The organism is Pseudomonas sp. CFBP13508 (assembly GCF_005233515.1).
GTDB lineage: Bacteria > Pseudomonadota > Gammaproteobacteria > Pseudomonadales > Pseudomonadaceae > Aquipseudomonas > Aquipseudomonas mercuritolerans.
In genome coordinates, this window is record NZ_QFZZ01000008.1 from 226,416 (window position 1) to 321,619 (window position 95,204).

At 59.3% G+C, this 95,204-nt stretch carries 99 protein-coding genes and 4 tRNA genes (1 of these 103 only partly in view); 27 read left to right on the top strand and 76 right to left on the bottom strand.

Features of this window, described 5'->3' with window-relative positions; translation table 11 throughout:
* The 5 genes in view from PspCFBP13508_RS21955 to PspCFBP13508_RS21975 are tightly spaced (at most 35 nt apart) and all read right to left on the bottom strand, a layout consistent with a single transcriptional unit that may run on beyond the window.
* On the bottom strand, positions 1 to 380 hold the 5' portion of the coding sequence (locus PspCFBP13508_RS21955) for a DUF2300 domain-containing protein (RefSeq protein WP_137215677.1). Its footprint begins 1,240 nt before the window's first position; 380 of the gene's 1,620 nt are visible here — the first part of the coding sequence; its start codon is at positions 378 to 380; the stop codon falls past the left edge of the window.
* Position 381: 1 nt separating this feature from the next.
* Positions 382 to 4,956, bottom strand: coding sequence for an alpha-2-macroglobulin (locus PspCFBP13508_RS21960; RefSeq protein WP_137215678.1), 4,575 nt, complete (start codon positions 4,954 to 4,956; stop codon positions 382 to 384).
* Positions 4,953 to 5,603, bottom strand: a complete 651-nt coding sequence (locus PspCFBP13508_RS21965; protein ID WP_137215715.1) for a DUF1175 domain-containing protein — start codon at positions 5,601 to 5,603, stop codon at positions 4,953 to 4,955. The genes PspCFBP13508_RS21960 and PspCFBP13508_RS21965 overlap by 4 nt, the downstream gene beginning before the upstream one ends.
* The gene (locus PspCFBP13508_RS21970) at positions 5,588 to 7,300 is read right to left on the bottom strand and encodes a DUF2138 domain-containing protein (RefSeq protein WP_137215679.1); all 1,713 of its coding nucleotides are present in this window, start codon (positions 7,298 to 7,300) and stop codon (positions 5,588 to 5,590) included. Before PspCFBP13508_RS21970 ends, PspCFBP13508_RS21965 begins: the two co-directional genes overlap by 16 nt.
* A 35-nt stretch (positions 7,301 to 7,335) precedes the next feature.
* A complete protein-coding gene (locus PspCFBP13508_RS21975) occupies positions 7,336 to 8,127 on the bottom strand; it encodes a DUF2135 domain-containing protein (RefSeq protein ID WP_130912727.1) in 792 nt (263 codons plus the stop codon).
* Between the two features lie 278 nt (positions 8,128 to 8,405).
* Here PspCFBP13508_RS21975 and PspCFBP13508_RS21980 point away from each other — a divergent pair, with 278 nt between their 5' ends.
* From PspCFBP13508_RS21980 to PspCFBP13508_RS22000, 5 genes are all read left to right on the top strand, one after another.
* Positions 8,406 to 9,539: a Fic family protein gene (locus tag PspCFBP13508_RS21980; protein WP_137215680.1), complete on the top strand. Its 1,134-nt coding sequence runs from the start codon at positions 8,406 to 8,408 to the stop codon at positions 9,537 to 9,539.
* Between the two features lie 105 nt (positions 9,540 to 9,644).
* A complete protein-coding gene (locus PspCFBP13508_RS21985; protein WP_016772991.1) occupies positions 9,645 to 9,887 on the top strand; it encodes an exodeoxyribonuclease VII small subunit in 243 nt (80 codons plus the stop codon).
* The gene (ispA, locus tag PspCFBP13508_RS21990) at positions 9,884 to 10,771 is read left to right on the top strand and encodes a (2E,6E)-farnesyl diphosphate synthase (RefSeq protein WP_071173717.1); all 888 of its coding nucleotides are present in this window, start codon (positions 9,884 to 9,886) and stop codon (positions 10,769 to 10,771) included. Before PspCFBP13508_RS21985 ends, ispA begins: the two co-directional genes overlap by 4 nt.
* 91 nt (positions 10,772 to 10,862) lie before the next feature.
* Entirely contained in the window at positions 10,863 to 12,761 is a 1,899-nt protein-coding gene (dxs, locus tag PspCFBP13508_RS21995; RefSeq protein ID WP_137215681.1) for a 1-deoxy-D-xylulose-5-phosphate synthase, read from the top strand.
* Between the two features lie 140 nt (positions 12,762 to 12,901).
* Positions 12,902 to 14,785 (top strand): TonB-dependent receptor, encoded by a 1,884-nt coding sequence (locus tag PspCFBP13508_RS22000; RefSeq protein ID WP_137215682.1) that lies wholly within the window; start codon positions 12,902 to 12,904, stop codon positions 14,783 to 14,785.
* A gap of 137 nt (positions 14,786 to 14,922) precedes the next feature.
* Here PspCFBP13508_RS22000 and PspCFBP13508_RS22005 read toward each other — a convergent pair whose 3' ends face one another.
* The 12 genes from PspCFBP13508_RS22005 to nrdR form a co-directional block, all read right to left on the bottom strand.
* Positions 14,923 to 15,723, bottom strand: coding sequence for a cobalamin-binding protein (locus tag PspCFBP13508_RS22005; protein WP_137215683.1), 801 nt, complete (start codon positions 15,721 to 15,723; stop codon positions 14,923 to 14,925).
* Positions 15,723 to 16,142 (bottom strand): MFS transporter, encoded by a 420-nt coding sequence (locus tag PspCFBP13508_RS22010; RefSeq protein WP_137215684.1) that lies wholly within the window; start codon positions 16,140 to 16,142, stop codon positions 15,723 to 15,725. Before PspCFBP13508_RS22010 ends, PspCFBP13508_RS22005 begins: the two co-directional genes overlap by 1 nt.
* Positions 16,139 to 16,756: a GTP cyclohydrolase II gene (gene ribA, locus PspCFBP13508_RS22015; protein ID WP_024014485.1), complete on the bottom strand. Its 618-nt coding sequence runs from the start codon at positions 16,754 to 16,756 to the stop codon at positions 16,139 to 16,141. Before ribA ends, PspCFBP13508_RS22010 begins: the two co-directional genes overlap by 4 nt.
* Positions 16,757 to 16,999: 243 nt before the next feature.
* Positions 17,000 to 17,737 (bottom strand): transporter substrate-binding domain-containing protein, encoded by a 738-nt coding sequence (locus PspCFBP13508_RS22020; protein WP_137215685.1) that lies wholly within the window; start codon positions 17,735 to 17,737, stop codon positions 17,000 to 17,002.
* Between the two features lie 25 nt (positions 17,738 to 17,762).
* Positions 17,763 to 18,266, bottom strand: a complete 504-nt coding sequence (locus PspCFBP13508_RS22025) for a phosphatidylglycerophosphatase A (protein WP_039761886.1) — start codon at positions 18,264 to 18,266, stop codon at positions 17,763 to 17,765.
* The gene (gene thiL / locus PspCFBP13508_RS22030; protein WP_130912735.1) at positions 18,263 to 19,228 is read right to left on the bottom strand and encodes a thiamine-phosphate kinase; all 966 of its coding nucleotides are present in this window, start codon (positions 19,226 to 19,228) and stop codon (positions 18,263 to 18,265) included. The genes PspCFBP13508_RS22025 and thiL overlap by 4 nt, the downstream gene beginning before the upstream one ends.
* Before the next feature lie 27 nt (positions 19,229 to 19,255).
* Positions 19,256 to 19,756, bottom strand: a complete 501-nt coding sequence (gene nusB, locus PspCFBP13508_RS22035; RefSeq protein WP_039761889.1) for a transcription antitermination factor NusB — start codon at positions 19,754 to 19,756, stop codon at positions 19,256 to 19,258.
* Entirely contained in the window at positions 19,753 to 20,229 is a 477-nt protein-coding gene (gene ribE, locus PspCFBP13508_RS22040; protein WP_003228649.1) for a 6,7-dimethyl-8-ribityllumazine synthase, read from the bottom strand. Before ribE ends, nusB begins: the two co-directional genes overlap by 4 nt.
* 90 nt (positions 20,230 to 20,319) lie before the next feature.
* Positions 20,320 to 21,411 carry a bifunctional 3,4-dihydroxy-2-butanone-4-phosphate synthase/GTP cyclohydrolase II gene (gene ribBA / locus PspCFBP13508_RS22045; protein WP_039761895.1) on the bottom strand — a complete coding sequence of 364 codons (1,092 nt, stop codon included), beginning with the start codon at positions 21,409 to 21,411 and terminating at the stop codon, positions 20,320 to 20,322.
* Positions 21,412 to 21,432: 21 nt separating this feature from the next.
* Entirely contained in the window at positions 21,433 to 22,095 is a 663-nt protein-coding gene (locus PspCFBP13508_RS22050) for a riboflavin synthase (protein ID WP_137215686.1), read from the bottom strand.
* Positions 22,096 to 22,142: 47 nt separating this feature from the next.
* The gene (gene ribD / locus PspCFBP13508_RS22055) at positions 22,143 to 23,276 is read right to left on the bottom strand and encodes a bifunctional diaminohydroxyphosphoribosylaminopyrimidine deaminase/5-amino-6-(5-phosphoribosylamino)uracil reductase RibD (RefSeq protein ID WP_137215687.1); all 1,134 of its coding nucleotides are present in this window, start codon (positions 23,274 to 23,276) and stop codon (positions 22,143 to 22,145) included.
* On the bottom strand, positions 23,273 to 23,737 hold the full coding sequence (nrdR, locus tag PspCFBP13508_RS22060; RefSeq protein ID WP_007910946.1) for a transcriptional regulator NrdR: 465 nt from the start codon (positions 23,735 to 23,737) through the stop codon (positions 23,273 to 23,275). The genes ribD and nrdR overlap by 4 nt, the downstream gene beginning before the upstream one ends.
* A 128-nt stretch (positions 23,738 to 23,865) precedes the next feature.
* Here nrdR and PspCFBP13508_RS22065 point away from each other — a divergent pair, with 128 nt between their 5' ends.
* From PspCFBP13508_RS22065 to trxA, 3 genes are all read left to right on the top strand, one after another.
* Positions 23,866 to 24,330: a YbaY family lipoprotein gene (locus PspCFBP13508_RS22065; protein WP_137215688.1), complete on the top strand. Its 465-nt coding sequence runs from the start codon at positions 23,866 to 23,868 to the stop codon at positions 24,328 to 24,330.
* Positions 24,327 to 24,983, top strand: a complete 657-nt coding sequence (locus tag PspCFBP13508_RS22070) for a 50S ribosomal protein L11 methyltransferase (RefSeq protein ID WP_137215689.1) — start codon at positions 24,327 to 24,329, stop codon at positions 24,981 to 24,983. Before PspCFBP13508_RS22065 ends, PspCFBP13508_RS22070 begins: the two co-directional genes overlap by 4 nt.
* A gap of 129 nt (positions 24,984 to 25,112) precedes the next feature.
* Positions 25,113 to 25,985 (top strand): thioredoxin, encoded by an 873-nt coding sequence (gene trxA, locus PspCFBP13508_RS22075; RefSeq protein ID WP_137215690.1) that lies wholly within the window; start codon positions 25,113 to 25,115, stop codon positions 25,983 to 25,985.
* Positions 25,986 to 26,098: 113 nt separating this feature from the next.
* Here trxA and PspCFBP13508_RS22080 read toward each other — a convergent pair whose 3' ends face one another.
* Positions 26,099 to 26,458 carry a hypothetical protein gene (locus tag PspCFBP13508_RS22080; RefSeq protein ID WP_137215691.1) on the bottom strand — a complete coding sequence of 120 codons (360 nt, stop codon included), beginning with the start codon at positions 26,456 to 26,458 and terminating at the stop codon, positions 26,099 to 26,101.
* Between the two features lie 128 nt (positions 26,459 to 26,586).
* On the opposite strand from PspCFBP13508_RS22080, the gene PspCFBP13508_RS22085 reads away from it, so the two are divergent.
* The 6 genes from PspCFBP13508_RS22085 to PspCFBP13508_RS22110 all read left to right on the top strand — a co-directional run bounded on the left by PspCFBP13508_RS22085 (position 26,587) and on the right by PspCFBP13508_RS22110 (position 31,473).
* Positions 26,587 to 27,153: a hypothetical protein gene (locus tag PspCFBP13508_RS22085; protein ID WP_071173727.1), complete on the top strand. Its 567-nt coding sequence runs from the start codon at positions 26,587 to 26,589 to the stop codon at positions 27,151 to 27,153.
* Between the two features lie 155 nt (positions 27,154 to 27,308).
* Positions 27,309 to 27,902, top strand: a complete 594-nt coding sequence (locus PspCFBP13508_RS22090) for a DUF2796 domain-containing protein (protein ID WP_137215692.1) — start codon at positions 27,309 to 27,311, stop codon at positions 27,900 to 27,902.
* Between the two features lie 144 nt (positions 27,903 to 28,046).
* Positions 28,047 to 28,757, top strand: coding sequence for an ABC transporter ATP-binding protein (locus PspCFBP13508_RS22095; protein ID WP_137215693.1), 711 nt, complete (start codon positions 28,047 to 28,049; stop codon positions 28,755 to 28,757).
* A gap of 1 nt (position 28,758) precedes the next feature.
* Positions 28,759 to 30,024, top strand: coding sequence for an ABC transporter permease (locus PspCFBP13508_RS22100; protein ID WP_137215694.1), 1,266 nt, complete (start codon positions 28,759 to 28,761; stop codon positions 30,022 to 30,024).
* A gap of 11 nt (positions 30,025 to 30,035) precedes the next feature.
* Positions 30,036 to 30,554 (top strand): DUF3299 domain-containing protein, encoded by a 519-nt coding sequence (locus PspCFBP13508_RS22105; protein ID WP_137215695.1) that lies wholly within the window; start codon positions 30,036 to 30,038, stop codon positions 30,552 to 30,554.
* 220 nt (positions 30,555 to 30,774) lie between these two features.
* The gene (locus tag PspCFBP13508_RS22110; RefSeq protein WP_130911715.1) at positions 30,775 to 31,473 is read left to right on the top strand and encodes an OmpW family outer membrane protein; all 699 of its coding nucleotides are present in this window, start codon (positions 30,775 to 30,777) and stop codon (positions 31,471 to 31,473) included.
* A 357-nt stretch (positions 31,474 to 31,830) separates the two neighbouring features.
* Here PspCFBP13508_RS22110 and PspCFBP13508_RS22115 read toward each other — a convergent pair whose 3' ends face one another.
* Together PspCFBP13508_RS22115 and PspCFBP13508_RS22120 are read right to left on the bottom strand one after the other, a co-directional pair.
* Positions 31,831 to 32,763 (bottom strand): NAD-dependent epimerase/dehydratase family protein, encoded by a 933-nt coding sequence (locus tag PspCFBP13508_RS22115; protein ID WP_137215696.1) that lies wholly within the window; start codon positions 32,761 to 32,763, stop codon positions 31,831 to 31,833.
* Positions 32,756 to 33,640: a sugar nucleotide-binding protein gene (locus tag PspCFBP13508_RS22120; protein ID WP_137215697.1), complete on the bottom strand. Its 885-nt coding sequence runs from the start codon at positions 33,638 to 33,640 to the stop codon at positions 32,756 to 32,758. The genes PspCFBP13508_RS22115 and PspCFBP13508_RS22120 overlap by 8 nt, the downstream gene beginning before the upstream one ends.
* 276 nt (positions 33,641 to 33,916) lie before the next feature.
* Here PspCFBP13508_RS22120 and PspCFBP13508_RS22125 point away from each other — a divergent pair, with 276 nt between their 5' ends.
* Complete coding sequence (locus tag PspCFBP13508_RS22125; RefSeq protein ID WP_137215698.1) at positions 33,917 to 38,203, top strand: DEAD/DEAH box helicase; 4,287 nt, start codon at positions 33,917 to 33,919, stop codon at positions 38,201 to 38,203.
* A 114-nt stretch (positions 38,204 to 38,317) separates the two neighbouring features.
* Here the strand turns inward: PspCFBP13508_RS22125 and PspCFBP13508_RS22130 are convergent, their stop codons facing one another.
* Positions 38,318 to 40,420 (bottom strand): mechanosensitive ion channel family protein, encoded by a 2,103-nt coding sequence (locus tag PspCFBP13508_RS22130; RefSeq protein WP_137215699.1) that lies wholly within the window; start codon positions 40,418 to 40,420, stop codon positions 38,318 to 38,320.
* A 344-nt stretch (positions 40,421 to 40,764) separates the two neighbouring features.
* On the opposite strand from PspCFBP13508_RS22130, the gene PspCFBP13508_RS22135 reads away from it, so the two are divergent.
* From PspCFBP13508_RS22135 to PspCFBP13508_RS22150, 4 genes are read left to right on the top strand one after another with little or no spacing between them, the layout of a single operon-like run.
* Complete coding sequence (locus PspCFBP13508_RS22135) at positions 40,765 to 41,691, top strand: DUF72 domain-containing protein (protein WP_137215700.1); 927 nt, start codon at positions 40,765 to 40,767, stop codon at positions 41,689 to 41,691.
* Complete coding sequence (locus tag PspCFBP13508_RS22140; RefSeq protein ID WP_130912274.1) at positions 41,688 to 42,485, top strand: endonuclease/exonuclease/phosphatase family protein; 798 nt, start codon at positions 41,688 to 41,690, stop codon at positions 42,483 to 42,485. The genes PspCFBP13508_RS22135 and PspCFBP13508_RS22140 overlap by 4 nt, the downstream gene beginning before the upstream one ends.
* On the top strand, positions 42,482 to 43,756 hold the full coding sequence (gene clsB / locus PspCFBP13508_RS22145; RefSeq protein ID WP_016772961.1) for a cardiolipin synthase ClsB: 1,275 nt from the start codon (positions 42,482 to 42,484) through the stop codon (positions 43,754 to 43,756). Before PspCFBP13508_RS22140 ends, clsB begins: the two co-directional genes overlap by 4 nt.
* Positions 43,753 to 44,739 carry a lysylphosphatidylglycerol synthase domain-containing protein gene (locus tag PspCFBP13508_RS22150; RefSeq protein WP_125925902.1) on the top strand — a complete coding sequence of 329 codons (987 nt, stop codon included), beginning with the start codon at positions 43,753 to 43,755 and terminating at the stop codon, positions 44,737 to 44,739. Before clsB ends, PspCFBP13508_RS22150 begins: the two co-directional genes overlap by 4 nt.
* Positions 44,740 to 44,835: 96 nt before the next feature.
* Here PspCFBP13508_RS22150 and PspCFBP13508_RS22155 read toward each other — a convergent pair whose 3' ends face one another.
* From PspCFBP13508_RS22155 to PspCFBP13508_RS22165, 3 genes are all read right to left on the bottom strand, one after another.
* Positions 44,836 to 45,594: an alpha/beta fold hydrolase gene (locus PspCFBP13508_RS22155; RefSeq protein ID WP_016772959.1), complete on the bottom strand. Its 759-nt coding sequence runs from the start codon at positions 45,592 to 45,594 to the stop codon at positions 44,836 to 44,838.
* Positions 45,584 to 46,693 (bottom strand): DUF3182 family protein, encoded by a 1,110-nt coding sequence (locus PspCFBP13508_RS22160; RefSeq protein ID WP_137215701.1) that lies wholly within the window; start codon positions 46,691 to 46,693, stop codon positions 45,584 to 45,586. The genes PspCFBP13508_RS22155 and PspCFBP13508_RS22160 overlap by 11 nt, the downstream gene beginning before the upstream one ends.
* Positions 46,694 to 46,970: 277 nt before the next feature.
* Positions 46,971 to 47,972: a GlxA family transcriptional regulator gene (locus tag PspCFBP13508_RS22165; RefSeq protein WP_137215702.1), complete on the bottom strand. Its 1,002-nt coding sequence runs from the start codon at positions 47,970 to 47,972 to the stop codon at positions 46,971 to 46,973.
* Between the two features lie 101 nt (positions 47,973 to 48,073).
* Between PspCFBP13508_RS22165 and PspCFBP13508_RS22170 the strand changes: the two genes are divergently transcribed.
* From PspCFBP13508_RS22170 to PspCFBP13508_RS22200, 7 genes are all read left to right on the top strand, one after another.
* Complete coding sequence (locus PspCFBP13508_RS22170) at positions 48,074 to 48,628, top strand: cysteine hydrolase family protein (RefSeq protein ID WP_137215703.1); 555 nt, start codon at positions 48,074 to 48,076, stop codon at positions 48,626 to 48,628.
* 143 nt (positions 48,629 to 48,771) lie between these two features.
* Positions 48,772 to 49,440, top strand: a complete 669-nt coding sequence (locus PspCFBP13508_RS22175; protein ID WP_137215704.1) for a YjfI family protein — start codon at positions 48,772 to 48,774, stop codon at positions 49,438 to 49,440.
* Between the two features lie 17 nt (positions 49,441 to 49,457).
* Complete coding sequence (locus PspCFBP13508_RS22180; RefSeq protein ID WP_016772954.1) at positions 49,458 to 50,156, top strand: PspA/IM30 family protein; 699 nt, start codon at positions 49,458 to 49,460, stop codon at positions 50,154 to 50,156.
* A 210-nt stretch (positions 50,157 to 50,366) separates the two neighbouring features.
* Positions 50,367 to 51,017 carry a DUF2491 family protein gene (locus PspCFBP13508_RS22185; RefSeq protein ID WP_137215705.1) on the top strand — a complete coding sequence of 217 codons (651 nt, stop codon included), beginning with the start codon at positions 50,367 to 50,369 and terminating at the stop codon, positions 51,015 to 51,017.
* Between the two features lie 14 nt (positions 51,018 to 51,031).
* The gene (locus PspCFBP13508_RS22190; RefSeq protein WP_016772952.1) at positions 51,032 to 51,457 is read left to right on the top strand and encodes a DUF350 domain-containing protein; all 426 of its coding nucleotides are present in this window, start codon (positions 51,032 to 51,034) and stop codon (positions 51,455 to 51,457) included.
* 18 nt (positions 51,458 to 51,475) lie between these two features.
* Positions 51,476 to 52,177, top strand: coding sequence for a DUF1190 domain-containing protein (locus tag PspCFBP13508_RS22195; RefSeq protein WP_110646974.1), 702 nt, complete (start codon positions 51,476 to 51,478; stop codon positions 52,175 to 52,177).
* A gap of 1 nt (position 52,178) precedes the next feature.
* On the top strand, positions 52,179 to 53,336 hold the full coding sequence (locus tag PspCFBP13508_RS22200) for a glutathionylspermidine synthase family protein (RefSeq protein WP_137215706.1): 1,158 nt from the start codon (positions 52,179 to 52,181) through the stop codon (positions 53,334 to 53,336).
* A 123-nt stretch (positions 53,337 to 53,459) separates the two neighbouring features.
* Here PspCFBP13508_RS22200 and PspCFBP13508_RS22205 read toward each other — a convergent pair whose 3' ends face one another.
* Together PspCFBP13508_RS22205 and PspCFBP13508_RS22210 are read right to left on the bottom strand one after the other, a co-directional pair.
* Positions 53,460 to 53,981, bottom strand: a complete 522-nt coding sequence (locus tag PspCFBP13508_RS22205; RefSeq protein ID WP_042610650.1) for a single-stranded DNA-binding protein — start codon at positions 53,979 to 53,981, stop codon at positions 53,460 to 53,462.
* A 9-nt stretch (positions 53,982 to 53,990) separates the two neighbouring features.
* Positions 53,991 to 55,388, bottom strand: coding sequence for an MFS transporter (locus PspCFBP13508_RS22210; protein WP_137215707.1), 1,398 nt, complete (start codon positions 55,386 to 55,388; stop codon positions 53,991 to 53,993).
* Between the two features lie 191 nt (positions 55,389 to 55,579).
* Between PspCFBP13508_RS22210 and uvrA the strand changes: the two genes are divergently transcribed.
* Positions 55,580 to 58,414, top strand: a complete 2,835-nt coding sequence (gene uvrA, locus PspCFBP13508_RS22215) for an excinuclease ABC subunit UvrA (RefSeq protein ID WP_039761937.1) — start codon at positions 55,580 to 55,582, stop codon at positions 58,412 to 58,414.
* 65 nt (positions 58,415 to 58,479) lie between these two features.
* Here the strand turns inward: uvrA and bfr are convergent, their stop codons facing one another.
* From bfr to birA, 50 genes are all read right to left on the bottom strand, one after another.
* The gene (gene bfr / locus PspCFBP13508_RS22220; protein WP_130912285.1) at positions 58,480 to 58,947 is read right to left on the bottom strand and encodes a bacterioferritin; all 468 of its coding nucleotides are present in this window, start codon (positions 58,945 to 58,947) and stop codon (positions 58,480 to 58,482) included.
* 167 nt (positions 58,948 to 59,114) lie between these two features.
* Complete coding sequence (locus PspCFBP13508_RS22225) at positions 59,115 to 60,551, bottom strand: catalase (RefSeq protein ID WP_130912286.1); 1,437 nt, start codon at positions 60,549 to 60,551, stop codon at positions 59,115 to 59,117.
* A gap of 239 nt (positions 60,552 to 60,790) precedes the next feature.
* Positions 60,791 to 61,177 carry a 50S ribosomal protein L17 gene (rplQ, locus tag PspCFBP13508_RS22230; protein ID WP_003176402.1) on the bottom strand — a complete coding sequence of 129 codons (387 nt, stop codon included), beginning with the start codon at positions 61,175 to 61,177 and terminating at the stop codon, positions 60,791 to 60,793.
* A gap of 42 nt (positions 61,178 to 61,219) precedes the next feature.
* Entirely contained in the window at positions 61,220 to 62,221 is a 1,002-nt protein-coding gene (rpoA, locus tag PspCFBP13508_RS22235; RefSeq protein ID WP_016772946.1) for a DNA-directed RNA polymerase subunit alpha, read from the bottom strand.
* A gap of 22 nt (positions 62,222 to 62,243) precedes the next feature.
* On the bottom strand, positions 62,244 to 62,864 hold the full coding sequence (rpsD, locus tag PspCFBP13508_RS22240; RefSeq protein ID WP_003176404.1) for a 30S ribosomal protein S4: 621 nt from the start codon (positions 62,862 to 62,864) through the stop codon (positions 62,244 to 62,246).
* 18 nt (positions 62,865 to 62,882) lie between these two features.
* A complete protein-coding gene (gene rpsK, locus PspCFBP13508_RS22245) occupies positions 62,883 to 63,272 on the bottom strand; it encodes a 30S ribosomal protein S11 (RefSeq protein ID WP_002555466.1) in 390 nt (129 codons plus the stop codon).
* 30 nt (positions 63,273 to 63,302) lie between these two features.
* Entirely contained in the window at positions 63,303 to 63,659 is a 357-nt protein-coding gene (gene rpsM / locus PspCFBP13508_RS22250) for a 30S ribosomal protein S13 (RefSeq protein WP_003186020.1), read from the bottom strand.
* Between the two features lie 130 nt (positions 63,660 to 63,789).
* A complete protein-coding gene (gene rpmJ, locus PspCFBP13508_RS22255) occupies positions 63,790 to 63,906 on the bottom strand; it encodes a 50S ribosomal protein L36 (protein ID WP_002555468.1) in 117 nt (38 codons plus the stop codon).
* 27 nt (positions 63,907 to 63,933) lie between these two features.
* Positions 63,934 to 65,262: a preprotein translocase subunit SecY gene (gene secY, locus PspCFBP13508_RS22260; RefSeq protein WP_016772945.1), complete on the bottom strand. Its 1,329-nt coding sequence runs from the start codon at positions 65,260 to 65,262 to the stop codon at positions 63,934 to 63,936.
* Positions 65,263 to 65,700, bottom strand: a complete 438-nt coding sequence (gene rplO, locus PspCFBP13508_RS22265) for a 50S ribosomal protein L15 (RefSeq protein WP_003228720.1) — start codon at positions 65,698 to 65,700, stop codon at positions 65,263 to 65,265. It abuts the gene before it with no gap.
* A gap of 3 nt (positions 65,701 to 65,703) precedes the next feature.
* Positions 65,704 to 65,880, bottom strand: a complete 177-nt coding sequence (rpmD, locus tag PspCFBP13508_RS22270; RefSeq protein ID WP_003176408.1) for a 50S ribosomal protein L30 — start codon at positions 65,878 to 65,880, stop codon at positions 65,704 to 65,706.
* Between the two features lie 2 nt (positions 65,881 to 65,882).
* Entirely contained in the window at positions 65,883 to 66,383 is a 501-nt protein-coding gene (gene rpsE, locus PspCFBP13508_RS22275; protein ID WP_007955637.1) for a 30S ribosomal protein S5, read from the bottom strand.
* A gap of 3 nt (positions 66,384 to 66,386) precedes the next feature.
* Positions 66,387 to 66,737, bottom strand: a complete 351-nt coding sequence (gene rplR, locus PspCFBP13508_RS22280) for a 50S ribosomal protein L18 (RefSeq protein ID WP_003186037.1) — start codon at positions 66,735 to 66,737, stop codon at positions 66,387 to 66,389.
* A gap of 10 nt (positions 66,738 to 66,747) precedes the next feature.
* Positions 66,748 to 67,281, bottom strand: a complete 534-nt coding sequence (gene rplF / locus PspCFBP13508_RS22285) for a 50S ribosomal protein L6 (protein WP_003228722.1) — start codon at positions 67,279 to 67,281, stop codon at positions 66,748 to 66,750.
* A gap of 12 nt (positions 67,282 to 67,293) precedes the next feature.
* Positions 67,294 to 67,686, bottom strand: a complete 393-nt coding sequence (rpsH, locus tag PspCFBP13508_RS22290) for a 30S ribosomal protein S8 (RefSeq protein WP_137215708.1) — start codon at positions 67,684 to 67,686, stop codon at positions 67,294 to 67,296.
* Positions 67,687 to 67,894: 208 nt separating this feature from the next.
* Positions 67,895 to 68,200, bottom strand: a complete 306-nt coding sequence (gene rpsN, locus PspCFBP13508_RS22295) for a 30S ribosomal protein S14 (protein ID WP_003186042.1) — start codon at positions 68,198 to 68,200, stop codon at positions 67,895 to 67,897.
* A gap of 13 nt (positions 68,201 to 68,213) precedes the next feature.
* Positions 68,214 to 68,753: a 50S ribosomal protein L5 gene (gene rplE, locus PspCFBP13508_RS22300; protein ID WP_003210069.1), complete on the bottom strand. Its 540-nt coding sequence runs from the start codon at positions 68,751 to 68,753 to the stop codon at positions 68,214 to 68,216.
* A 20-nt stretch (positions 68,754 to 68,773) separates the two neighbouring features.
* Positions 68,774 to 69,088, bottom strand: a complete 315-nt coding sequence (gene rplX, locus PspCFBP13508_RS22305; protein WP_003186046.1) for a 50S ribosomal protein L24 — start codon at positions 69,086 to 69,088, stop codon at positions 68,774 to 68,776.
* Between the two features lie 11 nt (positions 69,089 to 69,099).
* A complete protein-coding gene (gene rplN, locus PspCFBP13508_RS22310; protein ID WP_002555479.1) occupies positions 69,100 to 69,468 on the bottom strand; it encodes a 50S ribosomal protein L14 in 369 nt (122 codons plus the stop codon).
* 23 nt (positions 69,469 to 69,491) lie between these two features.
* On the bottom strand, positions 69,492 to 69,758 hold the full coding sequence (rpsQ, locus tag PspCFBP13508_RS22315) for a 30S ribosomal protein S17 (RefSeq protein WP_003194644.1): 267 nt from the start codon (positions 69,756 to 69,758) through the stop codon (positions 69,492 to 69,494).
* 2 nt (positions 69,759 to 69,760) lie between these two features.
* Positions 69,761 to 69,952 carry a 50S ribosomal protein L29 gene (gene rpmC, locus PspCFBP13508_RS22320; RefSeq protein WP_002555481.1) on the bottom strand — a complete coding sequence of 64 codons (192 nt, stop codon included), beginning with the start codon at positions 69,950 to 69,952 and terminating at the stop codon, positions 69,761 to 69,763.
* Positions 69,952 to 70,365, bottom strand: coding sequence for a 50S ribosomal protein L16 (rplP, locus tag PspCFBP13508_RS22325; RefSeq protein WP_003228729.1), 414 nt, complete (start codon positions 70,363 to 70,365; stop codon positions 69,952 to 69,954). Before rplP ends, rpmC begins: the two co-directional genes overlap by 1 nt.
* Before the next feature lie 12 nt (positions 70,366 to 70,377).
* Positions 70,378 to 71,064 carry a 30S ribosomal protein S3 gene (rpsC, locus tag PspCFBP13508_RS22330; protein WP_003176422.1) on the bottom strand — a complete coding sequence of 229 codons (687 nt, stop codon included), beginning with the start codon at positions 71,062 to 71,064 and terminating at the stop codon, positions 70,378 to 70,380.
* A gap of 13 nt (positions 71,065 to 71,077) precedes the next feature.
* Complete coding sequence (gene rplV / locus PspCFBP13508_RS22335; protein WP_003103908.1) at positions 71,078 to 71,410, bottom strand: 50S ribosomal protein L22; 333 nt, start codon at positions 71,408 to 71,410, stop codon at positions 71,078 to 71,080.
* 11 nt (positions 71,411 to 71,421) lie between these two features.
* Positions 71,422 to 71,697, bottom strand: a complete 276-nt coding sequence (rpsS, locus tag PspCFBP13508_RS22340; protein ID WP_011336172.1) for a 30S ribosomal protein S19 — start codon at positions 71,695 to 71,697, stop codon at positions 71,422 to 71,424.
* A 16-nt stretch (positions 71,698 to 71,713) separates the two neighbouring features.
* Complete coding sequence (gene rplB / locus PspCFBP13508_RS22345; RefSeq protein ID WP_130912287.1) at positions 71,714 to 72,538, bottom strand: 50S ribosomal protein L2; 825 nt, start codon at positions 72,536 to 72,538, stop codon at positions 71,714 to 71,716.
* Positions 72,539 to 72,552: 14 nt separating this feature from the next.
* A complete protein-coding gene (rplW, locus tag PspCFBP13508_RS22350; protein ID WP_002555488.1) occupies positions 72,553 to 72,852 on the bottom strand; it encodes a 50S ribosomal protein L23 in 300 nt (99 codons plus the stop codon).
* Positions 72,849 to 73,451: a 50S ribosomal protein L4 gene (gene rplD, locus PspCFBP13508_RS22355; protein ID WP_003228735.1), complete on the bottom strand. Its 603-nt coding sequence runs from the start codon at positions 73,449 to 73,451 to the stop codon at positions 72,849 to 72,851. Before rplD ends, rplW begins: the two co-directional genes overlap by 4 nt.
* 12 nt (positions 73,452 to 73,463) lie before the next feature.
* Positions 73,464 to 74,099, bottom strand: coding sequence for a 50S ribosomal protein L3 (gene rplC / locus PspCFBP13508_RS22360; protein ID WP_003228738.1), 636 nt, complete (start codon positions 74,097 to 74,099; stop codon positions 73,464 to 73,466).
* 80 nt (positions 74,100 to 74,179) lie between these two features.
* Positions 74,180 to 74,491: a 30S ribosomal protein S10 gene (gene rpsJ / locus PspCFBP13508_RS22365; RefSeq protein ID WP_003186070.1), complete on the bottom strand. Its 312-nt coding sequence runs from the start codon at positions 74,489 to 74,491 to the stop codon at positions 74,180 to 74,182.
* 153 nt (positions 74,492 to 74,644) lie between these two features.
* Positions 74,645 to 75,838 carry an elongation factor Tu gene (gene tuf, locus PspCFBP13508_RS22370; RefSeq protein ID WP_137215709.1) on the bottom strand — a complete coding sequence of 398 codons (1,194 nt, stop codon included), beginning with the start codon at positions 75,836 to 75,838 and terminating at the stop codon, positions 74,645 to 74,647.
* 31 nt (positions 75,839 to 75,869) lie between these two features.
* Positions 75,870 to 77,975 (bottom strand): elongation factor G, encoded by a 2,106-nt coding sequence (gene fusA / locus PspCFBP13508_RS22375; protein ID WP_016772942.1) that lies wholly within the window; start codon positions 77,973 to 77,975, stop codon positions 75,870 to 75,872.
* Between the two features lie 30 nt (positions 77,976 to 78,005).
* A complete protein-coding gene (gene rpsG / locus PspCFBP13508_RS22380) occupies positions 78,006 to 78,479 on the bottom strand; it encodes a 30S ribosomal protein S7 (RefSeq protein ID WP_016772941.1) in 474 nt (157 codons plus the stop codon).
* Positions 78,480 to 78,586: 107 nt separating this feature from the next.
* Positions 78,587 to 78,958: a 30S ribosomal protein S12 gene (gene rpsL / locus PspCFBP13508_RS22385; RefSeq protein ID WP_003186084.1), complete on the bottom strand. Its 372-nt coding sequence runs from the start codon at positions 78,956 to 78,958 to the stop codon at positions 78,587 to 78,589.
* Between the two features lie 216 nt (positions 78,959 to 79,174).
* Entirely contained in the window at positions 79,175 to 83,374 is a 4,200-nt protein-coding gene (gene rpoC, locus PspCFBP13508_RS22390; RefSeq protein ID WP_137215710.1) for a DNA-directed RNA polymerase subunit beta', read from the bottom strand.
* A gap of 64 nt (positions 83,375 to 83,438) precedes the next feature.
* The gene (gene rpoB / locus PspCFBP13508_RS22395; protein WP_016772939.1) at positions 83,439 to 87,512 is read right to left on the bottom strand and encodes a DNA-directed RNA polymerase subunit beta; all 4,074 of its coding nucleotides are present in this window, start codon (positions 87,510 to 87,512) and stop codon (positions 83,439 to 83,441) included.
* 221 nt (positions 87,513 to 87,733) lie between these two features.
* Entirely contained in the window at positions 87,734 to 88,099 is a 366-nt protein-coding gene (gene rplL / locus PspCFBP13508_RS22400) for a 50S ribosomal protein L7/L12 (protein ID WP_007962228.1), read from the bottom strand.
* A 73-nt stretch (positions 88,100 to 88,172) separates the two neighbouring features.
* Positions 88,173 to 88,673, bottom strand: coding sequence for a 50S ribosomal protein L10 (gene rplJ, locus PspCFBP13508_RS22405; protein ID WP_008081912.1), 501 nt, complete (start codon positions 88,671 to 88,673; stop codon positions 88,173 to 88,175).
* Positions 88,674 to 88,871: 198 nt separating this feature from the next.
* Positions 88,872 to 89,567 (bottom strand): 50S ribosomal protein L1, encoded by a 696-nt coding sequence (rplA, locus tag PspCFBP13508_RS22410; protein WP_024014523.1) that lies wholly within the window; start codon positions 89,565 to 89,567, stop codon positions 88,872 to 88,874.
* Complete coding sequence (gene rplK, locus PspCFBP13508_RS22415) at positions 89,567 to 89,998, bottom strand: 50S ribosomal protein L11 (RefSeq protein ID WP_003176435.1); 432 nt, start codon at positions 89,996 to 89,998, stop codon at positions 89,567 to 89,569. The genes rplA and rplK overlap by 1 nt, the downstream gene beginning before the upstream one ends.
* Positions 89,999 to 90,116: 118 nt before the next feature.
* On the bottom strand, positions 90,117 to 90,650 hold the full coding sequence (nusG, locus tag PspCFBP13508_RS22420) for a transcription termination/antitermination protein NusG (protein WP_007957598.1): 534 nt from the start codon (positions 90,648 to 90,650) through the stop codon (positions 90,117 to 90,119).
* A 9-nt stretch (positions 90,651 to 90,659) separates the two neighbouring features.
* Positions 90,660 to 91,028: a preprotein translocase subunit SecE gene (secE, locus tag PspCFBP13508_RS22425; protein WP_016772937.1), complete on the bottom strand. Its 369-nt coding sequence runs from the start codon at positions 91,026 to 91,028 to the stop codon at positions 90,660 to 90,662.
* A gap of 45 nt (positions 91,029 to 91,073) precedes the next feature.
* Positions 91,074 to 91,149, bottom strand: a tRNA-Trp gene (locus PspCFBP13508_RS22430).
* A 53-nt stretch (positions 91,150 to 91,202) separates the two neighbouring features.
* Positions 91,203 to 92,396, bottom strand: a complete 1,194-nt coding sequence (gene tuf / locus PspCFBP13508_RS22435) for an elongation factor Tu (protein ID WP_024014521.1) — start codon at positions 92,394 to 92,396, stop codon at positions 91,203 to 91,205.
* A gap of 85 nt (positions 92,397 to 92,481) precedes the next feature.
* A tRNA-Thr gene (locus PspCFBP13508_RS22440) sits at positions 92,482 to 92,557 on the bottom strand.
* Positions 92,558 to 92,583: 26 nt separating this feature from the next.
* Positions 92,584 to 92,657: transfer RNA gene (locus PspCFBP13508_RS22445), tRNA-Gly, on the bottom strand.
* Between the two features lie 25 nt (positions 92,658 to 92,682).
* A tRNA-Tyr gene (locus PspCFBP13508_RS22450) sits at positions 92,683 to 92,767 on the bottom strand.
* A gap of 142 nt (positions 92,768 to 92,909) precedes the next feature.
* On the bottom strand, positions 92,910 to 93,341 hold the full coding sequence (locus tag PspCFBP13508_RS22455) for a hypothetical protein (RefSeq protein WP_137215711.1): 432 nt from the start codon (positions 93,339 to 93,341) through the stop codon (positions 92,910 to 92,912).
* Positions 93,342 to 93,348: 7 nt separating this feature from the next.
* Positions 93,349 to 94,101, bottom strand: a complete 753-nt coding sequence (locus tag PspCFBP13508_RS22460; protein ID WP_130912290.1) for a pantothenate kinase — start codon at positions 94,099 to 94,101, stop codon at positions 93,349 to 93,351.
* Positions 94,091 to 95,044 (bottom strand): bifunctional biotin--[acetyl-CoA-carboxylase] ligase/biotin operon repressor BirA, encoded by a 954-nt coding sequence (birA, locus tag PspCFBP13508_RS22465; protein ID WP_137215712.1) that lies wholly within the window; start codon positions 95,042 to 95,044, stop codon positions 94,091 to 94,093. The genes PspCFBP13508_RS22460 and birA overlap by 11 nt, the downstream gene beginning before the upstream one ends.
* Positions 95,045 to 95,204 lie beyond the last annotated feature (160 nt).

The window sequence follows — 95,204 nt, forward strand, 5'->3', positions numbered from 1 at the left end:
GCCTGCCAATACGCTCGCCAATCCGTCGCTGCAATGCCCAACCGCGCCGGTTCGAAATACAGACCGCAGGATTTCACCAGCGCCTGATCCCGCTCGATCCTGCCGCCCGCCGAGCAGCAATAAACTTCTTCTTTGGACTGCCCGCGACATTCATAAGCCGGTTCCCGTGCACCGGTATCCACCAGCCACGCGTAGACGAACAACTTCCACAGACTGCCCAGCGGCGCATCCAGCGACGCTGGCAACAGTTCGCGCTTGATCAGTTGCGTCTGACTCAACGACAACAACTCGCCCTGATAGGCCACGCGCAACGGCTCGTCCTGCGCTGTCGCCAGCGCCGGCATCACGTACATCAGCAGCCACAACAGCGGCCGGCGCATGTCAGTTGACCGTGACCTGACCGAGGGCGGCTTTCGCCTCCTGGGCCTGATGCTGCGGTGCATACACTTGCTTGAAGCGTACCGGCGGCAGGTTGAACTGGCCCTTCTGCGAGAAGCGCACCAGATGACGCAGGCGCAACTCGCCACTCAGCGCGTCGACCGGCACCGCGTATGCCAGTTGTCCCGGTTCGAAACGCGCCTTCTCCAGCGCGGTCGGTTCGGTGCCGTCCTTGCCCTGCAACTTGATGCCCCACGTCGTGCGCTCAACATCCGCGCCCGGTGGCAGCGGCACTTCAAGCATGCCGTAGCGCAGCGGTTTCGCTGCCTTGCTGGTGAGGATCACCTCGTCCAGGTACAGGCTGTCGCTGGACAACGGTTTAGTGCCGACCGGCTCGAGTTTGAAGGTGAACGCTTCGTCGCCCGGCACCAGACGCGACAGGCGCCGGGTGATGGTCACGGCCATCGGATCGACCTGCGGCTGTTGGGTCTGGAAGCTCAGCGCAGCACGCAGCGGCCGCTCTTGCGTGCCGGACACGCTCAGCACATTCGGCAGCGGCGTCGCACCTTGCCATGTCCAGTACATCTCGCCGCTGGCGCCGTGGTTTTTCTTCCAGCCTTCACCCGGCATCAGCGCGATGGTCGGCGAGGCCTGAGCGATGCTGCGTTGCAGCCAGGTCAGCGCCAGTGCACGTTCCAGTGTCGATTGCTGCGGCAACAGACGTTGCAACAACGCCGTCGCGCGAGCCTGATCGAACGGTTGCAGCGACAGGTTCAGTGCTTCAACGAAGGGCTGCGAGCTGACCGCCAGACGTTGTTGCGCTGCGCCCAGTTGCCGATTGAACGCCTCCGGCAAAGCAACTTTCGCCTGCGTGGCCAACGATGCAGTGAGTACCCGCGCCGCCGCCAGACCAAGTGCCGAATCCGGGTCGTTCATCACCAGACTGTCCTGGCCGTCGTCGAGCAAGGTTTCGGCAGCGCCTTCACCGGCCTTGGCCAGATCGTCGATCAGACCGCTGAGCAGCGTGTTCACTGGCAATTCCATCTGTTTGGCGAACGACAGAATCAGCGCCCGTTGCAGCAATGGCGTATTCGGCGCTTGCTTGGCATAAACCTCCAGCACCCGCTGCCAGTGCTCCGGCGGCAGGGTCAGGTCGAGTACGCGGCTGGCATTCCAGTCGGCGTAATAGGCATAGGCGGTGAGAAATGCATCCGGCTCGCCGTCGTAGCCCCACCAGGTGAAGCTCGCAGACGGCCCGGCCATTTGCACCAGGCGCAGACGACTGTTTTGCATGATCAGGCGCAAGCGATCGCGAATCTGCGGGTTCGAGGCCAGCGATGGATAAGCGATGCTTAGCGGCAGCAAGCGACTGGCCGTCTGCTCGACGCCGCCGTACGGGTAGCTGAGCAGATCATCGAGGGCGGAACGGAACAGCGCTTGCGGACTGTCATCCAGACGCAGGCGAATATCCGTGGCATCCGCCGGCAAACTCAAGGGTGTATCGCCGCTGACCACATCGAGACTTTGCGTTTGCGTGACCTGCCAGCCTTCACCGGTGGCACTCAAGCGCACAGCCAGGGCATCGGCGACTTTGCCATCCTGCACCAGCTCCGCCGTCCACTCGCCAGAGGCCAAAGCGAACGCCGGCAGTGGCAGGTAATTGATGCCGCTGTTCAAAGTCACCGGCAGACGTTGTTCGGTACCGGCATAGTGAGTCACCAGTTCCGCCTTGACCGGTTTCTCCGCCTGACTGAACGCAAACACGCCCAGTTGCGGCTGATCGCCCTTGCGGAATTTGCTCGGCCCGCTCCACTTCAGGTACAGCGGTTTTTCCGAACGGACAAACTGCTTCTTCTGCCCGACCTGACCGTCATCGGCAATCGCCCGCGCGGTGATGCGCCAGCGGGTCAGCGAGTCCGGCATCTTGAAGGTGAAACGGGTTTTGCCGTCGGCGCCGGTCAACAACTCCGGCTGCCACGCAGCGGTGTCGACGTCTTCACGGCGCGGACGCTCAAGCACTTTCACGCCGCGTTCGCTGCGATTGGCCTTGCCCGGTGCGCCGGGGCTGCCCGGCAATGCCACGTCGTAGCTGATGAATGACAGGCTGGCACTGGTGCGCACGTTGTTGCGCCGCGGATGATAGAAGAACTGGTCGATGCTCGGCGCGACTTCCGGTTGCAGCGCATAGACCATTTCGTCGACCACGCTGACCGTCAGATGCGCCGGAACCGCTTTACCGGCGAACTGCGTGGTGAGGTCGACCGTGACCGTATCGCCCGGCAGATACACCGCTTTGTCGGTGCTGATCGCCACGTCGATTTGCGGCGCGACCACTTTGATCCCGGCGTTCTGGAAGCTGTACTGACCGCCCTTGGTGTAGAGCACGGAGAAGGTCAGGTTCGGCGCGAAGTTATCCTTCACCGCAATGCGCGCGCGGTATTGGGTGTCGCTGAGTTTTTCCAGCTTCAACCAGTCAGCGCCCTTGGCCAGCAGCGCAGTGGCCTCGACCTTGTCGCGCTCCAGCGACAGCAGTGCATCGCTGACCGGCTCAGGGAAGGTGATCAGCGCCAGCGCTTCTTCGCCCGCCTTGTACTCGGGCTTGTCGAGGACGATTTCCACGGTACCCGGCACCGCTTTCACACCGTCGCCGGTGACCGAGTGGCCGGTGGCGCCGAGGACGCGACCGTGTTGATCCTTCAGCGTCAGGTTGTAAGTGCCCGGACGTTCGAAGGCGAGGCTGAAGCCTTTGTCCGTTGCGGCGAGTTTGCCTTCGCCGGTGCTCTGATCTTCCAGGCGCACCCAGGCGTAGCTGCTCGGCGTTACGGCTTTGCTTTGTTCGGTGCCACCCTCATTGGCGTAGCTGAAGGCAACCTTGTCACCGACCGCACTGAACCGCTGCGGCGCGCTCAAGCGGAAACTCGCCGCGCCACGGTCGATGAGGATTTCCTTGGTGGTCTTCACCCGATAAGCCGCGCCGTCGCTGGCAAACACAGTGAGCATGTAGCGGCTTGGCTTGTCGGCGGCTGGCAGGTCGAGGGTCGCGTTGCCCTTGCTGTCGGTGGTCAGTTCGGTGCTGGTCAGCTCCACCGGGAATTGCCCGAGGTATTGCAGCTCGTTGTCGACCATCGACAATTGCTGGGCGCGCAGGCTCAGGCTCAATTTGGCATTGGCCACCGGTTTGCCGTCGGGGTAGAGCAGCACCAGACTGCCTTTCACCGGCTCACCGGTGCGGTAATCCTGCTTGGCCAGATTGAGCGAGATTTCGAAGTGCGGCTTGATGTATTCGGCAACGCGGAAAGCACTGCTGTAGGCCTGATCCTTGTAGTTGAAACGGATCTCGTAACCACCGGCCACGGCGTTATCCGGCAACTGGAAGCGACCCTGCGTACCTGCTTTCGAATCCAGTTTCAGATCGAGGGTCTGCAATTCGGTCCCCGTGGCATCAAGCACGCTGACACTGACATCCGCCGCGCCCGGCAGCACCGAATCACGGGCATTCTTGAACTCGCGACCGACGATTTTCAGCGACACCCAATCGCCCGGACGATACAGCGGCCGGTCGGTGAAGGCGTAAAGTTTGGTGTCGTAGATTTCGCTGTCGTAGTAGAAGTTTTCCGAGACGAACACGCCGCCCTCTTCGTCCTCGCCGATGACGAACGAGCGCTCCGGGCTGACGTGTTTCAGGCGCAGCAAACCATCGGCATCGGTAGCACCGCTGCTCATCACGCCGAGGCCATCGGTCCACAGCACATTGACCTTCGGCACCGAGCTGCCCTCGTGTTTGCGCGCGGCCCAGACCAGTAATTCGTCACCGGCAATCTTGCTCACCGCGACGGTGTTGGAGACGAAAACCATGGTGGTCGCGCGGTACTTGCCGATCAGCGCTTCAACCAGATACAGCCCCGGTTTCAGGTTACCCAGCGGGATGTAGACGTTGCCCGGCGCGACGCTGACGAAGTCGCTGGACGAGCCGGCCAGATTAACCCCGGCCGGCGGCTGGATAGGCTTGGCCTGCCACAGCGGATAACGGAACTGGCTGACCACCGGCAGACCCGGGATCAGCGCGAATTGCGGCTGCGCGTCGTACGGCGTCGGCGCGGCCATGGCCTCACCCATTTTCAACTCCGGCACTTCTTCGGTGACCTGCTTGCGCGACTCGTAGGAGAACGCACGCTGCATCACCCGCCGGGATTTGCGATACCAGTTGTCCCACAGATAGGCGAGAGTGTTGGACAGACCTTCGCCCTTGAACTGGCCGTCGCTGACGACGCGATGCAGGTTCTTCTGGCGCTTGAGGAAATCCAGCGGCTTGTCGATGCGATATACGCGAATGTCGGCGCCGCCGTACGGCTCCATACGAAAGCGCCGGTAGTCACGACCCGGTGCTTCAAGGCGGACCATCGCCTGCTCGTCGCTGGCAAAACTGCTGTCGGCGAGCAGGAAGAAACTCTCACCGGCCACCGGCGTGTAATTGCTCGGCTCCACCGAGTCTTCGGCGTTGACGCAGGAAAACGGCAGCAACAACGCCAACAGCAAGGAAATTCGCGAACAGATACGCAACATGCGGGCACCGGTCATTGGGAGAGAAAGTTCAGTCGATAGACGCCGATGAAGTTGGGGTTGGCTGCGTCGGGTATCCATCGGGTGTCCTTCCATGTCATGAGTTGCTGCAGGCTTGCCGAACGCATGCCGTTGTCAGTGGGGGTGGTGGTGCCGGTGTGATAGGCGATGTAGCGGCCCATCCAGATCATCAGGTGCTGGTCGTCGCCCTGATCGAAAAACATCAGGTCACCGGGCCGCGCCTGCGACACATCGCGGCCGACCAGATGGCTGTTGAACTGAATAAGTTTGATCGCGTTGACGTACGGCCCGACCTTGCCGCCGCCCTGCTGCCACTGTTGCGCGAGCTTGCGTTGCTCGTCGCTCAGCGTCAGTTCCGGCGGCAGATAGCGATTGGACAGACCATTGCTGCGCAGCCATTTGTCGTCGTGGACTTTCAGCGCTTCGTTGGCGGCAAAGCGCACCAGCCCGGCGCAGTCCTGCTGATACCAGCGCGGGCTCGGGCCCTGGCTCAATTGCTCTTGAGCAATACGCACAAACCAGGCGCGAAACACCTGGGATTGCGCCGGGTCGAGCGCCGGCGCTTCAACCGCGCGGGCGCCTGCGCTGAGCAACAGCGCGAGCAGGCCGAGGCTGCGGATCAGTGCGCTCACAGCGCTTTCCATTCCAGCGGCAGCCATTGCCAGTGGCCATCCGGCTCACTGCCTTCGGGCAGGGTCAGGGCATATTTGCCGTAGCCGCCGAGGGTGCGCAGTTTCGGCATCAGATAGGTTTGCGCAGCGTTATAAAACACCGGTTCCATGTCCTGCGGCAGGCTGTCGAGGGTTTCGCGCTGCATCAGTTGCGCCATCGCGTCCGGGCCGAAGTAGATCGGCATCAGTACATCTTTTGGCAAAACGTCGGCCATCGGCGGGAAGCGCTTGTCGAGGGTGCCGAGGGCTTTGTCGACGAGTTTGTCGTCGAGGGAAAACAGCAGCGTCGAGCCATGACGGGCGAGACTGACCTTCATGAACGCCTTGCCGGAAATCGCCTCCGGGTTTTCAGCGGTCTTCGCCGCGTACGGCCCGAAACTGGAACTGACCTGACGCTGCCAGACGTGGCTCTGGCCTTCCTGCTTGTCGATCACCGGAAATACGCTTTCGGCGACGTTGGCTTCGAACGCGCCGACCATCGAACCGAACAATTTGCCCAGATCACCATCAAGCTTGCTGCTGTCCTCGTCTTTGAGGCTGGCGACCAGCAGCGGTGTGTACAACCGCGAATCGGCGTACCAGCACAGGCCGGCCGCGCCAGCGACGTGTTCGGTCAGCGTTTGCGCAACAGCTTCATCGGCACCGAGCTTGATTAATATCGGTTTCTGCGGCTCGGCCGCCACCGGCAGGGTCACGCAAGCGCTCGCCCCCAACGGCATCGCCTGCCAGACCGGTTTGAAATCGAAGTCCGGCTGGTTTTCCAGCTCATCCATGGCCAGATAGCTGTGCCAGCCCTTGTCGTCCATGTCGAAACGCAGTCCGGCGAAATTCGGGATGAAGCGCTGATAGCCCATGGCGAGCACGCTGGAATTGACCGACAGACGCTGCTTGGTTTCCGGGTTTTTCGCTGGCAAGCCGAACGCTTCGGGGAAGAGCTTTTCACCGTTGAGCAACGCCGCCAGCGCTTGCGCGGAAACGCGGCCCGACTCTTCCGAGACGCCGCTCTCGGGGTCGTAGTACTTGGCTGGATTGGACAGCACCACCAGTTTGTCGCCGCGCGACGCGAACAGCAGTGATTTGCTGGCGTTGTAGCTGAGTTGATACAGCGGCACGTCGTCGCCGCCGACTTTGAGAGTGCCGAAGATGCTGAGCTGGGTGTCATCCAGCGCCACTTTCGCCAACGGCTCGAGCAGCTTGGCCAAGCCGCCGCGATCCATCACCAAGAGAAAATCCTTCAAACGACCATCGGCGCCACGCCACAGCGCGACATCGGCCGGTTGATCAAAAAGCTGCTCGATCAGGCTGTCCTGCAATTTGAGGTCATGCTCGTAGATGATCCGGCGCAGGCTGCCGATCAGGCCGAGGCGGTCGGCGTGAGTTTCGTAATAGAAGACGAAATCCTCGGTGAGCGTGGCCTTGAGAAACGGCACTGTCAGCAGGTCCTTGGGCAATTGGCTCAGTGAGCGGGTTTCGAGCAAGGCGTCTGGACGGCCGAGGCCGAGCTTGTCACTGGCAAGTGTCGCCGGCGGCGCTTTGGGCTTGAGCAGCAGCCAGCCGAAACCACCCGCCACACCGGCCACCAGGCACAGGCCGAGCACGACCAGCGGCCAGCGCCGCGAAGGTTTGGCCGCCGGTGTCGCGGCAGCTGGAGTCACAGTGTTATCGCTCATGTTCACAACATCCGAGTTCATCCGTGGCGGGATGCTTAATAGTTGAAAGTCTTGACCAGCAGCAGATCACCGATCGCCCGCAGGGGCACGATGAAGGTTTCGCGTTTTTCGTCGACGGTGTTTTCGTTGAGCACCAGGGTGATCTGCGAGGTGATCACCTCGTTCTGATTGCTGGCTTCCTCGAAGTTATAGCCACCATCGCCGTAGTTGCCCCAATAGTTGACGTAGACCAGATACGTGCCGTGCAGCGGCGCGGTCATGGTGAACATTTCCGGGCCGGGGCCGTCGACGCCATCCGGGTCGAGGCCGCCGCCATTGCTCAACGCCGGCCTTGCCCAAAAGGCATGCTGACCGTCGGGGGTGACAATATGCAGATCCAGCTCGGCTTTCGGGTCGTCCCATCCCAAGACAAGACGAATCTTCGCCGGCGTGCGCAGATTATTTGCTTCATAAAATTGCACGCGCTTGAGCGACTGCCCTTCGGCGCTGATCACTTCAACGCTGTTGGAACCGGCGCCGAAGGCGTAAGGCCGGGCGAAACGCCCATCGTCGTCGGTGTACAGATTCAATGGATTGCCGTTGACGGCGAGGCTGTGCGGCGGACGCATGTGGCCGAGGGCTTTGAGCTGGCCCTGGATCATCGTGCGATTGCGCTGAATGCCGCGATCGATCGGCGGCGTCGGGTAGGCGACCTGCGGATTTTCCGAGCGATCGAGCAAGCCGTGATAACGCCAGCCGCCGACCGGCTCGGACACCTGCGCAGTCGGCGCGGCCCACAGCGCAGGTGCGCAGGCGAGGCCGATCAGCAGCAAAAGAAATGAACGCATGTGACGCCTCCTGCCATGCCTTGAACGAAACCTTGCACCCGATCCTCGGTACTTCACAGCGGTGAACTGCGTTTCGTCTGAATGCCCCGCAACTGTCGGAGCCGTAGAAGCCGCGAAGAGTAGCGATTCGGCAGTTTTTTAACAATCGGATACATGTGTGATGGCTGTAGGAATTGCGCCGCCCTGGTAGACGGTGAGCCGAATAGCCGGCATATTCGGCTCACCAAATGAGCCGAATAGCTTTGTTATTCGGCTCACGCTTCTTCGACAGGTGATCAATGACCGCGCACTGGATCTGGCAACAACCGGATTGGCCCGACTTCAATTGGCAAGCCGAGCGCCTCGCCCCGCTGCTGCGTGAGTGCGTGCAGACGCAGGGCCGACTCTTGGGAATGGCCGGCTCAGTGGGCGATTCGATGAGCGCACAGAGCGAGCTCGATGCGTTGCTTCAGAACATCGTCACCTCCTCCGCCATCGAAGGTGAGCAACTGAATGTCGGCTCCGTGCGTTCCTCTCTGGCCCGGCGCCTGGGTCTGGAATGGACTGATCGCGATAGCGTCAGCCAGCGTAGCGAGGGCTTGGCGCAATTGATGCTCGATGCCACCCATGGCTTCGACGAGCCGCTGACTCTGGCCCGATTGCTGGAATGGCACAGCTGGCTTTTCCCCGCCGAGGAAGCGATGTTCAGCGCGCGGCCAATACTCGTCGGTACCTTGCGCGGCGACGAACCGATGCAGGTGGTGTCCGGACGACTCGACCAACCAACGGTTCACTTTGAGGCGCCACCGCGCCAAGGGCTGGAACAGCAAATTGAGCGTTTTTTGAGCTGGTTCGAAGCCAGCCGCAATCAGGTTTCGCTGGATCCGCTGTTACGCGCTGGCATCGCGCATTTCTGGTTTGTCACTCTGCACCCTTTCGATGACGGCAACGGTCGTCTGACCCGCACTATCACCGATCTGGCACTGGCTCAAGGCGAAGCGCAGGCGATCCGCTTCTACGCGATGTCCGCAAGCATTCTCGAGGATCGCGCCGGTTATTACCGGATTCTGGAGTCGAGCCAAAAGGCCACGCTCGATATCACCGAATGGCTGACCTGGTTTTTGCAGACCTTGCTGCGCAGCCTGCAGCAAGCCATCACCCGGATAGATTCGGTCTTGGGCAAAACCCGCTTCTGGCAGACGCACCGCGAGTCCGACCTTTCAGCGGAGCAGATCAAAGTGCTCAAGCGCTTGCTCGATGGCGGTGAGCGCGGTTTCGAACAGGGCCTCAGCGCAGGGCAATATCAAGCGGTTGCGAAAGTTTCCAAAGCCACCGCGACGCGGCATCTGGCGGAGTTGCTGGACAAGGGCTGCCTGCAACGCCTGCCGGGCGGCGGACGCAGTACGCGTTACAAAATCAACTATCCGGATTGACTCGCCGACCGTTATGGAGAGGCTTGGCGACGGCCCGCTCATTTGCCCATACCCCCCCTATCTGCTAGTGTCGCGCCGGTTTAACGTCTACCGGAAATTGCCGCCATGGCCCGCAAAAAAGCTGCACTGGATTTCGAACAATCCCTCGCCGACCTGCAAACACTGGTCGAGCGTCTGGAGAACGGTGAGTTGTCGCTGGAAGACTCGCTGACCGCTTTCGAGCAGGGCATCGGCCTGACCCGTGACTGCCAGGCGGCGCTGGCCCAGGCCGAGCAGAAAGTGCAGGTGCTGCTGGAGCGCGATGGCGAGCTCGCCGAGGAACCCTTCGACGCGGATGAGCCAGAATGATCGCGGCGTATTCGGCGAGCAGTCAGGCCCGGGTCAACGCGGCGCTGGAGACGCTGTTCAATGCGCCGCTGCCGGAACTGGCGCGGCTCTACGAAGCAATGCGCTACAGCGTGATGAACGGCGGCAAACGCGTGCGCCCGTTGCTGGCTTACGCGGCGTGCGAAGCCCTCGGCGCAAAGGCTGAACAGGCCAGCGGCGCGGCGTGTGCGGTCGAGTTGATCCACGCCTACTCGCTGGTGCACGACGATTTGCCGGCCATGGACGACGACGATCTGCGTCGCGGCCAGCCGACCACTCACAAGAAATTCGACGAAGCCTGCGCGATCCTCGCCGGTGACGGCTTGCAGAGCCTGGCCTTCAGCGCCCTGCTCGACCCGCGCCTGAGCGATTGCAGCAGCGACATCCGTCTGCAGATGGTCACAGCGCTGGCCCATGCAGCCGGCCCGGCGGGCATGGTCGGTGGCCAGGCCATCGACCTCGGCTCGGTCGGTCTCAAGCTCGATCAAACAGCCCTCGAACAGATGCACCGGCACAAGACCGGTGCGCTGATTGAAGTCAGCGTCAGGCTCGGCGCCCTGGCCAGCGGCCGCGCCCAACCCGATCAGCTTCAGGCGTTGCAGACTTATGCACAGGCCATCGGTCTGGCCTTTCAGGTGCAGGACGACATCCTCGACGTGGAAAGCGATACCGCGACCCTCGGCAAACGCCAGGGCGCCGATATTGCCCGCGACAAGCCGACCTACCCGGCCCTGCTCGGCCTCGACGCCGCCAAGGCCTATGCTCTGGAACTGCGCGATCAGGCCTTGCAGGCGCTGCGACCGTTTGACGCGGCCGCCGAGCCGTTGCGCGAGCTGGCGCGGTATATCGTCGAGCGGCGCAACTGACGGCGTATCGGCCAAAAAAGACCAACGCGTGGGCAGGGGGCGATGCATCAGGTAAACTGCCGCATCTTTTATACCTATAACGATTCGCCTGATGCCCACGACGTTTCATGAGATTCCCCGCAAGCGCCCGACCACGCCCCTGCTCGACCGCGCGAACACGCCGGACGGCCTGCGCCGGTTAGGCGAAGCCGAGCTGGAAACCCTGGCCGATGAGTTGCGCCTGGAATTGCTCTACACGGTCGGCCAGACCGGTGGGCATTTCGGTGCCGGCCTGGGCGTGATCGAGCTGACCATCGCGCTGCATTACGTTTTCGACACCCCGGACGACCGTCTGCTGTGGGACGTCGGGCATCAGGCGTATCCGCACAAGATCCTCACCGGTCGCCGCGAGCGCATGGCCAGCCTGCGCCAGAAGGACGGCATTGCCGCGTTCCCGCGTCGCTCCGAGAGCGAGTACGACACCTTCGGGGTCGGCCACTCCAGCACCTCGATCAGTGCCGCGCTGGGCATGGCCATTGCCGCCCGTCTGCAGGACAGCGATCGCAAGGCTATCGCCGTGATCGGCGACGGCGCGCTGACCGCCGGCATGGCTTTCGAGGCGCTGAACCATGCGCCGGAAGTCAACGCCAACATGCTGGTGATCCTCAACGACAACGATATGTCGATCTCGCGCAACGTCGGCGGGTTGTCGAATTATCTGGCGAAGATCCTGTCCAGCCGCACCTACGCGAGCATGCGCGAGGGCAGCAAGAAAGTTCTATCGCGCCTGCCCGGCGCCTGGGAAATCGCCCGTCGCACCGAAGAATATGCCAAGGGCATGCTGGTCCCCGGCACCCTGTTCGAAGAGCTGGGCTGGAACTATATCGGCCCGATCGACGGCCACGACCTGCCAACCCTGATAGCCACGCTGCGCAACATGCGCGATCTCAAAGGCCCGCAATTCCTGCACATCGTCACCAAGAAAGGCAAAGGCTTCGCCCCGGCGGAAGTCGACCCGATCGGTTACCACGCCATCACCAAACTCGAACCACTGGACGCTCCGGCCGCTGCGCCGAAAGCCGCTAGCGGGCCGAAGTATTCGGCGGTGTTCGGCGAGTGGCTGTGCGACATGGCGGAGGCGGACGCGCGTCTGGTCGGGATCACCCCAGCGATGAAGGAAGGCTCGGATCTGGTGGCGTTCAGCGAGCGCTTCCCCGAGCGTTATTTCGACGTGGCGATTGCCGAGCAGCACGCGGTCACGTTCGCCGCCGGCATGGCCTGCGAAGGTGCGAAACCGGTGGTGGCGATCTACTCGACATTCCTGCAACGCGGTTACGACCAATTGGTGCACGATGTCGCGGTGCAGAACCTCGACGTGCTGTTCGCCATCGACCGTGCCGGTCTGGTCGGCGAAGACGGCCCGACCCATGCTGGCAGCTACGACCTGTCGTACCTGCGCTGCATCCCGGGCATGGTCATCATGACCCCGAGCGATGAAAACGAATTGCGCAAGATGCTCACCACCGGCCACCTCTACAACGGCCCGGCGGCAGTGCGTTACCCGCGTGGCAGCGGCCCGAATGCAGTCATCGAAAAAGATCTCGAAGCGATCGAAATCGGCAAGGGCATCGTCCGTCGTCAGGGCAGCAAAGTCGCCATGCTGGTGTTCGGCGTGCAACTGAGCGAAGCCTTGAAAGTCGCCGAGAAACTCGACGCCACCGTGGTCGACATGCGTTTCGTCAAACCGCTGGATGAAGCCCTGGTGCGCGAGATCGCCGGCAACCACGAGTTGTTGGTGACCATCGAAGAGAACGCAATCATGGGCGGCGCCGGCGGCGCGGTCAGCGAATTCCTCGCCCGCGAGAACATTCTCAAGTCGATGCTGCATCTGGGCTTGCCGGATATCTATGTCGAGCATGCGAAACCGGCGCAGATGCTTGCCGAGTGCGGGCTGGATGAGGCCGGGATCGAAGCGTCGATTCGCCAGCGGCTGGCATTGCTCGACCAATAAACGCAATACCCTTGTGGGAGCGAGCCTGCTCGCGAAAGCGGACTGTCAGTCAAAGACGAACTGACTGATACACCGCCTTCGCGAGCAGGCTCGCTCCCACATTTGATTTGTGTACACCTGAAACTCCCGTTGGACTGTCCATGAACCTCTCGCGCCTCGCCCTGCCCTTCCTCCTGCTGCCAACCGCCAGCGCCCTTGCCGATACATTCGAACGCGATCAGGCGCTGAAGCTGCCGGACATGCTGATCAGCGCCAACCGTCAGGTCGAGGCGCGCAACGACAGCAGCGCCGCCAACACCGTGTTCACTCGCGAAGACATCGATCGCCTGCAACCGAGCGATGTGGCCGATCTGCTGCGTCGCGTGCCCGGCGTGCAAGTGGCGCAGACCGGTGGGCGCGGCAGTCTGCCGGGGATCTACATTCGCGGCACGCAATCGGCGCAGAGTCTGGTGCTGGTCGATGGCCAGCGCATCGGCAACTCGACCTCCGGCGACAGCAACCTGCAGCATCTGAACATCGAGCAGATCGAGCGCGTCGAAGTGCTGCGCGGTTCGCGCTCGGTGATCTACGGCAGCGACGCGATTGGCGGGGTGATTCAGATCTTCACCCGGCGCGGCACCGAGCAAGGCTTGCAGCCGCGCCTGCATCTGGGCTTCGGCAGTCAGCAGACATGGGAACGCAGCTTCGGCTTATCCGGCGGCGACGACAAAACCCGCTTCAACCTCGGCGCCAGCCTCGACGAAACGGCCGGGCTCGACCGTACCCGCGAGTCGTATCCAAGCGACAGCGACCATGACGCCTACCGCAACAAATCCCTGAGCCTGAGCCTCAGCCACGCGCTGACCGATGACGTCGAAGTCGGCGCCAATCTGCTGGATAACCGTGGCAGGAGCGAATTCGACAACCCGTTCGGCCGTTTCGACATGGACACTTTCGAGTCGGTGCAACAGCAGCCATACAGTGATTTCAATGTCAGTAGCATCAGCAGTTATGTCGATGCGCGGGTCAACGAAACCTGGAAAACCCGCATTGAATTCGGCCACAGCGAAAACCGCGAAAAGACCTTCGACAAGCTCAACGACGAGCGCACGGTGTTCAACACCTATCGCGACTCGGTGAACTGGCAGAACGACCTGACGCTGGACGCGCGCAACAGCCTTATCCTCGGCGGCGACTGGTACGAAGACCGGGTCAACAGCAGCACTGCGTTTGACGAGGACAGCCGCTGGAATCGCGCAGCGTTCATCCAGCATCGTTATCAGGCCGACAGTTTCTCCACCGAGATCGGCCTGCGCCACGACGACAACCAGCAGTTCGGCAGCCAGAACACCTGGAGCGGCACTTTCACCCTGCCGCTGAACCCGGACAACGACGTGCTGCTGAGCTACAGCGAAGGGTTCCGTGCGCCGACCTTCAACGACCTGTACTACCCAAGCTATAGCAACTCGGATCTGAAACCGGAAACCTCGAAAAGCTACGAACTGCAATGGCGCAGCCAGTTGAGCGACAGCGCGCGGCTGGAAGCCTCGATTTACCGCACCGACCTGGAAGACGCGATCATCTTCGGCAGCAACTCACGCCCGCAGAACGTTGCGTCAGCCCGGATCAATGGCTTTGAAGCGGCACTGAAGCAGGAGCTGTTTGGCTGGCAGAGCAATCTTGGCGTGGCGATCATTGATCCGCGAGATCGCGATACCGGGCACACACTGGCACGGCGTGCGCGGCGCACGGCCAGCTGGGATGTGGATCGGCAGTTCGATCGCTTGGGAGTGGGCGCCAGTTGGCAACTGGTCAGCGGCAGTTACGACGACCTGAACAATACCCAGGCGCTGAGCGGCTACGGCACGCTCGGGCTGCGCAGCAGTTGGGCGCTGAACCGTGAGATCAAGCTGGATCTGAAGGTGGATAACTTGCTGGACAAGGGCTACAGCCGAGCGAACTACAGCTATGACGGCGCGCAGTATGGCTATCGTGAGGAAGGTCGGGCGTGGATGTTCGGGGTCACCTGGACTCCTGAACTCTGAACTGAGATTTGTGTTGGTTGGCAGGCCTCTTCGCGAGCAGGCTCGCTCCCACAGTAGACTGAGTGCGGCCACACAGTTTGTTTTCAACGCAAATCCAGTGTGGGAGCGAGCCTGCTCGCGAATACAGGCGATGCGGTCTACCGATCCGGCGCGATCAATTGGCAGAGTTTGGCGGTCGCACTGATCATCTGACCACTGGGCCTTTCCAGACCTTTGTCACTGACCAATAGCAGTCTCCCCTGCCTGACTGCTGCCACCTGCGGCCAGGTCTTCCACGCCCCTAGCTGCGCCTGATCACCGGCGACAATCACTTCCGGATCACGCTGCAATACCGCCTCGATACTCACCTGCGGTGCCGGCAGATTCAGCTCGGCGAAGACATTGCGCGCGCCGCACACCTCAAGCGCATCGCTGATGATCTGCCCGCCACCCACGGTGTAAAGCGGCTTGTCCCAGACTTGATAAAACACCCGCAGCGGCACATCACGACGATAACGCTGACGAAGGTCATCCAGTTGTTTACGCAATTCGGCCGCTCGTTGCGCCCCGCGTTCAGGACGCCCGAGCTGTTCGGCAATGGCTTCGATCTGCGCCGCAAGTTGCGTCAACGTATGCGGCTCGGCGACAAACGTGGGAATGTTCAGGCGCTTGAGCTGATCACGCTGCCCGGCGCCGACGCTGCCGGGCCAGAGCAGCAGCAAATCCGGTTTCAGGCTGAGCAAGCGCTCCATGTCGAGCTGGCCGTAGCGGCCCACTGATGGAACATCCGCTATCGCCGCCGGCCGCTCGCCCGCATCCAGCACGCCGACCAGCAGGTCGGCGGAATCCAGCTCAACGACGATTTCAGACAGCGAGGGGGCGAGGCTGACCACCCGCAGTGCGGCCAGCGCCGGGCTGCTCAGGCCGAGCAGCAGAACCGCCAGCCACAGGCGACGCATCAGCCGAGTTGACGCGGAATACGGTAGAGGTAGAACAGCACGGCGGTGGACAGCGCCAGCAGCATCAATGGCATGGCTTCGAGGCCAACGAATACCGCCAGTGCGCCAATCCAGGCCGGCAAAGACGCCACCAGCAACGCCGCACGCCGACGCGCCGCGAGGGCAATCCAGGCAGCGGGTTCTTCGGCGCTATCGAGGGCTTTTTGCGTAGCGATCAGGGCGTGTTTGTAGCGGGCGAAATACTTCAGGCTGACAAACATCGAGGCGACGCCGGCGATGAACAAAGGCATCGCCAGCACTGGCAACAGGCCCTGGCCTTCACCGAACAGCGCGTTGAGCATGAACAGCGGCAACAGCGCCAACGCCAGGTATTGCCACCAGGCCACCGCCAACCGCCGCCGCACCTGGCCGCGGGTCACGCGCGGTCGACCTCGCCCTGATGCTCGTTGCCCATCATGTGATCGAGCTTGCTGGCCTTGGTCGCCAGGTAGAGTTTGTTGTGCGGATTGTGGCCGGTGTGCAGCGGCACGCGCTCGGCGACGACAATGCCCATGTCGGTCAGCGCTTTGACCTTGCGCGGGTTGTTGGTCATCAGGCGCAGGGATTTCACACCCAAGTGTTCGAGCATCGGCAGGCACATGGCGTAGTCGCGCTGATCGGCAGCAAAGCCCAGACGCTCGTTGGCTTCCACGGTATCGGCGCCGCCGTCCTGCAATTCATAGGCGCGGATCTTGTTCAGCAGCCCGATGCCGCGACCTTCCTGACGCAGATACAGCAGCACGCCACGGCCTTCGCGGGCGATCGCCTGCAACGCCGCTTCCAGTTGCGAGCCGCAGTCGCAACGCTGGCTGAACAAGGCATCGCCGGTCAGGCATTCGGAATGCAGACGACCGAGTACCGGGGCGCCATCGGCAATTTCACCGAGGCTCAGCACGACGTGCTCACGCCCGGTGCTCTCATCGAGAAAGCCGTGCATGGTGAATTGCGCAAAAGGCGTTGGCAGCTTGGAAGCGGCGACGAAGACGACAGGCACCGATGTGCTCCTGATCTAGAAGACTGAAAATTCGCAGGCGGGCATTGTAACAGCAGGTTCCTACAGACGCTTAGGCTGAATTATCGGGCATAACGATCAAAAAGTTTGATGACACTCCCGCTCCCTGTAGGAGCTGTCGAGTGCAACGAGGCTGCGATCTTTTGATCTTGATCTACAAGCAGCAGATCAAAAGATCGCAGCCTCGTTGCACTCGACAGCTCCTACAGGGATTTGTGTTGGGCTTCAGTTCGGGTTGAACGGATACGGCTGCTGCCACTTCTCGAAGACCGGCTTCAACTCCCCGCTCTTGACCAGTTCCGCCATGCGCCGGTCATACAGCGCCATAAGCGCGCGGGCCTGCGGGGTATCGGCGAAACCGAGAAAAAGCGGCAGTTCGGCCAGATGCGAATAACGGTACTGCGCCGGATCCGCCGCGTCGCGCACGACGGCTTCAATTTCGGTCAGCGCATCGATGTAGTAATCCGCCCGCCCCTGCTTGAGCATCAGCAGAATGCCGGTGCGCCGTTCGATCTGGTTGAAGCGCTTGATGTTCGGCAGATAGTTTTCGTAGCGGTAGCCGCGCACCCAGGCCAAGCGGTATTTGCCCAGCGTCGCCTGTGTCGGCGGCGGGCTGCTCGCCAAGCCCAGCGCGTAGATGTGATCGGAGTCGAATTTCCACTGCGGGTACAGCACGCGCTCGGCCTCGTCGCGGTAGGAGCCGACCAGCGCGTCGACTTCCTTCAACTGCACCAGCCCGATCGAACGGGTATACGGCACCGTGCGGATATCCAGCTTGACCCCGGCCGGCTCGAAGACTTTGCGCAACACGTCCCAGGCCAGGCCGTGGCCATCGGCGGCGGTGTAATCCTCCCAGTCTTCGCTGGCCAGATGGATCACCCCAGGCACAGGCGCGGCGGCCTGCGCATGGGCGAACGTGCCCAGCAGAGCCAGAAGCAGCAGCGCCAACCCGCGTCGCAGCATTGCGTGTTTCCTCACGTGAGTCGAATCAGGCGAATACCCAGACCAGCCCTTGCATCGCCAGCCAGGCGAACACACCGGCCAGCACGTCGTCGAGCATGATGCCGACGCCGCCATGCACATGCTTGTCGATCCAGCGGATCGGCCACGGCTTGAGAATATCGAAGAAGCGGAACACCAGAAAACCCGCGAGCAACCAGTACCAGCCTTCCGGCACCAGCCACAGGGTGATCCACATGCCGACCATTTCATCCCAGACGATGCCTTCGTGATCGTGCACGCGCAAATCGTCAGCGACTTTGCCGCACAGCCAGAAGCCGAACAGCATGGTGATGCCAAGCATCAGCCAGTAGCCCCAGTCGGGCAGCATCTGCCACAGCGGAATGAACGGCAGGGCCACCAGCGAGCCCCACGTCCCCGGCGCTTTTGGCAAGGTGCCGGAGCCGAAGCCGAACGCGAGGAAATGCCACGGATTGCGCCAGACCGAGGGAGGCACGAATTCGGCAGGGACCTGTTTCGGGTGATCTGTCACGGTGTCTCCTGAAAATGTTGGTAGCCGCGAATTTGCGGAGTGATGTCGTGCCCGTCGCGGTCCAGCAGCACCACGCCCTGGCCCGGCAGCACTCGCCCGATCACATGGATCGGCCAACCGTCGGCCAGCAGTGCCGGCAACTCGGCGGTCGGCAAGGTGAAGGCCAGTACGTAATCATCACCACCGCTCAATGCCGCGCGCTCGGCACCGCGCTGGCCGAGAAACGCGACTAAAGCATCCGACAACGGTACACGCTCGCGTTCAATCTCAAGTCGCACCTTCGACGCCAGCGCGATATGCCCGCAATCGGCGAGCAGGCCATCGGAGATGTCCAGCGCCGCCGTAGCCTTGCCGCGCAGGGCCTGACCGAGGGCCAGTTGCGGCTGCGGCGACCAGTAATGCTCGAGCAGCGGCCGGGCGATATGCGCTTCGGCATCACGTTGGGCCAATACCAGCGGCAAGGCGCCGGCGGCATTGCCCAGTTCGCCGCCGACGCAGAGCAGATCACCGGCCTGCGCACCGCTGCGGGTCAAGGCCTGGCCAGCGGGTACGCGGCCGAACACGGTGACCGTCAGGCTCAACGGTCCGCGCGTGGTGTCGCCGCCGACCAGTGCGACGCCGCAGCTTTGCGCCATGCGGTTCAGACCACGGGCATAGGCTTGCAGCCAATCGGCGGTTACCGTCGGTAAGGTCAGGGCAAGGGTGAAGGCAACGGGCGCGGCGCCCATGGCGGCCAGGTCACTGACCGCGACGGCCAGCGAGCGCTGACCGAGCAGAAACGGATCGCAGGGGTCGGCGAAATGCACACCGGCCACCAGCGTATCGGTAGAAACCGCCAGCTGTTCCCCTGCGGGAACCGCCAGCAAGGCGCAGTCGTCGCCGATCCCCAAAGCAACGCCTTCGCCGCCCTGCGCACAAGGCGCGGCGGCGAAGAAATTGCGGATCAGCTCAAACTCGCCCATGGCCGAGAAAAAGTATTCAAGCGCCGATCAGCGCTTGAACGCCTTCACTTCAGCTTCACGCAGGCGCGGGGCCAGCTTGTCGAGCACGCCGTTGACGAACTTGTGGCCGTCGGTCGAACCGAACACCTTGGCCAGCTCGATACCTTCGTTGATCACAACGCGGTACGGCACGTCGACGCGCTTGAGCAGTTCCCAGGTCGACAGGCGCAGAACCGCCAGTTCAACCGGGTCGAGCTCTTCGATCGCCAGATCCAGGCAAGGCGTCAGGGCAGTGTCGATTTCGGTCTTGAACTGCGGAACCCCGTGAAGGATTTCGCGGAAGTAGGCACCGTCGACATCGGTGAAATCGTTATCAACGCGAAACTGCGCTTCGATCTCGTTCAGCGATTGCTTGGCCATGTGCCACTGGTACAGCGCCTGAGTCGCGAGCTGACGGGCTTCGCGACGCTTGACGCTTTTCGAGGGTTTGCCGGCATCCGCAGGTTTCGGATCGCGCGGGTTGAAACGATCGCTTTCGTCGCTAATCACTTGGCCTCCAACTGCGCCAGCAGGCTGACCATTTCCAGAGCGGACAGGGCAGCTTCGGCACCTTTGTTACCGGCCTTGGTGCCGGAACGTTCGATGGCTTGCTCGATGGAGTCGACGGTCAGCACGCCGAACGCAACCGGAACGCCGAATTCCATGGAGACCTGGGCCAGGCCTTTGGTGCACTCGCCAGCCACGTATTCGAAGTGCGGAGTACCGCCACGAATGACCGCGCCAAGGGCGATGATCGCTGCGAACTCGCCTTTCTGGGCGACTTTCTGCGCAACCAGCGGGATTTCGAAGGCGCCCGGTGCGCGAATGATGGTGATGTCGCTTTCGCTCACGCCGTGGCGAACCAGGGCATCAACGGCACCGCTGACCAGGCTTTCAACCACGAAGCTGTTGAAGCGGCCCACTACCAGAGCGTAGCGGCCTTTGGGGGCGATGAAGGTACCTTCGATGGTCTTCAGGGTCATTCGTCAGTTCTCTTAAAGAGCCGGGACGCGTCTGCTACGCGTCCCTCAGTGATTATTTGCCGCGAATCGGAGTCCGGAAACAGCCGGTCATTATTCGGAGGGCACGTATTCTACAACTTCCAGATCGAAACCGGATATCGCATTGAACTTCATTGGTGCCGACATCAAGCGCATTTTGCGCACGCCGAGGTCACGCAGGATCTGCGAACCGGCACCGACAATGCTGTAGGTGGTCGGTTTTTTCGGCGCTGCCTGCTCACCGGTTTCACGGATATGCGCCAGCAGCACGTCGCCATCGAGCGGGTGACCGAGCAGCAGCACCACACCGCTGCCGGCCTCGGCGACCGCAGCCATGGCGGCGCGCAGGCTCCAGCGGCCCGGTTGCTTGACCATCAGCAGATCGCGCAGCGGGTCCATGTTGTGCACGCGAACCAGCGTCGGTTCTTCAGCGCAGACAGTGCCCAGCGTCAGGGCCATGTGCACGTCGCCTTCCACCGAATCACGATAGGTCACCAGGTTGAATTGGCCCAGTTCGCTGTCCAGCGGCTGCTCGGCAATCCGCTGAACGGTACGTTCGTGGATCATTCGGTAGTGGATCAGGTCGGCGATGGTGCCGATCTTGATGTTGTGTTCGGCGGCAAAGGCTTCGAGTTCAGCGCGACGGGACATGGTGCCGTCGTCGTTCATCACTTCGCAGATCACTCCGCTCGGCTCGAAACCGGCCATGCGCGCCAGGTCGCAAGCGGCTTCGGTGTGGCCGGCGCGAGCGAGGGTGCCGCCGGCCTGGGCCATCAGCGGGAAAATGTGGCCCGGGCTGACGATGTCTTCAGCCTTGGCGTCCTTGGCCGCAGCGGCCTGCACGGTGCGCGCGCGATCGGCGGCGGAGATGCCGGTGGTCACGCCTTCGGCAGCTTCGATCGATACGGTGAACTTGGTGCCGAAACCGGAACCGTTGCGCGGCGCCATCAGCGGCAGCTTCAACAGTTCGCAGCGCTCGCGGCTCATCGGCATGCAGATCAGGCCACGGGCGTGCTTGGCCATGAAGTTGATGTGTTCGGCTTGGCAGCATTCGGCGGCCATTATCAGATCGCCTTCATTCTCGCGGTCTTCGTCATCCATGAGGATGACCATCTTGCCTTGGCGGATGTCTTCAACCAGTTCTTCGATGCTATTGAGCGCCACAAGGCACCCCCTTCTTTTGAATTATTTGAGGTAGCCGTTTTGGGCCAGAAAGCTTTCGGTGATGGTGCTGCCGGCGGTCTTCTCGGCGGCCTTGTCGCCCAGCAGCAGACGCTCCAGATAACGCGCCAGCAGGTCGACTTCCAGATTCACCCGGCGGCCCGGCTTATATGAAGCCATGATGGTTTCGCTGAGGGTGTGCGGAATGATCGTCAGCATGAATTCGGCGCCATCGACTTCGTTCACGGTCAGGCTGGTGCCGTCGACGGTGATCGAGCCTTTGTGGGCGATGTACTTGGCCAGTTCTTTCGGCGCGCGGATGCGAAATTCCACGGCGCGGGCATTGTCGCTGCGCGATACCACTTCACCGACGCCGTCGACGTGTCCGCTGACCAGATGCCCGCCGAGGCGAGTGGTCGGGGTCAGGGCTTTTTCCAGATTGACCGGGCTGCCGCTTTTCAAGTCATTCATGGCGGTGCAATCAAGGGTTTCGCGGCTGACGTCGGCGGCGAAACCGTCGCCCGGCAGCTCGACGGCGGTCAGGCAAACGCCGTTGACCGCGATGCTGTCGCCGAGTTTGACGTCACTCAGATCGAGCTTGCCGGTTGCGACGTGCACCCGCACATCACCGCCCTTTGGGATCAGTGCGCGGATACTGCCGATGGATTCGATGATGCCGGTGAACATGGGGTTCTCCTTGAGAACGAGGCCAGCGCTAACGCGATGGCCGGGAATTATACGCGGGCTGCAGGGACAGGGATCGCAGTGACTCGCCAGTCATCGCCCACCGCGCGGATTTCAGTGATTTTCAGCTCCGGCGCATCTTTCATCTGCGCCAGCGGCCAGTCGAGCAGCGGACGGGCCGTGGAGCCGAGGAACTTGCCGGCAATGAAGATCACGAATTCGTCGACCAGCCCCAGTTGCGCAAAGGCGCCGGCCAGACGCGGACCGGCCTCGACCAGCACCTCGTTGGTGCCACGATTGGCCAGTTCGATAAGCAACTGATGCAGATCGACCTGGCCGTCATCACCCGGCACGATCAGGCATTCCGGGCCATTGGCATATTGCTCCTCGACCGCGACACAGGTGGCCACCAGCGCCGGCCCGGCCTTGAAGAACGGCGCCTCCAGCGGCACTCGCAGGCGGCCATCGATCAATACGCGCAATGGCGGGCGACTCATGGCCAGCGCGGTTTGCTCGCTGTCCAGACCGAGTTCGTCTGCGCGTACGGTCAAGCGTGCGCCATCGGCCAGCACCGTGTCGGCGCCGGTCAGCACCACAGCCGCCTCAGCGCGCAAACGCTGTACCGCTGAACGCGCCGCCGGGCCGGTGATCCATTGGCTCTCGCCGCTTTCCATCGCTGTGCGCCCGTCGAGGCTCATGGCCAGCTTGACCCGCACGAACGGCAAGCCATGCTCCATGCGTTTCAGAAAACCTTGATTGAGCTTGCGTGCTTCGCCCTCCAGCACACCGCTTTCAGTGGCAATACCGGCATCAGCCAAGCGCTGCAAACCGCGCCCGGCGACCTGCGGATTGGGATCACGCATCGCCGCCACGACCCGGGCAACGCCAGCGGTCACCAAGGCATCGGCACACGGCGGCGTGCGCCCGTGGTGGCTGCAAGGCTCGAGGGTGACATACGCCGTCGCGCCCCGGGCCTGCTCGCCAGCGGCGCGCAGGGCGTGGACTTCGGCATGGGGTTCGCCGGCGCGCTCATGCCAGCCTTCGCCGACAATCTGCCCGTCACGCACCACCACGCAACCGACTCGCGGATTGGGATGGGTGGTGTAGTGGCCCTTGCGCGCCAGTTCCAGCGCGCGGGCCATGAAATGCGCGTCGAGGATCGCCTGCTCGGCGGCGGTGGTCATTCTTTCACCGGTTCGCGGGCGAGGCGGTCGATCTCTTCGCGGAATTCATTGAGGTCCTGGAAGCGCTTGTACACCGAGGCAAAACGGATATAAGCGACTTCATCAAGCTTTTGCAGCTCGGCCATCACCAGCTCGCCGACCACGAGGGATTTGACCTCGCGTTCGCCGGTGGCGCGCAGCTTGTGCTTGATATGGACCAGAGAGGATTCGAGGCGCTCGACGCTGACCGGACGTTTCTCCAGCGCGCGTTGCATGCCGGCGCGGAGTTTTTCTTCGTCGAACGGTTGGCGGCTGCCGTCGGTTTTGATCAGGCGCGGCAACACCAGTTCGGCCGTCTCGAACGTCGTGAAACGTTCGCCGCAGGCCAGGCATTCACGCCGGCGGCGCACCTGTTCGCCCTCGGCGACCAGACGCGAGTCGATGACCTTGGTGTCGTTGGCACCGCAGAAGGGACAGTGCATGGTGGCTGGCAACAAAAAATGGGAGGGCCATGGTAGCGCATCCCCGTGGCAAGACAAGCCATAGGCTTTGCGGTATACAGAACGGCATGATCGTCTGATCCATGGAATTCATTCTGCCGGAGCCTCCAATGCCGTTACGTCCGCTCGTTCTGCTCAGTCTTTTCAGCCTGCTGGTGGCCTGTGGCAGCGACGCACCCAAGCCGCAACCGCCGACGCCGGGCCCCGCGCCGCAACAGGCGCAGAAAAAAGCCAGAGAGGCCGCCGAACTCGGCCCGCTGCCAGCCCATCAGCGCGAATTGAGCGGCACCCTGCAAGGCGTGCCGGCCGGCGCCGAAGTCGAACTGGCGCTGCTGGTGATCGATGAAAAGGATCGCCCGCAACAATTGCTCGCCAGTTCCAGCCTGATCGGCAACAACCAGATCCTGCCGTTTCACCTGCGCTTCAACCCCGAGGCATTTCCGGCCGGCGCACGGGTCGAGCTGCGCGGTCGCGCGAGCCAGTCCGGGCAACTGATCCTGCACCTGCCGTCGCAGACCATCACTCAACCGACTACTCAGGCTTTGGGCCAGCTGCAATTCGTCAAAGCGCCATGACAGCACCGCTCGACCTGCAACAGGCCTTGGGGGAATTGCTCGGCGACGCCAGACTGAAAGCCTGTGCGTTGCCGGGCACTGATTTGCAGCTGTGGTTGATCGACGGCGACAACATGGCCCGCGAATTCAGCCAGGAAGAAACCCAGCGCATCCTGCATGAACCGCCGTATTGGAGTTTTTGCTGGGCCAGCGGTCTGGCGGTGGCGCGGTATCTGGCGCGGTTCCCCGATTGGGTGCGCGGCAAACGCGTGCTGGATTTCGGCGCCGGTTCCGGAATTGCCGGCATCGCGGCGGTGAAGGCCGGAGCGCTAGAAGTGGTGGCCTGCGATCTCGATCCGCTGGCGATCGCCGCGTGCCGGGCGAATGCCGAGCTCAATGATGTGCAGATGAATTATTCGACGGATTTCTTTGCCGAGGCCGATCGCTTCGATCTGATTCTGGTCGCCGACGTGTTGTATGACCGGGCGAACTTGCCGCTGCTCGACGCGTTTCTCAGTCGCGGCCGTGAGGCGCTGGTGGCGGATTCGCGGGTGCGGGATTTTCGTCATCCGTTATATGAGCGAATTGAAATGCTCGAAGCGATGACCTTGCCGGATCTGGCCGAGCCTGAGGAATTCAGACATGTCAGCCTCTACCATGCGCGGCGTGATTGACGCCGCCAAAAGATCGCAGCCTTCGGCAGCTCCTACAGTGCAACGCATTCCAAAGTAGGAGCTGCCGAAGGCTGCGATCTTTTGCGTCACCCCTTATAGTGCGGTCATTGAAGCTTAGAGAGATCCCCCATGAGTCAGCAAACGCCGTACATCTTCGACGCCACGACTGCCGATTTCGACCAGTCGGTGATCGAAGCCTCCTTCAACAAACCGGTGCTGGTGGATTTCTGGGCCGAATGGTGTGCGCCGTGCAAGGCGTTGATGCCGATGCTGCAAGGCATTGCCGAGAGCTATCAGGGCGAGTTGCTGCTGGCCAAGGTCAACTGCGACATCGAGCAGGACATCGTCGCCCGCTTCGGCATTCGCAGCCTGCCGACCGTGGTGCTGTTCAAGGACGGTCAGCCGGTCGACGGCTTTGCCGGGGCACAACCGGAATCCGCCGTGCGCGCGCTGCTGGAACCGCATGTGCAGATGCCGCCACCGGCCGCTGCCGACCCGTTCGAACAGGCTCAGGCAATGTTCGACGATGGTCACTTCGCCGAGGCGGAAGCGGTGCTGGTGACCATTCTCAATGAAGACAATACCAACGCCAAAGCGCTGATCCTTTACGCACGCTGCCTGACCGAACGCGGTGAGCTGGGCGAAGCGCAAACCGTGCTCGACGCGGTCAAGAGCGATGAGCACAAAGCCGCACTCGCCGGCGCCAAGGCGCAGATCCAGTTCCTCGGCCTCGCCCGCAATCTACCGGACGCCGCCGACCTGAAAAGCCGCCTGGCGCAAAATCCGCAGGATGATGAAGCGGTGTATCAACTGGCGATCCAGCAACTGGCGCGCCAGCAATACGAAGCGGCGCTGGACGCCTTGCTGAAGCTCTTCATCCGCAACCGCAGCTACGGCGAAGGCTTGCCGCACAAGACCTTGCTGCAGGTGTTCGAACTGCTGGGCAATGATCATCCGTTGGTGACGGCTTATCGTCGCAAGGTATTCGCTGCGCTTTATTGAGAGCAAAAGATCGCAGCGTGCCGCAGCTCCTACATCGGATCGTGCTCATCGCGGCTTTTTGCGGATGAACACTGATTCTGTAGGAGCTGCCGAAGGCTGCGATCTTTTAAGGCTTACCCGATCCAGCTGTAGAGCGGCGTATCCCCGCCGCTCGCCACTTTCACATCGGAACTGTGGCGCAGACGCACCAGCAAACGCTTGCCCGCTGCCGCACTGCCGGTGAGCGCTTCCAGTTGATCGAGCAGATCCGGTCCACTGAGTTGCCCGGCCTTGCGCAGCAAGTCTTTGGCCACCTGCCACAGCGCATCGTCCTGATTCACTGGCTTCGCCGCCGGAGCCGACACCACTGCCTCAGACTGCGCAATCGGCGCCTGCCCGCTTAACGCGGAACCCAGCCTCGCCCAATCGCTGTCATCCAGCTCCACCGTCAAATCCACCGGCACCTCGCCGACCGTTCCGCGTATCCGCAACATCAAGTTCGCTCCTGCACTTTTCTGACCTGCATGCTCCCACGGGACTTGTGCAACGCCAAGCGACGTTGTCCAGTGTGGCGGTTATCGAGCATTCATCTACAGTGTCCTTTTTCTCACAGCACCCTGTAATGAAACGAAGTTACTACGCCCTATTGATGACCCCACTCTTGCTCATCGTGGCATGGCGCATCTGGTTGCCTGCCGATCTTTCGGCTTGTCCCGCTGACGGGGAAACTGCAGGTCCACTGACCCTTGTTATTCGTGATTACTTTGAGCGCAATAGCCGGACCGACTGGCGAGACATGGATGATCGTTTCGACATACTTTCAACCCCCGAAGGCCAGAGCATAGCGAGTCAACCGAATTCACACACTTGCGAAGCATTGCGGGTACTGCAGAGTCCGGCGTTCAGTCAGAGTGAAAAAATCTTCACCATGGCACTTATGTTCAGACTGCCAATCGACCAGTACATGGCCCTGATGGATCGCAGTCATCAACTCTACACGCAGGGCAAAATGGATAAGGAGGTGCTGACTCTGGTGGTATTTCCGCGCGGAACAGCCATCAACTACTGGTGGCTTCCGGCTTGGCGACAGCGTTTCAGTCGCGATGCCCCGAGCGTGCTCGACGCAAATCTGATCAACGATGTTCTTTCGGGACACTATTGGTTCGACTATCCCGGCGCAGGCTTCTGATTCTGCAAGCATGACATCCAATCCCAGCACCGCCCGCGAACTCATCCCGGGCGGTGCTTAGCCATGTCTTGCGCAATCTCAAGCGCACGGGCACACTCTGCGCACTTTCGTTATAAGATTACATAACAAACTTTTCATTTTTCTCGGAGTCCGTCATGCGTCGTCTGTTGCTCGCTTTGCCGTTTGCCCTGTTGCCGCTGGCCGCTGCCCATGCGGTTGATGAGCACGATCATGATCATGAGCACGGCAGCCTCGGCGCTCACGAACATGGCGTGGGTCGGCTGAACGCCGCGCTCGATGGTCAGACCCTGGAGCTGGAGCTGGAAAGCCCGGCGATGAATCTGGTCGGTTTTGAACACGCCGCCACGTCCGATGCCGACAAGGCCAAAGTCGCTGCCGCTCGGGCGCAACTGGAAAAACCATTGGCTCTGTTCAGCCTGCCCGCTGCGGCCGGCTGCAAGGTGGTCAGTCAGGAACTGGAAAGCCCGCTGTTCGGCGACAAACCGGACGCCGACGATCACGACGAAGATGAAGCGGACAAGGACGGTCACGAGCATCACCACGACCACAGCGAAATCCATGCGCATTACCAGTTCAACTGCGCCACACCGGGCGCGCTGAGCACGCTGAACCTGGCGAACATCTTCAAGACCTTCCCGGCGACGCAGAAGATTCAGGTACAACTGATCAGCGCGACCGGCCAGCAAGGTACCGAAGTGACGGCAAAATCGGCTGCGCTGAAATTCTGAAGCGAATGAAGATCCCCTGTAGGAGCTGACGAGTGCAACGAGGCTGCGATCTTTTGATCCTGGTTTTTTACAACCAAAAGATCGCAGCCTCGTTGCACTCGTCAGCTCCTACAGGCGTCCGTGTCCAACCATGAAATCGGTGCCATGACCCAAGCACTCATCGAACTTTCCGACCTTGGCTTCAACTGGCCCGGTCACCCGACGCTGCTGGACATCCCGGCGTTTCGTCTGGAAGCCGGCGAAACCCTGTTTCTCAAAGGCCCCAGCGGCAGCGGCAAGACCACCCTGCTCGGCCTGCTCGGCGGAGTGCAGAAGCCCGGTCGCGGCAGCATTCGCCTGCTCGGCCAGGAGCTGACCGAACTGTCTGCCGGCCAGCGCGATACGTTTCGTGTCGATCACACTGGCTACATTTTCCAGCAATTCAACCTGCTGCCGTTTCTCTCGGTGCGCGAGAACGTTGAGTTGCCGTGTCACTTCTCGAAACTGCGTGCGCAACGGGCGAAACAGCGCCACGGCAGCGTCGATCAGGCCGCCGCCACCCTGCTCGCGCACTTGGGTCTGAAGGACGAAAGCCTGCTCAGTCGCCGCGCCGACTCCTTGTCCATCGGCCAGCAACAACGGGTCGCTGCCGCCCGCGCGTTGATCGGTCAACCGGAACTGGTGATCGCCGACGAACCGACCTCGGCGCTGGATTACGACGCCCGCGAGAATTTCATTCGCCTGCTGTTTGCCGAGTGCCGCGAGGCCGGATCGAGTCTGTTGTTCGTCAGCCACGACCAGAGCCTGGCGCCGCTGTTCGACCGTCATCTGTCCCTGGCCGATCTCAATCGCGCCGCTACGTCCGCCGAGGTCTGAGATGTATCTGTTTCGTCTGGCCATGGCCAGCCTGGCCAACCGCCGTTTCACCGCATTGCTCACCGCCTTCGCCATTGCCCTGTCGGTGTGCCTGCTGCTCGCCGTCGAGCGCGTGCGCACCGAAGCCAAGGCCAGTTTCGCCAGCACCATCAGCGGCACTGACCTGATCGTCGGTGCTCGTTCGGGGTCGGTAAACCTGCTGCTGTATTCGGTGTTCCGCATCGGCAACGCTACCAACAATATTCGCTGGGACAGCTTCGAACACTTCGCCAACAATCCGAAAGTGAAGTGGGCAATCCCCATGTCCCTCGGCGATTCCCATCGCGGCTATCGCGTGATGGGCACCACCGAAGCCTATTTCGAGCACTATCAATACGGGCGCCAGCAACACCTGGCGCTGGCCGACGGTCGCGCGTTTGCCACCGATCCTTTCGAAGTGGTGCTCGGCGCCGAAGTCGCCGAAGCGCTGCACTACAAGCTCGGCGACAAACTGGTGCTGGCCCACGGTGTGGCGGCGATCAGCCTGGTCAAGCACGACGACAAACCCTTCACCGTGGTCGGCATCCTCCAGCGCACCGGCACCCCGGTGGACCGCACGTTGCACATCAGCCTCGGCGGCATGGAGGCGATTCACATCGACTGGCACAACGGTGTGCCGGCGCGCGGCAACGGGCGGATCAGCGCTGATCAGGCGCGCAACATGGACCTGACCCCGCAAGCGATCACCGCGTTCATGCTCGGCCTCAACAGCAAGATTTCCACCTTCGCCTTGCAGCGCGAGATCAACGAATACCGTGGCGAACCGATGCTGGCGATCCTGCCGGGCGTGGCCTTGCAGGAATTGTGGAGCCTGATGAGTACGGCCGAGAAAGCCTTGTTCGTGGTCTCGCTGTTCGTCGTGCTGACCGGGCTGATCGGCATGCTCACGGCGATTCTCACCAGCCTCAACGAACGTCGCCGCGAGATGGCGATTCTGCGTTCGGTGGGGGCGCGGCCGTGGCACATCGCAAGCCTGCTGGTGCTGGAAGCCTTTGCGTTGGCGCTGGCCGGAGTCATCGCCGGACTGGCATTGCTGTACATCGGCATCGCCGCTGCGCAGGGTTACGTGCAGGCCAATTACGGTTTGTACCTGCCGCTGGCATGGCCGAGCGAGTATGAATGGACGCTGCTCGGTGGCATTCTGGCGGCCGCGCTGCTGATGGGCAGCGTGCCGGCCTGGCGCGCGTATCGCCAATCATTGGCCGATGGCCTGTCGATCCGTTTATGAGGATGTTCACCATGCCCCGCGCCCTGCTTGCGCTGCTGATGCTGGTCGCCCTGCCCGTGTGGGCGGCGGCGCCGAAAGACCTGACCTGGTCGGAAATGATCCCGCCGGACGCCGCGCCGGAAGTGCCGAACATGACCCCGCTGCACGACCTGTCGAAGATGGGCGACGCACTTTCCGCCGAGTCCGCACCAGCGGCCAAGCAGGACATGCCCAATGCACCGGTCGTGAAGAGCCTCGACGGACAGAACATTCGCTTGCCGGGCTATATCGTGCCGCTGGAAGTCAGCGAAGAGGGGCGCACCACCGACTTTTTGCTGGTGCCGTACTTCGGCGCCTGCATCCACGTACCGCCACCGCCGTCGAACCAGATCGTCCATGTGAAAAGCGAACTGGGCGTGAAGCTCGATGAGCTGTATCAGCCGTATTGGGTCGAAGGGCCGTTGCAGGTGAAAACCTCGAGCAGTGAACTGGCCGATGCCGGGTATCAGATGGAGGCGGAGAAGATTTATGCGTATGAGCTGCCGGAGTAATTCCCGGTAGTTTTGTATTGGCTGGTCTATCGTCTTCGCGAGCAGGCTCGCTCCCACAGGTGATCACATTCCAAGGTGGGAGCGAGCCTGCTCGCGAATAGGCCCTCAAGGGTTCCACAAAACCCCGCCCCTTCACTGTTTCATTGAGCTGAGTCAAAACACCGTATCAGACGGCTTCGTACCCTAGGACATCGAATTTTTATGTCCTTTCGGAGCCCCCATGAACAAGTCCTTGCTCAGCGCCCCGCTGTTTGCCCTCGCGCTCGCAGCCCCGCTCGCCCACGCCCACGAAGCCGGTGACATTCTCGTGCGCGCTGGCGCGATCACCGTCAACCCGAAGGCCGACAGTTCCAGCGTCAAGGTCGATCAGGGTCCGCTGAGCGGCACTGATCTGGGCGGCAAGGCGACCATGAGCAGCGACACCCAACTGGGTCTGAACTTCGCCTACATGCTCACCAACAACATCGGTATCGAGCTGCTTGCGGCGACGCCGTTCGAGCATGACGTCAAGCTCAAGGGCACCGCCCTGCCCGCCGCCAACGGCAAGCTCGGCACGCTGAAGCACCTGCCGCCGACCCTCAGCGTCGTCTACTACCCGCTGGATTCGAAATCGGCCTTCCAGCCGTATGTGGGTGGTGGCATCAACTACACCTGGATCTACGACGAACACGTCGGCAGCGAAGCCAGCGCCAACGGCTTCAGCAACTTCAAGGCGAAAAACTCCTGGGGCCTGGCCTGGCAGGTCGGCGCCGACTACATGATCACCGACAACATCATGCTCAACGCCCAGGTGCGCTACATCGATATCGACACCCGCGCGACCGTGGAGAACAACGCCGTCGCACCCGGCACCCGCGCGCGGGTAAATGTGGACGTCGATCCGTTCATCTACATGGTCGGTCTGGGCTATAAGTTCTAAGTCGATTTTTTACTGAACGTTCACGTGGTGGTGAATGAGGCTTGGTGGCGGGCAGGCACAGACCTGACGACGACCGTACGCAGTCGATCGGGGGATAACATTCCCTCGCCACAGGGATAGCGATATTCCGGCCGTGAAAAAGGCGCCTGATGAAGGGCGCCTTTTTCATTTGCTGCTGAGTCATGTGGGGCGTGGAGGCCCGGCCCCCTCACCCCAGCCCTCTCCCGGGGGAGAGGGAGCCGATTTGTGTGTTGTTCAAAACCTGAGTTCGACTGGGTATCGCAAGTCGGCGTACTTCTCACAAACACCTCGGTCAGTTCCCTCTCCCCCTGGGAGAGGGCTAGGGTGAGGGGCTTCTCAGGAGCGCCCGAGCAAGCGCGCCAACCCGACACTCATCGGCGTCTGCGGTGGCATTTCAAAGCGTTCCAGCAAACGTCGGTTATCCGCTCGCGAATGACGGATATCACCCGAACGCGCAGGCCCGTAGCTCACGGGCGGCAACTCACCGACTACCGATTTCAACGCTTCGAGCATCTGCTTCAGGCTCATCGCCTGATTCCAGCCAACATTGACCGCGCCTTCCTGTACTTCAGGCTTTTCCAGCGCCTGCACCAGCAAATCCACCAGATCCCCGACAAAGAGGAAATCCCGAGTCTGCTCGCCATCGCCAAACACGGTGATCGGTAAACCTTTCGACGCGCGCTCGCTGAAGATGCTGATCACCCCGGAATACGGCGAGGAAGGATCCTGGCGTGGGCCGAAGATGTTGAAGAAGCGAAAGATTGCCGGCTCCAGGCCATGCTGGCGGCGGTAGAAATCGAAGTAATGTTCACCGGCCAGTTTGTCCGAGGCATACGGTGTCAGCGGCGCCTTCGGCGTGTCTTCATCAATCGACTCGCCCTCGCCATTGTTGCCGTACACCGCCGCGCTGGAGGCGTAGACCACACGCTTGACCCCGCCCAGGCGCATGGCTTCGCAGACATTCAGGGTGCCGATGAAATTGCTCTGGTGGGTTTTCACCGGGTCGTCCACCGAGGCCTGCACCGAGGCCACGGCCGCCAGATGCGCGACAGCGTTGCAACCTTGCATGGCGCTGGCGACCAAAGCGGCATCGGCGACATCGCCGACCACCAGTTCAACCTTGGGATTGTCCAGCGGCAAATTGCTGCGCTTGCCGGTCGACAGGTCGTCGAGCACGCGCACTGCGTAGCCCTTGGCGAGCAGCGCGTCGGTCAGGTGCGAGCCGATGAATCCGGCTCCGCCAGTGATCAGAACCGTTGCTTCAGCCATGTCGGTAAAACCTGTCCAGTAAGCCTGGGAGTGCGGCACGCCAGGCGCGCGGCTTGATCCCGAAAGTGTGGAGAATTTTCTTGCAGGCCAGTACCGCGTGTTGCGGTTCTTCGGCGGCGTCCGGGCGCGCGGCGTGGGCCTGCGCGGTCGGTGCTTCGATCGCCAGCGGATGCAGGCTGCGTGCTTCGGTGAGAATCGCCTGGCCCAGCGCCAGCGGTGTGGTCGCTTCGTGGCCGGCGTAATGGTAAGTGCCCCACAGCGGCGCGGCGCAGTCGAGTTGCTTGAGCACGGAAATGATCACTCGCGCGGCGTCATCGACCGGAGTCGGATTGCCGCGACGATCATCGGCCAGCAGCAATTCTTCGGGTTTTTCCGCGCGGGCGAGGAAGCGTCCGAGGGTGCCGTCCGGGCTGTCGTCGAGCAGCCAGCCAAACCGCAGCAATACATGTTGCGGGCAGGTCGCGCGAACGCTTTGCTCGATGCGCCACAAGGCCTGACCGCGCAGGCCCAGCGGCACCGGTTCGTCTTTCTCGCTGTAGGCCGTGGCCCGCGAGCCGTCGAACACGCGATAGCTCGACGGTTGCACAAGGACAATGTTGTGGTGCTGGCACAGTTCGGCCAGACGCTCGATGGCGCGTTCCTGGCCGCTCATGCGGCTTTCGCTGACGCTCTCGGCCTGGAACCAGTCGAAATAGTAGGCGAGGTTGATCAACGCATCGGGACGGGTGTCGTCGAGCAGTTGCGTGAGGCTCGCGGCATCCCAGCCGTTTTCGGGCGGGCGGGGGGCGAGGAAACCGATGTCTTCTTCCGCACCGAGGCGAATCAGCGCCTGCCCAAGGGCATTTCCGCCGCCCAGTAACATAAGGCGCATTCGCATAGAGTCAGCAGGCCCAGTCTGATTGGAACGATGGCTTTGGCGACGGTTCTCGTGGAACCGTCGTCGATAATTGCCGGAATCGTTGCATTTTGCGGGTTTAGTGCGCAACCGTCATCCGTAAAGTGTAGATCCGCGAATTTGCGGCGTCCTGACCGGCCCCTTCGCGAGCAGGCTCGCTCCCACAGGGGACCGGGTTCCAAGGTGGGAGCGAGCCTGCTCGCGAAGGCGTCCGAACGGTACTTGCATCTTCCCGCCCCCGCCCGCATAACTTCAGTCATGAATCTGCCCCTCCCCGCCAACAGTGCGCTGGCCGGTTTTCACCCCGCAGTCAGTGCCTGGTTCAACAAGACTTTCCCGGCGGTCACCGCCGCTCAGGCCCGTGCGTGGCCGTTGATTCGCCAGCGCCGGTCGACGCTGATTGCCGCGCCCACCGGCTCCGGCAAAACCCTGACCGCGTTCCTCGCCGTGCTCGATGAGCTTGTCCATCGAGGTCTGGAACAGCCCGATGGCCTGCCCGCCGAAACCCTGGTGATCTATGTCTCGCCGCTGAAGGCACTGTCCAACGACATCCAGATCAATCTGCAGAACCCGCTCGCTGGCATTACCGCGCAATTGCGCGAAATGGGCCTGCCGGAGCTGACCATCACTACCGCCGTACGAACCGGCGACACGCCGCAGAAAGACCGCGCCGCCATGCGCAAGATCGCACCGCACATTCTGGTCACCACCCCGGAATCGCTGTACGTGCTGCTTGGCTCGGAATCCGGGCGCAGGATGCTCGGCACCACGCGCACAGTGATCATTGACGAAATCCACGCCATGGCCGCCGGCAAGCGCGGCAGTCATCTGTCCTTGAGCCTCGAGCGTTTGCAAGCACTCTGCGCCGAACCGCTGACCCGCATCGGCCTGTCCGCCACCCAGAAGCCGGTAGAAGCCGTGGCGCGGTTTCTGGTCGGTCATGCCCGCCCCTGCGAAATCGTCGACATAGGCCACGCCCGCCCACGAGACCTGGGTATCGAAGTGCCGCCGGTGCCGCTGTCGGCGGTGATGGCCAATGATGTCTGGGAACTGGTGTACGAGCGCCTCGCCGAACTCGCCCGCGAGCATCGCACCACACTGATTTTCGTCAATACCCGACGCCTTGCCGAGCGCCTCAGCCGGCATCTGAGCGAGCGCCTCGGCAAGCAGGCCGTGGCCGCGCACCACGGCAGCCTGGCCAAAGAGTTTCGCCTCGATGCGGAACAGCGCCTCAAGCGCGGCGAGTTGCAGGTGCTGATCGCCACGGCGTCGCTGGAGCTGGGCATCGATATCGGTGAAGTCGACCTGGTCTGCCAGATCAGTTCACCGCGTTCGATCGCCGCGTTTCTGCAACGAGTCGGTCGCTCCGGACACCAGGTCGGCGGCACGCCCAAGGGGCGTTTGTTCGCCACCACCCGCGACGACCTGATCGAGTGCGCCGCCCTGCTCGACTGCGTGCGCCGGGGCGAGCTGGATACGCTGCACATTCCGGAAAAACCGCTGGACGTGCTGGCGCAGCAGATCATTGCCGAGGTCAGTTGCCAGGAATGGTCGGAGGACGCGTTGCTGGCGATGTACCGCCGAGCCTGGCCGTATCGCGACCTCGATGAAAAACACTATCAGGCCCTGCTGAGCATGCTCGCCGAGGGTTACAACGGCCGTCAGGGCATCCGCAGCGCCTATCTGCACCGCGATGCCGTCAGTCGCACCTTGCGTGGCCGGCGCGGCGCGCAACTGACCGCCGTGACCAGTGGCGGCACCATCCCGGACAACGCCGACTACAGCGTGCTGCTCGAACCCCAGGGCTTGAACATCGGCAGCGTCAACGAAGATTTCGCCGTGGAAAGTATCGCCGGCGACGTGTTCCAGCTCGGCAATACCTCGTACCGCATCCTGCGGGTGGAAAGCGGCAAAGTGCGCGTCGAGGATGCGCAGGGGATGCCGCCGACCATTCCGTTCTGGCTCGGCGAAGCGCCGGGGCGCAGTGATGAACTGTCGGCGGCCGTCGCGCGCCTGCAAGCGCAGTTGGACGAATTGCTCAGCGCCAGCCCCGGGAATCTGCAACCGGCGCTCGACTGGCTGACCACCATACTCGGCCTCAACCTCGCCAGCGCCGAGCAATTGGTCGAATATCTGGCGCGCGCACGGCAAACCCTTGGCGCCCTGCCCTCGCAGGACACGCTGTTGATGGAGCGGTTTTTCGACGAGTCCGGTGGCACCCAACTGATCATCCACACGCCGTTCGGCAGCCGCATCAACCGCGCCTGGGGCTTGGCCCTGCGCAAGCGTTTCTGCCGCACCTTCAACTTCGAATTGCAGGCCGCCGCCAGCGAAGACGCGATCGTGCTGTCGCTGTCCACCAGCCACAGCTTCGAGCTCGACGAAGTCTGGCGTTACCTGCACAGCAACAGCGCTGAACACACGCTCATTCAAGCGGTGCTTGATGCGCCATTGTTCGGCGTGCGCTGGCGCTGGAATGCCGGGGTGGCGCTGGCGTTGCCGCGCTTCACCGGCGGGCGCAAAGTCGCTCCGCAACTGCAACGGATGAAAAGCGAAGACCTGATCGCCAGTGTGTTTCCCGACCAGATCGCCTGCCTGGAAAACCTCGCCGGCGAGCGTGAAGTCCCCGAGCATCCGTTGGTGGAACAGACCCTCGACGATTGCCTGCACGAAGCGATGGACAGCGAAGGCTGGCTGACCCTGCTGCGGCGCATGGAGCGTGGCGAGGTGCGCTTGATCGCCCGTGATCTGCCTGCGCCGTCGCCGCTGGCGGCAGAAATTCTCAGCGCCCGGCCGTACACGTTTCTCGACGACGCGCCGCTGGAGGAACGCCGCACGCAAGCGGTGATCAATCGACGCTGGAGCGATCCGCAGTCGACCGATGATCTCGGCGCACTCGATGCAGATGCGATCACCGCAGTGCGCGAAGAAGCCTGGCCGTCGCCCAACTCCCTGGATGAGATGCATGAAGCGCTGATGAGCCTCGCCTGCATCAGCGACGCCGAAGCCCGCGCCAACGCGGGTTGGCCGGACTGGCTGCAAACGCTGATTGCCAGCGGCCGCGCCTGCCTGTTGCGGATCGACGCCGAGCATCAGTTATGGCTGGCCCGCGAACGCTTGAGTTGCCTGCAAGCACTTTATCCACAGGCGACATTGCTGACTGAGGCGGTGGTGCTGCCCGGATTCGACGACACGTGGGCATTCGATGAGGCGCTGGTCGAAGTGATCCGCGCCCGCCTCGGCGCCTTTGGGCCAATCCCGTTGCCCGCCATTGCCGAGCCGCTCGCCCTGCCAGTTGCGCAAGTCAATCAGGCCCTCGCGCAACTGGAGCGTGAAGGTTATGTGTTGCGCGGCCAGTTCACGCCGAACAGCGTGATTGAAGAATGGTGCGAACGCCATCTGCTGGCGCGCATCCATCGCTACACGGTCAAGCGCCTGCGCCGGGAAATCGAACCGGTGGCATTGCAGGATTTCATGCGTTTTCTGTTCGACTGGCAGCATCTGACGCCGGCCACCCAAGGTCAGGGCAGCGCGGTGTTGCCGGCGATTATCGGCCAGTTCGAAGGCTACCCGGCGGCAGCTTCGGCGTGGGACAGCGACATCCTGCCGGCGCGCCTCAAGGACTACTCGCCGAGCTGGCTGGACGACCTGTGCCGCAACGGCAAACTGGTGTGGACGCGCATCAGCGCGCGGCAGAAGGTCAGCGGCTCGGCATTGCGCAGTACACCGATTGTGCTGCTGCCGCGCAGCCAGGTGGGTTTGTGGAGTGCATTGGCGGAACAGACGCCAGTGAGTGAGTTATCGCCGAAAACACAGAAAGTCTTCGAGGCGCTGAGTCAGCAAGGCGCGCTGTTTTTCGATGAGCTGATACACGAAGCGCGCCTGCTGCGCAGCGAACTGGAAATCGCCTTGCAGGAACTGGTTGCCGCAGGTTTGGTGAACGCCGACAGCTTCGCCGGTCTGCGCGCGCTGATCACTCCCGCAAGCAAGCGCCAGCAGCGCAGCAGTCGACGCGGGCGCGGGGCGTTTATCGGCGGCATGGACGATGCCGGGCGCTGGGCATTGCTGCGCCGAGGTTCGTCAGCCGATGCCGCCGAGACGCTCGAACATGTCGCCATGACCCTGCTGCGCCGCTACGGCGTGGTGTTCTGGCGTCTGCTGGAACGCGAGGCGGACTGGCTGCCGAGCTGGCGGGAATTGCTGCGCACGTTTCATCGTCTGGAAGCGCGGGGCGAGATTCGTGGCGGGCGGTTTGTCAGTGGTCTGGCTGGCGAGCAGTTTGCCTTGCCCGAAGCCATTCCCTTGCTGCGCGAAGTACGCCGACGCCCGCAGGACGGCAGCCTGGTGGCGGTGTGTGGGGTTGATCCATTGAATCTGGCCGGGACCTTGTTGCCCGGGGTGAAAGTGCCGGCGCTGGTGAGCAATCGGCTGGTGTATCGCGATGGGGTGCCGGTGGCGGCGGTGATTGCCAGCAAGCAGCAGGTTTGGGTAGAGCTGGATCCGATAGCCATGGGACAACTGCATGCCAAGCTGATCCGGCATTGAGAGTGTTCGCACCGGCGTCTTCGCGAGCAGGCTCGCTCCCACAGTCCAATCCCGTTTCCCCTGTGGGAGCGAGCCTGCTCGCGAATGGCCGGCCCTCCACCCCAAAATCATGCTTCAGGTCCGCGACTCCTGCGGCACATCACCCGCAACCACCGCCCCCTCCTCCTGCCGCTTAGGCAACAACACCTGCTGTGGATAAGTCTGCGCAAAATGCACATTCGCTGTGTTATCCACAAGCTTCTTCAAGCGCTGGTTGAACGCGCGGCTCACCGCATATTGGCCACCGGACACCGTGCGGAATTGCGCCGTCAACACCACGCCGTTCAAGTCCATCTTGTCCACGCCAAATACATCCAGCGGCCCTTGCAGGTTGTACTTGAGGAACGGGTCTTCGCGGATCGAATCGCCGGCCTCGCGGATCAGCTCGATGGCTCTGTCGACATCGGTGTCGTAAGTGAACTGCACCGAGAAAAACGCGAAGGCGAACTGGCGTGATTGGTTGGTCACAGCCTTGATCTGGCCGAACGGCACCGAATGCACAAAACCCTTGCCGTCGCGCAGGCGCAAGGTGCGAATGGTCAGGCCTTCCACGGTGCCGGCGTGGCCGGAATCGAGCACCACCCAGTCGCCGATCGACAAAGTGTCTTCGATGATGATGAACAGCCCGGTGATGACGTCCTGCACCAATTGCTGCGAACCGAAACCGATCGCCAGGCCGACCACGCCCGCACCGGCCAGTAGCGGCGCGACGTTGATGCCGAGGTTGGCCATGGTGGTAATCGCGCAGATCACCACGAGGATGATTTTGATCGCATTGCGCAACAACGGCAGGATGGTTTTCACCCGCGTGCTCGGCTGGCGTGCCGCGCGTTTGCTCAGCGGCGGTTTCAGCGCTTCCTGAATCGCCGTGTCGAGCACCACCCACAGCAGCCACGTCACCAGGAAGATCAGGCCGATGCTGCTCAAGGCGTTGCTGATCGCTCGACCGACGGTGCTGCTCTGGGCGAAATCGAGCAGCGACACGCCCCAGATCCGCCCGAGAATATCGATGAACACAATCGCCATGACGATGCGCAGCAACGCATGCAACAGGCTGAGAAAACGTTCCTTGTAGGCACTGCTGCGCTGGATCGCCTCGGCTTTGCGCGACTTGAACAGGTGCTGCAATACCGTGCTGAGAAACACCGTGGCGATCAGCAGCACGGTGGTGAACAAGGCGCAGCGCAGAGCTTTCTGATTGTCCTCGCCGATGCCGATCAGACTGACTGCCGAGACCAGCACCATCAGCACGATCGGCCAGTACCACAGCCCGGAAAATATCCGCAGCGACTCTTGCAGCGACGGTTGTTTCAAACGCTGAGCGAGCGGGCGATTGCGGATCAGATGCGCCACCGGGCGGCGCAGGCGAATCACCAGCAAACCGAAGATAACCGAGGCGATCAGCCCGGTGAACACGGCGATGCTGCTGGTGATATTGCCGCCCAGTTGCCGGGCGATCTGCGGGCTGGTCAGGGCATCGCTGAGGGCGGCGAGAAAGCCGATCAGGAACAGCGGGCGCGGGCAGTATTCACGGATGATTCGCGCGGCGGCGCGCTTGTGGCCGACGTTGAACATCACCACCACGCACAACAACATCGACGTGGAAAAGATGCCGCTGCTGGTGGCGTAGGCCAGACACAGCGCCAGCGCGCGGCCCACCGAAGCTTGCAGAAAATGGCTGACATACAGCGTCAGCGGCAGGCAGATCAGCGCCGGCACGGTGTACGGCAGCACATAGCCGAGGAGATCCTGACTGCGCTGGCGGGTGCGCAACCAGCGGCCCTCACGTAGACGCTTGGCCAATAGACTGCCAAGCACGGTGAGCAGGGCGAAACTGCCCAGCCATACGCCCGACAGCGTGAGGAAATCCCCTGCCACGCTCCAGCCCGAGCGGTTCGACGGTTGCTTGACCAGCCGATCGACCTCATCCGCCGCACGGTCGGCGCGCAGCCGCCAGGCATCGACCAGGTGTTCGTTGAGATCGAGTTTTTCCTGCACATCGTCGATACTCGTACTGATCGCCCCGAGCAAACCGCCCTGCACCAGCGGTTCCGGTTCGGCGGGTTTCTCCGTCGAGTCGGCGGCAGCCGGAACGCCCGGCAGCGCGACGGCTTGCGATGTGTTGACGCCGAAGCACAGCAGCGCTCCCAGCAGAATGGCGATCCTGAAATTGCGCAAAACTCCGATCTCCCGTGGCTGACCCTGGTAAGGAACTGATCGGTAATTGCGCGGCAAGTTCAAGAGCCCCCTCACCCCAGCCCTCTCCCCCAGGAGAGGGAGCCGACCGAGTTGCCTGACCAAAATCACCAACTGCACGTCTTGAGTCGAACTCAAGCCCTGAACACCATGCAGATCTGCTCCCTTCCCCTTCGCCCCCTTTGGAGGAGAGGGTTGGGGTGAGGGGGAAAGCTCTTGATCTTCGCTTCACCCGCGACCGTCCGTAACACCACCGAAACTTTCCCGCCCCCGCCGCAGTCATCACAGAACATCGGCAACACGAGGACTTTCTACGGGAGGATGGGATGGCGACGATTCACATCGGTATTTCAGGCTGGCGCTACGCCCCGTGGCGCGGGGATTTCTACCCGAAGGGACTGGCGCAGAAGCGCGAATTGCAGTTCGCCTCCCGCGCGGTCAACAGCATCGAAATCAATGGATCGTTCTACGCCCTGCAACGCCCTGAACGTTACGCCCAGTGGTACGCCGAAACCCCTGATGACTTCGTCTTCAGCGTCAAGGCGCCGCGCTTCATCACCCACGTGCGCCGTTTGCGCGAAATCGAAAAGCCGCTGGCGAATTTCTTTGCCTCGGGCGTGCTGGAACTGAAGGAAAAACTCGGGCCGATCCTCTGGCAGTTTCCGCCGAACTTCAAGTTCGATGCCGAGCGCTTCACCCAGTTTCTCGCGCAGCTGCCCCACGATACCCAAGCCGCAGCCGCCCTCGCCCGCCAACATGATTCACATTTGCCCGGCCACGCCAGCGTCAAAGCCTGGCGCAAGAAGCCACTGCGCCATGCCGTGGAAATCCGCCATGAAAGTTTCATCGACCCGGAGTTCGTACGCCTGCTCAAGCGCCATAACGTGGCACTGGTGGTCGCCGATACCGCCGGAAAATGGCCGTACCGCGAAGACCTCACCAGCGACTTCGTCTATCTGCGCCTGCACGGCGCCGAAGAGCTCTACGCCAGCGGTTATTCCGAACAAGCGCTCAAGCGCTGGGCCGAGCGCATCGACGCCTGGCATCACGGTAAACAGCCAGAGGACGCCCACCTGATAGCGCCACGCCTGAAACCCCGCGCGCGCAAATCCCGCGAAGTGTTCTGCTACTTCGACAACGACATAAAAGTCCGCGCGCCCTACGACGCACGCAACCTCTTGCAGCGCTTCGACCTCGATAAAGAGCTGGCCACGACTCCCGGGCAAGTTGCCGCAGAAGGAGTTCTGTCATGAGTATTCCCGAACCGGTCGGTTTCACCGACGAAGGCTCCGTGGTCGCGCCCTCGGTGCGCACCTTCACCGTACTGACCGTCAACACCCACAAGGGCTTCACCGCGCTGAACCGGCGCTTCATTCTGCCGGAGCTGCGTGAAGCGGTGCGCAGCGTCGCCGCCGACGTGGTGTTTCTGCAGGAAGTGCACGGCACGCACGAGCAGCATCCGAAACGCTACGACAACTGGCCGACGATGCCGCAATACGAATTCCTCGCCGACAGCCTCTGGCCGCAATTCGCTTACGGGCGCAACGCGGTGTATCCGGCGGGCGATCACGGCAATGCGCTGCTGTCGAAATTCCAGATCATCCGCCACGACAACCTCGACGTGTCGATCAGCGGCCATGAAAACCGTGGCCTGTTGCATTGCGTGCTGCGCCTGCCTGGCGACGGCACCGAAGTGCACGCGATCTGCGTGCATCTGGGCCTGCGCGAAAGCCATCGCAACGCACAGCTGGATCTGCTGCTGCAACGCCTCGCCGAACTGCCCGCCGATGCCCCGGTGATCGTCGCCGGTGATTTCAATGACTGGCGCCAGCGCGCCGATGCACAGCTCAAGCCCTGTGGCCTGCGCGAAGTGTTCGCCGAGCAGTACGGCAAGCCCGCGCGCAGTTTTCCCGCGCGTCTGCCAGCGCTACGACTCGACCGTATCTACGTACGCAACCTCAAGGCCAGCCGGCCGAAAGTTTTGACCAACCGGCCCTGGTCGCACCTTTCCGACCACGCACCGTTATCGGTGGAGATTGAACTATGAACAGTGCGCCACTGGAAAAATCTGCCGTCGACCCGGTCCCGTTGAACCCGCCCGTGCGCGAGCCCGGCCACGTTGACGTCGAGTATCAATGGCACAGCAACAACCGCGTAGAGCTGCTGGAGAACGGCGAGGAATATTTCCCCCGCGTGTTCGAAGCGATGCGCGCAGCCAAGAGCGAGATCCTGCTGGAGACCTTCATCGTTTTCGAAGACAAGGTCGGCGCCGAGTTGCAGCAAATCCTCATCGAAGCCGCCCAGCGTGGCGTGCGCACCACGGTCAGCCTCGACGGCTTCGGCTGTGGCGAGCTGAGCACCGGCTATCTGTCGGCCTTGAGCGATGCCGGCGTGCATCTGCAAATCTTCGATCCGGCGCCAAAGCACCTCGGCATCCGCACCAACTGGTTCCGCCGCTTGCACCGCAAGATCGTGGTGGTCGACGGCTTGATCGCGTTCATCGGCGGGATCAACTTTTCCGGCGATCACCTGGCCGACTTCGGCCCTGAAGCCAAGCAGGATTATTCGGTGGAGATCCAGGGCCCGGTGGTCGCCGATATCCATCACTTCGCCCTGCTGCAAAGCGGTCGTCCCGGACGCGCGCGGTTCTGGTGGCAGCGCCGGCGCCAGCGTCTGGAGGAAATGGCCTTCACCGATCACGACGGTCAGGTGCGCCTGGTGTTCCGCGATAACGATCAACACAACACCGATATCGAAGACGTGTATTTGCAGGTGCTGCGCAAGGCCAAGCGCCGGGTGATCATCGCCAACGCCTACTTCTTTCCCGGCTACCGTTTGCTGCGCGAAATCCGCAACGCCGCCCGCCGTGGCGTCGAGGTGCGGCTGATCCTGCAGGGCCAGCCGGACATGCTCGTAGCCAAACTGGCGGCGCGCATGACCTACGATTACCTGCTGCGTGCCGGCGTGCAGATTCACGAATACTGCCAGCGCCCGCTGCACGGCAAGGTCGCGCTGGTCGACGATGACTGGAGCACCGTGGGCTCGAGCAATCTCGACCCGCTGAGCCTGTCGCTGAATCTGGAAGCCAACGTGCTGATCCGCGACCGCGCGTTCAATCAGCACTTGTACGAACGCCTCGAAGACCTCAGCCAGAACCACTGCAAAGCCATGGACGCCAAGCTGTTGCCGCGCGGGCGCATCTGGCACATGACCGTAGGCTTTCTGGTGTTCCACTTCCTGCGGCACTTCCCGGCCATGGCCGGTTGGCTGCCGGCGCATAAACCGCGTCTGAAGCCTTTCCGAGGTGCGCGTCCATGAGTCATTCCGAAGTGCACTCCGATAGCCATTCGGCACAAGCGGCGCCGTCAAAATGGAGCCGCTGGAAACGCCCGCTGACCATCCTGTTTTTCCTCGCGCTGATCGTCCTGCTGACGATGTTCGCCACCCGCATCGAATGGGCCGAGGTGCTGGAGACCCTTGCCGATTTCAAGGTGCGCACGCTGATCATCGCCGCCAGCCTGACCCTGCTGAGCTTTCTGGTGTACGCCAGTTTCGACCTGATCGGCCGCACTTACATTCGTCAGGATCTGACCTGGAAGCAGATCCTGCCGGTGGGCATCATCAGCTACGCCTTCAACCTCAATCTCAGCGCCTGGGTCGGCGGCATCGCCATGCGCTATCGCCTGTATTCGCGGCTGGGCGTAAGCAAAGGCAACATTGCCAAGATTCTTGGCCTGAGCCTGGCGACCAACTGGTTCGGCTACATGACCATCGCTGGCGTAGTGTTCAGCAGCGGTCTGGTGAGTATGCCGCCGGGGTGGAAACTCAGCAGTTCGGCCTTGCAACTGGTCGGTGTGTTATTGCTGCTGGTCAGCGCCGGCTATCTGGCGGCGTGTCAGTTTTCCAAGCGCCGCGAGTGGTCGATTCGCGGCGTGGAAATCAACCTGCCGTCGCTGCGCATGGCGGTGCTGCAATTGCTCTTGGGCGCGTTGAACTGGTCGCTGATGGCGGCGGTGATCTTCACTCTGCTGCCAAGCAAACTGGATTATCCGCTGGTGCTTGGGGTGCTGTTGATCAGCGCGATTGCCGGGGTCATCACGCACATTCCGGCGGGGCTGGGTGTGCTTGAGGCAGTGTTCGTGGCGCTGCTGCAGCACGAGGCATCGCGCGGCAGTCTGGTCGCGGGATTGCTGGCGTATCGGGCGATTTACTTTCTGTTGCCGCTGTTGATTACGGTGGTGATGTATCTGGTGGTGGAAGCCAAGGCCAAGGCGTTGCGGATCGAAAAGAAACCGTCCTGACCGTGCATTGCTGCTGATGGCCCCTTCGCGAGCAGGCTCGCTCCCACAAACTGTGGGAGCGAGCCTGCTCGCGAAGGGGCCGGTACATGCGAAACATTATCTGGACTGGATAATGCTCAACCGCTCCCCCACCACCATCTCGGTAATCCAGTCCACCAGAATCGAGGTGTAGGCCTGCTGCGAAACCGGGTCACTCAATGCGTGATCCGCGCCATCGATGATCCGGTGGGTCAACGAGTGGGTCTGCTGACACGCGGCGCGGTAACTCATGATCGTCGCGTGGGGCACGAAATCGTCGGTTTCCGATTCCACCAACAGCACGTCACCCGTGAATTGCGAGCAGGCATGCAGGGCGCGATTGCTGTCGGCGCGCACCAGCGTGCCGCGATAATCGCGCAGGTCGGCCTTGTCCAGATCGCGCTTGGGCGTGTGCCATTGCTCGTCGCGGTACAGCGCCGGCACGCGCAGCGCCAGCCAGCGCACCGGGCGCAATGACGTCAGGATCGAGGCAAGATAACCGCCATAACTGGTGCCGACCACGGCGATCGCCGAGGTATCCAGCGCCGGGTGCGCCAACAGGCGATCATAGGCCGCCAGCAAGTCACGCAGATTGTCTTCACGGGTCACCCGGGTCAGCGGAATTCCGGTGCCGCCGGTGTGCCCGCGCAGGTCGAAGGTCAGGCAAACGCAACCCAGGCCGGCGATGCCTTTGGCCCGTTCCAGATCACGTTCCTGACTGCCGCCCCAACCGTGAACAAACAACACCCCCGGGACTTTCGATTTGGGACTGAGAAAAGTCCCGCTCATCTGTTCGTCATCAATGTCGATTTGAATGCTTTCGCTTCTAGCCGTCATAGGATTGGACCGTCACATATTTGAGAAGAAACGCGCTGTTTTCAGCCGGACCGCGATAGACCTCGATGGCGTCGGCCGGCAGCGCCTGATCGGTGTAGGTTTCCACCGACGACACGCGAATCGCGCGCATCTGTGGATCGTTGACGAAGCTTTGCAGCGCCGCCACTTCGGCGCTGCTGGCACCGCCCATGCGCCAGGATTGTTCGAGCACGCCGCTGCGCGGGTTACCGCTGGCGTCGAGGCCCTGGGCGATATCGTAATTGCGCCGCGAGGCGAAGAAGCGCGGGTAGGCTTCGTTGGCGGCGCTGTCGAAGACCTGTGCCTGCTCAATGGCCAGACGCACATCGTCAGGCAGATCCAGCGCGAGCAATTGGTCATAGCCGCCCTGCACCACCAGCAGATTCGAACCGCCGTAGACCTCTTCGCCCTGGCCGTCCTCGGTCAAGTATTGCTCACCGCAGTAGCTCAACACTTTGCCGCCGATGAACGACTGGCCGACGCTGTGGGTGACGACGTCGCTCAAGTCCTGCTCCAGCACTACGCCGTCCTTGAACAGATTTTGCGCCTCGGGCCGCGCGAGGATCTCATCGAACGCGTCGAGGCTTTTGATCACTTCCTGACCGCGACCGGCGCAAGCGTGAACCGGCTTCAAGCGAATCGGCCCGGCGTACAGCAAATGTTCGGCGGCGGGCCGAGCATCTTCCAGGGCAAATACGCTGAGACCGTCGAGCACGACGTTGCGCACCCGCTCCGAGAACAGCGGCGACCAGCCCTGCGGCGCGTGCGCCAGATGGCTGCGCAAGCCGTGGCTGATGGCTTTGGTGCAGATGAAATCGTATTCGACGTAACCGCCCCACAAGTCATCGGGGCCGTTGATGCCGAGCGCTTGCGCGTGGGCGGCGCCGACGATGGTCTGTGTCGGCAGCAGATACAGATCACGGTCTTGATGCTTGGCCGGATCGTAGCTGCCGCCGAATTTGCAACCGAGAATCTGCGCCAGCCAGCGCGCCAGGGCCTTGTTGGTCTCGACTTCATGTTGCGGCGCCTCGGCACGCACCGAATGGGCAACGACAATTTTCTTGCTGGGTGTCGGGGTCATGCGTTCCCCTTTTATCAGTCGATGGGTTCTCAAAGGAAATTGCAGAGATCAGGCCAAACAACGATCCCGCCGAACCGCCCGATAATCGGGAGTTTGCCGTGACTGTGCTGGCATGAAGCCTGTTTCAAACTGCACGACGGCGCGCAAAACTCCGGCAAATTGCACGATCTCTCATCCTCGCCGCGATCATTGTGGGAGCGAGCCTGCTCGCGAAAGCGTAGTGTCAGCCGTCTACAATTCTGTAGATCCAGCGCCTTCGAGCAGGCTCGCTCCCACATTAGTTCATCGTCGTTCTGGGAGCGGGGTTCACACCAAACCGCCCCCGGTACTCACTCGGCCCCAACCCGGTAATCTTCTTGAAAATCGCGCGAAACGCGCTCGGATCCTGATAGCCCACCGTCCAGGCAATGTGGTCGATCGTGCCATTGGTGAACTCGAGCATTTCTCGCGCTTTGCCAACCCGCAGGTGCTGGCAATATTCGGTCGGTTTCAAGCCTGTCGCGGCGCGGAATCGGCGCAGGAAAGTGCGCTCTTCAAGGCCCGCGCGCTCGGCCATCGCGTTCAGCGAAACCTCCGTCGCCCCGGTGCTTTGCAGCCAGTGCTGGACCTTGAGAATCGACGCGTCGCCATGGCTGAGGATCGGCGCGAAATTGCTCCCGCATTCACTGGCGCTGTCGCTGTGTTCCATCACCAGAAAACGCGCGGTCGCGGTGGCGATGCTCGGGCCGAGCAAGCGATCGACCAGGCGCAGTCCCAGTTCCGACCAGGCCATCAGCCCCGCCGTGGTGATCAGGTCACCGTCGTCGACAATCGGCGTGTCGGCCTTCAGTTTGATCTTCGGGTAACGCTCGGCAAACGCCTGGGCCGAGGTCCAGTGGGTGGTGGCGCTGCGACCGTCGAGCAAGCCGCTTTCGGCGAGCATCAACGAGCCCACACAAACACCACCAAGGGTTGCGCCGCGCGCATGCTGATCGCGCAGCCATTGCGTCAGACTCGCGGTCATCTGTGCCGCATCAAACCCGCCGAGGGACGGTGGAATCAGTACGGCGAGCAAAGCGTCTTCGGCACCCGGATGACTGTCATAGACCCGCGTCGGCAGCTGCTCGCCCTCGACCTGCCAGTGACTGACCCGCAGCAAGGGCAATTGCACAGCCTGATACTCGACGGCGATGCGGTTGGCCACGGCGAACAGATCGGTCAGACCGTGCACCGCCGCCAGTTGCGCGCCGGGATAAATCAGCACGCCCAGTTCAGCGGTGGCGGCTCTTTGTGCAGCCATTGTCAGTTTTCCCCCGTCTATTGTCGGTGCGGCCAATCCTCGAATCCTCGGCCAGCGTCAATACTGAGGCCACACCCAATCACCGTCTCGAGGACAATCCCATGACCAAGCAAGCGCTCATCGTAGTCGATATCCAGAACGACTACTTCCCCCAAGGCAAGTGGCCGCTGGTCGGCGCCGACGCCGCTGCGGACAACGCCGCACGGCTGATCGCAGCCTTTCGCGAAACGGGCGATCCGGTGGTGCACATTCGGCATGAATTCACCTCCGACGATGCGCCGTTTTTCACTCCCGGCTCCGAAGGCGCGAAACTGCATCCGAAAGTGCTCAACCGCGCCGACGAGCCGGTGGTGCTCAAGCATTTCGTCAACTCGTTCCGTGAAACCGAACTGCAAGCGGTGCTAGACGAACACGGCATCACCGACCTGGTGGTGGTCGGCAGCATGAGCCATATGTGCGTCGATGGCATCACCCGCGCGGCGGCGGACATGGGGTATGTCGTCACGGTGATTCACGATGCCTGCGCCAGCCGTGACCTTGAATTCAACGGTCTGACGGTGCCGGCCGCCCATGTGCACGCAGCATTCATGTCGGCGCTGGGTTTTGCCTACGCCAGCGTGGTATCCACTGACGAGTTCCTGAGCAGCAACGCCTAGCAACAACTGCGCAATCCCTTGGCCCGCCACGTTGCGGGCCTTTTTGCGTCTGTCATGAAAATCTCACGCGTGAGTCATTGATGGCACTTTGCATTAGTTGTAGTGTGGCCCACGCGTGAGACGCTCATAACCGGATTCCAGCCATGACAAGCCGCACTCCTACGCCTGCCGCAGCCAGCTCCAAGGGCGAGCGCGGCAACACGTCGGCGAAAAAACCATCAAGCTTCTACATGAAGCAGATGCGCGCAGGCCTGGCCGCCGCCGGTTATGTGAAACACGAAACTTGGGTGCTTCCGGAAAACCGAAGCTTGCTCAAGCAAATGGAGCAACAGCTACGCCAACCGATTCTGGCTGGCTCTTTCATGTCGGAGAAATACATGAGCGCAGGCAACAACTGGACCATCGACAGCCTCTTCAATGCCCTCAAGGCGCTGGACGAGGTGGCTTCCCAAGAGATTTCGCTGTCCCTGATCCAGAGCTCCGAACCGAGCATCAAGCTGGAAATGAACGAATTCGGCGGCCTGCCGATTCACATCGCCCTGGCCGGCCAGCAGATCATCGTCGACACCGTGCTGGTGGACATCGATTCGATCAGCAACGTCCAGGCGTTCAACGATGCCGTGCTGCGCAGCCGCGAGATGTTCCCGCTGTCGTCGATCGGGATCGAGTCGATGCCCAACGGGCAGACCGTCTACAACATGTTCGGCGCCCTCAGCGCCGATTCGAGCCTGACCAACGTGGTCACCGAGGTGAAAACCCTGGTCGACAACGTGCAGCGCGCCAGCGAAGCCTTCGAACACTTCTTCAAGTAATCAACAGGGAATATCCAATGACTCAGTCCATCTGGAGCAAGTTGTTCACCGCACTGCGCGGCGGCGCCAATGAAGTCGGCGAAGCCATCGCCGATCAGCAGGCCCTGCGCATCCTCGATCAGGAAATCCGCGACGCCGACACCGCGCTGTCCAATGCCCGCCGCGAGCTGGTGACGATCATGGCCAAGCACAAACTGGCCGCCGACCGCGTCAGCGAGTACGACGCCAAGATCAAGGACCTCGAAGCCAAGGCCGTGGCCGCGTTGAATGCCGGCCGCGAAGACCTGGCGCTGGAAGTGGCCGAAGCGATTTCGACCCTGACCAACGACCTCGCTGCCGAGAAGAAACTCAGCGATGAATTCGGCGCCTACGCCGACAACATGCGCAAAGACATCAGCAAAGCCGAATCGCGGATCAAGAGCCTGCGCCAGCAAGTGGACATGGCCAAGGCCCGCGACAGCGTGCAGAAAGCCCAGGTCAGCGCCTCGATTGCCAGCGGCGGCGCCAACGGCAAACTGGAAACCGCAGTCGGCACCCTGAACCGCCTGCAAGCCAAGCAGCAGCAACGCGCTGCCGAACTGAACGCCGCAGACGAACTGGCCGACGCCTCTACCGGCAACGACCTGGAACGCAAACTGCGCGACGCCGGCATCACGCCGAACGAAGGCAGCGCCAATGCGATCCTTGAGCGGCTGAAGCAGAAGTCCGCGCAGTAATCACTGAACGGTAACTTGTGGGAGCGAGCCTGCTCGCGAAAGCGTCGTGACAGTCAAATAATCGAGTGACTGACACAACCCATTCGCGAGCAGGCTCGCTCCCACATGGTTTCACGGCGTAATTGCCTCTGCTCGTTCACCGCTTCGCCCGGTACACTACCGCCACTTTTTCACCCCCGAACACCTCCACCCGCTTCAAGGAACGTACCCATGGGATGGTTTAAAGACTTGCTCGGCACCAGCAATTGGCAGACCGCTGCGCCAACGAGCACCGGCGCCAGCGGCCCGCTGGGCATGGCACAAGGCAAAGGCGTGCGCTTCGACACGACCCTGGCGTTGCTGCTGGAAGGTTCGACCTCGGTGCGAGTGCCGTTCGATCAAGCGGTGTGGAGCGCCGGCTGGGTCGACCTCGGCCAGTCCAACAAACTGCACCGCTACTACATGAACGACGAGGATTTCTGGGTGCAGATCCACGTCACCGGCGATGATCAGGTCGAGTCGGTCACCCTGTTCAATTACCTCAGCTACGTGACGGTCAACAGTGACGCCGAACTGCAGCGTCTGGCCGGCCCCAACAGCCTGATCGGTCTGCCGACCTACCACCACGACGGTGTTGAATACACCCGCGAATGGGGCACCGAACTGCAGCAGACCGAACTGGTGCCAATGACCGAACACGTGGTCAACCCGGACGAGTCCTACACCATCAAGCACCACGCCATGCTGTATGCCCGCGACACCGGCCTGACCGATCGCCGCGAACTGCTGCTGTTCTCCGTCGAACAGGACGAAGAAGGCACCGTCAGCCTGAGCACCTCGCTGGGCATCTCGCTGTACACGACTGATTTGAGCGCCATTTAAAAAGGAAGTTTTTCATGCTGGAAGTCTTGGCCGTTTCCCTGAACAAAACCGCGCTGGTCGGTTTTGTCGTCTACCTGATCGGCGCCGTGTTGCTGTTCATGCTGTTTCAATTCGTCTACACGCGCATTACCGCGCACAAGGAATTCGAACTGATCCGTGCCGGCAACACTGCCGCCGCCATTGCCCTGTCCGGGGCGATCATCGGTTTCGCCATTCCGGCGAGCAACGTGATCGCCTACTCGGTCAACGTGCTCGACTTTGTCCTCTGGGCGGTTATCGCCGCCGTCGTGCAATTGCTGGCGTTTGTCGCTACCGGGCTGGTGCTCAAGGGCACTTCCCAGCGCATCGCCAACGGCGAAGTCGCCGCCGGCATTTATGTGGCGGCCGTGGCGATCAGCGTCGGCATGCTCAATGCCGCGTGCATGACCCCGTCCCACTGACCGGCAGGAAGCCTCTCGATGAAACGCAGCAAATACGTGCAGTTGTCCCTCGCCGCGTCGGTGGCGATGGCGATTTCCGGTGAAGCAGCGGCGCTGGATCAGCCGCGCAACTTCCAAAGCGTTGAACAGTGTGTCGACGCCGAATTGGCCGCCGATCTCTGCTCCAGCGCCTACGTCGCCGCCCTGAACGAACACCGGCGCATCGCCCCGGCCTACACCGACAAGGCCAAGTGCGACGCAGACTTTGCCGCTGGCTGGTGTCAGAAAAATTCCGATGGCCGTTTCGTGCCGAAACTCGGCGGCTTCAAAGTGCCGGGCAATGCCGAGACGCCGCAAGATCTCGATGCCATCGCCAATTCGCAAATGCCGGCGGGCGACACCACCACCAGCAGCAGCGCAAGCCACGGCGGCTCGCACTATTCCGGTGGCTCAGGTGGTGGCGGCAATGGCTGGCTGACCGGTTGGCTGATCGGCAACGCAATGAGCAACAACGCCGAACGCACCGTTTACCGTGATCGCGAAACGCGCCAGCCGTACAACACCTCAACGCAGTACCGCCGAGCTGACACAACCTCGCGCAGCCAGTCGGATTACGAGAGCAGCAAGAGCAAGCCGGTGAATGTTGCGTCGTCGACTTCGCGCGGCGGTTTCGGCAGCCAGTCCAGTGCCCGCAGCGGTTGGGGTGGCTGGGGCAGCAGTTCCGGACGCTCGAGCAGCTGACATGAAAAAGATCCACTGCGCCGAGCGCCCCGACTGGAAACACACCGCCGAAAGCCTCGGTTTCCTGTTCCACACTATCGACGACGAACCGTACTGGGACGAAAGCGCCTACTACCAGTTCAGCCTCGCGCAGATCGAAAACGATCTCGAAGATCCGACCACCGAACTGCACGAGATGTGCATGGATCTGGTTGATCGCGTCGTCAACAGCGAGGAGTTGCTCGATCGCCTCAGCATCCCGGCGACGTACTACGACATGATCCGCACCTCCTGGCGTGAAGGTCATCCGCATCTGTACGGTCGCATGGACTTTTCCTACAGCGGCAACGGGCCGGCGAAACTGCTGGAGCTCAACTACGACACGCCGACCAGTCTCTATGAAGCGGCGGCCTTTCAGTGGGGCTGGCTGGAACAGTGCATCGAGCGTGGCACGCTGCCGCCGCATGCTGACCAGTTCAACAGCATCGACACCAAGCTGCATCAGGCCTTCGCCGAGTTGCAGCTGAAGCGGCCGTTTTACTTTGCCTCGATGAAAGATTCGGTCGAAGACAAAGGCACCACCGACTACCTGCGGCTGATCGCGGAAAAGGTCGGCATCGAATCACGCCATATCGATATCGAAGACATCGGCCTGACGGCTGAGGGTCGTTTCGTCGATCTGCAGGATCGCTGGATCCCGCACCTGTTCAAGCTGCACGCCTGGGAATTCATCTTCCACGAACCGTTCGGCGCCGCGATCGCCGAGTGCGATACGCAGTTTTTCGAACCGGCGTGGAAGGCGATCCTGTCCAACAAAGGTGCGCTGCCGCTGCTGTGGGAATTGCACAAGGGACATCCGAATCTGCTCGCTGCGCACCTTGATCCGAATCCGAAGAGTGCGGTGCCAAAAGGCTGGGTGCGCAAACCGTACTTTTCCCGCGAGGGTGCCAACATCGAGCTGCAAACCGCGGAGGGTCTGATCGTCAAAGAGGACGGGCCCTACACCGATGCGCCGTTCATCTTGCAGGAGTTCGCACCGCTGCCGAAGTTTGGCGACAGCTACACGCTGATTGGCTCGTGGGTGATTGGTGATGAGGCGGCAGGGATTGGTGTGCGCGAGGACAATAGTCTGATCACCAAGGATTCAAGTCGCTTCCTGCCCCACCTGATCCTCGACTGAAACAATTCCCCATGCACTCGTCAGCTCCTACAGGCTCTCGGGATCGCCGCTGATTTTGTGGCAAAAAAAGGCCCGTCGTTTAAGCGACGGGCCTTTTTCATTCAAAGCGGTTACAGCAGCAAATCAGAACGGAATATCGTCATCGAAGCTGTCGAAATCCGGAGCCGGTTGCGGTGCGGCCTGCTGCGGCGCTGGCGGAGCCGAACGCTGCTGCGGAGCCGACTGCTGCGGGCGCGGTGCTTGCTGACGTGGCGCCTGCTGCTGGTAGTTGTTGCCGCCGCCTTGCTGGTCGCCCTGTTGTGGACGGCCGCCGAGCAGTTGCATGGTGCCTTGCATGTCGACCACGATTTCAGTGGTGTAACGCTTGATGCCGTCCTTTTCCCACTCGCGGGTCTGCAGCTTGCCTTCGATGTAGACCTGCGAACCCTTGCGCAGGTATTCACCGGCGATCTCGGCCACCTTGCCGAACATCGACACACGGTGCCACTCGGTCTTTTCGACCTTTTGACCGGTCTGCTTGTCGGTCCATTGTTCGCTGGTGGCCAGACTCAGGTTGGTCACGGCGTTACCGTTAGGCAGGTAGCGAACTTCGGGATCCTGGCCGCAAGTGCCGACCAATATGACTTTGTTAACCCCACGGGCCATAACGTTCTCCTAAGCGTCGCACGCAGCCCCGGCCGGGTTGTTGACCAGGCGTTCGAGGGTGGTGCGATCCACTAATTCTTTGTCCAGTTTGATGTAAACAGCCGCCTCTTCGCCGACTATCACTGCATCTGTTACCCCTACCAGGGCCTTGAGGCGCTCGACCAGACCCGCTTCGCGGATCGCTTCGGGCGACAACGGCAAGCGCAGGCTCGTCACGTAGGGAGGTTCGCGCATGGTAACAGCAAAGGCCAGCCAAAGTGCAGCCAGCGCGGCGCATCCGAGGAACACAACCGACAGACCGCCATGCTGGAACAACCAGCCGCCGAGTATCCCGCCGAGTGCCGAACCGAGGAACTGGCTGGTGGAGTACACGCCCATGGCCGTGCCCTTGCCGCCTGCCGGTGAAACCTTGCTGATCAGCGACGGCAACGATGCCTCGAGCAGATTGAACGCGGTGAAAAACACCACCGTGCCGATCACCAGAGCACGCAGGCTGTCGCCGTACTGCCAGAAGAATAGTTCAGTCAGCATCAATGTCATGACGGCGCCGAGCAAAACTCGTTTCATTTTGCGTTTCTTCTCGCCGTAGATAATGAACGGGATCATGGCGAAGAAAGAAATCAGCAGCGCGGTGAGGTAGACCCACCAGTGCTGTTCCTTGGGCAGGCCGGCTTTTTCCACCAGTGCCAGCGGCAAGGCCACGAAGCTCGACATCAACATGGCATGTAACACAAAGATGCCCAGATCCAGGCGCAGCAGGTCCGGGTGCTTGAGCGTCGGCATCAGCGCCTGCCGCGCCACGCCGGATTCCCGGTGCTGCAACGGCCCGGTGGATTGCGGCACCATGAACATGATGATCAAAATGCCGACCAGCGCCATGGCGCCAGTGGCAAGGAACAGCCCGGACAGCCCGAACGCACTGGTCAACAACGGGCCGACAACCATGGCCACGGCGAACGACAGGCCGATGGTCATGCCGATCATCGCCATGGCTTTGGTTCGATGTTGTTCGCGGGTCAGGTCGGAAAGCAGCGCCATCACCGCCGCAGAAATCGCCCCGGCGCCCTGCAGGATTCGTCCGGCGATCACGCCCCAGATCGAATCGGCCTGCGAAGCCAGCACACTGCCGAGGGCGAAGATGATCAGGCCGAGGTAGATCACCGGTCGACGGCCAATGCGGTCGGAAATGATCCCGAACGGGATCTGGAAAATTGCCTGGGTCAGACCGTAAGCGCCAATCGCCAGCCCGATCAGGGCCGGGGTCGCTCCCGCCAGATCCATGCCATAGGTCGCCAGCACCGGCAACACCATGAACATGCCAAGCATACGGAAGGCGAACACCAGGGCCAGACCGCTCGCCGCGCGGGTCTCGCTGCCACTCATGCGTTCGCTGTGGGGATCGTGCATGGAAAAACCTCGTGTGAACCGGCGGCGATTCTACCAGTCCCATCGGAAGACGGGGTATATCGCGACGCTATGACGCGTATAGATGAAACTCTCTTCATGAACGGCATAACGCCCTTCGTTTGATAGTGTGCATCCATCCAGTATTTGCCCGTATACTCCTACGTTTTCGACGCCCGCCGAGCGAGGCCACTTTGGACAAGATCCTGATACGTGGGGCCCGTACCCACAACCTGAAGAACATCGACCTGACCCTGCCACGGGACAAACTGATCGTCATCACCGGCCTGTCCGGATCCGGCAAGTCGTCCCTGGCGTTCGACACGCTGTATGCCGAAGGTCAGCGCCGCTATGTCGAATCGCTGTCGGCCTACGCCCGGCAGTTCCTGTCGATGATGGAAAAACCCGACGTCGACACCATCGAAGGCCTGTCGCCGGCGATCTCCATCGAACAGAAGTCGACCTCGCACAACCCGCGTTCGACGGTCGGCACCATCACCGAAATCTACGACTACCTGCGTTTGCTCTATGCCCGCGTGGGTACGCCGCGTTGCCCGGATCACGACATTCCACTGGAGGCGCAGACTGTCAGCCAGATGGTCGACCTGGTGCTGGCACAGCCGGAAGGCAGCAAACTCATGCTGCTGGCACCGGTGATCCGCGAGCGCAAGGGCGAACACCTTTCGGTCTTCGAAGAATTGCGTGCGCAGGGTTTCGTCCGCGCCCGGGTCAACGGACGCATTTGCGAACTCGACGAGCTGCCGAAGCTGGATAAACAGAAGAAGCATTCGATCGATGTGATCGTCGACCGCTTCAAGGTTCGCGCCGATCTGCAGCAACGTCTGGCCGAATCTTTCGAAACCGCGCTGAAACTGGCCGATGGCATTGCCCTGGTGGCGCCGATGGACGACGAGCCGGGCGAAGAAATGATCTTCTCCGCACGCTTCGCTTGCCCGATCTGCGGCCATGCGATCAGCGAGCTGGAACCCAAGCTGTTTTCCTTCAACAACCCGGCCGGCGCCTGCCCGACCTGCGATGGCCTGGGCGTTAAGCAGTTCTTTGACATCAAGCGTCTGGTAAACGGCGAGCTGACCCTGGCCGAAGGTGCGATTCGCGGCTGGGACCGGCGCAACGTCTATTACTTCCAGATGCTCGGCTCACTCGCCTCGCACTACAAGTTCAGCCTGGACAAGCCCTTCAACGACCTGAGCGCCGAGCAGCAGAAGTTCATCCTGCACGGCAGCGGCTCGCAAAACGTCGACTTCAAATACCTCAACGACCGTGGCGATATCGTCAAACGCTCGCACCCTTTCGAGGGCATCGTGCCGAATCTTGAGCGTCGTTACCGCGAAACCGAATCGGCGAGCGTGCGCGAAGAGCTGGCCAAGTTCCTCAGCCATCAGGCCTGCCCGGATTGCCGTGGCACGCGTCTGCGCCGTGAAGCCCGGCACGTCTGGGTCGGCGAGAAAACCTTGCCGGCAGTGACCAACCTGCCGATTGGCGATGCCTGCGAATATTTCGGCGCGCTGAAGATGACCGGTCGCCGCGGCGAGATCGCCGACAAGATTCTCAAGGAAATCCGCGAGCGTCTGCAGTTTCTGGTCAACGTCGGGCTCGACTACCTGTCGCTGGATCGCAGTGCCGACACATTGTCCGGTGGCGAGGCGCAACGGATTCGTCTGGCCAGCCAGATTGGCGCGGGCCTGGTCGGCGTTCTGTATATCCTCGATGAACCATCCATTGGCCTGCATCAGCGCGACAACGATCGGCTGCTTGGCACGCTCAAGCATTTGCGCGATATCGGCAACACGGTGATCGTGGTCGAGCACGATGAAGACGCGATTCGTCTGGCTGACTATGTCGTCGATATCGGCCCTGGCGCCGGTGTGCACGGCGGACAGATCGTTGCCGAAGGCACGCCTGACGAAGTCATGGCGCACCCGGATTCGCTGACCGGCAAATACCTGTCCGGCCGGGTGAAGATCGAAGTGCCGGCCAAACGCACGCCGCGCAACAAGAAGCTCAACCTGTCGCTCAAAGGTGCGCGTGGCAACAACCTGCGCAACGTCGATCTGGACATCCCGATCGGCCTGCTGACTTGCGTGACTGGCGTATCCGGTTCGGGCAAATCGACACTGATCAACAACACGCTGTTTCCGCTCAGCGCCACTGCACTGAATGGCGCGACCACGCTGGAAGCGGCTGCGCATGACAGCATCAAAGGCCTGGAACATCTCGACAAAGTCGTCGACATCGACCAGAGCCCGATCGGCCGTACTCCGCGCTCCAACCCGGCGACCTACACCGGGCTGTTCACGCCGATCCGCGAACTGTTTGCCGGCGTGCCCGAGTCGCGCTCCCGGGGTTACGGCCCAGGGCGTTTCTCGTTCAACGTCAAGGGCGGTCGCTGCGAAGCGTGCCAGGGCGATGGCCTGATCAAGGTGGAAATGCACTTCCTGCCGGACATCTACGTGCCCTGCGATGTGTGCAAGAGCAAGCGTTACAACCGCGAAACCCTTGAAATCAAGTACAAGGGCAAGAGCATCCACGAAACCCTCGAAATGACCATCGAGGAAGCGCGGGAGTTCTTCGACGCGGTGCCGGCACTGGCGCGCAAGCTGCAAACGCTGATGGATGTCGGCCTGTCCTACATCAAGCTCGGGCAGTCGGCAACGACCCTGTCCGGCGGTGAAGCACAGCGGGTCAAGTTGTCGCGCGAGCTGTCCAAACGCGATACGGGCAAAACCCTGTACATCCTCGACGAGCCAACCACCGGCCTGCACTTCGCCGATATCCAGCAGTTACTCGATGTTCTGCATCGTCTGCGCGACCACGGCAACACCGTGGTGGTGATCGAACACAACCTCGATGTGATCAAGACCGCTGACTGGCTGGTGGACCTCGGTCCTGAAGGTGGTTCCAAAGGCGGGCAGATCATTGCCACCGGTACGCCGGAGGAAGTTGCCGAGATGAAGCAATCTCACACCGGCCATTACCTCAAGCCGCTGCTGATCCGCGATCGGGCTTAACTGCCAGGCATGAAAAAGCCCCTGTCACTGAAGAAGTGACAGGGGCTTTTTTATAGCAGTTGCAATCAGGACGCGTGGGATTGCAGGTAGTTCTCAAGACCGATGAGTTTGATCAGGCCCAACTGCTTTTCCAGCCAGTAGGTGTGATCTTCTTCAGTGTCGTTGAGCTGAACCCGCAGAATTTCGCGGCTGACGTAGTCCTGGTGTTGCTCGCAAAGTTCGATGCCTTTGCACAGCGCAGCGCGGACTTTGTATTCGAGGCGCAGATCCGCTTCGAGCATCGTAGGCACCGTGGTGCCGACATCCAGATCATCCGGACGCATGCGCGGCGTGCCTTCGAGCATCAGAATCCGCCGCATCAACGCATCGGCGTGGCCGGCTTCTTCTTCCATCTCGTGGTTGATGCGCTCGTAGAGCTTGGTGAACCCCCAGTCCTCATACATCCGCGAATGAACGAAATACTGGTCACGCGCGGCCAGTTCGCCGGTCAGCAACGTATTGAGGTAATCGATTACATCTGGGTGGCCTTGCATCGCCCTACATCTCCCTTCCTGAAAGTCTGTAGTTTGAACCAACCTGACCGGAAGGTCACTCACCACGCGCAATAAAAGCGAAGATATTCTGAGAAAAGCAGGCCAAATAACGCAAAAACCGCCCAAATGAGGGCGGTTCTGCTTCTCGTTTAGACTACGTTAAGCTGTCAGTTGAGCAGCTTTGCGATTGCTTCTCCATACGCCGGATCGGCTTTGTAGAAATGCTGCAACTGACGATCGACGACGTCGCTGGAAACACCCGCCATTGCGCCGGCAATGTTGCTGACCAGCAATGCTTTCTGCTCGTCGCTCATCAAGCGGAACAAGGCACCGGCGTGGCTGTAGTAGTCGGTGTCTTCGCGGTGATCATAACGATCGGCGGCACCGCTCAAGGCCAGCGCTGGCTCCGCGTAATGCGGCGCTTGCTTCGGCGACTCAACGTAGCTGTTCGGTTCATAGTTCGGCGCCGCGCCGCCATTGCTGCCGAACGCCATGGAGCCGTCACGCTGATAGGTGTTCACCGGACTGCGCGGAGCGTTCACCGGCAATTGCTGGTGATTGGTACCTACGCGATAGCGATGTGCGTCAGCGTAGGCGAATACGCGACCTTGCAGCATGCGGTCTGGCGACAGACCGACACCTGGCACCATGTTGCTCGGGCCAAACGCAGCCTGTTCAACTTCCGCGAAGTAGTTCAGCGGGTTGCGATTCAACTCCAGCTCACCGACTTCGATCAACGGAAACTCCTTCTGCGACCAGGTCTTGGTCACGTCGAATGGGTTCTCGTAATGAGCCGCCGCTTGCGCTTCGGTCATGATCTGAATGCACACGCGCCATTTCGGGAATTCACCGCGCTCGATGGCCTCGAACAGGTCACGCTGCGCATAGTCCGGGTCGGTACCGGCCAAACGGGCAGCCTCGGCTGGCGCCAGGTTCTTGATGCCTTGCTGAGTCTTGTAGTGCCACTTCACCCAGTGACGCTCGCCTTTGGCGTTGATCAGGCTGTAAGTGTGACTGCCGAAGCCGTGCATATGGCGATAGCCGTCAGGGATGCCACGATCAGAAAACAGGATGGTGACCTGGTGCAACGCTTCAGGCGAATGCGACCAGAAATCCCACATCATCTGCGCACTTTTCAGGTTGCTTTGCGGCAGACGCTTTTGCGTGTGGATAAAGTCAGGAAACTTTAGCGGATCACGGATGAAGAACACTGGCGTGTTGTTGCCAACGATGTCCCAGTTGCCTTCCTCCGTGTAGAACTTCAAGGCGAAGCCGCGCGGATCGCGCTCAGTGTCGGCCGAACCACGCTCGCCACCTACGGTGGAAAAGCGCAGAAAGGTTGGCGTTTGTTTGCCTACCGATTCGAACAACTTTGCGCTGGTGTATGCGGTGATGTCACGGGTGACGGTGAACGTACCGTAAGCGCCCGAGCCCTTAGCGTGGACACGGCGTTCTGGTATGTTTTCACGGTTGAAGTGCGCGAGCTTTTCGATCAGATGGAAATCGTCGAGAAGCAGCGGACCGCGTGGGCCGGCGGAACGGGAATTCTGGTTGTCAGCGACTGGCGCGCCACTGGCGGTTGTAAGCGTCTTGGTCTGGCTCATGCGGTCTTCTTCCTCTGTCAGTCTTGAACTGCCGGCTAATGGGCTTGGGGCGAAGTATTGATCATCGACGTTACAGCTACAAATTCATTAACTTGCAGGCATCGATAGATAATTACTAATTATGTTTTCCCGGCACATAGTGGCAGTTCAACCATGTCAGAAACTTGTACGGACGACGCATTTCTTACAGGCACAAAAAACCGGGCACTAGGCCCGGTTCTTTGTTTCAGACTGACGTCTTACTCGGCGGATACAGCTTCGCCAGCAGTAGCACGATCAACCAACTCGACGTACGCCATAGGCGCGTTGTCGCCAGCGCGGAAACCGCACTTGAGGATGCGCAGGTAGCCACCCTCACGGGTAGCGTAACGCTTGCCCAGGTCGTTGAAGAGCTTACCAACGATAGCTTTCGAACGAGTACGGTCGAAAGCCAGACGGCGGTTAGCCAGGCTGTCTGTCTTGGCCAGAGTGATCAGCGGCTCGGCAACGCGGCGCAGTTCTTTGGCTTTTGGCAGAGTAGTTTTGATCAGCTCGTGCTCGAACAGCGACACCGCCATGTTTTGGAACATGGCCTTGCGGTGCGAGCTGGTGCGGCTCAGGTGACGACCACTTTTACGATGACGCATGGTTCATTCCTTACCAAACACTACGTTCGGTGATTACGACGATCAGGCAGTCGCCTTGTCGTCCTTCTTAAGACTTGCAGGCGGCCAGTTGTCGAGGCGCATGCCGAGGGACAGACCGCGGGAGGCCAGAACGTCCTTGATTTCAGTCAAGGATTTCTTGCCCAGGTTCGGAGTCTTCAACAGCTCTACTTCGGTACGCTGAATCAGGTCGCCGATGTAGTAGATGTTTTCCGCCTTAAGGCAGTTAGCCGAACGTACAGTCAGTTCCAGATCGTCAACCGGGCGAAGCAGGATCGGATCGATCTCGTCTTCCTGCTCGACAACCAGCGGCTCACTTTCACCTTTGAGGTCGACGAACGCAGCCAGCTGCTGTTGCAGGATGGTTGCAGCGCGACGGATAGCCTCTTCAGGATCCAGGGTACCGTTGGTTTCCAGATCAATAACCAGCTTGTCCAGGTTGGTACGCTGCTCGACACGGGCGTTTTCCACCACGTAAGCGATACGGCGAACCGGGCTGAACGAAGAGTCAAGCTGCAAGCGACCGATGCTGCGGCTTTCGTCTTCATCGCTCTGACGCGAGTCGGCTGGTTCATAACCACGACCACGAGCTACGGTGAGCTTCATGTTCAGGGCGCCGTTAGACGCCAGGTTAGCGATTACGTGATCGGGATTAACGATCTCGACATCATGATCCAGCTGAATATCGGCAGCGGTAACCACCCCCGAACCCTTCTTCGACAAGGTCAGCGTAACTTCGTCACGACCGTGCAGCTTGATGGCCAGACCTTTAAGGTTCAACAGGATTTCAATTACGTCTTCCTGTACACCTTCGATGGCGCTGTACTCGTGGAGCACACCGTCAATCTCGGCCTCGACTACTGCGCAGCCGGGCATTGAGGACAACAGGATGCGGCGCAGCGCGTTGCCCAGGGTGTGGCCAAAACCACGCTCGAGAGGCTCGAGAGTGATCTTGGCGCGGGTTGGACTGACAACCTGCACATCAATGTGGCGGGGTGTCAGGAACTCATTTACCGAAATCTGCATGGATGCACCTATTTTCTAGCCCTTACTTGGAGTAGAGCTCGACAATCAGGCTTTCGTTGATGTCGGCGGACAGATCACTGCGAGCAGGAACGTTCTTGAAAACGCCTGACTTCTTCTCAGTGTCTACTTCTACCCATTCTACGCGGCCACGTTGGGCACACAGATCGAGAGCTTGGACAATGCGAAGTTGGTTTTTTGCTTTCTCGCGAACTGCAACCACGTCACCAGCACGAACCTGATACGACGGAACGTTTACGGTCTGACCGTTGACGCTGATCGACTTGTGCGATACCAGCTGGCGGGATTCGGCACGAGTCGAACCAAAGCCCATACGGTATACAACGTTGTCCAGACGGCATTCGAGAAGTTGCAGCAGGTTTTCACCGGTTGCACCTTTCTTGCCAGCAGCTTCTTTGTAGTAGCCGCTGAACTGACGCTCGAGAACGCCGTAGATACGACGGACCTTCTGCTTTTCACGCAGTTGGGTGCCGTAATCGGACTGGCGACCGCGGCGTTGGCCGTGGATACCAGGTGCTGCTTCAATGTTGCACTTCGATTCGATCGCGCGCACGCCGCTCTTCAGGAAGAGATCGGTGCCTTCGCGACGAGCGAGTTTGCATTTTGGACCAATGTAACGAGCCATTCTTTACAATCTCCTGGATTACACGCGGCGCTTCTTCGGCGGACGGCACCCGTTGTGCGGGATTGGCGTCACGTCGGTGATGCTGGCGATCTTGTAGCCACAGCCGTTCAAAGCGCGGACTGCGGATTCACGACCTGGACCTGGACCCTTGACGTTGACGTCGAGGTTTTTCAGGCCGTATTCCAGCGCAGCTTGACCAGCACGTTCAGCAGCTACTTGAGCAGCGAACGGGGTGGACTTGCGGGAACCGCGGAAACCCGAACCACCGGAGGTAGCCCAAGAAAGAGCGTTACCTTGACGGTCGGTAATGGTCACGATGGTGTTGTTAAAAGATGCATGGATGTGGGCGATGCCATCAACCACTGTCTTTTTAACTTTTTTACGAGGACGAGCAGCAGGTTTTGCCATGATTAAATTCCTGTCGATTCGCTGGGGCGATTACTTGCGGATCGGCTTACGCGGACCTTTACGGGTACGCGCGTTGGTCTTGGTACGCTGACCGCGTACTGGCAGACCACGACGATGACGCAGACCGCGATAGCAACCGAGGTCCATCAAGCGCTTGATTTTCATGTTGATTTCGCGACGCAGGTCACCTTCAGTGGTGAACTTCGCCACTTCGCCACGCAGCTGTTCAATTTGCTCGTCGCTCAGATCTTTGATCTTTGCTGCTGGGTTTACCCCAGTCACTGCACAGATCTTCTGCGCAGTAGTGCGACCAACACCATAGATGTAGGTCAGCGAGATAACAGTATGCTTGTTATCTGGAATGTTAACGCCTGCAATACGGGCCATTCAGTGGGACTCCAATTGACAGCTACCTACGCCCCGGAAGCCAAGAAATAGGGCGCGAGATAATATCGCTGTAATAACAAATAATCAACCCGGTAGCGCACTAGCTACCGGGCTTGAAGCACAATCACACTCAGCCTTGGCGCTGTTTGTGACGCGGTTCCGCGCTGCAAATTACTCGAACAACACCTTCGCGGCGAATAATCTTGCAGTTACGGCACAGCTTTTTCACCGATGCACGAACTTTCATCACCAACTCCTCGAACCTTATGGGTACTCAGCGCAACATGCCGCTGCCGTAACCCTTCAGGTTGGCTTTCTTCATCAGGGATTCGTACTGGTGCGAAACGAGGTGCGATTGTACTTGGGACATGAAGTCCATCACAACCACGACCACGATCAGCAACGAGGTCCCGCCAAGGTAGAACGGAACGTTTGCTGCAACCACAAGAAACTGGGGCAACAGGCACACGGCCGTCATGTAAAGAGCACCGAACAGGGTCAAACGAGTCAGAACGCCATCAATGTAGCGCGCAGACTGCTCACCTGGACGAATGCCCGGAATAAAGGCACCGGACTTCTTCAGGTTTTCCGCTACGTCTTTCGGATTGAACATCAACGCCGTATAGAAGAAGCAGAAGAAAATAATCCCTGCACTAAACAGCAGAATATTCAACGGCTGACCAGGAGCGATCGACTGCGAGATGTCCTGCAACCAGCCCATACCTTCAGACTGACCGAACCAGGCACCCAACGAAGCCGGGAACAGCAAAATGCTGCTCGCGAAAATAGCCGGAATAACACCGGCCATGTTCACCTTCAGCGGCAAGTGGCTGGTCTGCGCAGCAAAGACCTTGCGGCCCTGCTGACGCTTGGCGTAGTGAACAGCGATACGACGCTGACCACGCTCAATGAACACCACGAAACCGATAATCGCTACTGCCAGCAAACCGATGGCAACCAGGGCGAAGATGTTGATATCACCCTGACGCGCAGACTCGAAAGACTGCCCGATTGCTCTCGGAAGACCGGCGACGATACCCGAAAAAATCAACATCGAGATACCGTTGCCAACACCACGCTCAGTAATCTGCTCACCCAGCCACATCATGAACATCGCACCAGCCACAAATGTGGTTACCGCGACGAAATGGAAGCCAAAGTCACCAGTGAACGCAACGCCCTGCCCGGCCAGACCAATGGACATGCCAATAGCCTGGACCAGAGCGAGAGCGACGGTGAGGTAGCGGGTGTACTGGCTGATCTTGCGACGGCCAGCTTCACCTTCCTTCTTCAACTGCTCCAGCTGCGGGCTGACGGCGGTCATCAGTTGCATGATGATCGATGCCGAAATGTACGGCATGATCCCCAGTGCAAAGATGCTCATCCGTTCCAGCGCGCCGCCGGAGAACATGTTGAACAAGCTAAGAATGGTCCCCTCATTCTGTCGAAACAGGTCTGCGAGTCGGTCCGGGTTGATACCTGGAACCGGGATGTGTGCGCCTATTCGGTAGACGATAATCGCCAGGAACAGAAAACGCAGACGAGCCCAGAGTTCAGACATACCGCCTTTGCCGAGCGCAGAGAGAGCACCTTGCTTAGCCATTTATTCCTCGAACTTGCCGCCAGCTGCTTCGATAGCCGCACGCGCACCTTTGGTGGCGCCGATTCCCTTGCCGATAGTGACAGCGCGAGTCACTTCACCGGACAGCATGATTTTCACACGCTGTACGTTGACGTTGATCACGTTGGCATCTTTCAGGGACTGCACAGTAACGATGTCGCCTTCCACTTTGGCCAGCTCGGACAAACGCACTTCTGCGCGATCCATGGCTTTCAGGGAAACGAAACCGAACTTGGGCAGGCGACGATGCAGCGGCTGTTGACCGCCTTCAAAGCCTGGAGCGATGGTGCCACCGGAGCGGGAGGTCTGACCTTTGTGACCACGGCCACCAGTCTTGCCCAAACCACTACCGATACCACGGCCCGGACGATGCTTTTCGCGACGGGAACCCGGCGCTGGACTCAGATCATTGAGTTTCATCGATTAACCCTCGACACGCAGCATGTAGTAAGCCTTGTTGATCATCCCGCGATTCTCGGGAGTATCCTGGACTTCTACAGTGTGACCGATGCGACGCAGACCCAGACCCTTAACGCACAATTTGTGGTTAGGGATGCGGCCGGTCATGCTTTTGATCAGCGTAACTTTAACGGTAGCCATGATTACTTGATCTCCTCAACACGCAGGCCACGCTTGGCAGCGATGGACTCAGGAGACTGCATAGCCTTCAGACCCTTGAAAGTGGCGTGAACCACGTTTACCGGGTTAGTCGAGCCGTAGCACTTGGCCAGAACGTTCTGAACGCCAGCAACTTCGAGGACAGCACGCATAGCGCCGCCAGCGATGATACCGGTACCTTCAGAAGCAGGCTGCATGTACACCTTCGAAGCGCCGTGAGCGGACTTCATTGCGTACTGCAGAGTGGTGCCGTTCAGGTCAACTTGAATCATGTTGCGGCGAGCAGCTTCCATTGCCTTCTGGATCGCAGCAGGCACTTCACGCGACTTGCCACGGCCGAAGCCAACACGCCCTTTACCATCACCAACCACGGTCAACGCGGTGAAAGTGAAGATACGGCCGCCTTTAACGGTTTTGGCTACGCGGTTAACTTGAACCAGCTTCTCGATGTAGCCTTCGTCGCGCTTTTGGTCGTTATTTGACATAACTTAGAACTCCAGCCCAGCTTCACGAGCAGCATCAGCCAGCGCTTTAACGCGGCCGTGATACTTGAAGCCAGAGCGGTCGAAAGCCACTTGCGATACGCCAGCGGCCTTAGCACGCGTAGCGACCAGCTGGCCAACCTTTGTGGCCGCGTCGATGTTGCCAGTGGCACCATCACGCAGTTCTTTATCCAAAGTCGAGGCACTTGCCAGGACTTTGTTGCCGTCGGCCGAGATGACCTGGGCGTAGATGTGCTGCGACGAGCGGAACACGCAGAGACGCACGACTTCGAGTTCGTGCATTTTCAGGCGTGCTTTGCGAGCGCGACGCAGTCGAGTAACTTTTTTGTCGGTCATTTGCTATGCCCTACTTCTTCTTGGCTTCTTTACGACGGACGACTTCGTCCGCGTAGCGCACACCTTTGCCTTTGTACGGCTCTGGTGGACGGAAGTCGCGGATCTCGGCGGCCACTTGACCTACCAGCTGCTTGTCGATGCCCTTGATCAGGATATCGGTCTGGCTAGGAGTCTCAGCGGTGATGCCTTCCGGCAGTTCGTAATCCACTGGGTGCGAGAAGCCAAGAGCCAGGTTCAGAACCTGACCTTTTGCTTGCGCTTTGTAACCAACACCGACCAGCTGGAGCTTGCGCTCGAAGCCTTGGCTTACGCCCTGGACCATGTTGTTTACCAACGCACGCGTGGTACCGGCCATTGCGCGAGTTTGTTGATCGCCATTGCGAGCAGCGAAACGCAGCTCACCAGCTTCTTCAACGATCTCAACGGACGAATGGATGTTCAGTTCAAGAGTACCCTTGGCACCCTTCACCGAAAGCTGTTGGCCTGCGAATTTGACTTCGACACCGGCTGGCAGCTTAACGGGGTTCTTAGCGACGCGAGACATGCTTATCCCCCCTTAGAACACAGTGCAAAGAACTTCGCCGCCGACACCGGCAGCGCGCGCAGCACGATCCGTCATCACACCTTTGTTGGTGGAGACGATAGACACGCCAAGACCGCCACGAACTTTCGGCAGATCTTCAACGGACTTGTACTGACGCAGGCCTGGACGACTAACGCGCTTCACTTCTTCGATAACCGGACGGCCTTCGAAGTACTTCAGCGAGATGGACAGCGACGGCTTGGAGTCGGTGGTGATCTGAAAATCCGCGATGTAACCTTCGTCCTTCAGGACTTTTGCTACAGCAGCCTTCAACGTGGAAGACGGCATGCTTACGACAGACTTTTCAGCCATCTGGGCATTACGGATTCGAGTTAGCATGTCCGCTAACGGGTCCTGCATACTCATGGGCTAGACGCTCCTAATACAAAAAAATTAGCCTTGCGGCTACTACTTGTCGCCGAGAACTTCCGGGCAGAAAAACACGGGCTCAGGCGAGCCGGTCATTCTAGACACACCCCAGAAATGAATCAAGCCCCAAAAGGGGCTTGATTCAGATTCAAGGCCACCGATGGTCAGGTTCTTGCGAACCCGAACATCGAGACTTTGACAACTGTTACCAGCTGGCTTTAACCAGACCTGGTACGTCACCACGCATTGCAGCTTGACGCAGCATGTTACGGCCGAGGCCGAACTTGCGGTACACGCCGTGCGGACGACCAGTCAGGCGGCAACGGTTACGCATGCGCGAAGCGCTTGCGTCACGTGGTTGCTTCTGCAGAGCTACGGTAGCTTCCCAACGCGCTTCTGGACTTGCGTTCAGATCGACGATGATAGCTTTCAGCGCTGCACGCTTGGTGGCGTACTTGGCAACGGTGAGCTGACGCTTCAGCTCACGGTTCTTCATGCTCTTCTTGGCCATTTTCCTACTCCAATCAGTTGCGGAACGGGAATTTGAAAGCACGCAGCAGAGCGCGGCCTTCATCATCGTTCTTGGCAGTGGTGGTCAGGGTAATGTCCAGACCGCGGAGAGCATCGATCTTGTCGTAGTCGATTTCCGGGAAGATGATCTGCTCTTTCACGCCCATGCTGTAGTTGCCACGACCATCGAAGGACTTGGCATTCAGGCCGCGGAAGTCGCGAACCCGAGGCAGGGAGATCGACAGCAGACGATCCAGGAACTCGTACATACGCTCACGGCGCAGGGTCACTTTGACGCCGATCGGCCATCCTTCGCGGACTTTGAAGCCAGCGATGGATTTACGAGCGTAGGTCACAACGACTTTCTGGCCGGTGATCTTTTCCAGGTCAGCAACAGCGTGCTCGATGACTTTTTTGTCGCCGATCGCTTCGCCCAGACCCATGTTCAGGGTGATTTTGGTAACGCGCGGAACTTCCATCACGTTCGAAAGCTTAAGTTCTTCCTTAAGTTTCGGAGCGATTTCCTTCCGGTAAATCTCTTTTAGTCGTGCCATGGTCTTCTACCTAGCAGTGTTCAAGCATCAACCGCTTTTTGGGTCGACTTGAAGACACGAATTTTCTTACCGTCTTCTACTTTGAAACCAACGCGGTCAGCCTTGTTGGTTTCGCCGTTGAAGATGGCGACGTTGGAAGCGTGCAGTGGCGCTTCTTTCTCGACGATACCGCCCTGTACGCCCGACATCGGGTTAGGCTTGGTATGACGCTTGACCAGGTTCAGACCACCAACAACCAGACGGTTGTCAGCAAGAACCTTCAGCACCTTACCGCGCTTACCTTTGTCTTTGCCGGCGATCACGATGATCTCGTCGTCACGACGAATCTTTTGCATGTCGGATCTCCTTACAGCACTTCTGGGGCGAGCGAGACGATCTTCATGAACTTCTCAGTACGAAGTTCACGGGTCACTGGCCCAAAGATACGGGTGCCGATCGGCTCTTGCTTGTTGTTCAGAAGAACAGCAGCGTTGCCATCAAAGCGGATAATGGAGCCATCAGCACGACGTACGCCGTGACGAGTGCGGACTACAACAGCAGTCATCACTTGGCCTTTTTTCACCTTACCGCGAGGAATTGCTTCCTTCACGGTAACTTTGATGATGTCACCGATACCAGCGTAACGACGATGGGAGCCACCCAGCACCTTGATGCACATAACACGGCGAGCGCCGCTGTTATCGGCCACATCGAGCATGGATTGAGTCTGAATCATATAATTTCTCCGACCCCTAGCCCTTAGACTTCCACAGCGCGTTCGAGAACATCAACCAGCGCCCAAGACTTGGTCTTGGCCATCGGACGAGTTTCACGAATAGTGACTTTGTCGCCGATGTGGCACTGATTGGTTTCGTCGTGCGCGTGCAGCTTAGTCGAACGCTTAACGTATTTACCGTAGATCGGGTGCTTAACGCGACGCTCGATCAGAACGGTGATGGTTTTGTCCATCTTGTCGCTGACAACACGGCCAGTCAGCGTACGGACAGTTTTTTCGGCTTCAGCCATGATCACTTACCTGCCTGCTGGTTGAGCACAGTCTTCACGCGAGCGATGTCACGCTTAACTTGCGAGAGCAGATGAGACTGCCCCAACTGGCCAGTTGCTTTCTGCATGCGCAGATTGAACTGGTCGCGCAGCAAGCCGAGCAGTTGCTCGTTCAGCTGCTGTGCGGATTTTTCACGAAGTTCATTCGCTTTCATCACATCACCGTCCGTTTAACAAAGGAGGTGGCGAGCGGCAGCTTTGCAGCAGCCAGGGCGAAAGCCTCACGCGCCAGCTCTTCAGAAACACCCTCGATTTCATACAGGACTTTGCCTGGCTGAATCTGGGCAACCCAGTACTCCACGTTACCCTTACCTTTACCCATACGAACCTCGAGAGGCTTCTTGGAGATCGGCTTGTCCGGGAATACACGGATCCAGATCTTGCCGCCACGTTTTACGTGACGGGTCAGAGCACGACGCGCTGACTCGATCTGACGAGCGGTGAGACGACCACGAGCAACAGACTTCAGCGCGAACTCGCCGAAGCTGACTTTGCTACCGCGCAGTGCCAGACCACGGTTGTGGCCGGTCATCTGCTTGCGGAACTTCGTACGCTTTGGTTGCAACATTTGGCGTACCCCTTACTTAGCAGCTTTTTTACGAGGCGCTGGTGCTTGTGGTTTCAGTTCTTCTTGGCGACCACCAATAACTTCGCCTTTGAAGATCCAAACCTTTACACCGATCACACCGTAAGTGGTGTGAGCTTCGTAGTTGGCATAGTCGATGTCGGCACGCAGGGTGTGCAGTGGCACACGACCTTCGCGATACCATTCAGTACGTGCGATTTCAGCACCGCCGAGACGACCGCTCACTTGGATTTTGATGCCTTTGGCACCAATGCGCATGGCGTTCTGTACTGCGCGCTTCATAGCGCGACGGAACATTACACGACGCTCCAGCTGCTGAGCTACGCTCTGCGCAACCAGCATACCGTCGAGCTCCGGCTTGCGGATCTCTTCGATATTGATGTGCACAGGCACACCCATTTGCTTGGTCAGGTCCTGACGCAGTTTCTCAACATCTTCACCTTTCTTCCCGATAACGATACCAGGACGAGCGGTGTGGATGGTGATGCGTGCAGTTTGGGCCGGACGATGGATATCGATACGGCTTACGGACGCGCTTTTTAGTTTGTCTTGGAGATACTCACGCACTTTCAGATCTGCGAACAAGTAGTCCGCATAAGTCCGACCGTCTGCGTACCAGACGGAGGTGTGCTCCTTGACGATTCCCAGGCGAATGCCAATGGGATGTACTTTCTGACCCATCTCTTCGACTCCGTTACTTGTCAGCAACCTTGACAGTGATATGGCAAGACCGCTTGACGATGCGATCAGCACGGCCTTTGGCACGTGGCATGATGCGCTTCAGCGAACGCCCTTCGTTGACGAAAACGGTGCTGACCTTCAGGTCATCAACGTCTGCGCCTTCGTTATGCTCGGCGTTGGCTACGGCCGACTCCAGCACTTTCTTCATGATCTCGGCGGCTTTCTTACTGCTGAAAGCCAACAGGTTGAGCGCTTCGCCCACCTTCTTCCCGCGGATCTGGTCGGCGACCAAGCGGGCTTTCTGGGCGGAGATTCGAGCGCCCGACAACTTAGCGGCTACTTCCATTTCCTTACCCCTTAACGCTTGGCTTTCTTGTCAGCCACGTGCCCGCGATAGTTGCGGGTACCGGCGAACTCGCCCAGTTTGTGGCCGACCATGTCTTCGTTAACGAGAACTGGGACGTGCTGACGACCGTTGTGTACTGCGATGGTCAGACCGACCATTTGTGGCAGGATCATCGAACGACGCGACCAGGTTTTAATTGGTTTGCGATCGTTCTTTTCCGCCGCCACTTCGATCTTCTTCAGTAGGTGAAGATCAATAAAAGGACCTTTTTTCAGAGAACGTGGCACTGTCGTATCCCTCTATTTACTTGCGACGACGGACGATCATTTTGTCGGTACGCTTATTACCACGAGTCTTCGCGCCCTTAGTCGGGAAGCCCCATGGCGATACCGGATGACGACCACCAGAGGTACGACCTTCACCACCACCATGTGGGTGGTCAACCGGGTTCATGGCAACACCACGAACGGTTGGGCGAACGCCACGCCAGCGTTTGGCACCAGCTTTACCCAGCGAACGCAGGCTGTGCTCGGAGTTCGAGACTTCACCCAGGGTCGCACGGCATTCAGCCAGGACTTTACGCATTTCACCGGAACGCAGACGCAGGGTCACGTAGACACCTTCACGAGCGATCAGCTGAGCCGAAGCACCAGCGGAACGAGCGATCTGTGCACCTTTACCTGGCTTCAATTCGATGCCGTGTACGGTAGAACCGACTGGAATGTTGCGCAGTTGCAGAGCATTGCCTGGCTTGATTGGAGCCAGAGCGCCTGCGATCAGCTGGTCGCCAGCACTCACGCCTTTAGGGGCGATGATGTAGCGGCGCTCGCCGTCTGCGTAGCAAAGCAGTGCGATGTGAGCAGTACGGTTTGGATCGTATTCGATGCGCTCGACAGTGGCGGAGATGCCATCTTTGTCGTTGCGACGGAAATCGACCATACGGTAATGCTGCTTATGACCACCACCGATGTGACGAGTGGTAATACGGCCATTGTTGTTACGACCACCAGACTTCGATTTTTTCTCGAGCAGCGGTGCGTGAGGAGCGCCTTTATGCAGCTCCTGGTTGACCACCTTGACCACAAAACGGCGGCCAGGGGAAGTCGGTTTGCATTTAACGATTGCCATGATGCACCCCTTCCTTACTCAGCACTGCTGCTGAAATCGAGATCTTGGCCTGGCTGAAGGGAGATAACTGCCTTCTTCCAGTCATTACGCTTGCCCAGACCGCGAGCAGTGCGCTTGCTCTTACCCAGAACATTCAGGGTAGTGACGCGCTCTACTTTCACGCTGAACAGGCTTTCGACGGCCTTCTTGATTTCCAGCTTGGTTGCGTCAGTAGCAACCTTGAAAACGAACTGGCCTTTCTTGTCTGCCAGAACCGTAGCCTTCTCGGAAACGTGCGGGCCAAGCAGAACTTTAAATACGCGTTCCTGGTTCATCCCAGCAGCTCCTCGAATTTCTTCACGGCCGACACGGTGATCAACACCTTGTCGTATGCGATCAGACTAACTGGATCGGAACCTTGCACATCACGTACATCTACGTGCGGCAGGTTGCGAGCAGCCAGGTACAGGTTCTGATCAACAGCGTCCGACACGATCAGAACGTCGGTCAGGCTCATGTTGTTCAGTTTGCCCAGCAGATCTTTGGTTTTCGGAGTTTCAACAGCGAAATCCTGAACCACGACCAGACGATCAGTACGCACCAGCTCAGCAAGGATGGAACGCATTGCTGCGCGATACATCTTCTTGTTCAGCTTCTGGGAGTGATCCTGTGGACGAGCTGCGAAAGTGGTACCGCCGCCACGCCAGATTGGGCTACGGATAGTACCGGCACGAGCACGGCCAGTACCTTTCTGACGCCATGGGCGCTTGCCGCCACCACGAACGTCGGAACGGGTCTTCTGCTGCTTGCTACCTTGACGGCCGCCGGCCATGTAGGCCACGACTGCTTGGTGAACCAGCGTCTCGTTGAATTCGCCGCCAAATGTCAGTTCGGAAACTTCGATCGCTTGAGCGTCATTTACATTTAATTGCATGTCAGCTTCCCCTTAACCGCGAGCCTTGGCTGCTGGACGTACAACCAGGTTGCCGCCAGTAGCGCCAGGAACAGCACCCTTGACCAACAACAGATTGCGTTCAGCGTCCACGCGCACTACTTCCAGGGACTGCACGGTCACGCGCTCAGCGCCCATATGACCGGACATTTTTTTGCCCTTGAATACACGACCAGGAGTCTGGCACTGGCCGATAGAGCCTGGGACGCGGTGGGATACGGAGTTACCGTGGGTGTTATCTTGCCCGCGGAAATTCCAACGCTTGATCGTACCCTGGAAGCCTTTACCCTTGGACTGACCGGTTACATCAACCAGTTGACCAGCGGCGAAGATTTCAGCGTTGATCAGATCGCCAGCCTGGTACTCGCCTTCTTCAAGGCGGAATTCCATGGTGGTGCGACCAGCGGCAACGTTCGCTTTAGCGAAGTGGCCAGCCTGAGCTGCTGTTACACGCGAAGCGCGACGCTCGCCGACAGTGACTTGCACTGCACGATAGCCATCGGTCTCTTCAGTTTTGAACTGGGTGACGCGATTCGGCTCGATCTCAATGACCGTGACCGGAATGGAGACACCTTCTTCGGTGAAAATACGGGTCATACCGCATTTACGACCGACTACACCAATAGTCATGTTGTAAACCTCATGAGTGTACGGGGCTTTCACCCGCTATGGCCGCCCATTTCAGAGCGTTACACGACCAAGACCGAGTCTTAGCCGAGGCTGATCTGCACTTCCACACCGGCCGCAAGATCAAGCTTCATCAGCGCGTCAACGGTTTTATCCGTTGGCTGGACGATGTCCAGAACACGCTTATGAGTGCGGATCTCGTACTGGTCACGCGCGTCTTTGTTGACGTGCGGGGAAACCAGAACGGTGAACCGCTCTTTACGGGTAGGCAGTGGAATTGGACCACGCACTTGAGCACCAGTACGTTTCGCGGTTTCCACGATTTCCTGGGTTGATTGGTCGATCAGGCGATGGTCAAAAGCCTTCAACCTGATACGGATTTGCTGATTTTGCATTGGATTTCAGACTCCGGCTGCTATTCCCACCGGGCGCAATACGCCCGTTAAAAGGAGGCGCAATTCTATAGACGCCCCCGATAGGTGTCAACCCAATAAAAAAGCCCCCGCTGAGCGGGGGCTTTTCAATCCATCAAGCTGACTTTAAAAGTCTTACTCGATGATTTTGGCTACGACGCCAGCGCCGACGGTACGACCGCCTTCACGGATAGCGAAACGCAGACCGTCTTCCATCGCGATGGTTTTGATCAAGGTAACAGTCATCTGAATGTTGTCACCCGGCATTACCATTTCAACGCCTTCTGGCAGCTCGCAGTTACCAGTCACGTCAGTAGTACGGAAGTAGAACTGTGGACGGTAGCCTTTGAAGAACGGAGTGTGACGGCCGCCTTCTTCCTTGCTCAGAACGTAAACTTCTGCGGTGAACTTGGTGTGCGGCTTGACCGAACCTGGCTTGACCAGAACCTGGCCACGCTCAACGTCGTCACGCTTGGTACCACGCAGCAGAACGCCGCAGTTCTCGCCAGCACGACCTTCGTCGAGCAGTTTGCGGAACATCTCAACACCGGTGCAGGTAGTGGTGGTGGTGTCACGCAGACCAACGATTTCCAGAGAGTCCTGAACGCGAACGATACCGCGCTCGATACGACCAGTCACAACAGTACCGCGACCCGAGATCGAGAACACGTCTTCGATTGGCATCAGGAATGGCTTGTCGATCATACGAACTGGCTCTGGGATGTAGGTATCCAGAGTTTCAACCAGTTTACGAACGGCAGTGGTGCCCATTTCGTTGTCGTCTTTGCCTTCCAGCGCCATACGAGCCGAACCGATGATGATCGGAGTGTCGTCACCTGGGAAGTCGTAGGTCGACAGCAGGTCACGAACTTCCATCTCAACCAGTTCCAGCAGCTCAGCGTCGTCTACCAGGTCAGCCTTGTTCAGGAAAACCACGATGTACGGAACGCCTACCTGACGGGACAGCAGGATGTGCTCACGGGTTTGCGGCATCGGACCATCAGCGGCCGAGCAAACCAGGATCGCACCGTCCATCTGGGCAGCACCGGTGATCATGTTCTTCACGTAGTCAGCGTGACCTGGGCAGTCAACGTGAGCGTAGTGACGAATAGTCGAGTTGTACTCAACGTGAGCGGTGTTGATGGTGATACCGCGAGCTTTTTCTTCTGGTGCGCTGTCGATCTTGTCGAATTCAACGACGGCCGAACCGAAAACTTCGGAGCAGACGCGAGTCAGAGCAGCAGTCAGAGTGGTTTTACCGTGGTCAACGTGACCAATGGTGCCAACGTTGACGTGCGGTAGGGAACGATCAAATTTTTCTTTAGCCACGACAATTAACTCCTAGCCTAAAGGGGCTGAATCAGCCTTGTTTTTTGGTTACGGATTCGACGATGTGCGACGGAGCCGTATCGTATTTTTTGAATTCCATAGAGTAGCTTGCGCGACCCTGGGACATGGAACGAACGTCGGTCGCATAACCGAACATCTCACCCAGTGGAACCTCGGCACGGATAACCTTGCCGGACACTGTGTCTTCCATACCCTGGATCATGCCGCGACGACGGTTAAGGTCGCCCATCACATCACCCATATAGTCTTCAGGCGTAACAACCTCTACCGCCATGATCGGCTCGAGCAACTCACCACCGCCCTTCTGGGCCAGTTGCTTGGTCGCCATGGAAGCAGCCACCTTAAACGCCATCTCGTTGGAGTCGACGTCGTGGTAAGAACCATCGAACACGGTAGCCTTCAGGCCGATCAGCGGATAGCCGGCAACAACGCCGTTCTTCATCTGCTCTTCGATACCCTTCTGGATAGCCGGGATGTATTCCTTAGGAACCACACCACCTACAACTTCGTTCACGAATTGCAGACCTTCCTGACCTTCGTCAGCAGGAGCAAAACGGATCCAGCAGTGACCGAACTGGCCGCGACCACCGGACTGACGAACGAACTTGCCTTCGATTTCACAGTTCTTCGTGATGCGCTCACGATACGAAACCTGAGGCTTGCCGATGTTGGCTTCGACGTTGAACTCACGGCGCATCCGATCAACCAGGATGTCCAGGTGCAGCTCGCCCATGCCGGAGATGATCGTCTGACCAGTCTCTTCATCAGTTTTAACGCGGAAAGACGGGTCTTCCTGAGCGAGTTTGCCCAGAGCGATACCCATTTTTTCCTGGTCATCCTTGGTCTTGGGCTCTACGGCAACCGAAATAACCGGCTCCGGGAAGTCCATGCGAACCAGGATGATTGGCTTGTCAGCGTTGCAGAGGGTTTCACCAGTGGTGACGTCCTTCATGCCGATCAGGGCCGCGATGTCACCAGCGCGCACTTCCTTGATCTCTTCGCGAGCGTTTGCGTGCATTTGCACCATACGACCCACGCGCTCTTTCTTGCCCTTGACCGAGTTGATCACGCCGTCGCCGGAGTTCAACACGCCCGAGTAAACGCGGACGAAGGTCAGGGTACCCACGAATGGGTCGGTAGCGATCTTGAACGCCAGAGCCGCAAAAGGCTCGTTGTCGTCTGCATGACGCTCCATCTCTTCTTCCTCGTTATCAGGGTTGGAACCCTTGATAGCAGGAATGTCGGTCGGAGCAGGCAGGTAGTCGATAACGGCGTCGAGAACCAGGGGAACGCCCTTGTTCTTGAACGAAGAACCGCAAACGGCCAGAACGATTTCGCCGGCGATAGTACGCTGACGCAAAGCAGCCTTGATCTCTTCGATCGACAGCTCTTCGCCTTCCAGGTACTTGTTCATCAGCTCTTCGTTGGCTTCGGCAGCAGCTTCAACCATGTTGTTGCGCCACTCTTCAGCCAGCTCTTGCAGCTCGGCAGGAATGTCCTTGCGAACAGGGACCATACCTTTGTCGGAGTCATTCCAGTAGACAGCTTGCATGTTGATCAGATCGATCTGACCCTGGAAGTTGTCTTCGGAACCGATGGCCAACTGGATCGGCACCGGAGTGTGACCCAGACGCTGCTTGATCTGACCGATCACGCGCAGGAAGTTGGCGCCGGCACGGTCCATCTTGTTTACGTAAACAAGACGTGGAACGCCGTATTTGTTGGCTTGACGCCATACGGTTTCCGACTGCGGCTCAACACCCGAAGTACCGCAGAACACAACGACAGCGCCGTCGAGTACGCGCAGGGAACGTTCAACTTCAATGGTGAAGTCAACGTGGCCCGGGGTATCGATTACGTTGAAACGGTGCTCGTGAGAGTACTGCTTCTCGGAACCTTTCCAGAAGGCGGTAATGGCAGCAGAAGTAATGGTAATACCACGCTCCTGCTCCTGAACCATCCAGTCTGTGGTCGCGGCGCCATCATGCACCTCGCCCATTTTGTGACTTTTGCCGGTGTAAAACAGTACGCGCTCGGTGGTGGTGGTTTTACCAGCATCCACGTGAGCGACGATACCGATGTTACGGTAGCGGCTAATCGGAGTAGTACGAGCCATAAAGCCCTCGCAAAATTAGTGAAGCTAAAATTAGAAGCGGTAGTGCGAGAAAGCTTTGTTAGCTTCGGCCATACGGTGCACGTCTTCACGCTTCTTAACAGCAGCACCTTTACCTTCAGCAGCATCCAGCAGTTCGCCAGCCAAACGCAGAGCCATAGACTTCTCGCCGCGCTTACGGGCGAAGTCTACCAACCAGCGCATTGCCAGAGCGTTACGACGGGAAGGACGAACCTCGACCGGAACCTGGTAAGTAGCACCACCAACGCGGCGCGACTTCACTTCGACCAGCGGAGCGATGGCGTCGAGTGCTTTTTCGAAGAGTTCCAGGGGATCGGTGCCAGCCTTACGGGCCGCAACGGTTTCCAGGGCACCATAAACGATACGCTCGGCAACGGCTTTCTTGCCGCTTTCCATAACGTGGTTCATGAATTTGGCGAGGATCTGGCTTCCGTATTTCGGATCGTCCAGAATCTCACGCTTTGCTGCTACGCGACGTCTTGGCATGATAAGCCCTCAAGCGGTCTTCAGGTTAGCTCGGGACAGATCCAGAGGATGCGTGCCCGACCTTACTCTTATCGACTCAATAAAATAAAAATCTGCAAAACGGCCGATTACTTCGGACGCTTGGTACCGTACTTCGAACGACCCTGGTTACGGCCTTTAACGCCGGAAGTATCCAAGGAGCCGCGAACGGTGTGGTAACGAACACCTGGCAAGTCTTTTACACGACCGCCGCGGATCAGTACCACGCTGTGCTCTTGCAGGTTGTGGCCTTCACCGCCGATGTACGAGGAAACCTCGAAACCGTTGGTCAGACGCACACGGCATACTTTACGCAGTGCCGAGTTAGGTTTTTTCGGCGTGGTGGTGTACACACGGGTGCACACGCCACGACGTTGCGGGCAGTTCTGCAGCGCAGGTACGTCGGATTTCTCGACGATACGCTTACGCGGCTGACGTACCAGCTGGTTGATAGTTGCCATCTACTAGCTCCACTGTTGTCTTGCGACGCTATTGTCTTGCAAGAAAAGCAAAATGGCAGGAACGAATTCCCGCCAAATTTAGGGGATCAAGAGTCTAAAGAGGATCTTGATTCCAGTCAAGGCAAGGCCCCGACCTCCCCGCCCATCGAACCTTGACTTGATGTCTCGATTCGACGAACGGAGCGACCAGGGCCTCACGCTCGTTTATCGCAGAACTCAGTTACCGCTCGAGTTCAGCGCTTCGGTCAGTGCAGCTTCCACTTCACTGGCGCTTACGCGCAACGGCTTGTCGGCATCACGGCGACGCTTGCGCTCGCTGTGATAGGCAAGACCGGTACCAGCCGGGATCAGACGACCCACGACTACGTTTTCTTTCAGGCCGCGCAGGTAATCGCGCTTGCCGGTGACTGCCGCTTCGGTCAGTACGCGGGTGGTTTCCTGGAAGGAAGCCGCCGAGATGAACGATTCGGTGGACAACGACGCCTTGGTGATACCCAGCAGAACGCGAGTGAACTTGGAGACAAACTTGTCTTCCGCGCTCAGACGCTCGTTCTCTACCAGAACGTGAGTCAGTTCCATCTGGTCACCCTTGATGAAGCTGGAATCGCCGGACTCGGAGATTTCAACTTTACGCAGCATCTGACGCAGGATGGTCTCGATGTGCTTGTCGTTGATCTTCACGCCTTGCAGACGATAAACGTCCTGGATCTCGTTGACGATGTACTTGGCCAGCGCGCTTACACCCAACAGACGCAGGATGTCGTGCGGATCGCTTGGACCGTCGGAGATAACTTCGCCGCGGTTTACCTGTTCGCCTTCGAAGACGTTCAGGTGACGCCACTTCGGAATCAGCTCTTCATACGGATCGCTACCGTCGTTCGGGGTAATGACCAGACGGCGCTTGCCTTTGGTCTCTTTACCGAACGCGATGGTGCCACTGACTTCAGCCAGAATCGACGCTTCTTTCGGACGACGGGCTTCGAACAGGTCGGCAACACGCGGCAGACCACCGGTGATGTCACGGGTCTTAGAAGTTTCCTGCGGGATACGAGCGATAACGTCACCGATCGCAATCTTCGCACCGTCAGCCACACCGACCAGAGCGTTGGCTGGCAGGAAGTACTGAGCGATAACGTCAGTGCCTGGCAGCAACAGATCCTTGCCGTTGTCATCGACCATCTTCACTGCTGGACGGATTTCCTTACCGGCAGCTGGACGATCTTTCGCGTCAAGTACTTCAATGTTGGTCATACCGGTCAATTCGTCAGTCTGACGCTTGATCGTGATGCCTTCTTCCATGCCCACGTAGGTCACGGTACCTTTCATTTCAGTAACGATCGGGTGAGTGTGCGGATCCCACTTGGCCACGATTGCGCCAGCGTCGACCTTGTCACCTTCCTTAACCGAAATCACAGCACCGTACGGCAGCTTGTAACGCTCGCGTTCACGACCGAAGTCGTCCGCGATTGCCAGCTCACCGGAACGGGACACGGCAACCAGGTGGCCATCCACTCGCTCAACGTGCTTCAGGTTGTGCAGACGGACGGTACCGCCATTTTTCACCTGAACGCTGTCGGCTGCGGAAGTACGGCTTGCCGCACCACCGATGTGGAACGTACGCATGGTCAGCTGGGTACCCGGCTCACCGATGGACTGGGCAGCGATAACGCCGACCGCTTCACCGATGTTCACCTGATGACCACGAGCCAGATCACGGCCGTAGCACTTGGCGCAGATGCCGTAGCGGGTTTCGCAGCTGATCGGCGAACGCACGATCACTTCGTCGATGCTGTTCAGCTCGATGAACTCGACCCACTTCTCGTCAACCAGAGTGCCGGCAGGAACGATAACGTCCTCGGTACCCGGCTTGAATACGTCACGGGCAATGACACGACCCAATACGCGCTCACCCAACGGTTCTACAACGTCACCGCCTTCAATGTGCGGAGTCATCAGCAGACCGTGTTCGGTGCCGCAATCGATCTCGGTTACTACCAGATCCTGCGCCACGTCTACCAGACGACGAGTCAGGTAACCGGAGTTAGCGGTTTTCAACGCGGTATCCGCCAGACCTTTACGAGCACCGTGAGTCGAGATGAAGTACTGAAGTACGCTCAGACCTTCACGGAAGTTCGCAGTAATCGGCGTTTCAATGATGGAACCGTCCGGCTTGGCCATCAGACCACGCATACCGGCCAGCTGACGAATCTGTGCTGCGGAACCCCGTGCACCCGAGTCGGCCATCATGTACATCGAGTTGAAAGACTCTTGATCAACTTCGTCGCCGTGACGGTCGATGACTCTCTCTTTCGAGAGGTTGGCCATCATCGCCTTGGAAACTTCGTCGTTCGCTTTCGACCAGAGGTCGATCACTTTGTTGTACTTCTCGCCCTGGGTTACCAGGCCGGAGGCGTACTGGCTCTCGATCTCTTTCACTTCGTCGGTGGCTGCACCGATGATGCGGGCTTTTTCATCCGGGATAACGAAGTCGTTAACACCGATGGAAACGCCGGAGATGGTCGAGTAAGCGAAACCGGTGTACATCAACTGGTCAGCGAAGATCACGGTCTCTTTCAGACCAACCACGCGGTAGCACTGGTTGATCAGCTTGGAGATCGCCTTTTTCTTCATCGGCAGGTTGACGACGTCGTACGACAGACCTTTTGGCACAACCTGGAACAGCAGCGCACGGCCGACAGTGGTGTCGACGATACGGGTACCGCTCACGCTGTTGCCGTCACGGTCGTTGACGGTTTCGTTGATACGAACCTTGACCTTGGCGTGCAGTGCGGCTTCGCCGGCACGGAACACACGGTCGACTTCCTGCAGATCCGCGAATACACGACCTTCGCCTTTGGCGTTGATCGCTTCACGGGTCATGTAGTACAGACCCAATACAACGTCCTGCGAAGGAACGATGATTGGCTCACCGTTGGCTGGCGACAGAATGTTGTTGGTCGACATCATCAACGCACGCGCTTCGAGCTGGGCTTCCAGCGTCAGCGGTACGTGCACGGCCATTTGGTCGCCGTCGAAGTCGGCGTTGTACGCGGCGCAGACCAGCGGGTGCAGCTGGATAGCCTTACCTTCGATCAGTACCGGTTCAAACGCCTGGATACCCAGACGGTGAAGGGTCGGTGCACGGTTGAGAAGAACCGGGTGTTCGCGAATCACTTCAGCGAGAACGTCCCAAACCTCTGGCAACTCGCGCTCGACCATTTTCTTGGCCGCTTTGATGGTGGTCGCCAGACCACGCATTTCGAGCTTGCCGAAAATGAACGGTTTGAACAGCTCGAGAGCCATCTTCTTCGGCAGACCGCACTGGTGCAGACGCAGGGTCGGGCCTACGGTAATTACCGAACGACCGGAGTAGTCAACACGCTTACCGAGCAAGTTCTGACGGAAACGACCTTGCTTACCCTTGATCATGTCAGCCAGGGATTTCAGAGGACGCTTGTTGGAACCAGTGATTGCGCGGCCACGACGACCGTTGTCGAGCAGTGCATCGACCGCTTCCTGCAACATACGCTTTTCGTTGCGCACGATGATGTCCGGCGCGGACAGATCCAGCAGGCGCTTCAAACGGTTGTTACGGTTGATCACTCGACGATACAGATCGTTGAGGTCGGAGGTCGCGAAACGACCGCCATCCAGCGGGACCAGTGGACGCAGATCTGGCGGCAGAACCGGCAGAACGGTCAGCACCATCCACTCTGGCAGGTTGCCGGAACCCTGGAAGGCTTCCATCAACTTCAGACGCTTGGACAGTTTCTTGATCTTGGTTTCCGAGTTGGTTTGCGGAATTTCTTCGCGCAGACGGCCAATCTCGTGTTCCAGGTCGATAGCGTGCAGCAATTCACGGACAGCTTCGGCACCCATGCGGGCGTCGAAATCGTCACCGAACTCTTCCAGCGCTTCGAAGTACTGCTCGTCGTTCAGCAGCTGACCTTTTTCAAGGGTGGTCATGCCTGGATCGATAACGACATAGCTCTCGAAGTAGAGAACGCGTTCGATATCACGCAGGGTCATGTCCATCAGCAGGCCGATACGCGACGGCAGCGATTTCAGGAACCAGATGTGGGCAACCGGCGAAGCCAGTTCGATGTGCGCCATGCGCTCACGACGAACCTTGGCCAGTGCGACCTCAACGCCGCACTTCTCGCAGATCACACCACGGTGCTTCAAGCGCTTGTACTTACCGCACAGGCACTCGTAATCCTTTACCGGGCCAAAGATCTTGGCGCAGAACAGGCCGTCACGCTCAGGTTTGAACGTACGGTAGTTGATGGTTTCCGGCTTTTTAACTTCACCGAACGACCACGAACGGATCATCTCCGGCGAGGCCAATCCGATACGGATGGCGTCGAACTCTTCGACTTGACCCTGGTTTTTCAGCAAATTCAGTAGGTCTTTCAAGGCCTTTCCTCCTGGCGGAGCAGAGAGCGGGCAATCCTGCCCCGCTCTCGATTCGCGTCACGTGTTATTCGGTTTCCAGATCGATATCGATGCCGAGGGAACGAATTTCCTTGATCAACACGTTGAAGGACTCGGGCATGCCCGGCTCCATACGGTGATCGCCATCCACGATGTTTTTGTACATCTTGGTACGGCCGTTCACATCGTCCGACTTCACTGTGAGCATTTCTTGCAGAGTGTAAGCAGCACCGTATGCTTCCAGTGCCCAGACCTCCATCTCCCCGAAACGCTGACCACCGAACTGCGCCTTACCACCCAGCGGCTGCTGGGTAACCAGGCTGTAAGAACCGGTAGAACGCGCGTGCATCTTGTCGTCTACCAAGTGGTTCAGCTTCAGCATGTACATGTAGCCAACGGTAACTGGACGCTCGAACTTGTTGCCGGTACGGCCGTCGGTCAGCTGCATCTGGCCGCTTTCCGGCAGGTCTGCCAGTTTCAGCATGGCCTTGATTTCGCTTTCCTTGGCGCCGTCGAACACTGGAGTGGCCATTGGAACGCCGCCACGCAGGTTGTTCGCCAGATCGAGGATTTCCTGATCGGAGAAGCTGTCCAGATCTTCGTTACGACCGCCGATCTGGTTGTAGATCTCGTCCAGGAAGGTGCGCAGTTCAGCGACTTTACGCTGCTCTTCGACCATCCGGTTGATCTTCTCGCCCAGACCTTTGGCCGCGAGGCCCAGGTGGGTTTCGAGGATCTGACCAACGTTCATACGCGAAGGTACGCCCAGCGGGTTGAGGACCACGTCGACCGGGGTGCCATTGGCATCGTGCGGCATGTCTTCAACCGGCATGATCACGGAGACCACACCCTTGTTACCGTGACGACCGGCCATCTTGTCGCCCGGCTGGATGCGGCGACGGATTGCCAGGTAAACCTTGACGATCTTCAGCACGCCTGGAGCCAGGTCATCGCCCTGCTGCAGTTTGCGCTTCTTGTCTTCGAACTTGTCGTCCAGCAGACGGCGACGATCAACGATGTAGGCCTGAGCCTTCTCGAGCTGCTCGTTCAGAGCATCTTCAGCCATGCGCAGTTTGAACCACTGGCCGTGCTCAAGACCGTCGAGTACTTCGTCGGTGATGTCCTGACCTTTCTTCAGGCCGGCGCCGCCTTCGGCCTTGTGGCCTACCAGTGCGGAACGCAGACGCTCGAAAGTCGCGCCTTCAACGATGCGGAACTCTTCGTTCAGATCCTTGCGGATCTCGTCCAGTTGGGACTTCTCGATCGACAGTGCACGAGCATCACGCTCAACACCGTCACGGGTGAAGACCTGTACGTCGATGACAGTACCTTTGGTGCCGGTTGGCACGCGCAGGGATGTGTCTTTAACGTCGCTGGCTTTTTCACCGAAGATTGCACGCAGCAGTTTTTCTTCCGGAGTCAGTTGGGTCTCGCCTTTCGGAGTGACCTTGCCAACCAGGATGTCGCCTGCGCCTACTTCAGCACCTACGTAAACGATACCGGCTTCGTCCAGCTTGTTCAGTGCAGCTTCACCCACGTTCGGGATGTCCGCAGTGATTTCCTCTGGGCCAAGCTTGGTGTCACGGGCCACACAGGTCAGTTCCTGAATGTGGATCGTGGTGAAACGGTCTTCCTGAACCACACGCTCGGACAGGCAGATGGAGTCTTCGAAGTTGAAGCCGTTCCATGCCATGAACGCGATGCGCATGTTCTGACCCAGTGCCAGTTCACCCATATCGGTGGACGGGCCGTCGGCCATGATGTCGCTACGCTGAACACGATCACCTTTACGCACCAGCGGACGCTGGTTGATGCAGGTGTTCTGGTTCGAGCGGGTGTATTTGGTCAGGTTGTAGATGTCGACACCGGCTTCACCGGTTTCAACTTCGTCATCGGCAACACGAACCACGATACGGCTGGCATCGACGGAATCGATCACGCCACCACGACGAGCCACGACGCAAACGCCGGAGTCACGGGCTACGTTACGCTCCATGCCGGTACCTACCAGCGGCTTGTCAGCGCGCAGAGTCGGTACAGCCTGACGCTGCATGTTCGAACCCATCAACGCACGGTTGGCGTCGTCGTGCTCGAGGAACGGAATCAGCGACGCTGCAACCGAGACAACCTGCTTCGGCGAAACGTCCATCAGGGTGACGTCTTCCGGCGCCTTGACGGTGAATTCGTTCAGGTGACGTACGGCAACCAGTTCGTCGATCAGGACTTTCTGCTCGTTCATGGTCGCCGAAGCCTGCGCGATCACGTGATCGGCTTCTTCAATAGCGGACAGGAACACGATCTCGTCGGTGACCACACCCTCTTTCACCACGCGGTACGGGCTTTCCAGGAAGCCGTACTGGTTGGTGCGAGCGTACGCAGCCAGGGAGTTGATCAGACCGATGTTCGGACCTTCCGGCGTTTCAATCGGGCAGACACGACCGTAGTGAGTCGGGTGTACGTCACGGACTTCAAAGCCTGCGCGCTCACGAGTCAGACCGCCAGGGCCGAGTGCAGAGACACGACGCTTGTGGGTGATCTCGGACAGCGGGTTGTTCTGGTCCATGAACTGCGACAGCTGGCTGGAACCGAAGAACTCTTTCACCGCCGCAGCCACTGGCTTGGCGTTGATCAGGTCTTGCGGCATCAGGCCTTCGCTTTCAGCCATCGACAGACGCTCTTTGACCGCACGCTCAACACGTACCAGGCCAACGCGGAACTGGTTCTCGGCCATTTCGCCTACGCAGCGAACACGACGGTTACCCAGGTGGTCGATGTCATCGACGATGCCTTTACCGTTACGGATGTCGACCAGAGTCTTCAGGACCGCGACGATGTCTTCCTTGCACAGCACGCCCGAACCTTCGATTTCGGTACGACCGATACGACGGTTGAACTTCATCCGGCCGACCGCAGACAGGTCATAGCGCTCGGGGCTGAAGAACAGGTTGTTGAACAGGGTTTCGGCAGCGTCTTTGGTTGGCGGCTCGCCTGGACGCATCATGCGATAGATCTCGACCAGCGCTTCCAATTGGTTGCTGGTGGAGTCGATCTTCAGCGTGTCGGAGACGAACGGACCGCAGTCGATGTCGTTGGTATACAGGGTCTCGATGCGAACGACCTGAGCCTTGGCGATTTTTGCCAGGACTTCAGTGTTCAGCTCGGTGTTGCATTCGGCCAGGATTTCGCCGGTAGCCGGGTGCACGATAGCCTTGGCGGTGGTGCGGCCAAGGACGTAGTCCAGTGGCACGTCCAGCGTCTTGATACCGGCTTTTTCGATCTGGTTGATGTGGCGCGCGGTAATACGGCGGCCTTGCTCAACGATGACCTTGCCCTTCTCGTCCTGGATGTCCAGAACTGCAACTTCACCACGCAGGCGCGATGGCACCAGTTCCAGGCTGAGGGTTTCGCCGCTCAGGTGGAATACGTTGGTGGTGTAGAACGCGTCCAGCACTTCTTCGGTGGTGTAACCGAGTGCGCGCAGCAGTACCGAAGCCGGCAGTTTGCGACGACGGTCGATACGCACGAAGACGCAGTCTTTCGGGTCGAATTCGAAGTCCAGCCACGAACCGCGGTAAGGAATGATGCGAGCCGAGTACAGCAGTTTGCCGGAGCTGTGCGTCTTGCCGCGGTCGTGATCAAAGAACACGCCCGGGGAACGGTGCAGCTGGGAAACGATAACACGCTCGGTACCGTTGATTACAAAGGTACCGTTCTCAGTCATCAGGGGGATTTCACCCATGTAGACTTCTTGCTCTTTGATGTCCTTGATCGCTTTGTTCGACGATTCTTTGTCGAAAATGATCAGGCGCACTTTTACCCGCAAAGGTACGGCGAAAGTTACACCGCGCAATACGCATTCTTTGACATCAAATGCCGGTTCGCCCAGGCGATAACCGACGTACTCCAGCGCAGCATTGCCGGAGTAGCTGATGATCGGGAAAACGGATTTGAAGGCCGCATGCAGGCCCACGTCGCGGAACTGATCTTTAGTCGCTCCCGCTTGCAAGAATTCACGATACGAATCCAGCTGGATGGCCAGGAGGTAAGGCACATCCATGACGTCCGGCAACTTGCTAAAGTCCTTGCGGATACGTTTTTTCTCAGTATATGAGTAAGCCATCAGCGTTCCCCAGCTTGGTCACCTGCTTGTTTGGCCCCTCCCGACGGGAGCAGCCAGAAAATCGTGCAAACCCCATGGTTTGCGCCACCGCATCGGGTGGTTACAGCGCCTTTATTGGCACCGACCCAGTCGGCTGCCAATAACGGAAAAAGGCCGGTGGCAAGAGCCACCAGCCATCAGCCTGTCGCTTGACGCTCGGGCTGGAGGAGCAAAGTCGATGCTTACTTCAGCTCGACTTTAGCGCCTGCTTCTTCCAGCTTCTTCTTGGCGTCTTCAGCAGCTTCTTTCGAAACGCCTTCAGCTACAACCTGAGGAGCGCCGTCTACTTTCTCTTTGGCTTCTTTCAGGCCCAGACCGGTCAGTTCACGAACTGCCTTGATCACGTTAACCTTCTTCTCGCCAGCTTCCAGCAGAACAACGTTGAACTCGGTTTGCTCTTCAACAGCAGCAGCAGCTACAGCTGGGCCAGCCGAAGCGGCAGCAGCGGTAACACCGAAGGTTTCTTCCATCGCTTTGATCAGCTCAACGATTTCCACTACGGATTTCTGGCCGATTGCTTCGATGATTTGTTCGTTAGTCAGAGACATGACTCATTTCCTGAATTGGGGGACGGCCTACGCGACCATCGAAATAAACAAAAAACGCGAGAAGTGACGAGCCTTAGGCTGCGGCAGCTTCTTTCTGGTCGCGAATTGCCGCCAGAGTACGAGCCAACTTGCTGGTAGCGCCTTGAATCACGCTCATCAGCTGGGAAATTGCTTCGTCACGGGTCGGCAGAGTTGCCAGTACGTCGATCTGATTAGCTGCGAGGAACTTGCCCTCGAACGCAGCTGCCTTGATCTCGAACTTGTCCTGACCCTTGGCAAACTCTTTGAAGATACGGGCAGCAGCGCCCGGATGTTCGTTCGAGAATGCAATCAGGGTCGGGCCGGTGAACACGTCGTTGAGGACACTGTATTGAGTGTCAGCAACAGCGCGCTTGAGCAGGGTGTTACGTACAACACGTACGTAAACGCCAGCTTCACGAGCCTCTTTACGGAGTCCGGTCATTGCGCCTACTGTTACGCCACGTGCATCAACCACGACAGCGGACAGAGCGACTTTGGCAGCCTCGTTGACTTCAGCGACGATGGCCTTCTTGTCTTCGAGATTAATTGCCACGGGTTTAACTCCTGCTTGTTACCGTTTCATTCGATCGGAACCGAATGTCGTTTTGGTGTCTGATTCGGTAAGGAACCGGGAGCACCATCTGCGTAGGCTTGAGGTTTAAGGCTTGCGCCGCCTACGGTCTTGGATAGCCCCCGCCAGGCAGGGACCCCAATCTTTCAATTGGCGCGGCAAACCGCGCCAACCTTTGTCTTACGCGTCGAGTGAGCTCTGGTCGATAACCAGACCTGGGCCCATAGTGGTGCTCAGGGTAACGCGCTTGACGTAAATGCCTTTCGAGGAAGCTGGCTTGATACGCTTCAGATCAGCGATCAGGGCTTCAACGTTTTCCTTCAGCTTGACGGCGTCGAAGCCGATCTTGCCAACGGAAGTGTGGATGATGCCGTTTTTGTCGGTGCGATAACGAACCTGACCAGCCTTGGCGTTCTTGACCGCGTTGGCTACGTCTGGAGTTACGGTGCCGACTTTCGGGTTAGGCATCAGGCCGCGTGGACCGAGGATCTGACCCAGCTGACCTACAACGCGCATGGCATCCGGGGATGCGATCACTACGTCATAGTTCAGGTCGCCGCCTTTCATTTCAGCAGCCAGGTCGTCCATACCCACACGGTCAGCGCCGGCAGCCAGAGCGGCCTCAGCAGCTGGACCCTGGGTGAACACAGCAACGCGAACGGTCTTGCCAGTGCCGTGTGGCAGCACAGTAGCGCTACGAACAACCTGGTCGGATTTACGCGGGTCTACACCCAAGTTTACAGCAACGTCGAACGACTCGCTGAACTTGACAGTCGACAGCTCGGCCAGCAGAGCAGCGGCGTCTACAATGTTGTAGGCCTTGCCTGCTTCGATTTTGCCGGCGATAGCCTTTTGACGCTTGGTCAGCTTAGCCATTACACACCCTCCACGTTAAGGCCCATGCTACGAGCAGAACCGGCGATAGTACGCACGGCTGCATCCATATCAGCTGCAGTCAGATCCGCGTTTTTGGTTTTCGCGATTTCTTCCAGCTGAGCACGGGTAACAGTGCCAACCTTAACGGTGTTCGGACGAGCGGAACCGCTGGTCAGACCGGCCGCCTTCTTCAGCAGAACCGAAGCAGGGGTGGATTTGGTTTCGAAAGTGAAGCTACGGTCGCTGTAGACAGTGATGATCACTGGAGTCGGCAGACCTGGCTCAAGACCCTGAGTACGGGCGTTGAAAGCCTTGCAGAATTCCATGATGTTCACGCCGTGCTGACCCAGAGCAGGACCAACCGGTGGACTTGGGTTAGCCTGAGCGGCCTTCACTTGCAGCTTGATGTAAGCGGTAATCTTCTTGGCCATGAGGCACTCCAATTACGGGTTCGAACGCCTCGAAAGGCTCCCCGGTTACTTGCGCGTTTATCCCAGTGACGACAAAACCCCACAGCCTAAGGCTGCGGGGTTGGGATTGCTTGTCCAGTTAGACCTTCTCGACCTGACTGAACTCGAGCTCCACCGGAGTAGAGCGACCGAAAATGAGCACTGCCACTTGGATCCGGCTCTTTTCGTAGTTAACTTCTTCCACAACGCCATTGAAATCAGCGAATGGACCGTCATTGACACGTACCGTCTCGCCTGGCTCGAACAACGTCTTCGGCTTCGGCTTGTCGCTACCATCAGCAACCCGACGCAGAATCGCTTCTGCCTCTTTATCGGTAATTGGTGCAGGCTTGTCGGCAGTACCGCCGATGAACCCCATCACCCGAGGAGTATCCTTGACCAAGTGCCAAGTACCCTCGTTCATATCCATCTGGACCAGCACATAGCCCGGGAAGAATTTCCGTTCGCTTTTGCGCTTCTGGCCGTTACGCATCTCTACCACTTCTTCAGTGGGAACCAGAATCTCGCCGAAGCCATCTTCCATGCCAGCCAGCTTTACGCGCTCGATCAGCGAGCGCATCACATGCTTCTCGTAACCCGAGTAAGCATGCACAACATACCAACGCTTAGCCACGGGACACCCTTAGCCGACAATCAAGGAAACAAGCCAGCCGAGCAGGGAATCAAGACCCCACAACAGCAACGCCATAACCAGAACAACAGCCACGACAATCAGCGTGGTCTGCGTGGTTTCTTGGCGAGTTGGCCACACGACTTTACGAATCTCGGTGCGAGCTTCCTTAACCAGTACAAAGAAAGACTTGCCCTTCGCGGTCTGCAAGCCTACAAAGGCAGCTACAGCAGCAATGGCAAGCAAAGCGAGTACACGGTACAGGATCGGCGAAGCAGCGTAATACTGATTGCCAACAACGCCAACAACTACCAAAGCGACTACTACAAGCCACTTGAGCAGATCGAAGCGAGAGCCTTGAGCTTCAGCTTTAGGAGTCATCTATGAAGATCCTGTGAAAAGAAAGCCAGACACACCGAGTGAATCTGGCAGGTCAGGAGGGAATCGAACCCCCAACCTACGGTTTTGGAGACCGTCGCTCTGCCAATTGAGCTACTGACCTAAAACAAAATCAGGCCGACCATTATGCCAGCCCGAAAAATACATTACAACCGCTTATTCGATGATTTTGGCTACGACGCCAGCGCCGACGGTACGACCGCCTTCACGGATAGCGAAACGCAGACCGTCCTCCATCGCGATGGTTTTGATCAGGGTAACAGTCATCTGAATGTTGTCACCTGGCATTACCATTTCAACGCCTTCTGGCAGCTCGCAGTTACCAGTCACGTCAGTAGTACGGAAGTAGAACTGTGGACGGTAGCCTTTGAAGAACGGAGTGTGACGGCCGCCTTCTTCCTTGCTCAGAACGTAAACTTCTGCGGTGAACTTGGTGTGCGGCTTGACCGAACCTGGCTTGACCAGAACCTGGCCACGCTCAACGTCGTCACGCTTGGTACCACGCAGCAGAACGCCGCAGTTCTCGCCAGCACGACCTTCGTCGAGCAGTTTGCGGAACATCTCAACACCAGTGCAGGTGGTGGTGGTGGTGTCACGCAGACCAACAATTTCCAGAGCGTCCTGAACGCGAACGATACCGCGCTCAATACGACCAGTCACAACAGTACCGCGACCCGAGATCGAGAATACGTCTTCGATTGGCATCAGGAATGGCTTGTCGATCATACGAACTGGTTCTGGGATGTAGGTATCCAGAGTTTCAACCAGTTTACGAACGGCAGTGGTGCCCATTTCGTTGTCGTCTTTGCCTTCCAGCGCCATACGAGCCGAACCGATGATGATCGGAGTGTCGTCGCCCGGGAAGTCGTAGGTCGACAGCAGGTCACGAACTTCCATCTCAACCAGTTCCAGCAGCTCAGCGTCGTCTACCAGGTCAGCCTTGTTCAGGAAAACCACGATGTACGGAACGCCTACCTGACGGGACAGCAGGATGTGCTCACGGGTTTGTGGCATCGGACCATCAGCGGCCGAGCAAACCAGGATCGCGCCGTCCATCTGGGCAGCACCGGTGATCATGTTCTTCACGTAGTCAGCGTGACCTGGGCAGTCAACGTGAGCGTAGTGACGAATAGTCGAGTTGTACTCAACGTGAGCGGTGTTGATGGTGATACCGCGAGCTTTTTCTTCTGGTGCGCTGTCGATCTTGTCGAATTCAACGACGGCCGAACCGAAAACTTCGGAGCAGACGCGAGTCAGAGCAGCAGTCAGAGTGGTTTTACCGTGGTCAACGTGACCAATGGTCCCAACGTTGACGTGGGGCAGGGAACGATCAAATTTTTCCTTAGCCATCGATATCACCCTCTACAGAAGAAATTAGACAAACAATATCAACCATTAAAACAAAGGCAGATATTTTCATATCTGCCTTGTTATATGGAGCTCTTGAGCGGATTTGAACCGCTGACCTCACCCTTACCAAGGGTGTGCTCTACCAACTGAGCTACAAGAGCAGAACCCTTTGCACAACCTGCAAACTTGGAGCGGGTAGCGGGAATCGAACCCGCATCATCAGCTTGGAAGGCTGAGGTTCTACCACTAAACTATACCCGCGGAGCCTGCAGCTCACGCTTAAATCTGGTGGAGGGAGAAGGATTCGAACCTTCGAAGTCGTAGACGTCAGATTTACAGTCTGATCCCTTTGGCCGCTCGGGAACCCCTCCTAATCAGGCCGGCATTCTATATCATGCCAAACCTCTGTCAAGCATTTTCTCATTTAAAAACCTGAGGTTAGCTGCGTTGACACGCCTCACTTTGAAATCCGGTTAAGGTCTTCGCTGTGGAGCGGGCGCCATTCTATGCAAACTATTCGGCAGGTGCAACCCCTTCGCACAGCATTATTTTATGTTTTAACTCATTGAATTCCTTGGAAAGGTTTAGCAACTGTTGATCGCCCAACAAACGCTGGCCATCCGGTGTGACTGTTAGCCAGTAACCGCTTCCAGCAGCGTCTTTCGGCACGGATTGCACATTGACCTTCATTGCCGACAGACGCTGCTGCAACCTGGCAACCGAATCCTCATCAGAAAACCCACCAAGGAACAGACACTGCTGACGCGGAGCAGCCTCCACTCTGCGCCCATCACTGGCTGTTTCGCTCAGCAAACGAATATCCTGCTGCGAACCACGATATAAATTCAGAGGCGTCACGTCTTTGGCTCGCAAGGGCGCTTCCTGCTGATGCCAGACATAGTAAAAAACATTGAGAACCACAAGGAGCAGGAACAACCAACGCATATAAACCTCAGGACAAGGGACACGCCATGGCCAGGCCGACAAAAACCAGGTCGGGCACAACCTTGGCCTCAGGCACGACGCCATCCACCAACTCGGCATCCCCTCCCGTGATGAAGACCATGAAGCTTTCGCCCCAATATGCTCGAGCCAGCTCTAATTGAGTGAGTACGAAGCCCCTTAACATCAGAGAACAACCGCGCTCCACCGCCTCAACGGTGGTCCGCCCCGGTACGTGACTGGAAAGGGCCCGCTCCGCCGCCTCATCACCATAACGAATTTTACGCGTATGGGTGCGCAGCTGGTTTCGCATCAAAGGCATACCAGGACAAATGAAACCACCAAGATGCTCACCGTCAGCCGCAACAAAATCGGCAGTGACCGCCGTACCGAAGTCGAGAACCAGGCAAGCATTCCCAGCAGCCAAGTGAAAGCCGCCAAGCATCGCCAGCCAGCGATCAAGGCCTAGACGCTCATAATCCTCGTAGCCGTTTCGAACACCGGACATCTCGCGAGCAGGTTTTGCGCACACAATAGGAATACCGAACTCGCGCTCAATAAGCTCGATTAACGCGCCGGTTTCCTCGTTGGTCCTGACGCTCACCAAACGACAGTGGCGCAGCGAGAGAGACCTTATGTGCCGCAGGCTTTCGATCAAAGCCTGATTGGAGTCTACAACTCCTTCCGAGACCACCGCGCTCGCCAAGGCGTCCAACACGCGCCATTTTATAAAGCTGTTGCCGCAGTCAAGCTCAAGAATCATCACGCAACCTCAGGCTGAGCTCTCCGCCACTAAAGACTTTTTCAATACCATCTACAAGCAAACGCAACCCGCCTTGGCTATCAATGCCGAGCACGACCCCATCAATATGGCTGTTACCCGCGATCAACGAAACGGTCCGATCCTGCCACAGATGGTTTTCCGCCCATTCTTCCTGCAGACTCGCGAACCCTTCAAGCTGATGTTTATGGATATAAGCCTCGAGTTGATTACTCAACTCCGCCACTAAAGCATTGCGATCGCAGGACTTGCCGGACTCAAGCTTTATAGAGGTCCATTGCTGGTCTACCTCGTCAGCAACTTGCATATTCACGTTGATTCCTATGCCCACCACAACATGACATACATCCGCCGGATCTCCGACGAGCTCAAGCAGGATGCCTGCTATTTTCTTGTAGCCCACCAAAACATCGTTGGGCCACTTCAAACCGGCTGTCGGCACACCACCGCTTCGCAAGGTCTGCAGTACCGCCAGACCAACAACAAGGCTCAACCCTTCAAGCTGACGCATGCCGCCTTCGATACGGAGTACGAGGCTGTAATAAAGGTTTTCGGCAAATGGGCTCACCCACTTTCGACCACGGCGACCACGCCCAGCCACCTGTCGCTCGGACAGCACCAAAAACGGCGCGAGAGCCCCTTCATTAATAGAGCGCAAAGCCTCGGCATTTGTTGAATCGACAGAATCGAACACAGTTACCGGCCATTGAGGTGCTCTTCTGGTTATTTCCAAGGGCTCAAGCAGAGTCAGAGGCGCGGACAGTTGATAGCCGCGACCGCGAACTTTATGGATCGACAGGCCAAGTTCAGCTTCAAGCTGCTGCAGCTGCTTCCATACAGCGCTTCGGCTAACTCCCAGGGCCACGCCCAGATCCTGTCCAGAATGGAATCGTCCATCCTTCAGAAGATTCAACAACGTCAACATGCAGGTTTCGCCTCACAATGAGGCCCGCATAATAGCCATGCCCCGGACTGTTGCATAGAAATCAGGCAGACACATTTCTCGCAGGCAAAACAAAACCCCAACTGCTTTCGCAATTGGGGTTTCGGAATTTAATCTTGACGATGACCTACTCTCACATGGG

Bases quoted from the DNA above. Each gene is read 5' to 3' on its own strand.
- PspCFBP13508_RS21960 (WP_137215678.1), bottom strand. From the start codon at position 4,956: ATGACCGGTGCCCGCATGTTGCGTATCTGTTCGCGAATTTCCTTGCTG.
- PspCFBP13508_RS21965 (WP_137215715.1), bottom strand. From the start codon at position 5,603: ATGGAAAGCGCTGTGAGCGCACTGATCCGCAGCCTCGGCCTGCTCGCG.
- PspCFBP13508_RS21970 (WP_137215679.1), bottom strand. From the start codon at position 7,300: ATGAGCGATAACACTGTGACTCCAGCTGCCGCGACACCGGCGGCCAAA.
- PspCFBP13508_RS21975 (WP_130912727.1), bottom strand. From the start codon at position 8,127: ATGCGTTCATTTCTTTTGCTGCTGATCGGCCTCGCCTGCGCACCTGCG.
- PspCFBP13508_RS21980 (WP_137215680.1), top strand. From the start codon at position 8,406: ATGACCGCGCACTGGATCTGGCAACAACCGGATTGGCCCGACTTCAAT.
- PspCFBP13508_RS21985 (WP_016772991.1), top strand. From the start codon at position 9,645: ATGGCCCGCAAAAAAGCTGCACTGGATTTCGAACAATCCCTCGCCGAC.
- ispA (WP_071173717.1), top strand. From the start codon at position 9,884: ATGATCGCGGCGTATTCGGCGAGCAGTCAGGCCCGGGTCAACGCGGCG.
- dxs (WP_137215681.1), top strand. From the start codon at position 10,863: ATGCCCACGACGTTTCATGAGATTCCCCGCAAGCGCCCGACCACGCCC.
- PspCFBP13508_RS22000 (WP_137215682.1), top strand. From the start codon at position 12,902: ATGAACCTCTCGCGCCTCGCCCTGCCCTTCCTCCTGCTGCCAACCGCC.
- PspCFBP13508_RS22005 (WP_137215683.1), bottom strand. From the start codon at position 15,723: ATGCGTCGCCTGTGGCTGGCGGTTCTGCTGCTCGGCCTGAGCAGCCCG.
- PspCFBP13508_RS22020 (WP_137215685.1), bottom strand. From the start codon at position 17,737: ATGCTGCGACGCGGGTTGGCGCTGCTGCTTCTGGCTCTGCTGGGCACG.
- thiL (WP_130912735.1), bottom strand. From the start codon at position 19,228: ATGGGCGAGTTTGAGCTGATCCGCAATTTCTTCGCCGCCGCGCCTTGT.
- ribE (WP_003228649.1), bottom strand. From the start codon at position 20,229: ATGACCCTGAAGACCATCGAAGGTACCTTCATCGCCCCCAAAGGCCGC.
- PspCFBP13508_RS22050 (WP_137215686.1), bottom strand. From the start codon at position 22,095: ATGTTCACCGGCATCATCGAATCCATCGGCAGTATCCGCGCACTGATC.
- ribD (WP_137215687.1), bottom strand. From the start codon at position 23,276: ATGACCACCGCCGCCGAGCAGGCGATCCTCGACGCGCATTTCATGGCC.
- nrdR (WP_007910946.1), bottom strand. From the start codon at position 23,737: ATGCACTGTCCCTTCTGCGGTGCCAACGACACCAAGGTCATCGACTCG.
- PspCFBP13508_RS22065 (WP_137215688.1), top strand. From the start codon at position 23,866: ATGCCGTTACGTCCGCTCGTTCTGCTCAGTCTTTTCAGCCTGCTGGTG.
- PspCFBP13508_RS22070 (WP_137215689.1), top strand. From the start codon at position 24,327: ATGACAGCACCGCTCGACCTGCAACAGGCCTTGGGGGAATTGCTCGGC.
- trxA (WP_137215690.1), top strand. From the start codon at position 25,113: ATGAGTCAGCAAACGCCGTACATCTTCGACGCCACGACTGCCGATTTC.
- PspCFBP13508_RS22080 (WP_137215691.1), bottom strand. From the start codon at position 26,458: ATGTTGCGGATACGCGGAACGGTCGGCGAGGTGCCGGTGGATTTGACG.
- PspCFBP13508_RS22085 (WP_071173727.1), top strand. From the start codon at position 26,587: ATGAAACGAAGTTACTACGCCCTATTGATGACCCCACTCTTGCTCATC.
- PspCFBP13508_RS22090 (WP_137215692.1), top strand. From the start codon at position 27,309: ATGCGTCGTCTGTTGCTCGCTTTGCCGTTTGCCCTGTTGCCGCTGGCC.
- PspCFBP13508_RS22095 (WP_137215693.1), top strand. From the start codon at position 28,047: ATGACCCAAGCACTCATCGAACTTTCCGACCTTGGCTTCAACTGGCCC.
- PspCFBP13508_RS22100 (WP_137215694.1), top strand. From the start codon at position 28,759: ATGTATCTGTTTCGTCTGGCCATGGCCAGCCTGGCCAACCGCCGTTTC.
- PspCFBP13508_RS22105 (WP_137215695.1), top strand. From the start codon at position 30,036: ATGCCCCGCGCCCTGCTTGCGCTGCTGATGCTGGTCGCCCTGCCCGTG.
- PspCFBP13508_RS22110 (WP_130911715.1), top strand. From the start codon at position 30,775: ATGAACAAGTCCTTGCTCAGCGCCCCGCTGTTTGCCCTCGCGCTCGCA.
- PspCFBP13508_RS22115 (WP_137215696.1), bottom strand. From the start codon at position 32,763: ATGGCTGAAGCAACGGTTCTGATCACTGGCGGAGCCGGATTCATCGGC.
- PspCFBP13508_RS22120 (WP_137215697.1), bottom strand. From the start codon at position 33,640: ATGCGAATGCGCCTTATGTTACTGGGCGGCGGAAATGCCCTTGGGCAG.
- PspCFBP13508_RS22125 (WP_137215698.1), top strand. From the start codon at position 33,917: ATGAATCTGCCCCTCCCCGCCAACAGTGCGCTGGCCGGTTTTCACCCC.
- PspCFBP13508_RS22135 (WP_137215700.1), top strand. From the start codon at position 40,765: ATGGCGACGATTCACATCGGTATTTCAGGCTGGCGCTACGCCCCGTGG.
- PspCFBP13508_RS22140 (WP_130912274.1), top strand. From the start codon at position 41,688: ATGAGTATTCCCGAACCGGTCGGTTTCACCGACGAAGGCTCCGTGGTC.
- clsB (WP_016772961.1), top strand. From the start codon at position 42,482: ATGAACAGTGCGCCACTGGAAAAATCTGCCGTCGACCCGGTCCCGTTG.
- PspCFBP13508_RS22150 (WP_125925902.1), top strand. From the start codon at position 43,753: ATGAGTCATTCCGAAGTGCACTCCGATAGCCATTCGGCACAAGCGGCG.
- PspCFBP13508_RS22155 (WP_016772959.1), bottom strand. From the start codon at position 45,594: ATGACGGCTAGAAGCGAAAGCATTCAAATCGACATTGATGACGAACAG.
- PspCFBP13508_RS22160 (WP_137215701.1), bottom strand. From the start codon at position 46,693: ATGACCCCGACACCCAGCAAGAAAATTGTCGTTGCCCATTCGGTGCGT.
- PspCFBP13508_RS22165 (WP_137215702.1), bottom strand. From the start codon at position 47,972: ATGGCTGCACAAAGAGCCGCCACCGCTGAACTGGGCGTGCTGATTTAT.
- PspCFBP13508_RS22170 (WP_137215703.1), top strand. From the start codon at position 48,074: ATGACCAAGCAAGCGCTCATCGTAGTCGATATCCAGAACGACTACTTC.
- PspCFBP13508_RS22175 (WP_137215704.1), top strand. From the start codon at position 48,772: ATGACAAGCCGCACTCCTACGCCTGCCGCAGCCAGCTCCAAGGGCGAG.
- PspCFBP13508_RS22180 (WP_016772954.1), top strand. From the start codon at position 49,458: ATGACTCAGTCCATCTGGAGCAAGTTGTTCACCGCACTGCGCGGCGGC.
- PspCFBP13508_RS22185 (WP_137215705.1), top strand. From the start codon at position 50,367: ATGGGATGGTTTAAAGACTTGCTCGGCACCAGCAATTGGCAGACCGCT.
- PspCFBP13508_RS22190 (WP_016772952.1), top strand. From the start codon at position 51,032: ATGCTGGAAGTCTTGGCCGTTTCCCTGAACAAAACCGCGCTGGTCGGT.
- PspCFBP13508_RS22195 (WP_110646974.1), top strand. From the start codon at position 51,476: ATGAAACGCAGCAAATACGTGCAGTTGTCCCTCGCCGCGTCGGTGGCG.
- PspCFBP13508_RS22200 (WP_137215706.1), top strand. From the start codon at position 52,179: ATGAAAAAGATCCACTGCGCCGAGCGCCCCGACTGGAAACACACCGCC.
- PspCFBP13508_RS22205 (WP_042610650.1), bottom strand. From the start codon at position 53,981: ATGGCCCGTGGGGTTAACAAAGTCATATTGGTCGGCACTTGCGGCCAG.
- PspCFBP13508_RS22210 (WP_137215707.1), bottom strand. From the start codon at position 55,388: ATGCACGATCCCCACAGCGAACGCATGAGTGGCAGCGAGACCCGCGCG.
- bfr (WP_130912285.1), bottom strand. From the start codon at position 58,947: ATGCAAGGCCACCCAGATGTAATCGATTACCTCAATACGTTGCTGACC.
- PspCFBP13508_RS22225 (WP_130912286.1), bottom strand. From the start codon at position 60,551: ATGAGCCAGACCAAGACGCTTACAACCGCCAGTGGCGCGCCAGTCGCT.
- rplQ (WP_003176402.1), bottom strand. From the start codon at position 61,177: ATGCGTCATCGTAAAAGTGGTCGTCACCTGAGCCGCACCAGCTCGCAC.
- rpoA (WP_016772946.1), bottom strand. From the start codon at position 62,221: ATGCAGATTTCGGTAAATGAGTTCCTGACACCCCGCCACATTGATGTG.
- rpsD (WP_003176404.1), bottom strand. From the start codon at position 62,864: ATGGCTCGTTACATTGGTCCAAAATGCAAACTCGCTCGTCGCGAAGGC.
- rpsK (WP_002555466.1), bottom strand. From the start codon at position 63,272: ATGGCAAAACCTGCTGCTCGTCCTCGTAAAAAAGTTAAAAAGACAGTG.
- rpsM (WP_003186020.1), bottom strand. From the start codon at position 63,659: ATGGCCCGTATTGCAGGCGTTAACATTCCAGATAACAAGCATACTGTT.
- rpmJ (WP_002555468.1), bottom strand. From the start codon at position 63,906: ATGAAAGTTCGTGCATCGGTGAAAAAGCTGTGCCGTAACTGCAAGATT.
- secY (WP_016772945.1), bottom strand. From the start codon at position 65,262: ATGGCTAAGCAAGGTGCTCTCTCTGCGCTCGGCAAAGGCGGTATGTCT.
- rplO (WP_003228720.1), bottom strand. From the start codon at position 65,700: ATGAAACTCAATGATCTGAGTCCAGCGCCGGGTTCCCGTCGCGAAAAG.
- rpmD (WP_003176408.1), bottom strand. From the start codon at position 65,880: ATGGCTACCGTTAAAGTTACGCTGATCAAAAGCATGACCGGCCGCATC.
- rpsE (WP_007955637.1), bottom strand. From the start codon at position 66,383: ATGTCAAATAACGACCAAAAGCGCGACGAAGGCTACATCGAGAAGCTG.
- rplR (WP_003186037.1), bottom strand. From the start codon at position 66,737: ATGACCGACAAAAAAGTTACTCGACTGCGTCGCGCTCGCAAAGCACGC.
- rplF (WP_003228722.1), bottom strand. From the start codon at position 67,281: ATGTCTCGCGTCGCTAAGAACCCCGTTAAGCTGCCAGCCGGTGTCGAA.
- rpsH (WP_137215708.1), bottom strand. From the start codon at position 67,686: ATGAGTATGCAGGACCCGTTAGCGGACATGCTAACTCGAATCCGTAAT.
- rpsN (WP_003186042.1), bottom strand. From the start codon at position 68,200: ATGGCCAAGAAGAGCATGAAGAACCGTGAGCTGAAGCGTCAGCTCACC.
- rplE (WP_003210069.1), bottom strand. From the start codon at position 68,753: ATGGCACGACTAAAAGAGATTTACCGGAAGGAAATCGCTCCGAAACTT.
- rplX (WP_003186046.1), bottom strand. From the start codon at position 69,088: ATGCAAAAGATTCGTCGTGACGACGAGATCATCGTGATCGCCGGCAAA.
- rplN (WP_002555479.1), bottom strand. From the start codon at position 69,468: ATGATTCAGACTCAATCCATGCTCGATGTGGCCGATAACAGCGGCGCT.
- rpsQ (WP_003194644.1), bottom strand. From the start codon at position 69,758: ATGGCTGAAGCCGAAAAAACTGTCCGTACGCTGACTGGCCGTGTTGTC.
- rpmC (WP_002555481.1), bottom strand. From the start codon at position 69,952: ATGAAAGCGAATGAACTTCGTGAAAAATCCGCACAGCAGCTGAACGAG.
- rplP (WP_003228729.1), bottom strand. From the start codon at position 70,365: ATGTTGCAACCAAAGCGTACGAAGTTCCGCAAGCAGATGACCGGCCAC.
- rpsC (WP_003176422.1), bottom strand. From the start codon at position 71,064: ATGGGTCAGAAAGTACATCCCATTGGCATTCGCCTGGGAATCGTCAAG.
- rplV (WP_003103908.1), bottom strand. From the start codon at position 71,410: ATGGAAGTAGCCGCTAAGTTGTCGGGCGCTCGAATCTCCGCCCAGAAA.
- rplB (WP_130912287.1), bottom strand. From the start codon at position 72,538: ATGGCAATCGTTAAATGCAAACCGACTTCCCCTGGCCGCCGTTTTGTG.
- rplW (WP_002555488.1), bottom strand. From the start codon at position 72,852: ATGAACCAGGAACGCGTATTTAAAGTTCTGCTTGGCCCGCACGTTTCC.
- rplD (WP_003228735.1), bottom strand. From the start codon at position 73,451: ATGCAATTAAATGTAAATGACGCTCAAGCGATCGAAGTTTCCGAACTG.
- rplC (WP_003228738.1), bottom strand. From the start codon at position 74,099: ATGACTATTGGTGTAGTCGGTCGTAAATGCGGTATGACCCGTATTTTC.
- rpsJ (WP_003186070.1), bottom strand. From the start codon at position 74,491: ATGCAAAATCAGCAAATCCGTATCAGGTTGAAGGCTTTTGACCATCGC.
- fusA (WP_016772942.1), bottom strand. From the start codon at position 77,975: ATGGCTCGTACTACTCCGATTAGCCGCTACCGTAACATCGGTATCGTC.
- rpsG (WP_016772941.1), bottom strand. From the start codon at position 78,479: ATGCCAAGACGTCGCGTAGCAGCAAAGCGTGAGATTCTGGACGATCCG.
- rpsL (WP_003186084.1), bottom strand. From the start codon at position 78,958: ATGGCAACTATCAACCAGCTGGTACGTCAGCCGCGTAAGCGTATCGTC.
- rpoB (WP_016772939.1), bottom strand. From the start codon at position 87,512: ATGGCTTACTCATATACTGAGAAAAAACGTATCCGCAAGGACTTTAGC.
- rplL (WP_007962228.1), bottom strand. From the start codon at position 88,099: ATGTCTCTGACTAACGAACAAATCATCGAAGCAATCGGCCAGAAATCC.
- rplA (WP_024014523.1), bottom strand. From the start codon at position 89,567: ATGGCTAAGCTGACCAAGCGTCAAAAGGCTATCGCCGGCAAAATCGAA.
- rplK (WP_003176435.1), bottom strand. From the start codon at position 89,998: ATGGCCAAGAAGATTACCGCTTACATCAAGCTGCAAGTGAAGGCCGCT.
- secE (WP_016772937.1), bottom strand. From the start codon at position 91,028: ATGACTCCTAAAGCTGAAGCTCAAGGCTCTCGCTTCGATCTGCTCAAG.
- tuf (WP_024014521.1), bottom strand. From the start codon at position 92,396: ATGGCTAAGGAAAAATTTGATCGTTCCCTGCCCCACGTCAACGTTGGG.
- PspCFBP13508_RS22455 (WP_137215711.1), bottom strand. From the start codon at position 93,341: ATGCGTTGGTTGTTCCTGCTCCTTGTGGTTCTCAATGTTTTTTACTAT.
- PspCFBP13508_RS22460 (WP_130912290.1), bottom strand. From the start codon at position 94,101: ATGATTCTTGAGCTTGACTGCGGCAACAGCTTTATAAAATGGCGCGTG.
- birA (WP_137215712.1), bottom strand. From the start codon at position 95,044: ATGTTGACGTTGTTGAATCTTCTGAAGGATGGACGATTCCATTCTGGA.